The sequence below is a fragment of the Enterococcus mundtii genome, from assembly GCF_013394305.1.
Lineage (GTDB): Bacteria > Bacillota > Bacilli > Lactobacillales > Enterococcaceae > Enterococcus_B > Enterococcus_B pernyi.
On sequence record NZ_AP019810.1, the window covers coordinates 1842988 to 1958330 of the forward strand.

At 38.9% G+C, this 115343-nt stretch carries 108 protein-coding genes, 2 pseudogenes and 1 other annotated feature (1 of these 111 running past the window's edge); of the genes and pseudogenes, 81 read left to right on the forward strand and 29 right to left on the reverse strand.

The window, feature by feature from the left end; all coding sequences use genetic code 11:
- Positions 1–195: 195 nt before the first annotated feature.
- Complete coding sequence (locus HZ311_RS16060; RefSeq protein WP_137073070.1) at positions 196–354, reverse strand: cysteine peptidase family C39 domain-containing protein; 159 nt, start codon at positions 352–354, stop codon at positions 196–198.
- Positions 355–657: 303 nt separating this feature from the next.
- On the opposite strand from HZ311_RS16060, the gene acpS reads away from it, so the two are divergent.
- The 7 genes and pseudogenes from acpS (at position 658) to HZ311_RS15995 (ending at position 8639) form a co-directional block, all read left to right on the forward strand.
- A complete protein-coding gene (gene acpS / locus HZ311_RS08935) occupies positions 658–1008 on the forward strand; it encodes a holo-ACP synthase (protein ID WP_010736606.1) in 351 nt (116 codons plus the stop codon).
- Positions 1009–1023: 15 nt separating this feature from the next.
- Positions 1024–2142, forward strand: a complete 1119-nt coding sequence (gene alr, locus HZ311_RS08940; protein ID WP_010736605.1) for an alanine racemase — start codon at positions 1024–1026, stop codon at positions 2140–2142.
- 10 nt (positions 2143–2152) lie between these two features.
- A complete protein-coding gene (locus HZ311_RS08945; RefSeq protein ID WP_019722700.1) occupies positions 2153–2515 on the forward strand; it encodes a type II toxin-antitoxin system PemK/MazF family toxin in 363 nt (120 codons plus the stop codon).
- 649 nt (positions 2516–3164) lie between these two features.
- Positions 3165–5894 (forward strand): YhgE/Pip domain-containing protein, encoded by a 2730-nt coding sequence (locus HZ311_RS08950; protein ID WP_023518949.1) that lies wholly within the window; start codon positions 3165–3167, stop codon positions 5892–5894.
- 300 nt (positions 5895–6194) lie between these two features.
- Positions 6195–8018, forward strand: a complete 1824-nt coding sequence (locus tag HZ311_RS08955; RefSeq protein ID WP_010736602.1) for an APC family permease — start codon at positions 6195–6197, stop codon at positions 8016–8018.
- A 164-nt stretch (positions 8019–8182) separates the two neighbouring features.
- Positions 8183–8403: pseudogene (gene mazE / locus HZ311_RS08960) on the forward strand (type II toxin-antitoxin system PemI/MazE family antitoxin).
- Complete coding sequence (locus tag HZ311_RS15995; protein ID WP_010736600.1) at positions 8403–8639, forward strand: type II toxin-antitoxin system PemK/MazF family toxin; 237 nt, start codon at positions 8403–8405, stop codon at positions 8637–8639. Before mazE ends, HZ311_RS15995 begins: the two are co-directional and overlap by 1 nt.
- Positions 8640–8957: 318 nt before the next feature.
- Here the strand turns inward: HZ311_RS15995 and HZ311_RS08970 are convergent, their stop codons facing one another.
- Genes HZ311_RS08970 through HZ311_RS08985 form a run of 4 tightly spaced genes read right to left on the reverse strand, consistent with a single transcriptional unit; the run spans position 8958 to position 12354 of the window.
- Entirely contained in the window at positions 8958–9620 is a 663-nt protein-coding gene (locus tag HZ311_RS08970; protein WP_041684348.1) for an ABC transporter permease, read from the reverse strand.
- Between the two features lie 5 nt (positions 9621–9625).
- Entirely contained in the window at positions 9626–10543 is a 918-nt protein-coding gene (locus tag HZ311_RS08975) for an osmoprotectant ABC transporter substrate-binding protein (RefSeq protein WP_023518952.1), read from the reverse strand.
- Entirely contained in the window at positions 10540–11181 is a 642-nt protein-coding gene (locus HZ311_RS08980; protein WP_010736596.1) for an ABC transporter permease, read from the reverse strand. The genes HZ311_RS08975 and HZ311_RS08980 overlap by 4 nt, the downstream gene beginning before the upstream one ends.
- Before the next feature lie 3 nt (positions 11182–11184).
- The gene (locus HZ311_RS08985) at positions 11185–12354 is read right to left on the reverse strand and encodes a betaine/proline/choline family ABC transporter ATP-binding protein (RefSeq protein WP_023518953.1); all 1170 of its coding nucleotides are present in this window, start codon (positions 12352–12354) and stop codon (positions 11185–11187) included.
- Positions 12355–12615: 261 nt separating this feature from the next.
- Here HZ311_RS08985 and queA point away from each other — a divergent pair, with 261 nt between their 5' ends.
- A complete protein-coding gene (gene queA, locus HZ311_RS08990; RefSeq protein WP_023518954.1) occupies positions 12616–13647 on the forward strand; it encodes a tRNA preQ1(34) S-adenosylmethionine ribosyltransferase-isomerase QueA in 1032 nt (343 codons plus the stop codon).
- A gap of 571 nt (positions 13648–14218) precedes the next feature.
- Complete coding sequence (locus HZ311_RS08995; protein ID WP_023518955.1) at positions 14219–16879, forward strand: cation-translocating P-type ATPase; 2661 nt, start codon at positions 14219–14221, stop codon at positions 16877–16879.
- Positions 16880–16943: 64 nt separating this feature from the next.
- On the opposite strand, the gene HZ311_RS09000 is transcribed toward HZ311_RS08995, so the two are convergent.
- Positions 16944–17636 (reverse strand): DUF975 family protein, encoded by a 693-nt coding sequence (locus HZ311_RS09000; RefSeq protein ID WP_023518956.1) that lies wholly within the window; start codon positions 17634–17636, stop codon positions 16944–16946.
- 206 nt (positions 17637–17842) lie between these two features.
- Between HZ311_RS09000 and tgt the strand changes: the two genes are divergently transcribed.
- The 15 genes from tgt (at position 17843) to HZ311_RS09075 (ending at position 33102) form a co-directional block, all read left to right on the forward strand.
- Positions 17843–18988: a tRNA guanosine(34) transglycosylase Tgt gene (gene tgt, locus HZ311_RS09005; RefSeq protein ID WP_010736591.1), complete on the forward strand. Its 1146-nt coding sequence runs from the start codon at positions 17843–17845 to the stop codon at positions 18986–18988.
- Between the two features lie 93 nt (positions 18989–19081).
- The gene (yajC, locus tag HZ311_RS09010) at positions 19082–19462 is read left to right on the forward strand and encodes a preprotein translocase subunit YajC (RefSeq protein ID WP_178946632.1); all 381 of its coding nucleotides are present in this window, start codon (positions 19082–19084) and stop codon (positions 19460–19462) included.
- A 314-nt stretch (positions 19463–19776) separates the two neighbouring features.
- Positions 19777–22374, forward strand: coding sequence for a bifunctional acetaldehyde-CoA/alcohol dehydrogenase (adhE, locus tag HZ311_RS09015; protein ID WP_019722420.1), 2598 nt, complete (start codon positions 19777–19779; stop codon positions 22372–22374).
- A 277-nt stretch (positions 22375–22651) separates the two neighbouring features.
- Positions 22652–23044, forward strand: a complete 393-nt coding sequence (locus HZ311_RS15765; RefSeq protein WP_232092475.1) for a hypothetical protein — start codon at positions 22652–22654, stop codon at positions 23042–23044.
- A gap of 61 nt (positions 23045–23105) precedes the next feature.
- Positions 23106–24212 (forward strand): beta-galactosidase BglB, encoded by a 1107-nt coding sequence (gene bglB, locus HZ311_RS09025; protein ID WP_178946633.1) that lies wholly within the window; start codon positions 23106–23108, stop codon positions 24210–24212.
- A gap of 16 nt (positions 24213–24228) precedes the next feature.
- Positions 24229–25248 carry a TRAP transporter substrate-binding protein gene (locus tag HZ311_RS09030; RefSeq protein ID WP_010736586.1) on the forward strand — a complete coding sequence of 340 codons (1020 nt, stop codon included), beginning with the start codon at positions 24229–24231 and terminating at the stop codon, positions 25246–25248.
- 3 nt (positions 25249–25251) lie between these two features.
- A complete protein-coding gene (locus HZ311_RS09035) occupies positions 25252–25731 on the forward strand; it encodes a TRAP transporter small permease (RefSeq protein ID WP_010736585.1) in 480 nt (159 codons plus the stop codon).
- A 10-nt stretch (positions 25732–25741) separates the two neighbouring features.
- Entirely contained in the window at positions 25742–27037 is a 1296-nt protein-coding gene (locus tag HZ311_RS09040) for a TRAP transporter large permease (protein ID WP_023518959.1), read from the forward strand.
- A gap of 10 nt (positions 27038–27047) precedes the next feature.
- On the forward strand, positions 27048–27890 hold the full coding sequence (locus tag HZ311_RS09045; protein ID WP_041684163.1) for a sugar phosphate isomerase/epimerase family protein: 843 nt from the start codon (positions 27048–27050) through the stop codon (positions 27888–27890).
- 57 nt (positions 27891–27947) lie between these two features.
- Positions 27948–28859 carry an AraC family transcriptional regulator gene (locus tag HZ311_RS09050; RefSeq protein WP_023518961.1) on the forward strand — a complete coding sequence of 304 codons (912 nt, stop codon included), beginning with the start codon at positions 27948–27950 and terminating at the stop codon, positions 28857–28859.
- Positions 28860–28910: 51 nt separating this feature from the next.
- Positions 28911–29672 (forward strand): IclR family transcriptional regulator, encoded by a 762-nt coding sequence (locus HZ311_RS09055; protein ID WP_010736580.1) that lies wholly within the window; start codon positions 28911–28913, stop codon positions 29670–29672.
- A gap of 93 nt (positions 29673–29765) precedes the next feature.
- On the forward strand, positions 29766–30410 hold the full coding sequence (locus HZ311_RS09060) for a bifunctional 4-hydroxy-2-oxoglutarate aldolase/2-dehydro-3-deoxy-phosphogluconate aldolase (RefSeq protein ID WP_041684164.1): 645 nt from the start codon (positions 29766–29768) through the stop codon (positions 30408–30410).
- Between the two features lie 6 nt (positions 30411–30416).
- A complete protein-coding gene (locus HZ311_RS09065; protein ID WP_010736578.1) occupies positions 30417–31424 on the forward strand; it encodes a sugar kinase in 1008 nt (335 codons plus the stop codon).
- A 16-nt stretch (positions 31425–31440) separates the two neighbouring features.
- Positions 31441–32283 carry a 5-dehydro-4-deoxy-D-glucuronate isomerase gene (gene kduI, locus HZ311_RS09070; protein ID WP_178946634.1) on the forward strand — a complete coding sequence of 281 codons (843 nt, stop codon included), beginning with the start codon at positions 31441–31443 and terminating at the stop codon, positions 32281–32283.
- 15 nt (positions 32284–32298) lie between these two features.
- Positions 32299–33102 (forward strand): gluconate 5-dehydrogenase, encoded by an 804-nt coding sequence (locus tag HZ311_RS09075; protein WP_023518964.1) that lies wholly within the window; start codon positions 32299–32301, stop codon positions 33100–33102.
- A gap of 41 nt (positions 33103–33143) precedes the next feature.
- On the opposite strand, the gene fni is transcribed toward HZ311_RS09075, so the two are convergent.
- From fni to mvk, 4 genes are read right to left on the reverse strand one after another with little or no spacing between them, the layout of a single operon-like run.
- Positions 33144–34187 carry a type 2 isopentenyl-diphosphate Delta-isomerase gene (gene fni / locus HZ311_RS09080; RefSeq protein WP_010736575.1) on the reverse strand — a complete coding sequence of 348 codons (1044 nt, stop codon included), beginning with the start codon at positions 34185–34187 and terminating at the stop codon, positions 33144–33146.
- Positions 34184–35269, reverse strand: a complete 1086-nt coding sequence (locus HZ311_RS09085; protein WP_023518965.1) for a phosphomevalonate kinase — start codon at positions 35267–35269, stop codon at positions 34184–34186. Before HZ311_RS09085 ends, fni begins: the two co-directional genes overlap by 4 nt.
- Before the next feature lie 12 nt (positions 35270–35281).
- A complete protein-coding gene (gene mvaD, locus HZ311_RS09090; protein WP_010736573.1) occupies positions 35282–36259 on the reverse strand; it encodes a diphosphomevalonate decarboxylase in 978 nt (325 codons plus the stop codon).
- A complete protein-coding gene (mvk, locus tag HZ311_RS09095; protein ID WP_010736572.1) occupies positions 36252–37199 on the reverse strand; it encodes a mevalonate kinase in 948 nt (315 codons plus the stop codon). Before mvk ends, mvaD begins: the two co-directional genes overlap by 8 nt.
- 296 nt (positions 37200–37495) lie before the next feature.
- On the opposite strand from mvk, the gene HZ311_RS09100 reads away from it, so the two are divergent.
- Positions 37496–38152: a deoxynucleoside kinase gene (locus HZ311_RS09100; protein WP_023518966.1), complete on the forward strand. Its 657-nt coding sequence runs from the start codon at positions 37496–37498 to the stop codon at positions 38150–38152.
- Between the two features lie 132 nt (positions 38153–38284).
- Here the strand turns inward: HZ311_RS09100 and HZ311_RS09105 are convergent, their stop codons facing one another.
- Both HZ311_RS09105 and HZ311_RS09110 read right to left on the reverse strand, forming a co-directional pair.
- A complete protein-coding gene (locus HZ311_RS09105; protein WP_023518967.1) occupies positions 38285–39682 on the reverse strand; it encodes a lytic polysaccharide monooxygenase in 1398 nt (465 codons plus the stop codon).
- A gap of 771 nt (positions 39683–40453) precedes the next feature.
- Entirely contained in the window at positions 40454–41824 is a 1371-nt protein-coding gene (locus HZ311_RS09110; protein WP_137071930.1) for a lytic polysaccharide monooxygenase, read from the reverse strand.
- Positions 41825–42322: 498 nt separating this feature from the next.
- Positions 42323–42452, forward strand: a sequence feature (ribosomal protein L20 leader region).
- 43 nt (positions 42453–42495) lie between these two features.
- On the opposite strand from HZ311_RS09110, the gene infC reads away from it, so the two are divergent.
- The 6 genes from infC (at position 42496) to HZ311_RS09140 (ending at position 48182) form a co-directional block, all read left to right on the forward strand.
- Positions 42496–43020: a translation initiation factor IF-3 gene (gene infC, locus HZ311_RS09115; RefSeq protein WP_010736567.1), complete on the forward strand. Its 525-nt coding sequence runs from the start codon at positions 42496–42498 to the stop codon at positions 43018–43020.
- Positions 43021–43091: 71 nt separating this feature from the next.
- Positions 43092–43292, forward strand: a complete 201-nt coding sequence (gene rpmI / locus HZ311_RS09120; RefSeq protein ID WP_010736566.1) for a 50S ribosomal protein L35 — start codon at positions 43092–43094, stop codon at positions 43290–43292.
- A gap of 53 nt (positions 43293–43345) precedes the next feature.
- Positions 43346–43705, forward strand: coding sequence for a 50S ribosomal protein L20 (rplT, locus tag HZ311_RS09125; protein ID WP_019723984.1), 360 nt, complete (start codon positions 43346–43348; stop codon positions 43703–43705).
- 355 nt (positions 43706–44060) lie between these two features.
- Positions 44061–45398, forward strand: coding sequence for a hypothetical protein (locus tag HZ311_RS09130; protein WP_023518969.1), 1338 nt, complete (start codon positions 44061–44063; stop codon positions 45396–45398).
- A gap of 35 nt (positions 45399–45433) precedes the next feature.
- Positions 45434–47563 (forward strand): hydantoinase/oxoprolinase family protein, encoded by a 2130-nt coding sequence (locus HZ311_RS09135; protein ID WP_010736545.1) that lies wholly within the window; start codon positions 45434–45436, stop codon positions 47561–47563.
- Entirely contained in the window at positions 47538–48182 is a 645-nt protein-coding gene (locus HZ311_RS09140) for a hypothetical protein (protein WP_023518970.1), read from the forward strand. Before HZ311_RS09135 ends, HZ311_RS09140 begins: the two co-directional genes overlap by 26 nt.
- Before the next feature lie 70 nt (positions 48183–48252).
- On the opposite strand, the gene HZ311_RS09145 is transcribed toward HZ311_RS09140, so the two are convergent.
- The 4 genes from HZ311_RS09145 to HZ311_RS09160 form a co-directional block, all read right to left on the reverse strand.
- Complete coding sequence (locus HZ311_RS09145; RefSeq protein WP_010736543.1) at positions 48253–48927, reverse strand: GntR family transcriptional regulator; 675 nt, start codon at positions 48925–48927, stop codon at positions 48253–48255.
- 183 nt (positions 48928–49110) lie between these two features.
- Entirely contained in the window at positions 49111–49278 is a 168-nt protein-coding gene (locus tag HZ311_RS09150) for a hypothetical protein (RefSeq protein ID WP_019723404.1), read from the reverse strand.
- 86 nt (positions 49279–49364) lie between these two features.
- Positions 49365–49823 carry an acyl-CoA thioesterase gene (locus tag HZ311_RS09155; RefSeq protein ID WP_178946635.1) on the reverse strand — a complete coding sequence of 153 codons (459 nt, stop codon included), beginning with the start codon at positions 49821–49823 and terminating at the stop codon, positions 49365–49367.
- Between the two features lie 14 nt (positions 49824–49837).
- Entirely contained in the window at positions 49838–50665 is an 828-nt protein-coding gene (locus tag HZ311_RS09160; RefSeq protein WP_023518972.1) for an NAD(P)H-hydrate dehydratase, read from the reverse strand.
- 142 nt (positions 50666–50807) lie between these two features.
- On the opposite strand from HZ311_RS09160, the gene pepV reads away from it, so the two are divergent.
- The 6 genes from pepV (at position 50808) to HZ311_RS09190 (ending at position 56943) form a co-directional block, all read left to right on the forward strand.
- Positions 50808–52226, forward strand: coding sequence for a dipeptidase PepV (pepV, locus tag HZ311_RS09165; RefSeq protein WP_137071932.1), 1419 nt, complete (start codon positions 50808–50810; stop codon positions 52224–52226).
- A gap of 311 nt (positions 52227–52537) precedes the next feature.
- Positions 52538–53242: a GntR family transcriptional regulator gene (locus HZ311_RS09170; RefSeq protein WP_023518974.1), complete on the forward strand. Its 705-nt coding sequence runs from the start codon at positions 52538–52540 to the stop codon at positions 53240–53242.
- Between the two features lie 170 nt (positions 53243–53412).
- Positions 53413–54744 (forward strand): PTS sugar transporter subunit IIC, encoded by a 1332-nt coding sequence (locus HZ311_RS09175; protein ID WP_023518975.1) that lies wholly within the window; start codon positions 53413–53415, stop codon positions 54742–54744.
- Between the two features lie 57 nt (positions 54745–54801).
- A complete protein-coding gene (locus HZ311_RS09180) occupies positions 54802–56157 on the forward strand; it encodes a glycoside hydrolase family 1 protein (protein WP_178946636.1) in 1356 nt (451 codons plus the stop codon).
- A 270-nt stretch (positions 56158–56427) separates the two neighbouring features.
- Entirely contained in the window at positions 56428–56607 is a 180-nt protein-coding gene (locus HZ311_RS09185) for a hypothetical protein (protein ID WP_010736535.1), read from the forward strand.
- 135 nt (positions 56608–56742) lie between these two features.
- Positions 56743–56943 carry a hypothetical protein gene (locus HZ311_RS09190; RefSeq protein WP_010736534.1) on the forward strand — a complete coding sequence of 67 codons (201 nt, stop codon included), beginning with the start codon at positions 56743–56745 and terminating at the stop codon, positions 56941–56943.
- Positions 56944–57041: 98 nt separating this feature from the next.
- On the opposite strand, the gene HZ311_RS09195 is transcribed toward HZ311_RS09190, so the two are convergent.
- Positions 57042–57422 carry a PH domain-containing protein gene (locus HZ311_RS09195; protein WP_010736533.1) on the reverse strand — a complete coding sequence of 127 codons (381 nt, stop codon included), beginning with the start codon at positions 57420–57422 and terminating at the stop codon, positions 57042–57044.
- Positions 57423–57636: 214 nt separating this feature from the next.
- On the opposite strand from HZ311_RS09195, the gene HZ311_RS09200 reads away from it, so the two are divergent.
- A complete protein-coding gene (locus HZ311_RS09200; protein ID WP_178946637.1) occupies positions 57637–59094 on the forward strand; it encodes an NAD-dependent succinate-semialdehyde dehydrogenase in 1458 nt (485 codons plus the stop codon).
- A gap of 188 nt (positions 59095–59282) precedes the next feature.
- On the opposite strand, the gene HZ311_RS09205 is transcribed toward HZ311_RS09200, so the two are convergent.
- From HZ311_RS09205 to HZ311_RS09220, 4 genes are all read right to left on the reverse strand, one after another.
- Positions 59283–60494: a hypothetical protein gene (locus HZ311_RS09205; protein WP_023518978.1), complete on the reverse strand. Its 1212-nt coding sequence runs from the start codon at positions 60492–60494 to the stop codon at positions 59283–59285.
- A gap of 9 nt (positions 60495–60503) precedes the next feature.
- Positions 60504–62267, reverse strand: a complete 1764-nt coding sequence (locus tag HZ311_RS09210) for a DUF6020 family protein (protein ID WP_023518979.1) — start codon at positions 62265–62267, stop codon at positions 60504–60506.
- 11 nt (positions 62268–62278) lie between these two features.
- Positions 62279–63235 (reverse strand): glycosyltransferase family 2 protein, encoded by a 957-nt coding sequence (locus tag HZ311_RS09215; RefSeq protein ID WP_023518980.1) that lies wholly within the window; start codon positions 63233–63235, stop codon positions 62279–62281.
- Positions 63236–63372: 137 nt separating this feature from the next.
- Positions 63373–63723: a PepSY domain-containing protein gene (locus HZ311_RS09220; protein WP_019724280.1), complete on the reverse strand. Its 351-nt coding sequence runs from the start codon at positions 63721–63723 to the stop codon at positions 63373–63375.
- Positions 63724–63924: 201 nt separating this feature from the next.
- Between HZ311_RS09220 and pepA the strand changes: the two genes are divergently transcribed.
- From pepA to ytpR, 5 genes are all read left to right on the forward strand, one after another.
- A complete protein-coding gene (gene pepA / locus HZ311_RS09225; RefSeq protein ID WP_023518981.1) occupies positions 63925–65004 on the forward strand; it encodes a glutamyl aminopeptidase in 1080 nt (359 codons plus the stop codon).
- A gap of 123 nt (positions 65005–65127) precedes the next feature.
- Positions 65128–65448 (forward strand): thioredoxin family protein, encoded by a 321-nt coding sequence (locus HZ311_RS09230; protein ID WP_023518982.1) that lies wholly within the window; start codon positions 65128–65130, stop codon positions 65446–65448.
- A gap of 21 nt (positions 65449–65469) precedes the next feature.
- Positions 65470–65925, forward strand: coding sequence for a universal stress protein (locus HZ311_RS09235; protein ID WP_010736527.1), 456 nt, complete (start codon positions 65470–65472; stop codon positions 65923–65925).
- 51 nt (positions 65926–65976) lie between these two features.
- Positions 65977–66198, forward strand: a complete 222-nt coding sequence (locus tag HZ311_RS09240) for a hypothetical protein (RefSeq protein WP_010736526.1) — start codon at positions 65977–65979, stop codon at positions 66196–66198.
- Positions 66195–66800: a YtpR family tRNA-binding protein gene (ytpR, locus tag HZ311_RS09245; RefSeq protein ID WP_010736525.1), complete on the forward strand. Its 606-nt coding sequence runs from the start codon at positions 66195–66197 to the stop codon at positions 66798–66800. Before HZ311_RS09240 ends, ytpR begins: the two co-directional genes overlap by 4 nt.
- 49 nt (positions 66801–66849) lie before the next feature.
- Here ytpR and HZ311_RS09250 read toward each other — a convergent pair whose 3' ends face one another.
- On the reverse strand, positions 66850–68154 hold the full coding sequence (locus tag HZ311_RS09250) for a S1C family serine protease (protein WP_010736524.1): 1305 nt from the start codon (positions 68152–68154) through the stop codon (positions 66850–66852).
- Positions 68155–68582: 428 nt separating this feature from the next.
- On the opposite strand from HZ311_RS09250, the gene rlmH reads away from it, so the two are divergent.
- From rlmH to HZ311_RS09345, 19 genes are all read left to right on the forward strand, one after another.
- Entirely contained in the window at positions 68583–69062 is a 480-nt protein-coding gene (gene rlmH / locus HZ311_RS09255; RefSeq protein ID WP_010736523.1) for a 23S rRNA (pseudouridine(1915)-N(3))-methyltransferase RlmH, read from the forward strand.
- A gap of 355 nt (positions 69063–69417) precedes the next feature.
- Positions 69418–69813, forward strand: coding sequence for a hypothetical protein (locus tag HZ311_RS09260; RefSeq protein WP_023518983.1), 396 nt, complete (start codon positions 69418–69420; stop codon positions 69811–69813).
- Positions 69785–71050 carry a hypothetical protein gene (locus HZ311_RS09265; RefSeq protein ID WP_051377613.1) on the forward strand — a complete coding sequence of 422 codons (1266 nt, stop codon included), beginning with the start codon at positions 69785–69787 and terminating at the stop codon, positions 71048–71050. The genes HZ311_RS09260 and HZ311_RS09265 overlap by 29 nt, the downstream gene beginning before the upstream one ends.
- The gene (locus HZ311_RS09270) at positions 71047–71640 is read left to right on the forward strand and encodes a hypothetical protein (RefSeq protein WP_023518985.1); all 594 of its coding nucleotides are present in this window, start codon (positions 71047–71049) and stop codon (positions 71638–71640) included. The genes HZ311_RS09265 and HZ311_RS09270 overlap by 4 nt, the downstream gene beginning before the upstream one ends.
- A 4-nt stretch (positions 71641–71644) precedes the next feature.
- Positions 71645–71968 (forward strand): DUF4176 domain-containing protein, encoded by a 324-nt coding sequence (locus HZ311_RS09275; RefSeq protein WP_269147329.1) that lies wholly within the window; start codon positions 71645–71647, stop codon positions 71966–71968.
- Positions 71969–72168: 200 nt separating this feature from the next.
- Positions 72169–72762, forward strand: coding sequence for a hypothetical protein (locus HZ311_RS09280; protein WP_023518987.1), 594 nt, complete (start codon positions 72169–72171; stop codon positions 72760–72762).
- Between the two features lie 492 nt (positions 72763–73254).
- Positions 73255–74490 carry a serine/threonine transporter SstT gene (gene sstT, locus HZ311_RS09285; protein WP_023518988.1) on the forward strand — a complete coding sequence of 412 codons (1236 nt, stop codon included), beginning with the start codon at positions 73255–73257 and terminating at the stop codon, positions 74488–74490.
- A gap of 229 nt (positions 74491–74719) precedes the next feature.
- Positions 74720–76360, forward strand: coding sequence for a BglG family transcription antiterminator (locus HZ311_RS09290; RefSeq protein ID WP_023518989.1), 1641 nt, complete (start codon positions 74720–74722; stop codon positions 76358–76360).
- Positions 76357–76788, forward strand: a complete 432-nt coding sequence (locus HZ311_RS09295; RefSeq protein WP_023518990.1) for a PTS sugar transporter subunit IIA — start codon at positions 76357–76359, stop codon at positions 76786–76788. Before HZ311_RS09290 ends, HZ311_RS09295 begins: the two co-directional genes overlap by 4 nt.
- 12 nt (positions 76789–76800) lie before the next feature.
- Entirely contained in the window at positions 76801–77082 is a 282-nt protein-coding gene (locus tag HZ311_RS09300; RefSeq protein ID WP_023518991.1) for a PTS sugar transporter subunit IIB, read from the forward strand.
- 4 nt (positions 77083–77086) lie between these two features.
- Positions 77087–78337, forward strand: coding sequence for a PTS ascorbate transporter subunit IIC (locus HZ311_RS09305; RefSeq protein ID WP_023518992.1), 1251 nt, complete (start codon positions 77087–77089; stop codon positions 78335–78337).
- On the forward strand, positions 78338–79078 hold the full coding sequence (locus tag HZ311_RS09310) for a sugar isomerase domain-containing protein (RefSeq protein ID WP_010736512.1): 741 nt from the start codon (positions 78338–78340) through the stop codon (positions 79076–79078).
- Positions 79079–79269: 191 nt separating this feature from the next.
- Complete coding sequence (locus tag HZ311_RS09315; RefSeq protein ID WP_023518993.1) at positions 79270–79914, forward strand: DUF998 domain-containing protein; 645 nt, start codon at positions 79270–79272, stop codon at positions 79912–79914.
- Between the two features lie 276 nt (positions 79915–80190).
- Entirely contained in the window at positions 80191–82272 is a 2082-nt protein-coding gene (locus HZ311_RS09320) for a BglG family transcription antiterminator (protein ID WP_178946638.1), read from the forward strand.
- Between the two features lie 18 nt (positions 82273–82290).
- A complete protein-coding gene (locus HZ311_RS09325; RefSeq protein WP_010736508.1) occupies positions 82291–82593 on the forward strand; it encodes a PTS sugar transporter subunit IIB in 303 nt (100 codons plus the stop codon).
- A gap of 25 nt (positions 82594–82618) precedes the next feature.
- Positions 82619–83908 carry a PTS sugar transporter subunit IIC gene (locus HZ311_RS09330; protein WP_023518995.1) on the forward strand — a complete coding sequence of 430 codons (1290 nt, stop codon included), beginning with the start codon at positions 82619–82621 and terminating at the stop codon, positions 83906–83908.
- 19 nt (positions 83909–83927) lie between these two features.
- Positions 83928–84320 (forward strand): hypothetical protein, encoded by a 393-nt coding sequence (locus HZ311_RS09335; protein WP_023518996.1) that lies wholly within the window; start codon positions 83928–83930, stop codon positions 84318–84320.
- Positions 84321–84343: 23 nt separating this feature from the next.
- A complete protein-coding gene (locus HZ311_RS09340; RefSeq protein ID WP_023518997.1) occupies positions 84344–85213 on the forward strand; it encodes a class II fructose-bisphosphate aldolase in 870 nt (289 codons plus the stop codon).
- Position 85214: 1 nt separating this feature from the next.
- Entirely contained in the window at positions 85215–85835 is a 621-nt protein-coding gene (locus tag HZ311_RS09345) for a P-loop nucleotide/nucleoside kinase family protein (protein ID WP_041684352.1), read from the forward strand.
- Positions 85836–85955: 120 nt separating this feature from the next.
- Here HZ311_RS09345 and HZ311_RS09350 read toward each other — a convergent pair whose 3' ends face one another.
- The gene (locus HZ311_RS09350; protein WP_010736503.1) at positions 85956–86780 is read right to left on the reverse strand and encodes an alpha/beta hydrolase; all 825 of its coding nucleotides are present in this window, start codon (positions 86778–86780) and stop codon (positions 85956–85958) included.
- The gene (locus tag HZ311_RS09355) at positions 86752–88347 is read right to left on the reverse strand and encodes a PucR family transcriptional regulator (RefSeq protein ID WP_023518999.1); all 1596 of its coding nucleotides are present in this window, start codon (positions 88345–88347) and stop codon (positions 86752–86754) included. The genes HZ311_RS09350 and HZ311_RS09355 overlap by 29 nt, the downstream gene beginning before the upstream one ends.
- Positions 88348–88468: 121 nt before the next feature.
- Between HZ311_RS09355 and HZ311_RS09360 the strand changes: the two genes are divergently transcribed.
- From HZ311_RS09360 to HZ311_RS09420, 13 genes are all read left to right on the forward strand, one after another.
- Positions 88469–91480: a bifunctional FdrA/YlbE family protein gene (locus HZ311_RS09360; RefSeq protein ID WP_023519000.1), complete on the forward strand. Its 3012-nt coding sequence runs from the start codon at positions 88469–88471 to the stop codon at positions 91478–91480.
- Positions 91473–92348, forward strand: a complete 876-nt coding sequence (locus tag HZ311_RS09365; RefSeq protein ID WP_010736500.1) for an oxamate carbamoyltransferase subunit AllH family protein — start codon at positions 91473–91475, stop codon at positions 92346–92348. The genes HZ311_RS09360 and HZ311_RS09365 overlap by 8 nt, the downstream gene beginning before the upstream one ends.
- Complete coding sequence (locus tag HZ311_RS09370; RefSeq protein ID WP_023519001.1) at positions 92318–93562, forward strand: MFS transporter; 1245 nt, start codon at positions 92318–92320, stop codon at positions 93560–93562. The genes HZ311_RS09365 and HZ311_RS09370 overlap by 31 nt, the downstream gene beginning before the upstream one ends.
- A 22-nt stretch (positions 93563–93584) precedes the next feature.
- Entirely contained in the window at positions 93585–94523 is a 939-nt protein-coding gene (gene arcC, locus HZ311_RS09375) for a carbamate kinase (RefSeq protein ID WP_062805817.1), read from the forward strand.
- 6 nt (positions 94524–94529) lie between these two features.
- Positions 94530–95744: a dicarboxylate/amino acid:cation symporter gene (locus HZ311_RS09380; RefSeq protein WP_010736497.1), complete on the forward strand. Its 1215-nt coding sequence runs from the start codon at positions 94530–94532 to the stop codon at positions 95742–95744.
- Between the two features lie 203 nt (positions 95745–95947).
- Positions 95948–97789, forward strand: coding sequence for a beta-glucoside-specific PTS transporter subunit IIABC (locus HZ311_RS09385; RefSeq protein WP_023519004.1), 1842 nt, complete (start codon positions 95948–95950; stop codon positions 97787–97789).
- A 31-nt stretch (positions 97790–97820) separates the two neighbouring features.
- Complete coding sequence (locus HZ311_RS09390; protein ID WP_197970083.1) at positions 97821–99281, forward strand: glycoside hydrolase family 1 protein; 1461 nt, start codon at positions 97821–97823, stop codon at positions 99279–99281.
- A gap of 50 nt (positions 99282–99331) precedes the next feature.
- Positions 99332–100171: a PRD domain-containing protein gene (locus HZ311_RS09395; RefSeq protein WP_010736494.1), complete on the forward strand. Its 840-nt coding sequence runs from the start codon at positions 99332–99334 to the stop codon at positions 100169–100171.
- A gap of 505 nt (positions 100172–100676) precedes the next feature.
- The gene (locus tag HZ311_RS09400; protein WP_010736493.1) at positions 100677–101615 is read left to right on the forward strand and encodes a 2-dehydropantoate 2-reductase; all 939 of its coding nucleotides are present in this window, start codon (positions 100677–100679) and stop codon (positions 101613–101615) included.
- Between the two features lie 13 nt (positions 101616–101628).
- Positions 101629–102681, forward strand: coding sequence for a PTS sugar transporter subunit IIC (locus HZ311_RS09405; RefSeq protein ID WP_178946639.1), 1053 nt, complete (start codon positions 101629–101631; stop codon positions 102679–102681).
- Positions 102682–102819: 138 nt separating this feature from the next.
- Positions 102820–103557: a tRNA pseudouridine(38-40) synthase TruA gene (truA, locus tag HZ311_RS09410; RefSeq protein ID WP_023519006.1), complete on the forward strand. Its 738-nt coding sequence runs from the start codon at positions 102820–102822 to the stop codon at positions 103555–103557.
- 98 nt (positions 103558–103655) lie between these two features.
- Entirely contained in the window at positions 103656–104474 is an 819-nt protein-coding gene (gene msrA, locus HZ311_RS09415) for a peptide-methionine (S)-S-oxide reductase MsrA (protein ID WP_023519007.1), read from the forward strand.
- A gap of 209 nt (positions 104475–104683) precedes the next feature.
- On the forward strand, positions 104684–105679 hold the full coding sequence (locus tag HZ311_RS09420; RefSeq protein WP_023519008.1) for an aldo/keto reductase: 996 nt from the start codon (positions 104684–104686) through the stop codon (positions 105677–105679).
- Between the two features lie 509 nt (positions 105680–106188).
- On the opposite strand, the gene HZ311_RS16065 is transcribed toward HZ311_RS09420, so the two are convergent.
- Entirely contained in the window at positions 106189–106440 is a 252-nt protein-coding gene (locus HZ311_RS16065; protein ID WP_080674302.1) for a S26 family signal peptidase, read from the reverse strand.
- Positions 106441–107198: 758 nt separating this feature from the next.
- Here HZ311_RS16065 and HZ311_RS09430 point away from each other — a divergent pair.
- The 4 genes from HZ311_RS09430 to HZ311_RS09445 all read left to right on the forward strand — a co-directional run bounded on the left by HZ311_RS09430 (position 107199) and on the right by HZ311_RS09445 (position 109671).
- Positions 107199–107519 (forward strand): PTS sugar transporter subunit IIB, encoded by a 321-nt coding sequence (locus HZ311_RS09430; RefSeq protein WP_010736487.1) that lies wholly within the window; start codon positions 107199–107201, stop codon positions 107517–107519.
- 23 nt (positions 107520–107542) lie between these two features.
- Entirely contained in the window at positions 107543–107860 is a 318-nt protein-coding gene (locus tag HZ311_RS09435; protein ID WP_010736486.1) for a PTS lactose/cellobiose transporter subunit IIA, read from the forward strand.
- Between the two features lie 35 nt (positions 107861–107895).
- The gene (locus HZ311_RS09440; protein ID WP_023519010.1) at positions 107896–109146 is read left to right on the forward strand and encodes a PTS sugar transporter subunit IIC; all 1251 of its coding nucleotides are present in this window, start codon (positions 107896–107898) and stop codon (positions 109144–109146) included.
- Positions 109147–109269: 123 nt separating this feature from the next.
- Positions 109270–109671 (forward strand): MmcQ/YjbR family DNA-binding protein, encoded by a 402-nt coding sequence (locus HZ311_RS09445; RefSeq protein WP_010736484.1) that lies wholly within the window; start codon positions 109270–109272, stop codon positions 109669–109671.
- 126 nt (positions 109672–109797) lie between these two features.
- Here HZ311_RS09445 and HZ311_RS09450 read toward each other — a convergent pair.
- Positions 109798–110525: pseudogene (locus tag HZ311_RS09450) on the reverse strand (class I SAM-dependent methyltransferase).
- Positions 110526–110727: 202 nt separating this feature from the next.
- Between HZ311_RS09450 and HZ311_RS09455 the strand changes: the two are divergent.
- Positions 110728–111186, forward strand: coding sequence for a GNAT family N-acetyltransferase (locus HZ311_RS09455; RefSeq protein ID WP_175401355.1), 459 nt, complete (start codon positions 110728–110730; stop codon positions 111184–111186).
- A gap of 21 nt (positions 111187–111207) precedes the next feature.
- Here the strand turns inward: HZ311_RS09455 and HZ311_RS09460 are convergent, their stop codons facing one another.
- The gene (locus HZ311_RS09460) at positions 111208–111534 is read right to left on the reverse strand and encodes a YrhK family protein (protein WP_010736481.1); all 327 of its coding nucleotides are present in this window, start codon (positions 111532–111534) and stop codon (positions 111208–111210) included.
- Positions 111535–111561: 27 nt separating this feature from the next.
- Complete coding sequence (locus HZ311_RS09465) at positions 111562–112695, reverse strand: alcohol dehydrogenase catalytic domain-containing protein (RefSeq protein ID WP_062805808.1); 1134 nt, start codon at positions 112693–112695, stop codon at positions 111562–111564.
- Between the two features lie 248 nt (positions 112696–112943).
- Here HZ311_RS09465 and HZ311_RS09470 point away from each other — a divergent pair, with 248 nt between their 5' ends.
- On the forward strand, positions 112944–113786 hold the full coding sequence (locus HZ311_RS09470) for a hypothetical protein (protein ID WP_178946640.1): 843 nt from the start codon (positions 112944–112946) through the stop codon (positions 113784–113786).
- 94 nt (positions 113787–113880) lie between these two features.
- Here the strand turns inward: HZ311_RS09470 and HZ311_RS09475 are convergent, their stop codons facing one another.
- Positions 113881–115343, reverse strand: the 3' portion of a protein-coding gene (locus HZ311_RS09475) for an oleate hydratase (protein WP_062805806.1). 232 nt of this gene lie beyond the right edge of the window; only the last 1463 of its 1695 coding nucleotides appear in the window; the start codon falls outside the window, past its right edge — the gene reads right to left on this strand; its stop codon occupies positions 113881–113883.

Here is a 115343-nt window from a genome sequence, read left to right on the forward strand (position 1 = left end):
AGCTTACCTATTTTTGGCCTTGGCGGGCTTATTTTGTATTGTTTATTTGGCAATGATAGATAATGAAAAAAACAAACATACTCTCTCTTTCATTACATAAAGAAGTAGAGATCATAGGGTAAAAACCTACTAATAATGGGAAGTCTAAGAGTATTAAGTATAAATTTAACGTAGTTCCTCTTTTTAGTAGGTAATTTAGATAACTTTAATAAAAATGTTATTTAAAAAAATAAAATATTTAGCTTTTTTAGGATATAGCAACAAATTTTTGTTTTTTTTGTTTTTTTTGTTTATTAAGTAAAAATAATTTCTTTTTTTATGCGTGATCCATGGTAAATTAGAATTAATACCAATAAAATGATTTTATAAACAAACAAGGCGGAAAATGATTTATATATCAGCTGTTTTTCGAATTGTAAGTCTTATTTTTTTGAAAAACGTTCGTAAAAAAAGAAATGAAGTGACTTGAACTGTTTTCTTTGCATCAGAGATTTTTATCAATCAATTCTCAATGGTTTTTTATTGGAGAAAATGAAGAAGTGGGTTTTCACTAGGAAACAACTTTCATTTTTGTTATTTCTAGACTTATTGGTGGTAAATTGTCTAAAATTTGGTAGAATTAGAGTGTTCTAAAATTTTTTGAAAAGAGAATCGTGTATGATAAAAGGGATTGGGATTGATGCAGTTGAACTGTCGAGGATTGCTAAGATCATTAAAGAAAAGCAAAACTTTATTGATCGTGTACTGACACCAAGTGAAATCGAAATGTTTCGTTTGCTGCCATTTCATCGTCAGGTTGAGTTTTTAGGCGGTCGTTATGCATGTAAAGAAGCTTTTTCAAAGGCTTGGGGAACAGGGATCGGTAAAGTTACCTTTCAAGAGATCGAAATTTTAAAAAATGGATCAGGACAACCAATTGTAACGAAATCTCCACATGAAGGAGCAGTCTGGGTCAGCATCACACATACAGACGAGTTAGCTTTTGCACAGATTATTTTAGAAGACTAGAAAGAAGGAAGAACAATGGTTATTGCTTGGCATCGTCCGACAAAAGCAATTGTACATAAACAGGCAATTACAGAAAATGTAGCAAATGAAATAGCTCGATTGAATGGGAAAGAATTGTTTGCTGTTGTCAAAGCAGATGGTTACGGTCATGGAGCAATCGAAACAGCAGAAGCTGCAAAAAAAGGTGGAGCTTCTGGTTTTTGCGTAGCTACTTTAGATGAGGGAATCGAGCTGAGAGAGGCAGGTTTCACACAACCTATTCTTGTATTGAATATGGTTCCGATCGATGCGTTGACACTTGCAGTCATCCACGATCTATCTATTACTGCGGGAATAAAAGAATGGTTGGAAGCTGCGGCTACTTATATAGCAGAACGACATCTAGAATATTTATTGAAATTGCATTTGAAAGTCGATACCGGAATGGGAAGAATTGGCTTTCTCAATAGTGCAGAAGTGAATGAGGCAGTGGAAATCATCCAGGATAGTCCCAATTTAGAATGGGAAGGGATCTATACTCATTTTTCTACAGCAGATCAAGCAGATACCACCTATTGGGAACAGCAGAACCAAAAATTCAGTGAGATCATCGAAAGTCTACCTACTTTACCAAGATATGTCCACAGCAGTAATAGTGCTACTGCATTATGGCACGAAAAAGCTACAGGCAATATGATCCGCTATGGGGTAGCAATGTATGGCTTGAATCCATCCGGTCACGCGTTAGCGGAAGTGTATCCCCTACAACCAGCGCTTGAACTTGTATCTGAATTGATCCAAGTGAAAGAGTTGCCAGCAGGAGAAGGTGTAGGTTATGGAAAAACCTATACGACTTCAGCTTCAGAATGGATCGGAACTGTACCAATCGGTTACGCAGATGGTTGGTTACGGAAAATGCAAGGTTTCTCATTATTAGTGGAGGGGAATTATTGTGAGATCATTGGTCGTGTATGCATGGATCAATTGATGATCCGTCTGCCCTATCAAATGCCAGTAGGAACTAAAGTGACGTTGATTGGGGAAAATCAACAGGCTAAAATCACAATGCAAGATGTAGCAGATCAATTGGGTACGATCCATTACGAAGTCGCATGTGTGCTAGGGCCCCGCATACCTAGAGAATATCAAGAGTGAGGAGAGGCGTATGGTAAAAAGAGGAGATATTTATTTTGCTGATCTTTCTCCGGTGGTAGGATCAGAACAAGGTGGGACAAGACCGGTCTTAGTGATTCAGAACAATTTAGGTAATCATTTTAGTCCAACGGTCATCGTAGCAGCAATTACTGCGAAAATGGCGAAACCTAAATTGCCCACACATATAGGAATCAAAGCGACCGGAACAGGGATCGAAAGAGACTCAGTCATTTTACTTGAACAAATCAGAACGATTGATAAGTCCAGATTAAAAGAAAAAGTCTGTCATTTGGAACGATCGATCATGTTAGATGTCGATCGTGCATTAAAAATCAGTGTTGGTATCGAAGCGCTTGTCCCAGTGTCAAAATAAAAGACAAAAACAGCACGCTTATACATAAAAAATAGCACCGTGTGTTTAGTCAATCATTGCGCGATTCAGCGCTTGGCAACAACAAAAAAGAGGAACTTCAATGGTCTGGGACATTCGTCCTATCGCACCACCTAAAACCGAATAAACGGCGGGAACAGAAGTAACCTCTTCGAAAATAAGGCGCCATCCACAAAAATTTGAAAAATAATTTTCGTGGATGGTGCCTTATTTCTCGAAGCTAAACATTTTGATCCCGACCTCTGGCTGTCGTGCCTTTTTTTGTTTGTGTGGTTCAGTTTTGCCGGATTTTCCAGTTCTATCGGAAGATATGGTTTATAAAATAACAATATATATATTGAAAATAAGATTATAATTTTATGAGTAACCAATTTAGACATTTTTTTAGAAACTATGGTAAGCTTTTTATAACAGATTTATTTGACTACACATAAAAAATTTATCGGGATGCTACATTTGATAGTGGACTAGTGGATAAAAGAAGATTAATTATTTATTAAGCAAAAGATGACAACATTCGGACAGTTTGATTTAACTGTCAAAAAATTAGTTGCTGGATTGAAAATAGGATTGAAAATCGTATGGTTTTCATGATAAAGTGATGCAGCTGAAACAAAAAAAGGTGATGAATATGAAATCAATAAAAAATACAATAAACTTATATTTACTTGATTGGAAACGAATTTTTAAAAATCCTGTTGCGACTCTCTTGATCATCGCAATTATGATCATTCCTTCATTATATGCTTGGTTCAATATCAAAGCATTATGGGACCCTTATGGCAATACAGGGGAATTACCGATTGCTGTTTATAGTGCAGACAAGCCGGCTGAGTTTGAAGGACAAGACGTTGCCATCGGAAAAGAAGTACTGAAATCATTACATGAAAATAAAGATTTAGGTTGGCAGTTTGTTGACTCTAAAAAAGAATTAGAAGACGGTGTACGGTCTGGGGAGTATTATGCTGGTATCTATTTGCCAGAGAATTTCTCGGAGGATTTATTAAGCTTTACGAGTGGTGATATCAAAAAGCCGGAAATTGAATATACAGTCAATGAAAAAATCAATGCCATTGCACCAAAAATCACAGATAAAGGTGCATCTACGATCCAATCACAAATCTCCAGTGAATTTATTCGGACGGCGAGCGAAACTTTACTAAAAGTCTTTAATGAAATTGGGTACGATATCGATACAAATCTGGTAAGTATCAATAAAGTAAAATCAATGATTTTATCAACAGATGAAAACTTAGATACGATCGATGGCTATACCCAACAAGTACTTGATCTACAAAAACAACTACCAGATATCAAAGACAAATTAGCGAAAGCAAATGAATTTGTTGATTATCTCCCAGAAGTGGATGAGATGGGACAAAAGGTCGTTGAATTGAACGATAAAATGCCAGAATTAAAGGAACAAGCCAAAATCATTCTTGACCTTCAACAAAAAATCCCGGAGATCCAAGATGCTGGACGACAAATTGCTGAAATCGACAACGATTTTTCATTAATCGAAGAAACGATGAATCAAGGAATCGAGGAAGCAAAACAAGGATTGACCATCATCCAACAAGTCCAAGACATCTTACCTGATGTGAAAAATTTAGAATCACAAGCGAAGAATCTCGCAGAGGATACCAAAACGGGCGCTGAACAATTAAAAGAAGCAGTACCAGGTATCACGACAAGCGTGAAGACGACGTTAGATTCGATTGGGCAAGTAGCGACAAATACAGCTAGTTTAGCTGATGCAATCAATTCTGCCCTAAAAACAGCTGTAGAAGATAATAAGTTGACAGAAGAAGAACGAGAAAATCTACTGAAGCTAGTTGATAACATATCCTCTAGTATTAGTAGTCAGCAAACAGCAATAAATAGCCTAATAGAATTTTTAACAAATTTACAAAAAGAAAATGGTGGAGAGAATTTAACTAATATTATAAATCTATTAAACAATATCAGTGCAAATTTAAATACAATTAACTCACGTCTGCCAAATCTTAAGAGTATCATTCAATCAGCTAGTGTAGAAGAAATTGAAAAATTAGTGTCTGACGAATTAACAAGTATAACAGCAGCTGCAAAAAATGTTAATGATACTATCGGTAAAATAGACGTAAACGAAGTCAGCACCACCGTTGAATCAATCTTGACTCAAGTGATCGATACGATCAGTACGGCGCAAGGTGCGTTGAGTAAAGCAGATCAAATCGACTTTGATTCGCTATTAAATTCAACCAAAGCAACCGTGACAAATGCGGTGGCGATCTTAGAGAAATATCAAAAAGAAATGCCTGCAATCGGTCAAGAGGTCCATGATGCAAATACGATGCTAAATGGTAATATGGAAACGATCGTAAATGGAATCAATAAGGGAGCTGACCTATACAATAACGACTTACCTGTATTAGAAGAGAAACTTGGTTTAGCTGCTGATTTTATCCAAAATGATTGGCCAACGATCAAAAATGAAATCAATACCACAATGACCACCGTCAACGATAAAATGCCAGAAGTTGAAACAGCAGTGAATGCTGCGGCAGACTTGATCACGAACGACTGGCCAAACATCAAAGCTGGTATCCAAAAAGCCGCAGACACGATCCGTAAAGGAGAAGAAGAGGTTGATCTTGGGGAAGTCATCAAACTCTTGAAATTAGATGCGACAAAGGAAAGTGAATTCTTTACGATGCCTGTGGAACTGCAAACTAATTCGTTGTATCCAATCCCTAATAATGGATCAGCAAGTACACCGTTCTATACTGCGCTATGTTTGTGGGTAGGTGCGGTCTTACTTTCAAGTGTCGCTACAACAGATTATTATTTAGATAAAAAAGCGCGTAAAAACTATACAAAACGGGAACAGTTTGGCGCCCGCATGTTGACCTTCTTGACGATGGCGATCGCTCAAAGCTTGATCGTTACTTTAGGGAACATGTTCTTGCTTGGTGTGTATGTAGTGAATCCAGTTTACAGTGTACTGTTTGCTGTTTTGATTGCTTTGTCATTTATGATGATCGTCTATGTTTTAGCAGCACTGTTTGACAATGTCGGCAAAGGGATAGCCATCATTATTCTTGTCTTGTCCATATCTGGTGGTGGTGGGAACTATCCAATTCAAGTTTCAGGGAAATTTTTCCAAATGATCAATCCTTTCTTGCCATTTACTCATGCAGTCAACCTCTTACGTGAATCAGCTGGTGGTATCTATTGGCCAAATGCGCTACATGCGATTTTGATATTAGTCGGCATATTTATTGTCGTAGGAATCGTTGGTACAGTATCCTATCCATTTGTAAGTGAAAAAATGAAGAAATTCAAAGAAGCTGCGCATGAAAGTCGAATCTTCCACTAGAAACGTGATGCCATCTATTCGTTTCTCGTAAAGGTTTGAAGTCTCAGTTTTTAAGTGAAGACGAGTTTAGGATAACGTTATTTTCCTAAGCTCGTCTTTTTTCTATACCAGAGAAAGCAAGTGGTTTAATTATGGAAATCACTCTAAAAATGAATTAAAAAAATATGGGGATTTTCTATCGATATTTTTCCCGAATTTTGTTGACATTTAAAGGTCAAGGGCGTACTATAACATCTTGTTTACTATAAAAAATGACACCTGTAATTCGTAGGGGAAAAGGTGTGTAAAGGAGCATAGAAATTGGATTACTTAAAAAGGTTGTTAGTAGGGAAGCCGTTGAAGTCGGCGGAAAACGACGAGCATAAATTAACAAGGTTTGCTGCGTTAGCACTACTATCTTCCGATGCGTTGTCATCGATTGCGTACGGAACAGAACAAATCGTTGTGGTATTAGTGGCGTTGTCTGCTGCTGCGATCTGGTATTCATTGCCAATTGCTGCATTTGTTATTATTTTATTGATTTCATTAACTCTTTCTTATCGGCAGATCATTCACGCATATCCACACGGGGGTGGGGCTTACGTTGTTAGTAGTGAGAACCTCGGTAAAAATGCTGGACTGATTTCGGGCGGGTCTTTATTGATCGATTATATGCTGACTGTTGCGGTTTCCGTCTCAGCCGGTGCAGAGGCGATTACTTCTGCTATACCAGCTCTATATGGGCATCAAGTAGCGATTTCAGTGACTATCGTCCTCTTGTTGATGATGTTGAACTTACGTGGACTGAGAGAGTCAGCTTCGTTTTTACTATTCCCAGTCTATACATTTATTCTCGTCATCTCCTTATTGATTGTCGTTGGTTTGTTTAATATTGTGACTGGGGCAGTACCATTACAAGCAACAGCATTGCCTGGTGCAGTTGTCCCTGGGGTTTCCGTCGCATTGATCTTACGGGCTTTTTCTTCTGGTTCTTCTTCATTGACTGGTGTAGAGGCAATCAGTAATGCAGTACCGTTCTTCAAAAAGCCACGGGCGAAAAACGCAGCGATGACCTTGACGATGATGGCATTGATCTTAGGATTCTTTTTTGTAGGGATCACGTTTATCAACTATTGGTATGGAATCGTTCCTGAAAAAGAAGTAACTGTTCTTTCCCAAATCGGACAAGCTGTTTTTGGACATGGGATCTTGTATTATATCTTGCAATTTGCGACAGCTTTGATTTTGGCAGTGGCAGCAAATACAGGGTTTTCTGCCTTTCCAGTATTAGCCTATAACTTAGCAAAAGATAAATTCATGCCTCATATGTACCAAGATCGTGGTGATCGTTTAGGGTACTCAAATGGGATCATCACGCTTGCATTAGGGTCGATTGTGCTATTGTTTATTTTCAATGGCTCTACTGAACGATTGATTCCATTGTATTCCATTGGTGTATTTATCCCCTTTGCATTATCGCAAACAGGAATGGTCATCAAATGGAAAAAAGAAGGCAAAAAGTGGTGGACGAAATCAATTGCGAATATTACGGGTGCATTTATCTCTTATGCCATCATTGCAATTTTATTTGTTTACCGCTTAGGGGATATTTGGCCGTTCTTCATCATCATGCCAATCGTCATGTTCGTCTTCTATAAAATTCATGATCATTATAAAAAAGTAGCAGAACAACTTCGATTAGAAGACGAAGTAAACTTACACGAGTATGAAGGAAATACGGTTTTGGTACTTGTAGGGAACGTTACGCGGGTAAATACCGGAGCGTTGAATTATGCGCGTTCGATTGGTGATTATGTTGTTGCTATGCACGTTTCATTAGATGAGGATATCGAAAAGGAAAAAGAGATCCAAGCAGAATTTAAAAAGCATTTTCCAGATGTTCGTCTTTCAATCGTCCATTCTTCTTATCGGTCGATTCAAAATCCGATTTTGCGTTATGTGGACATAGTCAGCAAGAATGCTGCAAAACAAAATTATACGACGACCGTATTGATTCCACAGTTTGTACCAAATCGCAGATGGCAGAATATCTTGCATAATCAGACGAGTCTGAGATTGCGTTTACGTCTTTCTTGGCGTGAAAATATCGTCGTAAGTACGTATAGTTATCATTTGAAAAAATAATTACATGATAGCGAGTAACAATTTTTGACCTTAGAACAGCACTTTGGTGTTCTAAGGTTTTTTTATAGTTACATGAAATTGGGTTGGGTATTCAATTTTACGAAAAATGTATTCACGTTGTATTTATATTATGATGATAATAGATAGAATGGAGGGCGAAGATTATGAAGACTAGGAAACAAGGTAATGCGATTGTTTTAACTGTACCTACTAAATTTGGCATAGAAGAAAATGTTGAGTATAGTGCTGTTAAGGGAGAAGACGATACAATCACGTTTATAAAAAAGAAAAAAATATTTTTGATGAAGCATTTGAAAATGATGAAACAATTGATGCAAGTGCTGGTTTTCCTGAGGATTCACTGGTAGGAAAGGAAATTATTTAATGGCATATACTATTAATGGCTATACGCCTAAACAAGGCGATTTTGTGATTATTAATTTCAATCCCAGTATAGGTAGAGAGATTAAAAAAAGAAGACCTGCAATTGTTGTCAGTGCGAACCATTATAATGCAGTAACAGGAATGTGTGCGGTTTGTCCAATTACTGATACGAAATATAAAAACCATATTGCATTAGATAAGAGGCATAAACTACAAGGATATATCAATCCTTTTTAAATCAAAACATTTGATTTTATGGAAAAGCAGAGAAATATACTCTTCGTAGAGAAAGCCACTCTGGCTGAATTAGGTGAAGTGGCGCAAATCATTGATATGGTGTTTGATTTTTCGTCATTATTGTCAGAGTGAGTAGCAACTCATTTATTTATAGTTTATGTAGAACTGTACATACCAGAAGATTCAGTCAATGACTATCTATCTGAATTTCAAATAAAAAAACACCACCAAATCAAGAATTTATTTCTTGAACTGGTGGTGTTTTCAACTATTTAAAAATAGAAATCCATTGGGTTCAATATGGATTCTCTATGTTCGTCATCTTGAATGCTTTGCCGCAGGGTCTAAACGGCGTTCGATGATCCCTAAGACCCAGTCGGTGATGATTGCCATGAAGGCTGTTGGCAAGGCTCCAGCTAAGATGATCGACGTACCATCTGTGGCATTTGTCCCACGAATGATGATGTCTCCTAGTCCGCCAGCTCCGACGAAGGCACCGATGGCGGTGATCCCGATGGCAACGACTAAAGCATTTCTAATGCCTGCCATAATGACTGACACAGATAGCGGTAGTTCTACCATAAAGAGACGTTGGCTGGCTGTCATCCCCATCCCTTTACCGACATCAAGGATATTTTTGTCGACTTGGATCATCCCAGTGTACGTGTTCTTGATGATCGGCAATAGCGAATACAAGAACACCGTGACGATCACGACATTGACCCCTAAACCTAAACCAATCATCAAAATCGAAACCATCGCTAAAGAAGGAATCGTTTGGATGATATTTGTAAAACGGATCACCCAATTGGCTAACTTACGTTTTCGTGAAATGAGAATACCAACGGGGATACCGATGATTGCTGCAAAAAGTACGCCATAGATCGAAATGAGAAAGTGACGTAGGAACTGTGAAAAGACATACGTACCATTCTCTTGAAAATAATAAATAAATTGTTCAAGCCAATTCATGTTTTCCATCATCGTCACTCCCCTCCAAAGTATTGGTTTTCTTTTAAAAAGCGTTCTGCGACGACAGAAGGCTCAACCAAATTATTGTCTGCTTCATAGTTCAATTGTTGCATTTTTTCAGTGCTGATCGTATTACTTAATTTTGTTAATGCTTCTGCTAAACCCGGCGTATCTTTTAATAGTTGATTATCTACAACCGGTGCAGCGTCATAAGGTGGGAAAAAACTCAAGTCATCTTCTAGCATGACTAGATCATAACTAGCAATACGTCCGTCTGTCGAATAACCTAAAACGATATCCATTCTCCCAGCTTCTACAGCGTCATAGACTAGACCGATCTGCATAGGCAAGATGGAATCAAATGAAAAGCCATATGTTTCTTTGAAGCCGTCATAGCCATCTCCTTTACGATTGATCCAGGAAGTATCCACTCCAGCGACAAGTTCATCGGCGACATTTTTCAAGTCACTGACTTTCTTTAAATTGTATTTTTCCGCAGTATCTTTGCGAACAAGAAAAACGTAGGTGTTCTCGAACCCATAAGAAGGAAACCAGGTTTGATCATACCTTTTTTCAAATTCACGTTTTACGATATCAAATGCTTTTTCAGGATCTTTCTCAGGCGGTAAATTAAGGGTAGTAGTCAAATCCGTCCCTGTATAGCGAGCGGCAGAAATAGACGCGTCGCCGTTCATCATTGCTTGATGATTGATCGTCGTCGTTGCTAAGTTATTGATGATCGTCGTATTTTTTTCCGTATAGTGTTCAACCATCCCAGCAACGATACTGGCAATGATCTGAGCTTCAGAAGTGATCCCACCGGTGATAGAAATCGTATCTTCATCAGTATTACTTGCCAATCCTGGGAAGGAGCAACTTGCAAGTAATAAGACGGTCAATACGAGAACGACACTATTTCTGATTCGTTTCATTCGTCATTCTCCTCCCTCAATGCGATCGGAGTTAACCGATTCTCCAATAGTCCTAATAAGAAATCTGCAAGCAATGCTAAGATCGTTACAGGGATCGTTCCAGCGAAAATCAAATCGGGTTGATAATTATTCAAACCGCTAAAAATCAAATCGCCTAGCCCGCCTGCGCCGATGTAAGAGGCGAGGGTTGCCCATGCAATCACATAGACTGCTGCTAACCGGATACCTGCCATGATCGTCGGCATAGCAATCGGCAATTCGACAGAAAAAATCGATTGGATATTTGTCATTCCCATGCCTTTTGCGACATCGCGGTAATTCCAATCCACATTTTTCATCCCAATATAGGTATTTCTTAAAATAGGTAAAAGGGAATAGATAAATAGGGCAATGATTGCAGGCAATTTACCGACACCGAATAAAGGAATCATAAGTGCTAATAGGGCAAGAGAAGGGACTGTTTGTAACGCACTGGTCAGTCCAATAACAATCGTTGCGACTTTAGGAAAACGCGTCAAAAGAACACCTAAAGGAACAGCAACGGCAATCCCGATGACCAATGCAATTGCTGAAATATAGAGATGTTCGAGACTTTTTGAGAGGATCTCAGCGCCATGTTGTTGAAAAAATTCGGCCATTGGTTAAACCTCCTTTGTTTCAGATGGCGTACCAATTGCATCAGTAAGCGATGGTTCTTCGCCCCAGATCACGTCATAGACGATGTCGACAAGAGAGGCTCGAGTTAAAATACCAACGACTTTATTTTGTTCATCAACTACTGGCACATATTTTAAACCACGTTTTAAGATTCGTTGTAAGGTATCACGTAAATAAGCAGATTGTTTTACATAAAAAACATCCTTGTTCAAGATATCGCCAACACTCGAGACTTTTCCACGTTTCTTATCGATTGTTTCAACATCGATAAATCCTTTTAAGGTATTTGAATTATCCGTCACTAAAAGCGTATCGACGCGTTTTTCACGCATCAATTTGATGGCTTCTTGCAATGATTTTTCTGGCGTGATCGTGATGGCTTGGTTCAGCATGACTTCGCCTACTTTTGTGGTATCTGGTTTGGCTTGAAGTAAGCGATCTTCACCGATCAATTCTTCGACAAATTCATTGGCAGGGTGGCGTAAAATATTTTGTGGCGTATCAAATTGAATGACTCTACCTTCACTCATGATCGCGATACGACTGGATAATTTGATTGCTTCATCCATATCATGTGTCACGAAGACGATGGTTTTTCCTAGACGTTCTTGCAGATCCTTGACTAAATCTTGTAAGGAATCTCTTGTGATAGGGTCTAATGCTCCAAAAGGTTCATCCATCAAAATGATGTCTTGATTCGCCGCTAACGCGCGAACGACACCGATACGCTGCTGTTGACCACCAGATAATTCATGTGGGTAACGATCAAGCATTTCACGAGGAAGTTCCACCAGGTCGATCATTTTATCTGCTGTTTTGTTCCGTTCTTCTTGGCTGACCTTCAATAATTTTTGGACAAGAGTGATATTTTCCCGGATCGTCATGTGAGGCATCAAACCGATACTTTGAATCACATAGCCGATTTGTCGTCGGAGTTCAACGGGATTGATTTCTTGGATCGACTTTCCATCAATCAAAATCTGACCTTCTGTCGGGTCCGTCATGCGGTTAAGCATTCGCATCGTAGTGGTTTTTCCGCTACCACTTGTACCGATAAAACAGATGAATTCGCCTTTTTCAAAAGAAATATTGACGTTCTCGACCGCGACTTTTCCACCTTTATAAATTTTTGATACATTCTGAAATTCGATCATCATTGCACCTCTTCTTTTCTTTTCCATAAAGAATGTTCTTATAATAGTATGCCTAAAATAACTAAGGAATACAAATTTGATGATTTATTTACTATACAAATAACTAGACTAGTAGGCGTTTTTTGAAATTATAAATAAAATATAGCTGAAAAGATAACGCAACCAATCATAAATGAATGGAAGGATAAGATTTTTGCTTTTTGGCATTGTCGGCATAAAATGGTAAAATAAAAGGGCCAAACAGAGAAAGTGAGTGACGATATGTTAACAACAGAAGATTTCGATTTTGAGTTACCCGAAGAACTGATTGCCCAAACACCATTAAAAGACCGGGATCATTCCCGATTACTTGTAGTTGACCGTAAGACAGGTGGGATGATGGATAAACATTTCCATGAAATCATTGAGGAATTAAATCCTGGTGATGCGTTAGTGATGAATAATACACGCGTATTGCCTGCGCGCTTATACGGTGAAAAAGTAGAGACGGGTGCCCACTTAGAAGTATTGCTTTTGACCAATACAGAAGGTGACACGTGGGAGACACTGATCAAACCAGCCAAACGTGCCAAAGTAGGGACAGAGATCATTTTTGGTGACGGCCGTTTAAAAGCAGTTGTGAAAGAAGAGCTGGATCATGGTGGACGAATCATTGAGTTTGCCTATGAGGGGATTTTCTTAGAGAATCTAGAAGCGCTTGGCGAAATGCCGTTACCGCCTTATATCAAAGAACGTTTAGAAGATCCAGATCGCTATCAAACTGTCTATGCAGAAGAGAATGGCTCAGCAGCTGCACCAACTGCTGGCTTACATTTCACGACAGAATTATTAGATGAAATCAAAGCAAAAGGCGTGGAGCTTGTGTATTTGACACTGCATGTCGGTCTAGGAACCTTCCGTCCAGTGAGTGTCGATAAAATCGAAGAGCATGAAATGCACAGTGAATTTTATCGTTTGACCGAAGAAGCTGCTACTCGTTTGAATCAAGTTCGCCAAAATGGCGGGAAAATCGTGGCAGTAGGAACGACTTCAATCCGCACATTAGAAACGATTGGTACGAAATTTGATGGGGAGATCAAAGCAGATAGTGGTTGGACTGATATCTTTATTACGCCAGGGTATGAGTTCAAAGTAGTTGAAGCTTTTTCTACGAATTTCCATTTGCCAAAATCCACTTTAGTGATGCTAGTCAGTGCGTTTGCTGGTAGAGAATTAACATTATCAGCTTATCAACATGCCATCGATGAACGTTACCGTTTCTTCAGTTTTGGAGATGCGATGTTTGTAAAGTAACTTTTTAAGATAAAAAAGACCCCGACTCTCGATTAGTCGGGGCTTTTGTGCTTCGGAAGGAAACAAATAAATAGAATTAGTGTAACTTTCCATAGAACATGCAAAGTACGGTGTTGAATTTCTTCTTGATAAACAAAAAATCTTGTTTTCTTTACATCTTCAACAGTTGAATCATCTCTTGTTCCTATTCAATTTTCAGATGTTCATGTTATTTAATTGTTACGTATCCCACTACTTCTTTTTTTGAACGATTTTCGTTTCAAACAATCATACGCATTCGCTATTTATAATGGTTACTTCACATGCTCGTTAAGGTGAAACTTGTACTTCTAACAACTTTGTTTGCTTATACTACTCTATCGAGAAATTCTTCTATCTATTTGTCTTTTCCTCCTTCCTTATGGTTAAATCATACCACGTTTTGGTAGCGTTTGCAATTGATATGTATTGATTATTTTAAAATATTTCTCTTCATATGTATATATGCGATATAGTTGAATTAATTAAAAAAATGATGTTATACTAAAATAGTGCGTTATACATAACGTATGATTTTTAAAGGAGGTATAGGATGGATAGTTACAAAAAAACAATAGAAGAAATAGCAGAAGAAACAAAAGTAGATATAGATCAAGGCTTGTCGATGACTGAAGCAAAAGAAAGAAGTCAAAAACAAGGCAAAAATCAATTCGAAGAAGCCCCCAAAGAATCACTCTTCAAAAAATTTATACGAAGTCTTTCAGATTTCACCACGATTGTTTTGTTAGTTGCCGCAGTCATTTCATTTTACACCGCATTTGCAACTGAACATGGAGACCTGTTCGAAGGACTCTTGATCATTGCGATTGTTATCATCAATTCAGTTCTAGCGATTGTTCAAGAAGGAAATGCAGAAAAAGCATTAGAATCCCTACAAGATATGAATAAACAAACCGCTACGGTCCTCAGAGATGGTAAAGTAGAAAAAGTAGATGCTGAGAATCTAGTTGTCGGGGATGTGCTGGTATTAGAAGCAGGATCAGCGATTGCTGCGGATGCTCGCTTAGTTGAAACATCACAATTACGTGTAGAAGAATCAGCTCTAACCGGTGAAAGTGAGGCTGTCGAAAAAGACGCAGGTTACATAAGTCAAGAAGATGACTCTCTCGGTGACCAATTGAACATGGTCTTTAAAGGTTGTACCGTTGCTGCTGGTCGTGGGAAAGCGATCGTCACAGCGATTGGTATGCAGACCGAAATGGGAAAAATCGCCGGATTATTAAATGACCATACAATGCAGAAAACACCACTACAAGTCCGTTTGAATCAATTAGGGAAGCGAATCAGTGTGATTGCATTAGCAGCTGCTGCCTTAGTCTTTTTGATTGGTGAACTTCAAGGGGAACCGTTACTTGAAATGTTCATGACTTCGATTTCCTTAGCTGTTGCCGCAGTACCAGAAACATTAACTGTTATCGTTACATTGACACTTGCTTATGGTGTACAGAAAATGGCGAAAAAACATGCGATTATTCGTCAGCTGCCAGCTGTTGAAACGCTCGGTACTGCGAATGTCATCTGTTCGGATAAAACCGGTACACTGACACAAAACCGGATGCGCGTACGTCGTGTGTGGAGTAAAGAAGATGAGGTAACAGATGTCGAAGATTCAATGACAAATAGCGCGATGGAAATTTTAAAAATGGCTGCATTATGTACAGATGTGACGGTTGAAAAAGAGGACGATGAATTGATCGTCAAAGGTAATCCAACGGAAGCAGCAATTGTACGTGCAGTTGAGGAAAACTATCATACAAAAGAAGAATTAGAAGAAAAATACCCAAGGGTTGACGAACTTCCATTCGACTCTGATCGAAAAATGATGACGACTGTCCATAAAATGGGTAATAAGTATATCTCTATCACTAAAGGCGCATTTGATGTCTTAGCACCAAAATTTACGTCTGGAGACGTTGAACAAGCAGAAGTGGTCAACGACCGTTTTGGGAAACGTGCCTTACGTGTAATTGCAGTAGGTTATCGAACGTATGACGAAAAACCACAAGAAATCACTTCAGAAGCTTTAGAAAAAGATCTACGTTTGATTGGCTTGATCGGTATGATCGATCCGCCGCGTCCTGAAAGTAAAGGTGCTATCAAGCGTGCGAAAAAAGCTGGTATCAAAACAGTGATGATCACTGGGGATCATGTCGTCACTGCCAGTGCGATTGCCAAAGAATTGGGAATTTTGACCAATAGTAACGAAGCTCTTTCAGGTGCGGAACTCCGTGCGTTATCTGATGAAGAGTTGGATGATCGAGTAAAAGATTTATCCGTTTATGCTCGCGTAACCCCAGAAGATAAAATCCGAATCGTCAAATCATGGCAACGAACAGGTGCTGTGGTCGCAATGACAGGTGATGGTGTGAACGATGCGCCAGCATTGAAAGCGAGTGACGTTGGATGTGCGATGGGGATCACCGGTACAGATGTAGCGCAAAGTGCCGCTGACATGATTTTGACCGATGACAACTTCGCTACGATCGTAGATGCAGTTAGCCAAGGACGTTCCGTTTATCAAAATATTCGAAAAGCGATCAACTTCTTATTAAGCTGTAATATCTCTGAGATTTTTATCGTATTGATTGCGATGTTAGTTGGTTGGGGGGCACCATTTACAGCCGTTCAACTGTTGTTCGTAAACGTTGTTGCTGATGGACTACCTGGTTTCGCTCTAGGAAGAGAACCAGCAGAGGAAGGGATCATGAATGAAGCACCAATTCCTAAAAATGAAGGAATTTTCGCTCGTGGTCTAATGAAGAAAATTGCCATCAATGCAGGAATATTTACGGTAGTCACTTTATTTGGTTACTACTTAGGAAGCTTCGTCGATACGATCAGCCCTTGGGTTGATGCTAGTCAAGAAGTTGGCCAAACCGTTGCATTTCTAGTATTGGCTTACTCTTCGATCATTCATGTCTTTAATGTTCGTAGTAGTCAATCGATTTTCAAAGTGAACTTAGCAACGAATAAATCGTTAGTGGAAATGGCGATTCTTTCCCTTCTTATCACGTCAGCAGTCGCTTTATTACCATTCACGCAAGAATTATTTGGGTTAGTTCATATTAGTTTGAATCATTGGTTCTTAGTAGGAATCTTGTCGCTCATACCGATTGGGGTCAATGAATTGATCAAGTTCCACCAATTGCCAGATGAGGAAGAGACAGTAGAAGCACCAGAATCTGAAATGTAAAAAAATAAACACCAAAAAAGGATTGGAGATTTTCCAATCCTTTTTATTATGGTGAAAAAGCTGATTAAACTTGTTTTGGTAATTGTTCGTAAAAAGCAGCTTTAGTTGCAGTGATGTATGGATTCAACCATAGATAACCGATACCGACTGTGGCAATTGCTAAGATGTGCCATCCGATAAACGATAAGTCTAACCAGAATAATTTTCCTTTGTAGCCATCCATCAATTTACGGCTTGCTGTAATCGTATCAAGGATTTTTGGTTTTTCACCTGTTTCTGTTACGACATCATAGTAAATGAAATAACTTTGAGAATAGGCATACCCTTTGATGATCCCAGGAATGACTAAAAGCAATGCCCATAACGTAGTGAAAATTGTTGTCACTAGTGCTAACAATAGAACGCCACCGAAGAATACGCCTGAAAAACCTCGGAAAGCATCTTTGAATGGTTCGATCGTTGTTCGTTTCCCACGGATAATGTCTAAATAGGTCCAAGAAATCCCACTCATGAATAATGCACTGATGATCGTAGAAACGATCCCTCCACCTGAACTACTGCTACTTGAGCCATTCACCATTTCTTGTATTGAACTACTGTCTTGCATCGATGCAATCAGTAAAGCGGTAGGCAAAGCTAAAATAAGAATAATAGCAATTGTGATCAATGTTGGAATCAGATTCAACAAAATTGCTTGCCCCCAGCGTCCCTTTAAGCTATCTTTTGCTTGTTTTTTTAGTTCCCCAGAAGATACCATACACTTCACTCCTTTTTTTGATACCCTTAGTATATCAAAGAAGGGCCGAATTAGCTCAGGGATTACTCTTTCATTATTGAAAGGTTCGCAAAAAAAGCAGGTTAAAAAGAACTATAAAAAAAGAGAAGCTCTTGCAAAAAGTAGTTGAAAAGATTATGATGGTGGGAGTTGCAAACGCGATTCTATAAAAGAAAGTAGGGAATTGAATGACAGAACCTGCCATTCGTTATCGTTTAATAAAAAAAGAAAAACATACAGGCGCCCGCCTTGGTGAATTGATTACTCCCCATGGAACTTTTCCAACGCCGATGTTTATGCCTGTGGGTACACTAGCTACCGTTAAAACTATGTCGCCGGAAGAACTAAAAGAAATGGGTGCAGGCGTGATTTTGAGTAATACCTATCATTTATGGCTTCGTCCTGGAGAAGATTTGGTCGAAGAAGCAGGTGGCTTGCATAAATTTATGAATTGGGACCAGCCGATTTTAACTGATTCTGGTGGATTTCAAGTCTTCTCATTAAGTGATATGCGTAATATCGTTGAAGAAGGTGTGCATTTCAAAAACCACTTGAACGGCTCAAAAATGTTCTTGTCTCCTGAAAAAGCCATCAACATCCAAAATAAATTAGGTTCTGATATCATGATGAGTTTTGATGAATGTCCTCCATTTGATGAGAGCTATGATTATGTGAAAAAATCAGTTGAACGAACTTCTCGTTGGGCAGAACGTGGATTGAAAGCTCATGCGAATCCAGATCGTCAAGGATTATTTGGTATCATCCAAGGAGCTGGTTTTGAAGATTTACGTAAACAAAGTGCGAAAGACTTAATCAGTATGGATTTCCCTGGGTATTCCATCGGAGGTTTATCTGTCGGTGAACCAAAAGCTGAGATGAACCGTGTCTTAGAATTTACGACGCCATTGATCCCAGATCATAAGCCACGTTATTTGATGGGGGTAGGAGCTGCGGATTCATTGATTGATGGCGTGATTCGTGGAGTCGATATGTTCGACTGTGTTCTACCAACCCGAATCGCTCGTAACGGAACATGTATGACATCGCAAGGACGATTAGTCGTAAAAAATGCGCAATATGCCCGGGACTTCCGTCCAATCGATGAAAAATGTGATTGCTATACTTGTAAAAATTATACGAGAGCATATATTCGTCACTTGATCAAATGTGATGAAACATTTGGCATCCGTTTAACGTCTTATCACAATCTATATTTCTTATTAAACTTGATGAAACAAGTTCGACAAGCGATTATGGATGATAACTTATTAGAGTTTCGTGCAGCCTTTTTCGAAGAGTATGGGTTCAATAAAGAAAACGCAAAAAGTTTCTAGCAGGATTTGTGAAATTTAGTTAAAAAACTAGTTTCTAGCGCCTTTTTCTGCTAAAGTGTTTAGTGTAGATATTTAGTTAGTGAGGTGAAAAAAATGGGTTCATTACCAATGTTAGTGATGTTCGTTGCCCTATTAGGGATGTGGTTCTTTATGTCACGTACACAAAAGAAACAACAACAAGAACGTCAAAACTTGCTTGATAGTATGAAAGCTGGCGATGAAGTAGTCACGATCGGTGGACTTCATGGCGTAGTCTCAGAAATCGACGAGACAAATCGTACAGTTGTTTTAGACTGCGAAGGGATCTTTTTAGAATACGATCGAGCAGCCATCAAAACGGTAAAACCAGGTACAGGCGCGATGACAAGCACACCAATCGCACCACCAGTAGAAGAACCGACAGAACCAGAAGTAATTGAAACTGTTGAAGTTCCAGAAACACCTGAAGAGAAAAAAGAAGAAAAAGAATTATAGACACCGGTTGTTTGCCACGCGTGGGCTAAATGTATACGGAGTTCGATCATTCTTTATCAAAAAGACTGTCGTCATTCCTATCTCGTATAGAGATAAGAAGGCGATCAGTCTTTTTTGTGTGACTTTGCTAAATAAATCACATCTGCCATTATGGAGCGGTCACTCGATAATCTCTCTTGTGGAACGGACTGTTTCTAAAGAAAAATATAACTGTGAAAAAAATCACAAAAAAGTATTTACATCGAAAAAAAAGTGTTGTATGATGTGTATGTGAAATAATTAACAAATAACCATGACTCAGTAGGAGGAACATAATGGCTAAAATAATGGAAAAAGAAGAGACAAAAACTGTTGATGTACAAGCGATGATCGACGATTTAGCGACAAAAGCAAATGTTGCGTTGAAAGAAATGGAAAGTTTTGATCAAGAAAAAGTAGATCACATTGTGCATGAAATGGCAATGGCTGCATTAGATCAGCACATGCCTCTAGCAAAAATGGCTGTCGAAGAAACTGGCCGTGGCATCTATGAAGATAAAGCAATCAAAAATATGTATGCTTCAGAATATATTTGGAACAGTATCAAATATGACAAAACTGTCGGAGTAATCAATGAAGACACTCAAAAAGGATTGATTGAGATTGCTGAACCAGTCGGCGTCGTTTGTGGCGTAACACCAACAACAAACCCAACTTCAACAACAATCTTTAAATCAATGATCGCTTTGAAAACCAGAAACCCAATCGTTTTTGCTTTCCATCCAAGCGCTCAAAAATGTTCCGCTGAGGCAGCAAGAGTCGTTCGTGATGCAGCCATCGCAGCAGGTGCGCCAGAAAACTGTATCCAATGGATCGAGCATCCATCGATCGATGCGACTTCAATGTTGATGAACCACCCAGGAATTGCAATCGTATTAGCAACTGGTGGCGCAGGCATGGTAAAATCCGCTTATTCAACTGGTAAACCAGCTTTAGGTGTTGGACCGGGTAACGTTCCTGCATATATCGAAAAAACAGCAAAAGTAAAACGTGCAGTGAATGACTTGATCGTATCAAAAACATTCGATAACGGCATGATTTGTGCTTCTGAGCAAGCAGTCATCGTAGATAAAGAAATCTATGCAGCCGTAAAAGCAGAATTCCAAGCTCACCAAGTGTACTTCGTCAAACCAGCAGAGCTTTCAAAATTAGAAGATGCTGTCATGAATGAAGGTAAATACGCTGTAAATCCTGCAATCGTGGGACATTCAGCAATGGATATTGCAAAATTAGCAGGGATCAATGTACCAGAAGGAACCAAATTATTAGTGGCAGAATTAGAAGGCGTAGGGCCTGATTATCCACTTTCACGTGAGAAACTTTCACCGGTTTTAGCAATGGTCAAATCAAACAGTACAGAACATGCTTTCGAATTATGTGAAGGAATGTTGAACCTTGGTGGATTAGGGCATACAGCTGTCATCCATTCAGAAAACGAAGAGTTGCATGTTCAATTTGGACTACGCATGAAAGCTTGCCGTATCTTAGTCAACACACCATCAGCAGAAGGCGGAATCGGAAATATCTACAACGAAATGATTCCATCATTGACACTAGGTTGTGGTTCATACGGAAAGAATTCTGTTTCAAGAAACGTATCAGCAGTCAACTTAATCAACGTCAAAACTGTAGCGAAACGGAGAAATAACATGCAATGGTTCAAATTACCACCAAAAATCTTTTTTGAAAAGAATTCTTTGCTTTACTTGGAAAAAATGGAAAACGTTGAACGTGTCATGATCGTTTGTGACCCAGGTATGGTCCAATTCGGCTACTGTGACACTGTAAGAGAAGTATTAGCACGTCGTAAAAATGATGTGAAAATCGAGATCTTTTCAGATGTTGAACCAAACCCTTCAACAAATACAGTTTACGCTGGTACAAAAATGATGGCGGACTTCAAACCAGATACAGTGATCGCTCTTGGGGGCGGATCAGCAATGGATGCGGCGAAAGGCATGTGGATGTTCTATGAGCACCCAGATACTTCATTCTTTGGCGCAAAACAAAAATTCTTAGATATCCGTAAACGTACGTATAAAATCGACAAACCTGAAAAAACACAGTTTGTATGTATCCCAACAACATCAGGAACTGGTTCAGAAGTGACACCATTCGCAGTAATCACAGATAGCGAAACACATGTGAAATATCCATTAGCTGACTACGCATTGACACCAGATGTGGCAATCGTTGATCCACAATTTGTGATGTCAGTTCCCGCTTCTGTTACAGCGGATACAGGTATGGATGTATTGACACATGCTATCGAATCTTATGTCTCTGTGATGGCTTCTGATTACACTCGTGGGTTGAGTTTACAAGCAATCAAATTAGTCTTTGACTACTTGGAAAAATCAGTGAAAACACCAGATATGGAATCACGCGAAAAAATGCATAATGCGTCAACAATGGCTGGTATGGCCTTTGCCAATGCCTTCTTAGGAATTTGTCACTCAGTTGCGCATAAAATCGGTGGAGAATACGGTATCCCTCATGGACGTACAAATGCGATCCTATTGCCGCATATCATCCGCTATAATGCGAAAGATCCACAAAAACATGCGATGTTCCCTAAATATGACTACTTCCGTGCGGATACAGACTACGCGGATATCGCGAAGTTCTTAGGTTTGAAAGGGAAAACAACAGCAGAGCTTGTAGAAGCATTGGCAACAGCTGTTAGCGACTTAGGAAAATCTGTTGGTATCGACATGAGCTTGAGAGCGCAAGGCGTGACGCAAGAAACATTAGACACAACAGTTGATCGCATGGCTGAATTAGCGTATGAAGATCAATGTACAACAGCCAATCCAAAAGAACCATTGATCAGTGAGTTGAAACAAATCATTATCGACGCATATAATGCGTAATTCATAACTAAAAGTTGTCCCAACAACGAATCAAGCATGAGAGAATCTTCTCACTTGGTTCGTTGTTTTTTCTTTTTAAGATAATGTCTATCAAGCGATACACCAGAAGAATTTCCGGAAATAATTCTTGTAGAATCGCTCAATATGTTGTTAGAAGAGAAAAATGTCGTAGCTTTTTTTCTAATATCTAAAAAAAGAAGTATTAGATAACTCGAATAATAGGTATTTTGATGAATATGCTATGCTACTATTTTTCTATAAAAAAGGAGATGAGATCTTGAAGAAATATATTGTTACTTTGTTGATTGCGTGTGTCGTTTCTCTTGGACTATCCTTTCTTTTGGAACGAGAAATCTTACGTAACATTGGCATTGGGTTACTTTTGATCGGAATTGCACTTTCTGGCACAGCAGTTTCAGGGGATCGCATGCGAGCGAATCAGGAAAATAGCGAGTTGGGTTTTCGTAAGAACTACTTTTGGTTTCCTTTACTTGCATGTTTGCCATTTTTTATGGTGTATACATTTTTATTAACGGTTGATTTTGAAGCCATGACGAGCGGTAGGCGTCATGGTTTTTCTTTTGATAGGGCTCTTTTTTACAGAAAACCCATTAATAATCTCGTTATGTCAATTTTAGATAGTTTTTGTTCAAATGATGCTATTTATTGAGAAAGCGTTTACTGATATATTAACAGCATAGAATGAAAGCGTTTAAAAAGGAGAGGGAAAATTGATTATTAAAGAGGAACTATTTGTACAGAAAGAAGTTGTAGAAGGAACGATTGACCGATTAGTGGAGAATTTGACGACGATCAACGATGATTCAGGTGAATTTTTATTGGATTTTGATGGGTTAAAGGTGGATGACAAAAGTTGGTCTATTTGGAACTGGCCACAAGGTGTAGGGCTATACGGTATCTACAAAAATTATCAGTTGACTAAAAATCCTCGTGCGGCGGAAGTGGTGAAGGAATGGTTTGAAGCACGGATGCAAGAAGGCGCACCGCCGAAGAACGTCAATACGATGGCACCAATCCTCACGATGGCGTATTTATATGAGGAGACAGGTGATACACGCTACTTGCCTTACTTGAAGCAATGGGCGGAATGGGTCATGAATGATATGCCTCGGACAGAGGAAGACGGATTACAGCACGCTACATATGGACCGGAAAATAAGAATCAATTGTGGGATGACACCTTGATGATGACGGTTTTGCCATTAGCCAAAATCGGTAAGCTCCTAGATCGTCCAGAATACCTAGAGGAAGCCAGACACCAATTTATGATCCACATCAAATATTTGATGGATAAACGTACAGGTCTTTGGTACCACGGGTGGACCTTTGAAGGTAATCATAATTATGCGGAAGCATTTTGGGGAAGGGGAAATTGTTGGTTGACGATTGCGATTCCTGAAATCATCGCGATTCTGGAACTGAAAGAAGGAGATGCTTTCCGTAAATTATTAATAGAAACGCTAGAAGCCCAAGTGCAAACCTTAGCAGATCAGCAATCAGAAAGTGGCTTATGGCATACCTTGATCGATGATCCAACCTCATACTTAGAATCATCTGCGACAGCAGGTTTTGCTTACGGTATTTTAAAAGCAGTGCATGAGCGCTACTTGCCAAAGAAATATTTAGAAACCGCCTATCGTGCGATCCAAGGGTTGCTTGAGCAAGTAGATGAAACTGGCGAAGTTCAAAATGTTTCGGTAGGTACAGGGATGGGCGATGATTTAGAGTTTTACCGTACGATTGGCAAGACAGCGATGCCTTATGGCCAATCGTTACTTGTATTATGTCTGACAGAATTACTTGTGTCGTATTGTTGATAGAAAGGAGAAAAAAATGAAAAAAACACTTGCTTTTGCTTTTTGTTTACTGGGAATCATCGGTTTGAGTGGTTGTAGTAGTCAGTCAAGTGTTGGTGTTGTCGCAAATGCAGAGGAAGAAGCAACGATCACTTTACGTTTTGCTTATGCCAGTAATAGTCAGCCAGTCATTGATGCAATGAATAAATTCGGAGAGTTAGTAGAAGAAAAAACAGCTGGCTCAGTCAAAGTAAAATATTTTCCTGATGGTCAATTGGGGGGAGAACGTGAATTGATCGAACTGACTCAATCAGGTGCGATTGATTTTACGAAAGTCAGTGCTTCTGCGTTAGAAAGTTTCTCTAAAGTCTATTCGATTTTTTCAGTTCCTTACTTGTTCAATGATGAGCAACATTTCTTCAATGTCATGGAGAACGAAGAGATCATGCCACCCATTTATCAATCAACGACAGATTTAGGTTTTTCTGGTCTCACCTATTATGATTCAGGGCAACGTAGTTTTTATATGGTCGATGGCCCGATCCACACACCGGATGATCTAAAAGGGAAAAAAATCCGCGTGATGCAAAGTGAAACGGCCATTAGAATGGTGGAACTACTAGGTGGATCACCTGTGCCGATGGGCAGTGACGAAGTATATACTTCGCTACAGTCAAACTTGATCAACGGATCAGAGAACAATGAATTTGTTTTGTATACAGCCGGGCATGGTGGTGTAGCCAAGTATTATTCCTATGATGAGCATACACGAGTACCGGATATCATCATCATGAACGATGCGATCAAAGAACGTTTGACTGCTGAGCAACAACAAGCAATCGAAGAAGCGGCGAAAGCATCAACGATTTTTGAAATCGAAGCATTCGCTCAAGCAATCGAAGAAGAAAAAAGAGTGGCAACGGAAGAATATGGCGTCCAGTTCAATGAAGTGGACAATACGCCATTTCGTGAAGCAGTCGCACCGTTGCATGACGAATTCAAAAATCATCCGGATTTTCAGACGCTTTACCGAATGATCCAAGAAGAAGGGGTGTAATCGATGAAAAAAGGAATCAGTCGGCTGTTAGAATTTCTAGGAGCATGTCTGTTGATCGGTATGATCATCATTGTCTTGTGGCAAGTATTCTCGCGAACGATTTTGGGTAATCCAAATACTGTAACAGAAGAATTAGTGCGTTTTGGATTAGTCTGGTTTGCGATGCTATCTTCCGCTTATGTAGTGGGTCAAAAAGGGCACTTAGCAGTTACACTGTTAAGTGAGAAACTGACTGGTAAGAAAGCGAATGTATTGGAGATCGTCGTTCAGTGTCTTTTTCTGGCTTTTGCAATCACGATCATGGTTTATGGTGGTTGGAATGCTGTGACATTGACGATGGGGCAAATTTCCCCTTCATTAGGGATTCCGATGGGCTATGTCTATTTATCGGTGCCGGTCTCAGGTGTTTTGATCATTATCTACAGTTTGATCAATTTGATTGAAGCAATGAATAGGAAGTCTGTCGTTCAGGAAAAGGGATAGGAGGAATTTGATGGCTTTAGAAGCAGGTGCAATTTTATTTTTTGTTTTTGTCTTTTTATTGATTGTTGGAATGCCCATTGCAATCAGTATCGCTTTTTCATCGATGCTCACGTTGTTATTAGTGATTCCCTTTGATGTCGCAGCGTTTAGTTCTGCGCAAAAAATGGTCGGGAGTATCAATAGTTTCTCATTGATTGCCATTCCATTTTTCGTTTTTTCAGGAATCATTATGAACCATGGTGGGATTGCTAAAAAATTAGTTGATTTTGCTATGTTGTTTGTTGGTCGGATCCCTGGGTCTTTGGCCCATACGAATGTTTTAGGAAACGCATTGTTCGGCTCAATCTCCAGTTCGGCGATTGCTACTTCGACAGCGATTGGGGGCGTGCTGATTCCGCAACAAGTCGAAGAAGGGTACGATCGTAAATTTGCGACAGCAGTCAATATTGCTTCGGCACCTACAGGGATGGTGATCCCACCAAGTACAGCATTTATCATGTATTCTTTAGTTGCCGGAGGCGCTTCGATCTCAGCTCTATTTATGGGTGGCTATTTAGTGGGAGCTTTGTGGTCGTTAGGAATCATGCTCGTTGCATTTGTAGTGGCGAAGAAAAATAAATATCCGACAGTACCAAAAGGACAAGGGAAGCAAGTCGGAAAAGTGTTAAAAGAAGCAATCCCAAGTTTAGCTTTGATCGTTATCATCATTGGTGGTATTTTAACAGGATTCTTCACAGCTATCGAAGCATCTGCGATTGCGGTATTGTATTCTTTATTGATCTCCATGTTCTTCTACAAGACAGTGAAACTACAAGATATACCAAAGATGTTGGTACAATCCGTGGCGATGTCGGGAACGATCATGTTTTTATTAGCGACGTCTTCCATGATGTCATTCGCTATGGCATTTACTGGGATACCTCAAGCAATCAGCAGTCTGATCATTGGAGTCACTGATAATCGCTTCATTATTTTATTATTGATCAATATCATTTTGTTACTTGTTGGGATGTTTATGGATGTCGCGCCAGCGATTTTGATTTTTACGCCGATTTTCTTGCCGATCGCGACAAGTGTTGGTGTCGATCCAGTCCACTATGGCTTATTTTCGATCATGAATCTTTGTGTCGGTTCCATTACCCCACCAGTAGGTACCGGACTATATGTAGGAGCGAGTGTTGGTGGAGTTAAAGCAGAAGCAATGTTGAAGCCGCTGTTACCATTTTACGGTGTCATATTAACAGTTTTATTGTTGATTACGTATTTCCCCAAAATCGTGATGTGGTTACCGGATCTATTAGGATAAAGGAGAAACCATGATGAAATTAAACCTAGTCGCCAGAGGGCATGACTTGAGCCATGTACAAACCGTGGATGATTTAGCAAAAAAAGTGACTCAACAAAAAATTTCTACGCTACAATTGGCATTAAGTCGTTCATTTCCTACACTTCCATCAGATGGACAAGCCATCAATGCTGGAATGGGGCAATATATGAAAAATATTCTCGCAAAAGAAGGCATAAGTGTCGGTATCTTAAGCTGTTATATCAACATGATCCATCCTGATCTATTTGTTCGTGAAACGGTGCTTCGTCAATTTGAAAGATATCTCCAATATGCTGCAAGCTTCGGGGCGACGATGGTCGCAACCGAGACGGGGAGCGTGAGTGAAGCAGGTTATACAGAGAAGAACTTTTCGGAGGAGGCCTTTTCACAAATCGTTGAAGCGATTCGCCAGTTAGTGCGAGCTGGCGAAAAATATCGAATGATGGTCGGTATCGAACCAGGGTTGAATCATCCTTTGTATTCGCTTGATCGCGTAGCAGAGTTAATTGAAACAATCGATTCGGATTATCTGGGTATCATTTTAGATCCAACGAATTTGATCACTGCAGAAAATCATCACCAACAAGTTGGATTAGTTGAAGAAGCCTTTGAACGTTTTGGAGAAAAAATTTGCGGATTACATCTAAAAGACTACCTCGTTTCTGATGAAGGGAAGATTATCCCGGCTGATTTAGGTACGGGACTGATTGATTACGAAGCCATCGTAACAATCGCGCAGGAGCATCGTCCGTATCTTTATATCGTTTTAGAAGAAACAAAAGACGATGCGCTAAAGCACGCTGTCTCGATACTGAGTCACGTTACTGGATAAGAAAACGCAGGAATGTGCATTTGCTCATTATTGAGCAATGCGAAAGGGGAGATAGGCATGGAGAAAAAACACATCAATGGAAAAGAAGTCAATACGATGATTTCTGATCAATATGAGATTTATCACGTGAAAGATATCGTTAGTCAAAATAAAACGGTCTATCATCATCATGATTTCTATGAGATCCATGCCACTTTGGAAGGAGAAGCCATTTTTTATTTAGATGGTCGTCAGTTTACGATCCAATCAGGAAATGTTTTATTGATCCATTCAAGAGATCTGCATCGGATCGTTCGTCAATCAACTGATGTATTCGAGCGTGTCTACATGTTTATCACCCCTGCATTCTTAGAGAGTCGTTCCACCAAGTGGTCCAATCTATCCGCCTGTTTTTGGCCGATTGGTGAACGCCGAAGCCGGATATTACATATTGAACCACAAGTACTAAAAGAAAAACTTTCTTTTATCGACCAAACGTTGGATCGAAAAGATTATGGTGCAGATATTCGTTATGAACAAGCGCTAGTCGAATATTTGATTTTTCTCAACCGTATGGTACAGATCGAAGAACATATTTCGGAAGAAAATTTCACTGTACCAAATGAACGGTTAGAAAAAATGCTCCAATTTGTCGCAGAGAATTTGAGTGAACCCCTCTCACTCAAACAAATGGAAAAAGAATTTTTCATCAGTAAATATCACGTGACTCGCGAATTCAAAAAACATACTGGTTTTACCTTTCATCAATACGTGATGAAGAAAAAACTACTTTATTCAAAACAACTATTAAGAGAGTACGGCAACTCAAGTTCCGTTTATAGTAAATGTGGTTTCGCTTCTTATCCTCACTATTTACGCGCATTCAAAACCGAATTTGGCGTAACTCCCAAAGAATTTTTGAAAAAAGATCTGGCAGGAGCGTTTGTTCATTATACGCATTATGAAGAAGAAAACAAAGATCCCTTTTAAATTATCGTTCTTTCCGATATAATTTCCTATATAGAAATAGGAGAGTGGAATATGGAAAATAAAAAACCTTATGGGACCGTTTTAATCAAAGCTTCGCATATTTTAGATTATCTAGCAGAGCATCCAGATGCTTCATTACAAGAAATTGCAAAAGGTATCGACATGACGTCATCTACTGCATTAAAAATTTTAGATACGTTATCCATGATTGGTTATGTAAATAAAAATCAAGAAAAAAATTATCGTTTAGGTGGGAAACTGGTCCGATATGCAAACAAAAATATCGATCAAATCGATCTAGTTGAACGTACTTTGCCATTTTTGGAAAAACTACAACAAACAATTGATGAAACCATTCATCTAGGTATTTTAGACAACAACGAGATTCTCTATGTCAATAAGTTGGACCCTAAAAATCAAACGATCCGTATGTCTTCAAAAATCGGTATCACGAGACCTTTATATAGTTCAGCAATGGGGAAAGCCGTCTTGGCGCATTTTACGGAAGAGCAATATCAACAGTATATCGAACAATGTCCTCTGGTCCCCTTCACTGAATATACAATTACCAATTCTTTAAAACTAAAAAAAGAGATCCAGCAAGTTAAACAAACAAAAATCGCCTTCGATGATGAAGAAGTCGAAAAAGACATTTTTTGCATCGGTACCTCTTTAGTTCATGAGAACCAGGTGGTTGGAGCGTTTAGTGTCAGTATGCCGAAATACCGATTAAGTGAAGAAAGCAAGGCTCAAATCATTCAAACGATCCTGCAAACGAAAGAAGAAATCGAAAAAACTTTTGAAAAAAGCTAAAAAGCGTTTGCGTTTTTTTATTCCTGCCGTATAATGAAGATGTAAATTTCTTTATTGTAAACTATAATTTCCAAATAAGAAATGGGTGGGAAGATGAAAAAAATGGATATCTTATCTCGTTTGAAACAAGCGGGAGTTATTGCAGTCGTACGAGGAGCAACAAATGAAGAAGCACTGAATGCTTGTCACGCGATTATCAAAGGCGGACTAACTGGCATTGAGTTGACTTTCACCGTGCCACAAGCAGATCGAGTAATTAAAGAACTAGTAGAAACCTACAAAGACCAACAGGATGTGGTGATCGGTGCAGGGACAGTGTTGGATGCTATTACTGCGCGTTTAGCGATTTTAGCAGGTGCTGAGTATATCGTCAGCCCCTGTTTTGATCAGGAAACCGCAGAACTATGCAATTTATACCAAATCCCTTATTTACCAGGATGTATGACGATCGATGAAATCAAAACAGCGCTAAAAAGTGGCGTAGACATCGTCAAACTATTTCCTGGAAGTGCTTTCGGTCCAAGTATCATCTCTGCATTCAAAGCGCCGATGCCCCATGTCAATATCATGCCTACTGGTGGGGTCAGTTTAGAAAACATGCAAGAATGGTTTGAGGCAGGCGTGATCACTGTTGGTGTTGGTGGGAACTTGTTGGCTCCAGCAGCTCATGGAGATTTTGAGGAAGTGACAAAAGTCGCACAACAATATGCGGCAAAAATGAAAGAAATTACGAGGTAACCGCTGATGGGAAGAGTCGTGACACTCGGAGAAATCATGCTACGCTTGTCGACAGAACAGGGACAACGGTTACAAGACAGTGATCATTTTTGCGCGCATTATGGCGGTGGGGAAGCGAATGTCGCGATCTCATTAGCAAATTATGGACATATGGTTTCGTTCATGTCAAAAGTCCCAGAACATTCACTGGGTCTGGCAGTCGAAAAACACTTACGAAGCTATGGGGTAGATACTAGCCTACTGCTGAAAGGCGGCCCTCGGCTTGGCACATATTATATGGAAACAGGGATCGGTGAACGTGCGGCTTCAGTCATTTATGATCGTGCTGGTTCTAGTTTCGCGGTGATGGATCGCTTGGAATGGTCACTAGAGGATTGTTTTAAGGGAGTCGATCTATTCCATGTTTCAGGAATCACACCGGCATTATCAGAAAATTGGCGATGGCTGACAAAAGAACTTATGGAAGCAGCCAAACAAGCAGGTTGTCAAATCAGTTTTGATATCAATTATCGGGGCAAGCTGTGGACACAACAAGAAGCGGGTAAAGTGTTAGAACAATTATTACCACTCGTTGATATTTGTTCAGCGGGTGAGATGGATGCGCTTTATTTGTTAGGGATAGCAAAAGCACCTGAAACGACAGTAAATCCACTTATTTATTATTACGAAAAAATGCAAGAAAGATTTCCCAACATCCAAACGTTTTACTCAACCAAACGTACGGTGCATTCAGCGAGTGAAAATGATCTACAAGGTACCTTGTGGATGAAGGATAGCTATTTCGAATCGCCGCTTCATCAAGTCACTTCGATCGTTGATCGTGTGGGTGGAGGAGATGCGTTTGCTGGGGGATTGCTTCATGGAATTTTAGAAGAGATGCAACCACAAGCAATTATTGATTTTGCGACAGCAGCCTCTGCGTTGAAACACACGATTCATGGAGATTGCAACCAATTCAATCAAGCAGAAGTTGCTAGTTTTATCACTAGCGGTTCTGGAAAAATCATTCGATAAAGGAGAGTCTATCAACATGCAAGAAATGGAAACACGTTATACACATAGCCCAGAGGATATCCGTCATTATTCAACAGAACAATTGAGAAATGAATTTTTGGTAGAGAAAGTATTTGTTCCAGGGAAAATCAGTCTTACTTATACGCACAATGATCGTATGATCTTCGGCGGTGTAACACCAACAACTCATCCATTAGAAATCAAACTAGATAAAGAACTAGGTGTTACTTATTTCCTAGAACGTCGCGAGCTTGGTGTGATCAACATCGGCGGACTCGGATTCATTGAAATCGACGGTGAAAAAGAAGAAATGAAGAAACAAGATGGGTATTACATCGGTAAAGAAACGGAGCATGTAGTTTTCTCCTCGGTAGATCCAGAAAACCCTGCAAAATTTTACATCAGTTCTGTGCCAGCACATCACAAATATCCAAATGTAAAAATCAGCATCGATCAAGTGAAACCCATGGAAACAGGCGAAGGCGTCACATTGAATGAGCGCAAAATCTACCAATATATCCATCCAAACGTTTGTGAAAGCTGTCAATTACAGATGGGTTATACCATTTTAGAACCGGGTAGTTCATGGAACACGATGCCTTGTCATACACATGAACGTCGCATGGAAGCTTATGTTTACTTTGATTATGCAAATGAAGATACACGTGTGTTCCATATGATGGGTAAACCAGATGAAACCAAACATTTAGTCGTAGATAATGAACGAGCCGTGATTTCGCCAAGTTGGTCGATCCACTCAGGTGTTGGCACAAGCAATTATTCGTTTATCTGGGCAATGTGTGGTGAAAATATCACCTATACAGATATGGATATGGTATCAATGGATCAATTGAAATAGGAAAGGAAGATAAAAATGTCATTCAATATGGATATGTTTCGCTTAGACAATAAAGTCGCTTTAATCACCGGTGCGGTATACGGAATCGGTTTTGAGATTGCTCGCTCATTAGCAGAAGCTGGAGCAACGATCGTCTTCAATAATTTAACTCAGGAATCAGTAGATGAAGGGATTGCCAACTACAAAGAAATTGGCATTGAAGCAAAAGGCTATGTTTGTGATGTGACGGATGAGTCAGCAGTACAAGCAATGGTCAAACAAATCAAATCAGAAGTTGGTCCAATCGATATTTTGGTCAACAATGCAGGCATCATCAAACGTACACCAATGATCGAAATGGATGTGGCGGATTTCCGTCAAGTCATCGACGTAGACTTGAACGCACCATTTATCATGTCGAAAGCAGTCATCCCAGATATGATTGAAAAAGGTGGTGGGAAAATCATCAATATTTGTTCAATGATGAGTGAACTTGGCCGTGAGACAGTAAGTGCCTATGCTGCTGCTAAAGGCGGATTAAAAATGTTGACGAAAAACATTGCTTCAGAATATGGTCAGTACAACATTCAATGTAATGGGATCGGACCTGGCTATATCGCGACGTCGCAAACAGCGCCATTAAGAGAAACACAAGAAAACGGGGAGCGTCATCCATTTGACCAATTTATCGTTGGCCGTACACCAGCCGCTCGTTGGGGTGATCCAATCGACTTAGCTGGACCATCTGTCTTCTTAGCATCAAGTGCGTCTGATTTTGTTAACGGACATATCTTGTATGTAGATGGCGGTATCTTAGCTTATATCGGAAAACAACCATAATAAACAAAGAATGACGAGTGCATCGTATGCACTCGTCATTTTTATTTGCGCCGACCATATTTTGATAATGGGATGTCTCTGGCTTCGCACCATTCTTTGACCGGGCCAGAAAAAATCAAGGATTGTTTGGTTAAATCACTTGTTTTTGTTGCACCGACCATAGCATAGAGCATTCGTAGTTCTTCTTGCCACTGTGCCATAAGAGCAATCGTCTCCTCAATCCCGTGTGTCATGTAGTGCGTCAAGATCGTTCCGGAAATCCCTACAGCGTTCGCACCAAGACACAATGCTTTAAAGATATCATAAGCATTTCGTATGCCACCCGAAGCAATGATTTCGGCGGCTGTATTTGCTTCGTTCGCTTCAAGTAAGGAGGACACAGTAGATTGCCCCCAATCCGTCAAATAAGCCAATTCACGTTTTTTACGACGAGCATTTTCGATTTGTGTGAAGCTTGTTCCGCTACGTCCACTGACGTCAATCGTCTTGATACCTAGTTCAGACAGTTCAATGATGGTCTCCCTCGTCATCCCAAAGCCCACTTCTTTTACGATCACTGGCACATCAAGAGTTTGTTGGATTTCTGAGATCAGTTCTTTCCACTGCGAAAAATCGCGATCCCCTTCAGGCATGACTAATTCTTGTGGTGCATTTAAATGGATCTGTAACGCATCCGCTTGGAAGAGTGCTACAGCTTCTTGGGCACGTGCGACAGAAGTACCAGCACCGACATTCGCTAAAATCTTCCCTTCAGGATAGACATCTCGCATCACCGTATAAGAATTTGCCAAGGAAGGATCTTTCAAGGCGGCGCTGACAGAACCGGTAGCAACCATCAATCCAGCACTTTTAGCAATCTGTGCAAGGTCATGATTGATCTTTTTTGTTTTTTCACTACCGCCAGTCATGGCATTGATATAGAAAGGACTAGAAAGAGTAAAACCTGCAACTTCTGTCTTCAAAGACACTTCATCGACCTTGCTTTGTGGAAGTGGATGATGGACAAGTCGAACGAAGTCAAATTCATTTATTTGTTTGTTGTGAAATGCTTTAGCTAATGATACATGTTCATCTTTTCGATTCATAACTTGTCCTCTTTCTGTTGATGGTAGACATGTAATGGAAGCGGGGTGATTTCAGCTTCTTCCCAAGCACTCATCAGTGGAAGGATACCTGATTTTTGGTCCACGATCACGATGCCACAATCCCCACCGCCAGCGCCAGAAGATTTCGCCGCGCCTTCAAATTGTTCAGCTAAACAACACAGTTTATTTAATGCTGGTGTTTCAATCAACACGCCAGTGATGGCAGACAGATCACGCAATAATTCACGATTTTTACGAATCATTTCTTGGATCAAAGCAACGTCGTTTTCTTTAAAACCTTGGATCATCGTGTTGACGCAAAGCGTACTATCTTCAAGGAATTGTTGATACGCCGCCATTTTATCTTCACGAGAGCGATGTACTTGGTCCACTAAGTCGGAAGTAGAGGCAGGACTACCAGTCCAACCAATCAATAAACGGAGATCTTCCGGAGTGTGTAAGGATTCAATAGATAAACCAGGCCAATCGAGCGCTAATAATTCACTGATCGTTTTACTTGATTCTTGTTCTTTGAGCCATTGGTGGTCAAAAGTGGAGAAGGCGATCCAACCACCATAACAGCTAGCCGCAATATCACCACAAGAACCATTGTCTTGGACAGCTAGATTAGCTAAGGCTGCAATTTTAAAAATCTCAAGCTGAGATAAATTCAGTGCATAAAATTGGTTCAATGCTCGTACAGTCGCTACCGCTACTGCGCCACTAGAACCTAGTCCATACTTCCTACCATTTGAGCTATCTAATTCACTGGTTACCTTCAAGTCATAAAATGAAAGAAGAATGTTTTTTTCCTGTGCATATTTCTCAGTTAAACGTATAGCAGCAAGGATATAATGGAACGGGTTTTCACGGATATCTAGAATGAGTTCGCCTTTTCGTCTTGTCCAACGCACAGGCATTTCGCTATATTGTGCAGATTGGATACTCCCGACTTTCCGAGCAGCTTTCACTGTTACTGTGACGAATTGATCGACTGCCACGATGATTGCAGGATGCCCCGTTTCGACAACTGCGTATTCTCCAGCGATATAAAGTTTTCCAGGTGCAGATACTTCAACCATAACAATCTCCCTTTATTCAATAATCGTGATTCCTTGCCCAGCATGAGCAAGAATCACTTGTTGACGACTAAATAATTCAATGAATTTTGCTTGAACAGCCGTTTGATTTTTCTTTTCAACTAATACTTTGACGTTTGGGCCTGCATCCATCGTGAAATAGCAAGGAATGCCTGAAGCACGTAGTTCACGAACCGTTTGCATCGCCTTCAGACTATCTGGAGACCAGTAGGTGAAGGGTGGATTAGCCGCTAACGTGGTGCCGTGCATTTTTAACCCATTTCGCTCCATGATTTCGCCCATTTTTTGGAACGATTTTTCAGCGATTGCTTGTTTCAGCTCCCGTAGATCTGTTTCGACTGAATCAAGCCACCCTTGATAAAAATGTGAAGTTTTCACTGTTCGGCGCATTCCATCACGACTAGATACATCTTTTTGTTGATCATTGATCAATACAAATACCATGGCGAGTTCGTCTTCAAATCCATTAGAAGGGATTTGTTGCGCATATGAAGTTTGGTCATCATGCCCTTTTTCCCATTCCACGAAGCCACCAAAAATACTACGACAAGCAGAGCCAGAGCCGCGACGAGCTAGTCTGGACAGGGATTGTTTATCCAATTCTAGTCCTAGGGCTTCATTACAGGCGCCGGCTAACGCAGCTAGACCGCTTGCAGAGGAAGCTAACCCTGCGGCTGTTGGAACAAAGTTATGGCTGATCACTTTTGCGCGTTTGTTTGTATTCGCTTGTATGCGTACAAGATCAAGGAAGCGACTGACTTTTTTGGTGGCTGCTTCTGTTTGTAATTCATGATCTAAATAGAACAGATCGTCTGTGAACGAATCTGAAAAAATCACTTCGGTTTCTGTGTAGAAAGCATCGAGAGTGAGAGATAAACTGTTGTTCATCGGAAGAATCAATTCTTCATTTTTTTTGCCCCAATATTTGATCAAGGCGATATTTGTATAAGCACGGGCTTTACCACTAAGCATAGGTATGTACTCCTAATCCTTGAATCCAAGTTTCAGCTGCGCCTGCTTGTATTAGTGCGTGGCTGATTTCTTGAGCTTCTGTTTTTGTTTGTGCTAAGGCAATCATACATCCACCACGTCCGCCACCGGTCAATTTTGCTCCTAAAGCGCCAGCAGCACGTGCGGTAGCGATCAGAGTATCTAAAAAGTCATTACTGATCGTCAAACTTTTTAGAATGCGCTGGGCATCATTCATTGCTTCAGCTAACTTTTCTGGCGAATTGTCGATAATTGCTTTTTTAGCTTGTTTCGTCAAGTATCCTAGTTGTTGGATTTTTTGTCCAGTTTTCTGCGCATCTTTCTCAAAAAGGTGTGCGACATCTTTCACCGCTGCACGTGTTTGTCCTTTGATTCCCGTATCAGCGACAATCAAGAAAGCATCGATATTCAACGCAAAATAATCAAAAGGATGGCCTTTTGTAAAATAAATCGGTTCGAATCCACTTGTTGCGGCAGCATCGATTCCACTGGGGTTTCCATGTGCGATTTTTTCAGAAACTTGCACATGCGCCAATAATTGTTCTCGTGATAATGGCAACTCATAGGCGGAATAAAAAGCTCGTGTGATCGCAGTAGCTACGGCTGCACTGGAACCCATTCCACGTTCTGCAGGGATGGTGCTTTCAATCGTTAAACGCAAGGTGTCTTGCACATGGTAGTGAGTTTTCAGACCAGCAATCAGCTGTTTGATATTATTCAACGCATGTGGTGCATCATGTAAATTTCCTATATAGTAGGAAGAAATAAGTTGATCTTTATTGAATGATTGGAGTGCTTCAAGTGTAGCTGTTACTTTTGTTGCATAAAACGGAAAGGCAATGGCAGGCTCGCCGTAAACGACAGCATGCTCACCCATTAAAATCAGTTTTCCACTCGATTCCCCTTGGCCATGAATTGCCATAATACAACTCCTTCTTTTCCTCTAAGAGTAGCTTTTTAACAAAAAATAAAGCGCCTATTACTATGTGCGCAATGTTTGTCCAAAAAAACAGTCCTTCTTTATTTTACTAAAACCAGTCAAGAAGTAAAATAAAGAATACGATTTCTCGACAAAAAACGTGATTTTCTTAATAAAATTTTGATTTTTCATAGGAAAGAATCTTGTCGATTTCGTTTGACACCACAAGATATTGGGGTTATATTTAGAAACATGAGAAAAAAACACTGTATTTAGTGGGAGAAGTGAGTTGGAGGGAAATGAGTGTGATTGTTTTAGCAGGAACGATAGGAGCAGGGAAATCAAGCTTAACAAAAATGATTGCTGACCATTTTAAGAGTCAGGCGTTTTACGAATCAATCGATGACAACGAAGTATTGCCTTTGTTTTATGCAAACCCTGAACAATATGCGTTTTTATTGCAAATTTATTTTTTGAATAAGCGATTTGCAAGTATCAAGCAAGCGATGCAAGAGGATAACAATGTGTTAGATCGTTCGATTTATGAAGATTCATTATTATTTCATTTAAATGCAGATCTTGGTCGAGCGACAGCGACAGAAGTCCAAGTCTACGATGAATTATTGGCGAACATGATGGAAGAATTGCCCTATGCGGCATCGAAAAAACATCCCGATCTATTGGTTCATATTCGCGTATCTTTTTCAACCATGTTAGAACGGATCGAAAAAAGAGGGCGGGCATATGAACAACTTTCTTTTGACCCTAGTCTCTATGAGTATTATCAAGAATTGAATCGCCGTTATGATGAATGGTATGAAGCTTACGATGAAAGTCCTAAGATCCAAATCGACGGTGACTGTTTGAACTTTGTGGAAGATGAAGCAGCTAGAGTACAAGTGTTACAAATGATTGAAGAAAAACTAATGGAGATCCGTGAAGAAGTCAGCATATAAAAAATGTTCTGACTTAAGTGGAACTTTGAATTGTCCGAATAAAAAATCACAAAAAAGAGGCAACCACAAATGAGTGATTGCCTCTTGCTTATTTGAATCGTTGTTTAGTCGAATAAAGGGTAGTGAGTTGATTTATTTAGGGTAGAATAATGAGTGAGCAATGCCTGGTGCCCAGTTTGTATCACCGTAGTTCAAGTGAGACTGCCAAGTAATATAAGTCACACCATTGTGGACAACTTCTTCACCGGCTGTATAAGAAACAGGTGAGAAGAAGCTACCTACTGTCCATTGACGTCCAGTAACGACTTCACCGCCGCCGTTTCCGCCATCGCCACCATTTTCGTCACCGCCGCCATTTTCATCGCGATCAGTTGTGATTGTTAATGTGTTACTTGCATCTGAAACATCGCCTTCATTGCTGATTGCGCGTACTACAAATGAGTATTGTGTCTCAGCTTTTAAGCCTTCTACTTCAAAAACAGTTTCAGTTGTTGAACCAATTACTTGGCCATCACGCAAGATTTCGTATTCTTTGATTCCTTTTGAGTGAGTAGAAGCTCCCCACATCAATGAAACGCTAGAACTTGTCTGACCCATTGAGTGTAAGTGGCTAGGTGCAGTTGGTTTTTCTTCTGTAGTTTCAGATAAAGTTGTAACAGATAAAGCTGTTCTTTCAGAAACTAGCCCTGTTTGTCCAACTGCTTCGATTTCATATTTATATGTAGTTTCTGCAGTTAGGTTTTGATCGCTGAAATCTGGTGAAGCTGTGTTTCCTAATAATTGACCATCACGGTAAACGTTGAATGATGAAGCATTTGCTTGTCCATCCCAAGTCAATTGAGTTGTTGAAGAAGTTACATTAGTAGTACGAACGTTACGTGGTGCTGTTGGTGCTACTGGAATTGCTGAATCACCTTTCAAGTTCACATCGATTACTTGGTAGAATGCCATTGCTGTATCATCTACATCCCAAACAGCTAGAACAACATGGTAACCAAGACGGTCATTAGGGATGTTCACTAAGTGTGATGGATTTGTTGAAGCTTGAGCCCCACCATGGTTGATCGTTGTTAACAATTCAAAATCGCTACGATCTAATTGATCGTTTGGATTCCAATCTGCTTTTGTGATATAGTAATGCCATTTAGTTGTAGGGTGAGTCGCGGTATAACGCCAAGTAAATGTATTAGGACCTGTGTTCAAATCTTGTTTTGTCCACATGGTCGAAGTTTGACGGTCTAAGTTGAAGTTGTTTCCAACAGCACCGTTTGCAGAAGCGATGCGTCCGTCAGCAGGGCCAGCTTGCGGAAAACCTTTTAATGCTTCTAATGATTGTGGTTCATAAATCACTGGACCGTATTTTGCTAATGCTGCATTATGGTTCACATTACGGTCTAAGGAACCTTGGTATGAACGACTGATCGGTGACTGCACATAACCGTGAGCTGAAGCGTCTTGTCCTCCGATAGATAAACCTACTCCTAATAAAACGCTAGAGCATAGAACTGTTGCTAAAATTTGTTTTTTCATGTTTCCCTCCATAGATAAAATGATATTTTAGATAACTAATAAGGTCGATGAGTATGACTCGTTCGATGTGCCTCGTTGTTATCTGTATTTAATATTATCAGAGAATTGCACTATTGAATAATCTGTTTATACCGAACATTAGGTAAAATTGGGTCTTGACTTCAAATGATGGTATTTTTATCCAAAACATGAATAAATATTGTTTTAAAGGCGTTTTTGTTGTCTTTTTTATTTGTTATTAGTTATTTGTTTTGCATAATAAATAACAAGGAAAAAATAAAAAGATAAAATTTGATTCTAATTGAGAAAGGTTGAAGTAGCGTTTATAGTTATTTTTAACGTTTACTTATTTTTAAAATATATCTTTTTATTGGCTGTTTTATTCCTTTTTTATGGATTTGACCATCAATTTTTTGGTCTGAGATTGTGATAGGAGCGTTCGGTCTTATTATCGAAAAAAGTCAAATTAGAATATCGTTTATTTGGATTCAAGAGTTTCGAGAGGACTAAATACCACCTCTCAAGCAATTCTATCTATTTTATCTATTTATAGAAGGAACGGGATACGAAGTGGGAGGGAATGTATTTTGCAATCTGTGATAATGGATAAGCGCTTTGAAAAAAATAGCACCTGTAATATTCGTCTCGAATGTTACAGGTGCTGGCTTATTTTTGAGGCAAAGAAAGTTGTTCTAGCCTCATTTTTATAGGGTTTTGTTTACGTGGAATGTTTTCTATATTATCGTTTTAATTACGTTGATAAGGTTTATTTTATTTAGGATAGAATAAGGCATGGGCAATTCCTGGCGCCCAGTTTGTATCACCATAGTTCAAGTGAGATTGCCAAGTGATATATGTCACACCGTTGTGAACAACTTCTTCACCGGCTGTATAAGAAACCGGTGCGAATAAGCTTCCTACTGTCCATTGACGTCCTGGAGTGACTTCACCACCCCCGTCGCCGCCATTGTCATCGCGATCTGTCGTAATAGATAACGCATTGCTTGCATCAGATAGTTCATCCGTATTGCTGACTGCGCGAACCACGAATGAGTAGGTAGTGTTTGCAGCTAATCCAGACACTTCGTATTCTGTTTCTTTTGTTGAACCAATCAATTGATTGTTACGGTAGATGTTGTATTGTTTGATTCCTTTTGAATGAGTAGAAGCGCCCCACATCAATGAAACACTTGAACTTGTTTGACCCATCGAGTGTAAGTGAGTTGGTGTAGTTGGTTTTTCTTGTGTATTTTCTGTTGTAGTTTTTACTGTCAAAGCTGTTTTAGCAGAGACTAAGCCAGTTTGTCCAACTGCTTCGATTTCATAATTATAAGATGTATCCGCAGTTAAGTTTGTATCACTGAAATCTGGTGTTGTTGTGTTTCCAAGCAATACGCCATCACGGTAAACGTTGTAAGAGGCTGTATTCGCTTGGCTGTTCCAAGCTAATTGGACAGTTGAAGAAGTCACATTCGTCGCACGAACGTTTTGTGGTGCTGTTGGTGCTACTGGAATTGCTGAATCACCTTTCAAGTTGACGTCGACTACTTGATAGAATGCAGCGCCTGTGTCATGGATATCCCAAACAGCTAGAACGACATGGTAACCAAGCCGATCCTTTGGTATATTCACTGAATGCGATGGATTAGTCGAAGCTTGTGCCCCGTGATGATCGATAGTTGCTAATAATTCCAAATCGCTACGTTTTAAGGGCTCATTTGGGTTCCAACCTACTTTAGTAATATAATAATGCCATTTAGTGGTACGGTGAGATTGTGTATAACGCCATCTGAATGTATTCACACCAGTATCTAAGTTTTGTTTTGTCCACATCGTTTCTGTTTGGTTATCTAGTAAGAAGCTTCCTCCAACTGCACCATTTGCAGAAGCGATGCGTCCGTCAGCAGGGCCAGCTGCTGGGAAGCCTTTAGCAGTTTCTAATGATTGTGGTTCATAAATCACTGGACCATATTTTGCTGCTGCAGCGGATAAATTAACATTACGGTCTAAGTGTCCTTGATACGCACGACTGATCGGTGATTCGACATAACCGTGAGCAGAAGCGTCTTGTTCCCCAATCGTTAAGCTTGCTCCAAATAAAATCCCCGAGCATAAAACTGTACCAAAAATTTGTTTTTTCATTTTTTCCTCCATATGTAAATAAGATTTAGATAACGAATAATAAAAAACGAATTTCGTAATTATCTCTCTTTTGTGTTATCTGGGATTAAGATTATCAAATAAAATGAATAGTTACGAATCAGTTTATACCGATGTGTAGGTAAAAAAATGATAGAAACATAAATAGTATGATTTGTTATAACGTTGATTTTTTAAGGATGTAGGTACCATATTTGGAAAATGAGAACATTTTTTTATAAAAAAATATTTCTTGGGATTAAGAATTGAATGATTTTGTTCAGATTCTATTTTAGTTATCTTAAAATAAAAGAAGTGAAATTATATAAAACGTAAATGAGGTAGTAGCAGAAGGGTGACAGATTCGATTGGTGATAAGGGAAGTAACAAAAATATCTAATTGCTGAGCTGTATGAGAAGAAGAACTGCTACGATTAAATAGAAAAAAGTGAAGAAATGATTGACAAAAAGAAATAGATTTGGTATGATAATTAAGTTGAGAAATAAAAGCAGAAGCACCCGCTTCTCGCCTTAGTTGATACAGTCACTGGGCTAGATAGTTTTCATCTATATGTAGTATAGGTGGAGTACGTGCGGGTTCTATCAAAAGAACTCGTTTTTTTATTGCCGTTCATTCGGTAAGCTTTTCTTTCTCTCATAATATTTGGAGGTGAATGACCATAGCAAAGGATATGATGGTTAACGACGGCATTCGTGCACGTGAATTACGATTGATCGGTTCAGATGGTGAGCAATTAGGAGTTAAGTCAAAAGCAGAAGCATTGCAAATTGCAGAACAATCAAACTTGGATCTTGTGTTAGTTGCTCCAGGTGCGAAACCACCAGTAGCGCGAATCATGGACTACGGAAAATACCGTTTCGAGCAACAAAAGAAAGACCGCGAAGCGCGTAAAAAACAAAAAGTGATCAATGTAAAAGAAGTTCGTTTAAGTCCAACGATTGATTTGAATGACTTCAATACAAAACTTCGTAATGCACGTAAGTTCTTAGAGAAAGGCGATAAAGTGAAAGCTTCTATCCGTTTCAAAGGCCGTGCCATTACCCACAAAGAAATTGGTCAAAAAGTCTTGGATCGCTTAGCTGAAGAAACTGCTGATATTGCAACAGTGGAACAAAAAGCGAAAATGGACGGACGCAGCATGTTCTTGACGCTGGCACCGAAAAACGACAGTAAGTAATTTGAATGACTAACTGATTGTTGGACAGTCAATAGTCGGATAACGAAAGATTTTGAGGAGGAAATATAGTCATGCCAAAACAAAAAACACACCGCGGATCAGCAAAACGTTTCAAACGTACTGGTAAAGGCGGATTGAAACGCTTCCGTGCGTTTACAAGTCACCGTTTCCACGGCAAAACTAAAAAACAACGCCGTCAATTACGTAAAGCGCGCATGGTTTCTAGTGGCGATTTCAAACGTATTCGTCAACAACTAGCAAAAATGAAATAAGAACGTAAAATAATTGAAATTTAAAGATTTATTTTTATTAGGAGGAATTATACATGGCACGTGTAAAAGGTGGAACAGTAACTCGTAAACGTCGCAAAAAAATGCTGAAATTAGCAAAAGGTTACTACGGTTCAAAACACACTTTATTTAAAACAGCAAAAGAACAAGTAATGAATTCATACAACTACGCATATCGCGATCGTCGTCAAAAGAAACGCGACTTCCGCAAATTGTGGATCGCTCGTATCAACGCAGCGGCTCGTATGAATGGCTTAAGCTACTCAAAATTGATGCACGGTTTGAAATTAGCTGAAATCGACATCAACCGCAAAATGTTAGCTGACTTGGCTGTCCATGATGCAGCAGCATTTACTGCATTAGCTGACCAAGCAAAAGATGCTTTAGCTAAATAAGCGCTAGAATAGCTAAACACATCCAGGTTTTCTGGATGTGTTTTTTTATATCTAACAAACTTCAATAAAATTTCTGTTATGTACAAATAAATTGAAATAACCAAATAGATAAAGTACATGATATTTTTTTGAAAAGAAAGGTGACCATAGCTCATTTTTTGTCTTAGATAATGAATCTTTGTATATAGTTATCTGACTGAAATATTTTTTCAAAAAACATTTCAGTAGCTCGTAATGAATCTTTTTTAATCATATGTACTTATTCTGTCGTTGATATTTAATGAGAGCGGTTTCTTTATAGGGTAAAATGAAGCAACTGATATATCAGTGGGATGAAATAGAATGGAGTGAGTCTATGAGCGAAATGATTATTGGCATGTTGTTGATTTTGTCGTTCTTTTTTATGGTTTGGTATTGTGTCAAAGGACTTAATTTGATGGTTGGTTTAGCGATCATGGCGACGATTTGGATGGGATTGGCGCTGATTGGTAATTTTTTCTCACCGAATGCCGCAATGGAAGGACAGTCAGTCATTGATGTGTTGACCCATGTATATGCTACTGGTCCAGCGGAATATGCGAAATCGATTTTAGTGAATGTATTCTTTGGTGCTTTTTTTGGTCGAGTATTGGTAGATAGTGGGATAGCGGCTACATTGATTCGAAAAGTCGTAGAGCTTGGCGGTGATAAACCGCGGATCACGATGAGCCTTTTATGTCTTGTAACGTCAATTATTTTTATGTCGATGACCGGGATCGGCCCAGTGATTTCAATTGCCGTGATCGTTTTACCGATTTTGATGTCGTTAGGAATTGCTGCACCTGTTGCTCTATTTGCATTCATGGGTTCGATTATGGCAGGGATCTTTGCAAATATTGTCAATTTCAAGCAATACCAAACGATCTATGCAGGGTTTAATTCTGCGGCTGAAAATTATACATACAATGATTACTTTCAAATCGGAATGATTGGCATGATCGTAAGTTTAGTAATCGTTTTGCTTGTAGCTAATATATCAATGAACACGAAGAAACGCTATGCAATGGCAGCTGAACTTCCACGAGAAGGTGGGGAAGCGCCAATGATTTCTTGGTTGGCAGTCGTTATTCCTGTGTTGGGAGTGGTGTTATTAGAAATTCCGATTATTCTTGGTTTCATGTTGGCAGGGATCTGGGCGTTGCTATTTACTGGGAAATTACGTGGTGGATACAAGGAGATCTGTCGGCAATTCGCTAAATTATTTACAGATGGAGCAACAGATGTAGCACCGATGGTTGGCTTTTTGATGACTTTAGCGATGTTCAATAATTCGGCGGTATATGCTTCTTCTTATTTCTCTGCGATTTTGGGAGACTTTATTCCCCAGACACCTTTTGTGTTGGCACTTGCCTTTGCATTGTTGACGCCTCTAGGTTTTTTCCGTGGTCCGTTGAGTCTAGTCGGTTCGGGATCAGCGATTTTAGCAGTAGTTTTAGCAGTCAATCCGACAATGCCTGTGGCCTTCTTATTTCCGTTATTTGCGACGACGACCATTGCGCCACAGCATTTAGATATCACTCAATCCTGGATTGCATGGGGATTAGGGTATACAAAGGTTTCCTCTCGTGAATTCATGAAAAAATCGATTCCGACAGGGTGGGCGATCGGTGTGATCGTCTGTATCTTGACGTTGATCCTTTATGGTAATTTTTGATAGGTATAGAAAGTAAAAAATTTGGAGGATGCAAAATGAAGCGTGCAGTAAGAATGGGCATTGATGTAGGCGGTACCCATACAAAAGCAGTCGCAATCGACAATGCGACACATGAAGTCATCGGTAAATCATCTGTTAAAACAACGCATCACCATCCAGAGGGTGTAGCTGCAGGGGTCGTACAATCGTTCCAAAATTGTTTGCAAGAAAATCAGATCAGCCCCGAGGATGTTGTTTTTGTCGCGCATTCTACAACTCAAGCAACGAATGCCTTGATTGAAGGAGATGTGGCAAAAGTAGGAGTGATCGGAATGGCAAAGGGCGGGTTCGAAGGTTTTTTGGCAAAAAGACAAACTCGATTAGCACCGATTGATTTAGGGAATAATCGAAAAATAGACATTGCAAATGTGTTCTTGCCAATCAAACAATTGACAAATGAACGAGTGTTAGAGACGATTGCTACACTTAAAAAAGAACAGGCGGAAGTTTTAGTTTCTTCCATGGCTTTTGGCGTAGATAATAGTGAACCAGAACAAGTCATCTATTCACTTGCTTCGGAACAAGGGATACCAACAACGATGGCTTCTGAAATCACAAAGCTTTATGGTTTGACGAGACGAACACGAACGGCAGCGATCAATGCCTCGATTTTACCTAAAATGTTAGAAACAGCGACATCAACTGAACGTTCCGTTCGAACTGCCGGTGTCAATGTTTCTTTGATGATCATGCGTGGTGATGGTGGTGTAATGGAAATTGCTGAAATGAAGAAGCGACCAGTATTAACGATGCTTTCAGGTCCAGCTGCCTCTGTCATGGGTTCTTTGATGTATTTACGTGCCTCGAATGGTGTGTATTTTGAAGTTGGAGGGACAACGACTAATATTGGTGTTATCAGGAATGGGCGTCCAGCCATCGATTACTCAGTGGTCGGCGGTCATGCGACCTATATTTCATCGTTAGATGTTCGTGTCTTAGGTGTGGCCGGTGGTTCAATGGTTCGGGCAGATCGCACAGGGATCCTTGATGTGGGACCACGTTCAGCCCATATTGCTGGATTGGATTATGCTGTATTCACACCGATTGAAAAAATCGATCAACCGAAAATCGTTTTTTTCTCACCCATTGAGGGAGATCCGGCTGATTATGTCAAAGTGATTTTGGCAGACGGAAAAGAGGTCACTATTACCAATACATGTGCAGCGAATGTTCTTGGGCTTGTCCAAGAAGAACACTTTTCTTATGGTGATCCACAAGCCGCAAGAAAAGCCATGGAAGCTTTAGCAGCTTATTGTCAGACTTCTGTGGAAGATATCGCTGAGCAGATCATGGCAAAAGCTTATGCCAAAATCGAACCAGTGATTTTGGAACTGGCAGAAAAATATCAATTGGAAAAAGAGCAAATCTCCTTGGTTGGGGTAGGCGGTGGAGCAGCGTCCTTGATTACTTATTTTAGTCAGAAAATGGGTGTTAAGTATTCAATACCAGAAAATGCGGAAGTGATCTCATCTATCGGTGTGGCATTAGCGATGGTGAGAGATGTGGTTGAACGAATCATTCCTTCTCCAAGTAAAGAAGATATTCGAGGATTGAAAAATGAAGCGATGAATAAAGCAATCGAATCTGGCGCTACACCAGAATCGATTGAGGTCCATGTTGAAATTGATCCACAGACATCGAAAGTGACGGCAATTGCTACAGGTTCAACGGAAGTCAAAGCGACTGATTTAACAAAGCAGATCAGTGAAACAGAGGCGTTGACATTAGCTGCAGAAGATTTACGGATGTCCCTCAAAGATGTTCGTTTATTAGCGAATACTGACTACTTCTATGTGGTTGGGGAAAATAGTCCAGAACATTCAATCGGCGCATTACGGATCATCGACCAAAAAGGATTCATCAAAGTTCAAAGAGGGTATGCAAAATGTCTGAAAACTACAGCTGAACAGTATCTCTCCGCTGTCCAACAATTATGGGAAGAACTTGCGGTCTATCAGACGGAGCTGATTGCTCGACCGGAATTTTATCTATGTATCGGCGCGCGTGTCGCAGATTTTTCAGCGACAGAATTTGAACAACTACAACTCTTGATGGAGTTAGAAATCGCGATGTTGGAACCAGCGGAAGAAGTGATCGTGATTGCGGGAAATATCAAGCAAAAGTAAACTAGATGAGTTGATTTCAAAATTAATGACGATTTCTGATAAACAGTGGTGTGATTATCAATTTAAACGAGAGATTTTAGTAGGGAAACTCTCACTTTCTGAGCAACGAGCATGGGGAGAACTGGCGAGACAATGTGGAGAAAGGTTAGCAGAACTGATTTATCGAAAGTACCATACAAGAAATATTCATGCGCTTTGTCGTACATTAAATGTCGCTATCTCCTATGGAGAAACAGCATGGCGGAATGATCGTTTGACACTCGCCACTTACGATGAAACAACGGGGATCTGTTTAATGACAGAACCAATCCAGAAGTTTGAACAGGAAAAGATCACTGCTCTCCCACTGGAACAAGTGACTTCTTTGATTTTAGCACATGAATTGTATCATCATCTTGAAACATGCGATCCTACATTGTATACCCAACAGAAAACTGTAGAACTATGGCGATTTTTTGGGTATCGCCATCAGTCTAAGATCCGAACATTGAGTGAGATTGCAGCGATGAGCTTTTCGGAGAAGTTGAATAACGTAGGATTTTCACCATATGTGTTAGAAGTCGCTATGATTTGGCCGTATGATCCTCTACTCTGTGAGCGACTTGTTCAGTCATTGTAAATCTATTTGAATAAGGCAAAAGAAGGCGCAAACGTTCCTAAAAATTGCGGAGCGTTACGCCTCTTTTGAATCATCCTTCAGAGGATGCTTCAAAATAATTCGGATAATGAAGGATCACTTGTTCTTGTTCCTCAATGATCATATGGAGGTGGAGGTTACAAAGAAATCCCACTTCATCAAGTGCGTGTTCTTTCATGGCTCTCAATAAGATTTGATGTTCATCTAATACACGGCCCCAATCTAATTCAGAAATCGTCAAACGCAACCAACGGAAACGATCTAAGTGAGTGCTATAGCTTTCAAGCCAAGTCCATATTTCTTCTTTCCCCGCAACTTTGTAACACATTTGGTGAAAGGCTTTATCCAAAAGAAAGAAGGTTTTTTTGTCTTGTGCCAAGATGGCTTGATCCGTCTGTTCTAAAATCATCTCCAAGCGTTGATGAGCGGTATCGTTCATTTTAGCACTGCACTCTTGTAAAATCGGTTGTTCTAATTTTTCTCGCATGTAACGTGCCAAGTCTGCGGAACGTATGTCGATTTTTGAGATATATGTACCGGATTGAGGAATTGTTTTGATCAATTCCTGATTTCTAAGTTGGATCAATGCTTCTCGAATTGGCGTGCGTCCAATCGTTAGTTGTTCTTCTAAGATTCTGTCGGAAATCTTACTCCCTGGAGCTAATTCAGAATAGATGATTTGTTGTCTGATAGCTTCGTATGCTTGTTGTTGCAAATTGTTCCCCATAGAACACCCCTTTCAAAAAGTTATATCCAGTATAGCATATCCTTTACTAGGAACAGAATAAGGGAGGAAGCAATAGGAACAGCGAACGGAAACACAAAAATAGAGCCGCAAACAATTGGTTTGTCGACTCTTTTCAATACATATCCATAGTGCGAACATCTCATCCTTTCACGAAAGCAACAGTCAATCTGGGCGAACTTCCTGCAGTTGTTTGACACGACCACCGATTTGATTGGCAAAGGTTTCTGATTCTTTTTTGTCTTTGAAGACAAGCAAGTTTTCCGGGTTTTTTTCACGTGTGCGACAGCCAGTTTTATCAATATAACCGTGTAGTACTTTCACGACATACATCATAATCACCTGCTTTTTTTCTTTCCATTATACAAATCGGGGGTTAAAAGGCAAGAATAAACACTTATTTTTTATTTTATTTTATTTTATTTTATTTCTGTTGCAGAATCAGGGGCTGCGTCGATGTTTGCATAAGTTTTAAACAGACTATCCAAGCTAGGGTTGACACGGCTTAGTTTGACTAAACGTTGATTTTCTGCAAGTAAGAAACAGTGCTGGCTTGTACCGGTCGTCCGTAAACGCTGATCTTCTGTGTCGTAGATCTCATAACGGAAATTCAAGCGTGTGCCTGTGTAGCTTTCGATAATCGATTGGATCAAGATTTTGTCCCCATAACGGATCATCTCTTTGTATTCGCAACTTACGCCTAGTACAGGGATGATGATGCCTTGTTCTTCGATTTTCTTGTAACTAAAATCCAAGTGTTCTAACAAGGCAACACGTGCTTCTTCGAACCAGCGGATATAGTTGCTGTGGTGAATGATACCCATTTGATCGGTTTCATAATAAAAAGGCTCTCTAAGGTAGCCGGTATATTTTTCCATTGTTATGCTCCTTCTTATCTTTGACTAAAATAATGCATCCATTTTGGGATGTACTGACTGATTTGAGTCGGTAAAACGACATACTGCTCTTTTGCTAATTGATCGCCGATAAAGCTATGCAAATAGACAGCGGCACTGATCGTTTGGTCATTTTTTGGAAACTGAGCTAAAAAACCAGCAATCATGCCAGCTAACGTATCCCCCATACCACCTGTTGCCATAGCTGGTGTACCTGCTGTATTGTAATAGATGCCATTTTGCCCATAGATCGTTGTTTGATGACTTTTTAAAACCAGAGATGCCCCTAATTCTTGTTGCTTCTGCTGATTATTCTCTTCAGATTGCTCATCTAAACGCAATCCACTGACGCGTTGCCATTCCATTTGATGGGGTGTGAGAACGGTATGCTCTGGATAAGGAAGCTCCAGCGAATACGTAGCGAGCAGTGTCAAAGCAGAACCATCAATGACTAACCATTGTTTTTCTGTTTGATTTGTCAGGACAAATTGCAGAAGTTCAAGGCTTTGTTGGTTGGTCCCTAATCCCGGACCAATCAGTAAGACATCGGCATCTTCAAAAGCCGAATGCCATGTTTCTTTATTTGTCCAATCCCCTACCATTGCCTCTGGTAAATGACTATGGACGGTCACGTGATTATTAGGATCTGTTACAACAGTTGTCAAGCCAGCCCCACTATGGACAGCTGCTAAAGCGCTCATGATGATCGCACCGCCAAACTGTTCATTTCCGCCAATCAGTACGACTTTTCCAAACGTACCTTTATGGGATTCCACAGGACGAGGAGTAATCACTTGTTGGAGTAATCGTTCATTTAATTCCATGAGAAAACCTCCTTTTTTTCATTATAGCCCATAATATTTAGGGAAAAAACTGTTTCGTTTATCCGTTGTCTGATTTTTTAAACAATTTGTCTGATTTATGTTATGATGAACTCGTAGACTGAATGAGTGGAGGAGTAACTTTATGACAATCAATTGGCAAAAAGAAGTCGAAGCACGTAAAGAAGACTTGCTTGAAGACTTAAAAAATCTTTTACGCGTAAGCAGTGAACGTGATGATTCAAAAGCAACTGCAGATGCACCATTTGGACCTGGGCCTCGTGACGCATTGAAACACATGCTTGCTTATGGTGAACGTGATGGCTTCGTTGTAAAAAACGTGGACAATTACGCAGGACACATCGATCTAGGTGAAGGAGACGAAACCTTAGGGATTTTTGGGCATATGGATGTTGTGCCTGCTGGCGATGGTTGGGATACTGATCCTTACGAACCAGTGATCAAAGACGGAAAAATCTTTGCTCGTGGGTCAAGTGATGACAAAGGACCAAGTATGGCTGCCTATTATGCGATGAAAATCATCAAAGACCTAGATTTAGAATTATCGAAAAAAGTTCGCTTTGTCGTAGGTAGTGACGAAGAAAGTGGTTGGGCAGATATGGCTTACTACTTTGAACATGAAGAAGAACCTGATTTCGGTTTCTCACCAGATGCGGAATTTCCGATCATCAACGGAGAAAAAGGCAATGTTTCTTTCGGATTCCGTTTTAAAGGCGATAATGCCGGTGACTATGTATTGAAATCATTTACGTCAGGTTTACGTGAAAACATGGTGCCAGGAACAGCGATTGCAAAAATCGAAGTACCAAGCGCAGATGCAGCAGTTGCTTTAGAAAAGGCATTTTATGAATTTGTTGAAGCAAACCCAATCAACGGTTCGATCGAAGCAGAGCATACATTTGTTACGATCAACGTAGTCGGAAAAGGAGCACATGGCGCAAGCCCACAATCTGGGATCAATGCCGGCTCTTTCTTAGCGAGCTTCCTTGATGATTATGAATTTATTGGTGCAGCTAAACAATTCATCCATGTGGCAGCTACTTACGTCCATGAAGACTTTTATGGTGAGAAATTAGGCGTTGCCCACGAAGACGAAAAAATGGGTAAACTAACAATGAACGCTGGGTTGTTTGCGTTTAAAGAAAATGGTTCAGAAGACGATAACTATATCAACATGAACTTCCGTTTTCCTAAGGGCACAACCACAGATGAATTAGAAAGCAAACTGAACAAAACAGTAGCAGACGAAGGTGCGTCAGTTACTCGTGGTGCCCGTGTAATGGAACCACATTATGTACCAATGGATGATCCGTTGGTTGAAACATTATTACAAGTCTACGAAGATCATACCGGCGAAAAAGGCTACGAACAAATCATCGGTGGCGGCACATACGGACGCTTATTAAAACGCGGTGTTGCGTATGGCGCAATGTTTCCAGGCTACACAGATACAATGCACCAAGCAAATGAATTTATGAGTCTAGATGACTTATTCCGTGCTACAGCGATTTATGCAGATGCCATCTACCGTTTGGCAAAGTAAATCATCTTTATTCGTACTTCAACATTCATTACAAAAGTCAGAAATAGTTGTACGCCTATCTTAGATATAACATGATAAAATCATTAGGCAACAAATGACAAAGACTTGAGTGACACCTGGCCTTCAGAGAATTGGGCTTCTCTGAAGGCTTTTTTTGGATTCCAAAAAGCGGATATGTTAATAATTGAATAAACGTCTTCCTGACTAGTCATTTGTTTATTTGTTAGTTAAAGTTGTAAAGGTTATTTACATTTTCTTGTTATTCTATTAATATAATAAGTGTATACAAATTTTTGGGGGGTGAAATGAATATGCCTAAATACATCGAAATTGCTCGTTCTTTGAAAAATAAGATTATCGAGGGTGAATTTAAAGAAGGCGAGCTATTACCAAACCAAGAAGCATTGGCAAAAACCTATAATACGAGTCGAGTAACTGTCAGAAAAGCGATACAGTTATTGATTGATGAATCTTTGCTTTACACAAGACGGGGATCGGGGACATATGTTAGGAGCAACATAAAAAAGGACAATGAGAGTGTGACCCAGATCAATAGCGTATTTGGGACTTCTGCTCAAGAAGGGACGGCGGTGACTAGTAAAATCATCCGCTTTGATGTGCGTTTTCCCACTTCTTATGAGTCTGAAGAATTGAAAATAAAGGCGACTGATCCGGTCTATGATATTAAACGAGTGAGATATGTCAATGAAGAGGCGAGAAGTATAGAGACATCTATCATGCCTCTTAAGTACATCAAAAATTTGGACGAAGAGATTTTAAAGGGGTCCATCTATAACTATATCAGAGAAGAGTTAGGTTATGTGGTTAGTGCGGCCCGTCGAGTGATCATTGCTTCAAAGGCAAATCATTTAGATAGTGAAGAGTTTGAGATCGAGGTAGGCGACCCGATTTTGGAAACCAATCAGATCGTCTTTTTTGATGATGGTACGCCGTTTGATCTATCTAAGACAAGATATCCCTATACGTCAGGAAAAATAGTAGCAGACATCAATTAGATCATAATGTTTAAAAGACTGTGCTTGTCACGATCAAGTGTGGTCTTTTTTCTTTCGTCGACAAATAAGTATATACTAATTTTAATTATGTATTTACAAAAGTTATTGCAGGTGATATTCTGTATTAGAAGTTGATATACAACTTTAGACAATTCAGGAGGCATAAATAAATGGATGAGAAAAAAAGGGAAGCTTTGATGGGAAGATTTGTTTTAACAGCTCAAAAAATCGGCAATCAAATTTATTTAAGAACACTGCGTGATTCATTTGCTACTATCATGCCTTTATTTATTTTAGCAGGTATTGCTATTTTAATTAATTCGGTAGTGTTAGATCCGTCAGGTTGGTTCCAAAATATGATTAGCGCGGACACAATGGCATCTTGGCAAAACTGGGGATCGATCATTACGAACTCGACCCTTAATATCACTGGGATTATTCTTGTACTCACCATTGGCTATTTCTTGTCAAAAAATAGAGGGTTTGATAATCCAATCGGCGTTGTGATCGCTGTTGTTCCAGCATTTTTGACGTTACTCCCAACAATGATCGAGACAACACCGATCAATGCGGAAACGGCTGTGGAAATCAGTGGAGTCATCAGTTACGGAAATATTGGTTCAAAAGGAGTATTTGCTGCAATCATTACTGGATTATTGGCAACAGAGCTATACATTCGTCTGACACGTTCTAAAAAGTTGCAAGTCAACTTAGGAGATAGTGTTCCGCCAGCAGTAGGAAAATCTTTTAACACGATGTTCCCATTGATCATTGTCGTTTCATTGTTTGCCTTTGCTTCATTTTTGATCCAACTAACAGGAAATGATTTTATGAGAATCATTGAGCAATTCATCCAAGAACCGTTACGTGGTGTAGGTACTTCATTTATTGGTTACTTATTTTTAGTTTGTTTTGGCAACTTACTATTTTCTTTCGGTATTCACCAATCTGTCATCACTGGTCCGATCCTAGATCCATTATTGATGGTAAATATGAATGAGAATATGGCAGCTACTGCGAATGGTGAGGCTGCTCCTCACATCATCAACTCAGCGTTCCACCAAGTATATGGCGCTTTGATGGGGGGAACTGGTTCGACCATTGCTTTAGTGATAGCAATATTGATTTTTAGTCACTATCAAGCATATAAAGATTTATCTAAGTTGGCGTTAGGCCCTAATATTTTCAACATCAATGAACCTGTGATTTTTGGATTACCGATCGTCTTCAACTTACCGATGATCATTCCTTTTGTATTATCACCGATCGTAGGTACGACCATTGGCTATTTAGCAACATCGATGGAACTAGTTAATCAATGTGTGGTTCCAATTCCATGGACGACACCACCATTTTTAAGTGGATTTTTAGCAACAGCAGGTGATTGGCGAGCAATTGTTGTTCAAGCAGTTATTATCGTTGCGTTAGTCTTCTTCTATCTTCCATTCTTGAAAATCAGTGAACGGGTTGCTCGTATAAATGCTGAGATGAGTCTTTCTTAAACGATTGCTAAAAGGAAATAGACAAATGATAAATAGAACGATGATTGGGATGATAAGATGGTAAAGGAAAAATTTTTCTGGGGAGATTCCTCCTCAAGTATGCAAACTGAAGGTGCTTGGAAGGAAGGCGGAAAAGGATTGTCTGTTTATGACGTTCGTGAAGCGACTGAAACTACTTCAGATTGGAAACATGGGATTGATCGCTATCATAGATATGAAGAAGATCTTGATTTGATGCAAGAAATGGGTATGAATTTTTATCGCTTTCAAACTTCTTGGTCACGTGTCAATCCTACAGGTGATGGAGCATTCAATGAAGAGGGTCTCTTATTTTATGATCATTATATCGATGCGATGCTAAAACGGAATATTGAACCCATGCTATGTCTCTATCATTTTGATATGCCACTCCATCTTGCACAAAATTACGATGGTTTTATGAGTAAACACGTCGTAGATGCTTTTGTGGAATATGGGAAAAAAATGGTGGATCGTTACAAGAATAAAGTCAAGTATTGGGTAACTTTCAATGAACAAAACTTGTATTCAACACCGTTGGCACTATTATACGGGGGAACATTGAATACTGAAAATACAACGGATAACATTCATCAAATCGCGCATAATATCATGGTCGCACATGCCAAAATCGCCAACTATATCCATGAAACGACAGATGGACAAATCGGTGGGATGTTAGCCTATTCCAATATGTACCCTGCGACAAATCACCCCAAAGATGTATTAATTGCGAGAGAATGGGATGAGTTTATCAACCAGAATCTTTTGGATGCTTTTTGTGGGCGTAGTTATTCGAAACAAGTTTTGACGTTTGAAAAACAGTATTTGAATGTAGACATGACAGAGGAAGAACTTACTGAAATCGGAAGACTAACAAGTGATTATTTAGCGTTCAGTTACTATTGTACAGGAAGTATCAGTCATAAAAATATTCCAGCAGACGTTGCACCAAATTATTATTTGACGTATGGTGAAGTAGAAAATCCATTTGTTTCGATGAATGACTGGAATCTAGGAATTGATCCTCTTGGCTTTAGAGATATCATCAACAAGATGTATCAAAAATACAATCTACCGATTTTTCCCGTTGAAAATGGGATAGGCACGCAGGAAAATTGGGATGGCCATACACCTATTGAAGACGACTACCGCATTTATTACCATGAACAACATATTAAAGCAATGAAAGATGCAATGAGCATTGACGGCTGTGAAGTACTAGGTTATCTTGGCTGGGGATTAATTGATCTACCTAGCTCAAAAGGTGATATGGAAAAAAGATACGGGATGGTTTACGTCAATAGAGGAAATCATGATCTACGTGATATGAAACGCATACCTAAAAAAAGCTTCTATTGGTTCAAGGAATTTTTTCAAAAAGAGCAAGGCTGATAGGATGAGTAAATAATAGCAAAATAGATAGTTGCATGTATTCGCTGGATCAAGTGGATACATGTAGTTTTTTTTGTATATTCTTATTTGTTTGAAGAGTTAAGTGATGAATCAATAATACAGTTAGTCTGCTGAATGTTCACAAGCGACTATCTAGGCGGGATTTTTTACTTTATAGTTTGAAGGAAATACTTTTTTTATTTTCAAAAAAAATTGGTTCATTCTTTCGACATTTATCCAATAGAATAATTATTAAAGGGGGGAATTACGATGGAACACGAAACATTGGAAGGGCTTAGAGAAAGAAAACAGCGTAAATTAGCATCAGTTAAAGAGCAAGCATTAAATGAAGTCGACAGAAATAAAGAAGTAACTAAAGATAGTAAAGAAGTATTACACAGTGGTGATTCTCAGACTATTGTGCAAAGCGAAAAAAATAAAGAGAGATAAATTTTCAAAAATCTAGAATATGAATAGAAGAGACTTGGACGTCCCGCCATCCTGTTCGATTGATACTACTTTCTAGATTTGTATGGTCACAGTGAATCTTAGAAACCAAACTTCTTCGAAAGAAAGGAGAGCGTGATGAGAGAAAAAGATCTAGAAAAGTTAAAAGAGAAAAGAAGACAAAAAATCGAGGGTATCAAACAACGTTCTTTTACAGAAATCAATAAAATCAAAGAGAAAAATATGAAGAAACTTAAACTAGAAAAAATGGACTTTAAAGAAAAAAGAACAAAAGATCAAAAAATGAAGGCTATGTATTATAAAATTTTAAGTCTCTAGAAGCGTTTTTGCATAAGTCGTCAACAATGCACAATCAGCCTCCACACCCAAAATTCTTCAAGTTTTGGATGTGGAGGCTCTTTGTGATGATCGTAAGTTTAAGATAAAACAGCTGCAGCAAGTGCCTGTTGTACAGCGATGATATTCTTATCTTTTCTAAATTGTAACGATTCAGCGGGTAATTCTGCGCTAGAGATCCAAATTTTCAATTCGGCATCTAAATCAAAATGCCCACTTGTTTCAATCGAAAAACGTGAAATCGAACGGTAAGGGATCGATTTATATTCGCTTTTTTTACCGGTCATTCCTTGTTTATCGACGATAATCATCCGACGGTCGGTAAAAATAATCAAATCACGTACTAATTTGAACGCTAACTCTACCTGTTCCATTGGAATCAGGATTTCTTGAACTTCTCTTGTGATATTGGTTGTATCTTTTTGGGTAGCATTTCCCATCAAGCCATCAAATAGTCCCATAAAAGCACTCCTTTAGTCGTAGGATAAAATTATAGTGATACTTCTATTTCATTGTAACAAAGGTTTTGAATGAACGATCAATTTATTCTTCAAAAGAACGAAAAAATTGAAGATGTAGGTCTAAGTTGGATCGATTCATACTAAACAGATGGTTTGAGCTTTGACTTTATTAGTGTTACGGTTGTTATGTAATTAAGAATAGAGGAGGAAAACTATGGGGAAATATGATTTACCGCAAGTAGAAACTCATCTTTATATTAATGGCAAATGGCTTGAAGGCTCTGAAGGAACAGTTGATGTCGTCAATCCAGCAACTGGTGAAACATTAGCAAGCGTTCAACAAGGTGGCGAAAAAGAGACAAAAGAAGCAATCAAGGCTGCCAACAAGGCTTTCGAAGATTGGTCAAGAACAGCACCAAGCGAACGAGCAAAATTAATGAATAAAATGGCTGATCTTGTAGAAGAAGACAGTGAACGTTTAGCAAAAATCATGACGATGGAACAAGGAAAACCGCTTGCTCAAGCGACGGCAGAAATCCAAACAAATGTCGAGAACCTTCGCTGGAATGCAGCGCAAGGTCAACGAATCATGGGAGAAATCATTCCTTCACCTGAAGGAAAACAATGGCAAGCACGTAAACAACCAATTGGTGTCGTCGGTGCCATCACACCATGGAATTTTCCTTCTAATATGATCATTCGTAAAATCTCACCGGCAATCGCCGCAGGATGTACGGTTATCTTAAAACCAGCAAAATCAACACCTTTATCAGCACTTGCGCTGATGGAACTATTCCACAAAGCTGGCTTTCCAGATGGCGTTGTAAATATCGTCATGGGTGATTCCTCAACGATCGGGAAGATTTTATCTGAATCGGATGATATCCAAAAAATCACATTCACAGGCTCAACAGAAGTCGGACAAATTCTAAATGAACAAGCAGCACCTACCTTGAAAAAAGTTTCCATGGAGCTAGGTGGACATGCGCCATTTATTATTTTTCCAGATGCTGATGTAGAATTAGCAGTCGATACATTGATCAAAACGAAATTTATCAACAATGGACAAGTATGTACGTCACCAAATCGAATTTTTATCCATAAAGAAATCAAAGAACAAGCAACAAAATTGATTGTGGAAAAAATCAGAGAAGTGACTGTTGGAAATGGATTAGACGATCCAACTACGGGGCCATTGATCAATGAAGAAGGCGTAAAAAAAGTTGAAGAACAACTAGAAGATGCAGTAGCTAAAGGAGCAGAAATCTTGGCTGGCGGTCATCGTCTAACGGACGGAGAATATGCAAATGGCTTCTTCTTTGAACCGACAGTATTAGATGGTGTAAAAAAGGAAATGGATGTTTTCTACAATGAAACATTTGGACCAGTGATTCCAATCATTACATTTGAAGACGAAGAACAAGTAATCAAAGATGCCAATGATACGATTTTTGGTTTAGCATCGTATTTCTTTGCGACAAATATCCATACGATCAACAATGTAAGCAATAAATTGCAATATGGCATGGTTGGCGTCAATGACACGGCCATCTCAAATTCTGCGACGCCATTTGGGGGAGTCAAACATTCAGGATTTGGCCGTGAGAACGGAACTTTTGGGGTAGAAGAATATGTCGAAGTGAAGTTTGTGACGATCAGTACCGAACAATAAATAAAGTTACTTCTGTCTTACACTCATTCGAGACTAAATAAGAAAATAAAAGTTTTTTCATTTTTATGTTATAAAAAAGCACCTAATAAATGGACTAGTTTGTAGAACTCTAAAAAGTTAAAAATTTAACTTTTTTGGGTGCTATACTTCTAGTAATTTATTAGGTGTTTGTTTTTTCTAAATCAATATCACAAATTCAATTTTTTATCATCTGGTGTAGGTGGGATCAAGGAAGCAACTCCACAAAGGATTGAAAAAACAGTAATGATTTGTCCACGATAAGTGAACCAAAAATGGATTTGAGAATGATTTGCGAGTAAATTGAGCCAAATGTAAGGAGTTAAAGCCATCAAACTGTACAAAAAGAATGTTCGAATTAAATTAGTATATCGATAGGTACGGCTTCTTTTTTTTATCGCTATAGCTAAAAATATGAAGCAGGTGATTCCAAGTATAAGAATCGTTACTCTGGGATACATCAAAATGACATTTTTTCTTAACATTTCTATCCGTTGTAAAGGATAGTCAGTATTTCCTTCTGTACGAAATAGAATTTGGGTGAGAGCATCATGAATGACATTTTTTCTTAAAATAATAGTAGCTAATAACCACTTAGTAAACCAAGTGAGTCCGTAACCAATCGTCCAGAACACACCAGTGAATATGAGACGTTCATATGGTTTTTCTCCATCTTCTTTTTCACTTGTTGGATATTTATTGTTGATATAGTAGTACGTGATCATTGGTATTCCCCAAGAAATCAAAGGAACTGTCAAGAGATCAAAAAAATTAGTTAGTGAACCGACCATGAAAAAGAAAATAAGCATATTTTGAAATTTCTCAATATATTTGGGTTTGCATAACATAAGTAGCATAGCTAAAAGTGTCACGATCCACAGATTTGAAAATTGCATACTAAAGAAAAAAGTAGCTGCATTTCCAACTGCCAATGAAATTAAAAAAGCAATTCCAACATAAATATCACTGCGTTTAATTAGATGATAAGTAGTCAATCCAATTAGTAAGAATAAGACAACTGCGTAAATCGAACGAATACTTCCTAGATTCATGATAATCAGTAAAGGACGTAAAAAGATTAAGTAACCGTGCCAGTATCGAGGATAATTGTCTACATACATCGCATTTTCGAGTATATTTAAGTCGCTTTTTTTAGAGGTTTTACGAATCATTAAGTGATCTGTGAAATTATCAAGTTTGGTCCCATCAGAGTTTCCATGGTTCATTATAGGATACAAACTTTCACTTTCGATTAGACTTAAAGATTTATCTGTGTTCTCTTGTATTAGTTGTTGAGGGATGCTAAATGAAATAGTCAGCAATATACAATAACTGATCAATAAAATTAAAAAAGCCGTAATCGTTTTTTTTAGTAACTTCATGAGAATCTCCTATATCGTGGTTGTTTTATTTTCGTTTTCGAGTAAAAAAGGACTTAGTAAATAAATAGGTAATCCTAAAGCTAGAATAAAAACGTATCGCAAACTGAAAGCAACTGGGGTGGCTATCATAATCGTCAGAAAGACGAGCCCTCCAGGTAGTAATAGGGCTATAGGATATGTGTTTTTCTTGACCAATAATAAAAACAAACTCAATAAAAATAACCACAACAATGTTCCAGAACCCCAAAATTCACGTTGATCAATCATTGTTTGGAGACCAGAGCTACCTGTGTAACGCTCAATTAAATTCGCTTGTTTGATCCCATAACTATTCTCATTTACACGGGTATCTAAGAATCCATAGTTATTTTTAACGCCTGGGGCCCAAAAACCAAATGTTTCTAATATATATGCATCAATGTAAATCTTCAAATTAGAAGGAAGATTTCTAGCCCAGAGCATCAAAAATTCTTTTTTATGCATATTTAAAAATTCGTTATTAAAATTTTTATGCCATTTAACTGGATCAGCTAAGCTAGGTGCATAAGCTTTATAATCTTCAATCGGTAATATCTGACTTAAAAATTCTTGATCTTTTTTTGACAAATGCCCTTCATCTAACACAACGGTTCGAGAAATTTGTTGTAAAGGAATCCCTAATTGTTCTGCGCTTTGTGAGGGAATAGCATAGCGACTCAGCAAGGGTTGGAATACTAAAATTACCAGAAAAAGATAACTCAGTGTAACTTGGATGAATGGTTGATACTTCTTGTTCTTGATTGCGTATGTCCCATAAATTACCAAAGATCCAATTACTACATACAGACCATTATTACGCAAATAAGTAGTTAATAATGCAAATATGATGAAGGATAGTTGCTGTGCAATCGTAGGCTTGTTTTTGTTAGTAATTACATCAAAAAAAGTTAAAGAGAATAACAAACATGCGACAGAAAATAAAATATCTTTTTGCATGTTCAAAACATAGATAGGAAAAACTGGTGCGAGTGAAAAATAACCAAGTGAGATCATCACTGGCACTATTTTTATTTTTTTCTTCATTAACCAGCATAAGGAATAGCTAAGTGCTAAAGAAGTAATCAACGATTGAAACAAGGAGAACAAAAATACACCATGATTAATTGTTATTGGTAAAATATCAATAAAAAATTTAACAATCAACGTAAATAAGATAGGATGATGATTGTTTAAGGCAGTGTCCCCAAGAGCTTGACTGACTGAACTTAATGAATCTGGTAAAACGACACCAGGGTACAACGTAAGAGCATAAGGGGCCCAACATAAGAGCATGATGATCGCAAACAGAAGAAAGAATTTCCATGTAGGCTGCAGGTCTATGTTAGTTCCCCCTAGATAACTGCTGATTTGTATTAAGTACTTGACCATAAAACGTAATATGATCAAAAAATAACAGAATGTTGCTAGAGCTATTAGTATCTGCACAAAACTAAATGGAACGAGTGTTGTTTCTTCATAGCTTGCTGAAACATGTGTAAATTGTATACGACTACCAGTAGCGAGGATGAGAGAAAATAATAACGAGAATAATATGCAAACACCAGTTGTAAAATCAAGCCGCCATGAAAATAAGTCATTCCCTAATTTTTTACCCGTATACCACAATAAATAGACTAAGACAAGAATCAGCAATGGATTTAAAGAACCAAGGCCTAAGGCAGTTAAAAAAGAAATAAGAAATAGTAGCAAGGTCAAAAAAAATATCGGTAGAAGGCGAATCTTTTTTGTTTCCAATGGGAATCCTCCTATCTTGCTTTTCTATTTTGCTGGTACTCATTATAAACATGATATAGGTTCAGTTCATACTCTTTTTTTGCATTGGTTACAACTGTATCTAAGATCATTCCTGTTACTAATGAGAGTAACGCGAGTATCATGAATCCAGTACTTAGAATGGCCGAAGGGACTTTAGTGATAAAGCTCGTCAGCATGAACTCTCGAATAACAGGGATCCCAGTGAACAGACCAGCTAAAAAGAAGATGACTGTCCAGATATTGAAAAATAGGATAGGTTTATAATCTTTACACATTTTAATGATCATCATAATGACTTTGAAGCCATCAGAAAAGGTATTCAATTTTGACTCGCTACCTTCGGGGCGGTCACGATAGTCAATAGGAATTTCAACTAATTTGAATTTTTTATCTAAGGCATGTATGGTCAATTCCGTTTCGATTTGGAAACCAGCACTCATGATTGGGAAGCTTTTAACAAAAATACGGTTGAATCCGCGATAGCCAGTCATCACGTCTCTTATTTTTGTTTTATATAAACGAGTGATCGTATTTTTAACTAAATTATTGCCAAAATCATGGAAGGCACGTTTATTTTCTTCAAAATAAGTGCCATTAGAAAGACGGTCGCCAATAACCATATCAGCTTCGCCAGAACGTAATTTTTCTAAAAGTTCATGTACGGCTTCGGCTGGATAAGTATCATCTCCGTCTACCATCAAATAATAATCAGCATCAATGTCAAAAAACATTTGTCTTATAACATTCCCTTTTCCTTGACGCGGTTCTTTTTTGACGATTGCTCCGCCTTTTACAGCAAGTTCATAGGTTGCATCTGTAGAATTATTATCGTAAACATATATATCAGCTTCTGGTAGTTCTTTTCTAAAATCGGATATAACGTTTGAAATTGTAGCTTCCTCATTATAACAAGGAATCAAGATAGCAATTTTCTCTTGTTGTTCCATTTTTCACTCTCCTAAATAAATTGTCAATTTTGATTTAAGCATAACTTGTTCTAAGTATTTATACCAGTTTTTACGCAAAAAAAGAAGCTCTTATCCATAGGAAAGCCTATTTCTAAGAGAATCTTTTAAAAATGAAATCAAGCATCTGTTCCTTTTTTTCTAGAAATATCTAAAACAGTACCAGTATAGGCATCTGCTAAAAATTCATAATAGACGACTTCACCATCTTCTATGCGAGAAATCCCACCACGATAAGCTTTTGAATGGATTGCAAATTTACGTGTCGGTTCTTTCTCAAAAGAGATCCAGGAGCCTTCAATCGAGCCTTCGTCTAAAAATGCTTCTTTGATGGTAGCTAAGACTTCATCAGCGGACATCGTTTTGTTACGGTTGTACCATAGTGCAGTTGCCACGCCACTTAATAATCCTAAACCAAGTCCGACAGCTAAACCACCTTTGAAATAGGCCTGTTCACTTTCTTCATACATACTGCTTGCCCTCCTTTACAATTACACAAGTTTCTTTGGCTTTATTTTACCACACTATCGGATTTTCTTTGAAATAAATAACCGTTTTGAAATAAAATACGGTATAATGATCACGATAGATTTGTCCAGATGCTATTTTTTTAAGACAAATCAAAGCTGAGATTGAAAGGAGACAAGTCTGAATTATAGACGATCATTATTATGGATGAAAAAACATTTCAACGTATCAAAGAATTAACAGAATTACAAGGAACAAGCGGTTTTGAACAAGATATCCGCGCGTACATGGAACAACACATGGAGCCACTAGTTGATGAATTACAATTAGATGGATTAGGTGGGATCTTTGGATTGCGCCATCACCAAGAAGCGGATGCCCCTCGTGTCATGGTGGCAGCACACATGGATGAAGTTGGTTTTATGTTGACACAAATCCAAGATAACGGATTGTTCAAAGTGGTTCCGCTAGGCGGTTGGAATCCTTATGTAGTGTCGGCTCAACGCTTTACATTGAAGACATCAACAGGGAAAAATTACCCATGTATTTCTTCTTCCGTGCCTCCACATTTATTACGTGGTACAAGCGGTCAAAAGTCAGTCGAAGTAACAGATATTTTATTTGATGCTGGTTTTGAATCAAAAGAAGAAGCAATGAGTTTTGGTGTCCTACCAGGAGATACGATCGTACCTTATGCAGAAACGATCAAAACAGCAAACGGCAAAAATATTATCAGTAAGTCATGGGATAACCGTTACGGTTGTACGATGGTCTTGGAAGCATTAGAAGCCCTAGAAAAAGAAACATTAGGTCATACGCTGATCGCCGGCGCTAACGTCCAGGAAGAAGTTGGTTTACGTGGATCAAAAGCTTCAGTGAACAAATTCAAACCTGATCTATTCTTTGCGGTAGACTGCTCTGCAGCAGATGATACAGTAACGAAAAAAGGCACATTTGGTCATCTAGGAGAAGGCACCTTGATGCGTATCCAAGATCCAGGATTGATCATGTTGCCACGTTTACGTGAATATTTACTAGATATTGCTGAAACAAACAATATTCCATATCAATACTTTGTATCAAAAGGTGGTACCGACGCGGGTGCTGCTCATACACAAAATGAAGGAATCCCAAGTACCGTTATCGGTGTGGTTGGGCGCTATATCCATACGCATCAAACGATGTTTAGTATCCGTGACTTTGAAGCAGCCAGAGAAATGTTGATCCAAACATTGAAGGGCTTAGATAAATCAACGGTGAATACGATCGTTTACGGAAAATAAGTAATCAACGAGTGAAGGCTATCCGCTTTTGCTCGTTTTTTATTTTTTAGATATAGTTTGGTCAGTTTTTTGTAAAGGTGTATAATTTAAGTAAAATATAGAATAAGAAAGAAGTGTAAACCTATGATTACTCCTAAAAGTCTTGAAGAAGTAGCCGGTTATGTTGAAAAAGGCAATCATATCTTTTTCTTTACTGCCGATTGGTGTGGTGATTGTCGCTTCATCAAACCACAAATGCCAGAGATCGAGCGTCGCTTTTCAGATTGGACATTTGTCGAAATGGATCGTGATGCGTATATCGACTTAGCAGCAGAATGGAATATTTTCGGTATTCCAAGTTTTATTGTCATCAAAGATGGGAAAGAGCTAGGTCGTCTGGTCAATAAAGATCGTAAAACAAAAGAAGAAATCGAACAATTTTTAAAAAAAACGATTCAGCAGTGAGAAACGAGAGGAGTGGGAAAAATGGAACAAGCATATAAGAAAATATTAGTTGGAATTGACGGAAGCGAGCAAGCGTTTGCTGCATTCAAAAAAGCCGTTGAGGTAGCTCGTAGAAATGAAGGCACAGTATATGCGACGAATGTGATCGACCAACAATTTTATCAATTTATGGGGTATACGCCTATTGACCAATCCTTGATCGATCAACAGACTGAATCAGCAAAAGAATTGATTGAAGAATGTAAAAATTACGGCAAATCCGTTGACTACCAAAAAATAGAAGGTATTGTGGCTTACGGTTCGGTCAGAGAATCTATGGCAGTAAAACTACCAAAGAAATATCAAATCGACTTGATCATGATTGGTCAATCAGGGTTAAATGCCGTTGAACGTTTTATGACTGGTAGTGTGGCAAGCTATGTGATTCGACAAGCTCCGTGTGATGTCTTAGTCGTTTCAGAACCAAGAGAAGCCTAGTTTTTGATTCAATAGGCAGATCCTTGAACAAAAAAGACGAGGAAACGAAAGATGGTGCATTTCGTTTCCTCGTCTTTTTTTGTGATCCGTGCTTTCTTTTTATTCCGGCAAGCTTTTCTAAGAGAATTTATCATGCAAGAACCGCCTTTTTTTGTTAAGATAAAGCAAGAGAGTTTGGCGCTGGACTATGTGGGGTTTCCCGAAAGTACGATGTATTCAGTTGCCATAAATAAAAAACAACTTCAACAAATGATATTGGAGGAAACAAAATGATTTTTGCTTATAATCGCGCACATGTGGGCGACACACTAATGGTGATCGTAGCCGACGATAAAGGGACGGAAAATACCGCTATTCGCAAATGGAATGTTGCGCAGATCAAAGATGAATCTGGCCAAATCGTTGCATGGAACTTTTTCCATATCTCAGATCATCTAACAATTGAAGGCAACGGCCAAGTAACAATCTCAGAAGAACAACTAGCTGAATTGAACCGTTTGATCAAGGAAGCTGGCTTTGAAGAAACACTCGAAAAAGACAACCAGCCGAAAATCGTTGTTGGTTACGTCAAAACTTGTGAACCCCATCCAGATTCAGATCATTTATCTGTAACTGAAACTGAAGTAGATGGTGGTGAAGTTTTACAAATCGTTTGTGGCGCACCAAATATCGAAGCAGGTCAAAAAGTAGTCGTTGCCAAACCTGGTGCAATGATGCCAGACGGTATGATGATTTGGCCTGGAGAATTAAGAGGGGTCAAAAGTGATGGAATGATTTGCTCTGCAAAGGAACTTCACGTACCTAACGCCCCAGAGAAAAAAGGCATCTTAGTTTTACCTGAAGATGCGATAGTTGGCGAAGCATTCAAAAACTAGCAATAATAAAAAAGACGACTACCTCCACTGAGATAGTCGTCTTTTTTTATTAATTATTTGAGCCATTGGAACTATTTGAATTTCCTTGATTTAATGCAGTATTATCAATTGTCAATTTGATATCTACAGTTTTTTCTTCTTCGCCACGGTAATAAGTGATCTTCACAGTGTCACCAACTTTTTTACCATAAAGCACAGACTGTAATTCAACACCAGATGAGACTTCTGTATCATCGATTTTTGTGATGACATCATATTGTTCTAAGCCAGCTTTTTCCGCAGGCGTTGCTGGTTGAACCGAACGAATGATCACGCCATTTGTTACAGAAGATGGTAATTTCAAGATCTGTTCCTGTTGTTGTGTAGAAACGGCGGAAAGATCGGTCATTGTGATACCCAGTGCAGGGCGTGTTACTTTTCCATCTTTTTCAAGTTGATTGATGATATTTACGACATCATTACTTGGAATCGCAAAGCCCATTCCTTCAACACTTACACTTGAAGAATCAGAAGTCGATGCAATTTTACTTGAATTGATACCAATGACTTGTCCTTCGATATTAACTAGTGGACCACCAGAGTTCCCCGGGTTGATCGCTGCATCTGTTTGAATCGCGTTGATATTGACCGTTTCATTAGATTCATTGGTACTTGTCACTTGGCGATTCAAGGAAGAAATGATCCCTGATGTTACGGAATTCGCGTATTGAGAACCTAGAGGAGAACCAATCGCAATCGCAGGTTCGCCGACTTTCAATGAAGCAGAATCGCCAAATGAAGCAACAGTGTCGACTTTGTCAGCACTGATTTTCAACACAGCTAAATCAGTGTAAGCATCTGTACCGACTAATTCTGCTTTCACTTTTGTTCCATCTTTTAATAAAACTTCTAACCCTTGTTGTCCATCGACCACGTGATTATTCGTCACGATATAAGCGGAACCGCCCTCTTTTTTATAGATCACACCGCTACCTTCACTGTAAGCTTGCAATTCGCCATCTTCGCCACTACTTTCTTGTTGTTGGCCAAATAATGAACCAAACGGGTCAGATGATGAACTTTGTTTTTGTAGGTTGATAACAGAAACAACTGCTCCTTGTACTTTATCTACTGCAGAAGTGATATCTGAATCTACATTGACTTTTACATTCTCGACAACTGTTTCGCCTGATGCATTTTGTGTCCCACTGCTAGAAGAAGTCGTTACTGAGTTACCACCTCCAGTTGCTGCATAAAAAATACCGAAAGTCAGTAATCCGCCAATCACGCCACCAACTACGCCAAGACCTAGCTTTCGCCAAATGCCATTAGATTTTCTTTTTTTCATTTTTGGTGTCACATCTCTTCTGTCCATGTGATCTGCCTCCATTTATTATTTTCTAGATAAGTTAAGTATAGACTTATTTACTAGATTTAGTCTACTTCCAGACTGTGAACTTTTTATGAAAAACATTAGGAAAAATAATTGTTTTCAGATGAAAAAATTAAATACAAACTTATACACAGAAATTGTGGAAAAGTATTTGTAAAAAATGCGTATAATTGTCCATAAAAGTTATCAACAACTTGTGGGAAAAGTGGAAAAATCTGTGCGAAACATATGTTTGCTTAAGAAATACTTATGAAACAAGTAATAAAACCACGATAAACTGTGGATAAACCTGTGGAAGATGTGTATAACTATGTGGGAAAACTTTTTTAAATCACTTTCTTGAATAAGCATCCTCAATTATAATAAGGAAGGAATAAATCGACATGGAAGAATGAGGAAAGGAAATAATTATGAATATAAAAATCATCTCAGTAGGAAAATTAAAAGAGAAATATCTGATTCAAGGAAGCAATGAGTACGTTAAGCGACTTAAAGCCTACGGGAAAATCGAACTAATAGAAGTACCTGACGAAAAAGCACCAGAAAATCTTAGCGAAGCTCAAATGCGCCAAGTCAAAGAAAAAGAAGGCGAGCGTATACTCGCAAAAATCAAAGATCATGAATTTGTCTACGCTTTAGCGATCCAAGGCGAAAATCCTACTAGTGAAGCCTTTGCAAAGCAAATTGATCAATTAGGTATCCAAGGAAAAAGCCAGCTCGTCTTTGTCATCGGTGGCTCGTTAGGATTAAGCGATGACGTCATGCAACGCAGCAATGCCCAAATCTCTTTCGGCAAAATGACCTACCCCCATCAACTGATGCGCCTGATCCTCGTTGAACAAATTTATCGCGCATTTCGGATCAATACTGGGGCTCCGTACCACAAATGAAATAATTATCCATATCAAGATCGACTGTCAATAAATGGCGGTCTTTTTTTGTTATTTTAACGATTATGAGACTAAAACGATGTTTTATGATATATTTTATTTTTTCAATTGATTATTATATTAAAATGGAAATATGTCGAAGGTGTAAAATTAATTTTATCAGTTATTTTATTTGATCAAAGGGCTCATTTTTTTATGAAATAATAAAAATCGCTTTAATCGTTTTAAATATGAAAATAATTCAGAAAAAATTCGTATTTAGTTTAAGAAGACCAGTATCTAAAGAGCAAAGCTATCGTTTAGGAAAAAGAATGTTGCAAGAAATCAACCATCAAATATCTAAGAAGGTGAACGAATGTCAATAGACAATGAAATGATCTATGAGAATCAAAAAGAAATTTGGAAAGTGGAACAGCAACAAGACGAATTAGTAAATGGGAAACGTAGGTTAGAAAACCAGCTCCTTCAATTAGAAAAAGAACTTCAAAGAGGTTTTCGCCAATTATCTGAATTGAATCATGAAGATATCCAACAAGGTATGACCAATGCAATTTGGATGCAGAAGGAGTATGAAGCAAAGCAACAAACATTTCAACAACAATTTCATCAGGCACATGAAGAACTTGATTTTTCGTACAGGAAAACTTTACAAGGATTAGAAGTAGAAAGAGAAGAGTTGTTTGCAGAAAGGATAACATTTGAGTGGGGAATCATCAGAATTTATGTCAGCGTTAAAGAAGAACTTAGCTAGTAGTAAAGAAACGATCAATCAACTAAAGAGAGGAAGTCAAAAAGTCGTGTCAGCTGTTAACGGAAACGAATTATCTGGTGCAGCATATGCAGCAGGAAAAGGATTATTTAGTAAATTGATCATTCCGACAATTACACGAACAACGAATGCGATTGAAAAAATTGAACAGGAGCTACAAAGGTATAAAGTCTCGGATCAGATTGTAGCAATGGAAGGATACTTGGATGAGAACAAACTGAACCAGCAACTGGCGACGACGCGAGTTATGAAAGCATCAGTAGACACGACTTCTGCTTTTGTTCAGTCCAAAGCACAAAGTAATCCGTTCGTCGGCATTCTCGAAACATTGCTAAATGTCCAACGATATCTAGAACGTATGTCAGAGAGCTTTCAACAAGATATTGATCAATTACAAAATAAGCTAAAAAAATTACATAATTTCAATTCTCAAACTAGTGGATTATTCAGTCATAGTTTGGATGAATTGAAACTGGCAATGCAGGGTGTATTAGTGTTAAAGAATACGAGAGTGAGGACAGATGGTTCATATTTGTTACCCGAGGGGATAAATAAAAAGTGGTTTACTGAGGTTGGAACTGATAATAAGGTGAAGCAAATATTGGAGAAATTGACTGAGAAGATAGACTATGCCCATTCTATAGGGAACACTACATTAAGTGTCATCAAAGAATATGGTAAAGCAACTAAAGTAAAAGCAATAAGACTTGGGTCTAAGTCAGTTTCTAGTTATTCGTTCTCTCGTACAACTAGGTACGCTAAAACATTAGAGAGTGTTAGTGATGATTTATTAGATTCAGTGGAAATTGTAAGAAGTAATAATATGTGGAAAGGTATAGGGATTGCTGGTACGATTGCAGGTATAGCTTTTGATTATGATACTCAAATGAGTAAATATAATGATATTGAAAGAGCAACTAGAAATACAGTTGCATATACGATAATAGATGCTAGTGGCAAAGTTATGGGGGCTTATATTGGGGGCATTCTTGGAACCTTGATACCAATACCTGGTGCAGGATCCGTACTAGGCGCAGTTATTGGAGCTGGTATTGGGAGTTTTGGAGAGCATGTATATGATTGGATTGAAACGGGGAAAGCTAAAAAAGCTTTTGATAATATTGGAAAAACTATTTCTTTAGGAATAAACAGTTTGAAAAACGATGTTGGTAAAGTCTTTGCCGGTTTTGGGCAATCATTAGGGAGTATATTCGGATGAAAAAGAAGATTATTCCACTTTTGAAAATATCAGGAAATTCATCAATATATTTTGATTTTGAAAAGAGCACTCCATATGTACAACATTTTAAAGGGGCTTATACGGAAACAGCAGGAAAAAGCTACTCTAAAAGTAGAACTTTTTGGACAAGTCAAGTTCTTATGGTAGGAATGGTGACGTTTGGAACCATTTTAGATAGATTACTTATTTTTCCAGCTTTAGTTAGTTTACTTCTTGTGTGGTGTCTAGGATATGTGTTAGCACACGTTTTTATAGGAATAATGATAACTAATTCATTGGGAGAAAAAGAATATAGAAATTTTTCTCCCAATGAAATTCAAGGAGTTGTATCTAACTCACCAAAGTTTTGGATATTGTTGTTTGTCGAGTTTTTATTGACTATAGGAATACTCTTTGTTTCTATTATTTCGATTTTTAATCATATGCTAAAAGGTGAAGATTTTATAGAACTTTTATTTGGTGTGTTTAGTTTAGCAAGTTTAAGAAAAATAGTACCGCCTATTTTAGGAATTAAAGCAGGGGGAATACTAAAAAAACAAATAAAGGAAGGAAAATTTCATAATCAATAAACATATTTTACCATTAGGAAGTGTAGTGCGATTAAAAGGCGGAGATATCAAACTTATTATTGTTGGACGGGCACAGCTTTTTAATAATGAAGGAGCGATTGGTTATTTTGACTATTCTGCTTTAGGTTATCCGCAAGGTGTAATAGCGGAATCCAATTTTGCATTTTTTAATGATAAAGATATAAAGAAAGTCTTATTTGAAGGATATCGAGATGAGCAAGAAGTAGCGTTTGCTGATTCTTACGAAGAAAACATAAAAAACATACCTTATCCTAAATTAGTGATTGAAAGAGAGATTGAAGAGGAACCAGAAACTTTTGGGTTTTAAAAATTTAGTTATTAATATGGAATAACAGAAATAAAATACTATAGAACTGTTTTGAAACTAATTAAGTAATAGCTTATAGTGCTAAATTTTTCAGAATCAACTGAGAAACTTGAAGGAGGCTTTAGAGGATAGGAAACAACTGTGCCCAAGAGATTAAAAGAATTAATAGCAGATATTATTTACTGGAATTAAATGATAGATTGTACATTGTTGATTATTTTAAGTTAATGAGGCTGAGAAACTTTTTTCCGTTTAGTACCTTTTACAACAACGCTCCGAAAGAAAGTTGGACTGCATATAAAGTAACTGGATCAGCAGAAATTTTTGAAGGTAAAAAAACACCTGAAATACAATTTTATGTTCCTGAATCTTATGGGATTTTCAGTGTTTTTGTAATTAGTCCTTTTCTTATATTTTTGGGCTATCTTGAATCAATATATTTAGCTCTATTGATTGCTAGTCTTCTTAGTACATATGGAATAATATCAACCTGTCGACTATTACATAACAATAAGAAAGTGAAAGAACTAGTTAAAGATACGACAATTGTACAGTTAGTACTTGTTGAAAATAAAAGGTCAAAAATCTATGTTGTTCAGAGTAATTTTTTTTCATGTGTATATGGTATATTTGTAGGCTACCTATTTATATCAGCAATTTTATCAGGTGACTTTTGGGAGGTTATTTTTGTTTTGTTAGTATCACCTACAACTTCATTAATATTTGGAAAAATCATATCAAATTTTAGAGAAGTCCCAGATGTATCTTCTAAATATCAAATTGAAAAAAGATAAAAATCACATGAAAGATTATCAATTGAAATGATTGTACATTTAAAACCATTATTCTAATCTATTACGGGAATAAACAGAAGAACGTTTGAAAAGAAAGAATATGACTACTAGAATTTCCAAAATTTAAGTTTATATAGAATGTGTATTTATTTTTTAGTCCACCTTTAAGTATTTAGGAACATAGGTGCTGTATCTTTGAGTATCTATCAAGAAATCCTACCAAATAAAGAAAAATTAGGAAATCATTCATTGTTCCATAGGAATCTTGTAATAATTATTTGATAAGGTATCATCGTGGGGGATTGAGAAAGAGGATTCGTAATTTATGCCTAAGATTACAATGATGTTTTTTATTTTTCCAAATCAAAATCGTTCGTTATTTTTTTAAGGGACACATAGATATGCGAAATAATAAGAATTTTCTGAAAATTACTCTTTTGTTTCTCTCATGAAGATGTTAAAATGGTTGTTAAACTATAAAGGGGTGATTGTTTGTTAGAGAAATTCTTGGACATGTCGTTAGTTCAACGTATTGGTTGCGGTATTTTAATTGGTATAATATTAGGTATTTTTTTACCGACCTGGGGATTTATTGCTTTATTAGGAACGTTGTTCGTTAGTTGTTTAAAAGCGATTGCGCCGCTGTTAGTGTTTTTCTTGACTGCAGCTTCAATTGCAAAACATAAAATGGGGAATGAGACATTTGTAAAACCGATTTTAGGATTGTATTTAGGGGGGACTTTTTTCGCGGCTTTTGTGGCGGTGATCACTAGTTCGATTTTTACGGTACCGATCACTCTGCAGGAAACTGCTTCGGAACAAGCGCCTCAAAATATTGGGACTGTTTTATCAACGATGCTGACCAATGTCACGCAAAATCCGATTCAAGCAATTATTGACTCTAATTATTTAGGTGTGCTATTTTGGGCGATATTATTAGGATTGGCATTGCGGGCACGTACGGAAGCAACGAAAGAAGTTATCGATCAGATTTCGGTCGCATTGTCACAGGTGGTTCAATTGATTATTTCTTTCGCTCCGATCGGTATTTTGGGGTTAGTTTATGAATCAATTGCAACAACAGGTCTTTCTGGACTGACCGAGTATCTCCAATTAGTTCTTGTGTTAGTAGGTACGATGCTCTTTGTTGCTTTGATCATCTATCCATTACTTACTTTTTTGTTTATCAAAGAAAATCCCTATCCATTAATTTTCTTTTGTTTAAAAGAAAGTGCAATTTCTGCTTTCTTTACGCGTAGTTCTGCGGCGAACATTCCGATCAATATGATGTTGGCAGAAAAACTGAAATTAACAAAAGAATCTTATGCTATTTCGATTCCATTAGGAGCAACGATCAATATGGGGGGAGCAGCAGTGACGATTACAGTGATGACGTTAACGACTGTTCAAGCACTAGGTATCGAAGCTTCTTTCGCCTTAAAATTGATTTTAAGCATCTTGGCGGCTTTAGCTGCTTGTGGTGCATCTGGAGTAGCTGGGGGTTCATTACTATTGATTCCTTTGGCTTGTAGCTTATTTGGTATCTCAAATGATATTGCGATGCAAGTGGTAGGAATCGGGTTTATTATTGGGGTCATCCAAGACTCAGTTGAGACAGCTTTAAATTCTTCCAGTGACTTACTATTCACCGCAATTGGTGAATTGGGTGCTAGAAAAAGAAATGGCGAGGATGTTTCGATCAAAAGTCGTTTGAGTGAATTGCAATAGAGGCATCTTTCTACCATCATTTCAAATTACATTTTTTAAGTCAACAGCAATCGTCTGTTGGCTTTTTTCATATTTTTTACTGTGAGTAGAATTATTTAGTTGTTTCTGAGTATACTAAAAAAAGACTTCGATTAGTAATGTGCATACTATCTCATTATTTTTTAATGATTTTTGTGGTCTTCTAATCGGTTGTTTGAAAAATTATAGTAAACATAGAAGGTGATGGAAAATGAAAGTTATGCACTATCAGGAAAATAAAATGCGCAGAATAACCATTCTCAATCGACTGTTGAATTTTGAACACTTAAGTTACCAACAGCTTTCTGATGAATACTTTGTCTCACGAAGTAGTATTGCCAATGATCTTTCTTATGTGAAAGATATTTTTACCAAAGAAGGATTGAATTTGACATTTGATCGTTCGGGAACATTTTTTGAAGGAAATGAAATTCAAATCCAACGTGTGTTGAAGCGGACCATCCTTAATCATTTCAATGAACTAGAAGTGGTAGCAGAACTAATAGATCAGCAGCTTTTAAGAAGAATCGAGCAAGCTTTTCGTCAAGGAATCAACGAAAAACAAATGGAGATTCCAGAAAGTTATTTCAAAAGCATTGTGATTTCAATTTTATTGATTATCCAACGCTCAAAAATGGGTGAAAAAATAGATTTGATCGGTAAGAATCAGTATGGAAAATATTTCTTGGAGTTCAATAAGTACCCGCTGGTGTATGAACTATTAAAAAAATTAGAGGACCAGAAAATTTATCAGTTCACACAAGAAGAGGTCCAATATTTAACTTACATTATCGTAGGAAGTGGCTTGAAATTCTTTATGAAAAGTGAAAATATTCCTTTTGCTTTTCGCGGGAAAATTCGACAATTGATCCAAAAGGTTAGCGAAGGTATCCAGATTGATTTAACACAAGATAACCGTCTAGAAGAAGATCTTCTAGTACATCTGTATCAATTACTTTTACGAATTGAAGCGCAAACAACGATCGTCAATCCATTGATTGATGGAATCAAACAAAATTATCCGTCCATTTATGGGGTTGTATGGTTTGCATTAAAAGATTTTCGTTGGCCAAGTGAAGTGAATCTATCTGAGGATGAAGTTGGGTTTGTCACCATTCATTTTCAAGCTGCTATCGAGAGGATCAAACGATTAAACAAATTATTATTTGTCTGCCCGAATGGCATTGGAACAAGTTCATTTGTTTCAGCCAAAATACGAAGAATCTTACCTGATATTGACAGCATTGAAACTGCCTCTATTGATAAGTTGACTTACATGGATCTATCAGAAATTGATTTTATTATTTCTACAGTCGATATACCCAAGCAATCAAAGCCTGTCGTCAGAATTTCACCCATGGTGACTAGTCGCGATATGAAACGAATCATGAATCATTATATCGATTTAGTGATTGATCATGAGCATATGAAAGAAAGGCGGATCTTACCTGAAAAAACAAAACAATTGCTTGCGTCCAATATTTATTTTGGTCATTATGGGTCAAAAGAAGAAGCAATCCATTTTCTGATGGAGCAGCAAAACTTTAAAAATGACTATAAGAAACAACAATACACCCAGTCGGTTTTTGACCGAGAAGCAATCCAATCTACTTATCTCGATAATGGTTTTGTGATTCCTCATGGTAATCCGCTATTCGTAGAAGAGACTGCTATTGCGATATTAGTAGCGGATAAACCAGTTAATTGGGGAAATCAAAAAGCAGATATCATCGTATTATTGATGATCCGAGAAGAAGATGTGAAAGAAGTTGAAGCAGTGATGAAACTGATCATGCAAGGGATAGGTGATAAAAACTGGTTCATCTCAAAAATGTTGGAGGTAAAAGAATGAGTAGAATTGATCCATTATTGGCAAAAGAGCAGATCCAAGTAATCGATACAGTGGAAAATTGGGAGACTGCCGTTGAGATTGCAAGTGAGCCTTTGTTAAAAAGCAAAATGATAACGCATACTTATATGGATAATATGATCAAAAGTGTAGAAGAGCATGGTCCATATATGGTTTTAACCGATTATTTTGCCCTCATGCACGCCAAACCAGGCGTAGGAGTGAATGAACAAAGCATGAGTCTTTTAGTCGTAAAAAATGCAGTAGATATGAAAGACGAAGCGGTGAAAATATTTTTGATCTTAGCTGCGAAAGATAGTGAGAGCCATCTGGATAAATTGCAAGAAATCATGTCCATATTTATGGATGAAGTGAAGTATCAAACTATTTTATCGGGAAATAAGGAAAAAATAATCCAATTACTAACCTAAGGAGGAAAAAAAATGAAAATTTTAGCAGTATGTGGATTTGGTGTTGGAAGTTCAATGGTTTTAAAAATGTCGATTGATAAGGTGATCAAAGAACTAGGGCTCAAAGCTACAGTAGAGAATACTGATTTATCCTCAGCAAAAGCGACTCAAGCAGATGTTTATTTTACTAGTAATGAATTACTACCAGAACTGAAAGCTTCGGTCAAAGCGCCTGTTTATCCAATCAAAAAATATATGGATACAAATGAAGTAAAGGCACAATTAGAACAATATTTAGCAAATAAGGAGGGCTAGACTGATGAATTTTATTAGCAATCATATTTTGAAAAATCCACCTGTTCTTTTAGCCCTGATCGCGATGATCGGTTTGATCATCCAACGAAAGTCATTTTCAGAAATCATTAAAGGTTCCTTGACCGCAGCCTTTGGGATGGTGGCTTTAACGGCTGGTGTAAATATGTTGGTAGGGACGATAGCTCCTATAAATACGGCGGTCCAGACACAATTAGGTGTGCAAGTTACTGAAGGGTTATCTGATGTGACTTTTACAGCAGAATACGGTGGTACAGTCGGTTTAGCCATGTTCTTAGGATTGATCATCCATTTGTTGATTGCTCGTTTTACACCAGTCAAAACGATTTTTCTGACTGGACATATGCTGTGGTGGTTCCCATTTGTATTTGTAGCTGCCGGAGTAGAGGCTGGTCTAACTGGTACTTTACTGATTGGGATTAGTGCATTATTGTCTGCTTGCTATTGGTCATTCATGCCATGGATCATGCGCAAATATGTTTGGGATGCTACCGGTGATGATTCTTTCTTGATCGGTCATCCGACAGGGATCTTATCATTGATTTCAGGATTTGTGGCAAAGCGTGTGGGAAATAAAGAAAAATCGACAGAAGAGATCAATGTTCCAGAGAACCTTTCATTTTTTCGTGAAATTTCGATCACGGGAGCATTGGTCATGTTTCTTATGAATGTGGTAGTGGGGATCATCGCACCAGTTTTGATTCCAGAAGGTGGGAATCTTGTTATGTTTGCCATTGAAGCTGGGTTGAATTTCGGTGCTGGATTATTGATCATGTTGTATGGTGTTCGTTTATTGATTAATCAAATTATTCCAGCTTTCCAAGGGATTGCTGAAAAAGTGGTACCAGGTGCGAAACCTGCTTTTGATGTCCCGATCCTATTCAACTATCGTCCGAATGCGGTCATTATTGGTTTTATCGTTGCGATGATCACTTCAACGATTTTAGTTGTCTTAGCAAATTCATTCCAGTTATTTGGTGTACTGATCGTACCATTGGTCATTACAAGTTTCTTTGAATGTGGTGGAGCCGCAGTCATTGGTGAAGGCCAAGGCGGTTTTCGTGGGGCAGTTCTCGGAACGATTGCAGCATCTGTCACAATGGTTGCTTTAGTTGGTTTTTCTGCCATGATTTTCAGTACAACGATCCAAAGTTGGATCTTGATTTTTGGCGGAAACGATTTGTCATTGTGGGGAATGATTGGACGAGGAATCAGCAGTTTATTTGGAGGGTTTTAAATGTTTCGTTACATGGATAAAATCAGAGAACTATTAACAATTGTCGAAGAAAAAGAAAGGCAATCAATTGGAGAAGCGATTGAATTATTGACTCAATCAAATTTACAAAAACATTCTATTTATATTTTTGGTGCCAGCCACGCGGGTATTTTAGCAGAGGAAATGTATTACCGTGCTGGAGGAATGATGACGATCAATGCAATATTTGGACGAGAAGTGATGTTGGATCGAAATCCAGTAACCTTTACGAGTCAAATGGAGCGATTAGAAGGCTATGGAATGGCCCTAGCCGGAACGATTCCTTTTAAAGAAAATGATGTATTAATTCTTCATTCAGTATCTGGCAGAAACCCGATCATTATTGATTTAGCTAAAGTGGCAAAAGAAAAAGGAGTAAAAATCATCGCACTAACAAATGTATCCTACTCGAAATCTGTAACTAGTCGCCATTCATCAGGGGAACGATTATTTGAAATTGCGAATATCGTGATCGATAACCACGGCGATATCGGAGATGCGTGTTGTGAACTAACAGGGCTATCACAAAAGGTCGGGCCTTCTTCTACGGTGATTGGAGGGACCATTCTCAATACGATCATCGTAGAAGTTTGTGAACAGTTGATTTCTGAGGGAGTGAAACACCCACCGATTTTTTATTCTGCCAATATAGACGGTGGCGATCAATTGAATGCTGAATTATTTGAAACGTACAAAGAGGTCATTCATTATCCATTCACTTAAACTAGCTCGTCGTGAACCATTGATTTTAAAATGATAACTTTTTTGAGAATATAGTTAATAAGCTCTATCAAAGCAAAAAATCCTTTGATTTTAAACCACTGAATGTGACAGAATCAATAGGATTTTTTGTTTTGCAATTAAATTGAAAATGTTATTCTGTATATAAGAATAAAAGTGTTTTGGAGGAGTACATGGTTTTTTTACGACGTTATGGGCTTTATTTTTTATTTCTAGGAGTGTTGAGTGATTTTTCAACACCTTATATTTTGGGCTTGTTCTATCCAGGTTTAGATCAATTAAGGCTGCCAATCAGTGTATTCGGTGACGTCACAAGTCCAGTGAGAACATTCTTTCTTGTTTGTTCTGTTTTTTCAGGCATCTTTTTTAGCTTATCCTTACCTGCGCTGTATTCTTCGTTTGAAAAAGTATCTACTCATTTAGCGAAATGGTTGGTTGTTTCACTAGGTTTCTATGCGATAGGCGATTGCCTTTTTACAGGATTGTTTAGTCTTAACACCCAAGCTACTTCGTGGGATTTCTCAACGTGGGTACATAATGTTGGTTCTAGTTTAGGTTATAGTGGCTTTCTTTTATTTCCGGTTTTTGCTTTATTGCTCTATCGAAAAGAAGCGAATCAACCAATCAGTCGAGTGTATATCGTTTTAATCAGCTTGAGTCTGCTGAGTGCGATGATTTACGGACTGGCAAGGATCCCAGTGCTGAATCACCTTCCACTATTAGATAAACTAGGTTTTTGTCAAAGATTGAGTTACTTCTTCAATTATTTAACGATCATATCAGTAGGTACCAACCAACTAAAACGAGTGACAAAATAGCTGTTTGGGTGAGCGAAATGGTTATTTCTAAACAATCGAATAAGCGAGCTTCCTGAAGAGGATTTTTTCGAGAAATGAGCCGCGCAAGCCAAAAATAGGAGAGACTATTTTCGACTTGTGCGGCTCATTTCTCGAAAGTAGGTACTTCTGCTACATTCTTGCTTGAAAAATTAGTACAGGCTTTCTTACTTTTCTGCCAACTTAATTGGCAGAAATCTCTACTTTTTATTTTGGAAGCGCAAACATATACTTGGTTCAGAAAGGAAAATCAATCATATGAAAACGAGAACGATTGAGTTACTTCAAAGATTTAGAGCATATCATTATCCAATCAAAGCGGAACAATTAGCGTTAGAGTATCAAGTCAGTCAACGAACGATTCGTCAAGATGTGCTGGATGTCAACAGTTGGTTGCGAGCCAATCAATTAGCAGAGATCCAAACGGTTCGTAAGCAAGGGTTTCTGTTGCGTTTAAGCGATGAGGAAGAAAAAAGACTGACAGAAGCATTGGTGACTTATCAAGAGGAGTTGTTGAATCGTGACGAGAGGACCTTTGATTTAGTGTTATCAATTGCTTATGAGCAACAGCCAGTTTATTTGAATCGTAAGGAAGAAGCATTCATGATCTCGAAAAGTACGATGGACGAAGATATGCGTCGTTTGCGAGCGGATTTGATCAAATACGGTATCGAAATCGTGAGTTTTGGCAGACAGGGATTGGTCTATAAAGGAGCGGAGCGCTCCATCCGCACGATGATTTATGACTTGATTAATAAAAATCTAGGGAGAATTGATTTTTCAGCAAGAAACGGTACGAAAATCACTGCGGCTCAAAGAATTTTCCAACAGTATTTTTCACCTTCGGAGATTGTAAAGCTCGAAGCCATCTATACAGATACTATGATCAGACAAGAAGATGATATCTACAAAAATCAACTGTTGCTGTTTACAATGATCTGGGTCCAGCGAGTCAGAAAGCATGAACTTATTTCAGCAATCAATTGGAAAAATAATAACGAAAAAAAAGACTGTTTCACTGATTTTATTGAAAAAGTCATCGTTGAGTTTCGCTTGACAGACGTTCCACCGGTTGAAAGAAACTACCTTCGTTTTACGATTGAGACATTCAGTTCAAAAGATATCAGTAATTCGTTGGAATGGGTCCAAGCCCAACTGTTGACGATCCAACTGATCCAGTTCGTCGAGGAACAGACCCGTATCCCATTTCACTTAAAAGAAGAAATCCTGTGTGAAAATCTTTATAAACATATGACGGCTTTGATCATTCGCATCAAACATCGAATCCAAGTCACGAATCCTTTGAAAGAAAATATTCGGGCCAATTACCGCCCCATCTATGAAGCAGTTGAATTATTTGTCCCAACGATCGAGGAAGTCATTGGTGGAGAGATAATCGAAGATGAACTTGCTTTTCTAGTGATCCATTTTTCGACGATTGCTAGCACGATCAAACAGAATGTCATGTACATGTATAAATCAGTGGTGGTTTGTCACCATGGACTGGCAACAGGCAATCTATTAGCAGAAAATTTAAAAGAGAAGTTCCCACAAATTGAAGTTGTCGTGGTATTGAGTTCTAAAGAAGCGGAGTTGGTGGATAAGTTAGATGTCGACTTGATTTTCAGTACGTTCCAATTATCAGATCAGAACAAACCACTGCTTGTGTTGGAGCCTATTTTAACCGATGCGAATCGTCCGATCATTGCAGATTTTTTAAATGCTCACCAAAAGGTCCAACGACTGATTCCGACAGAGAGTGGGCAAACAGAATTGTTTACCGACGTCTTGCGGATCGTGGAAGAAAGTGGAGGCAAGATTGATCGGCCAATCTACACCAAATTAGAAACATTATTTGAGCAAAATCATTTAGAAATCAATAAAAGGGAGATCCAACCAATGCTAAAAGACATTTTGACAGATAATCATATATTGATCCAAGAACACGTAGACAATTGGCAAGAAGCGATTGAACGAGTGGCTAAACCATTGTTGAAAGAAAATATCGTTGAGTCAAGTTATGTTGATGCGATGGTCCGTGCAGTAGAAGAGTATGGCGCCTATATCGTTATTGGCAAGAATCTGGCATTAGCCCATGCCAGACCAGAAGATGGCGTCAATAAGTTAGGCGTGAGTGTCGCGACAATTCGTCAGCCAGTTGATTTTGGCAATGAAGAGATGGACCCAGTAAAAATCATTTTCTGCTTAGCAGCAGTAGATTCATATTCCCATTTAACCATCATGAAGGAGTTGATCGAGTTGATCAATGACGAAACGAAATTGACTCGTTTGATCGAAAGTTCAAATGTAGATTTATTTAAAAAACGACTATTTAAGTAGCTAAAAGGAGAGAGTGGAATGAACAAATTGAATATTTTATTTGTATGTGGCGCAGGACTAGGAAGTAGTTTTGCCGCTCAAATGTCAGCCGAGGATGTATTGAATAAATTAGGCGTAACAGCTAAGCTGGATCACTGCGATATCTCTTCGGCCGTTTCGATGAAGCCAGATGTGATCATTACCGCAGAGAATTTTCGTTCACAATTTGAAAAATTTACCATTGATCCGACAACAGCCATGATTTACTTGAAAAATATCGTCTCAAAAGTTGAGATCGAAGAGAAGTTAACACCAGTTTTACAAAGTAAGGGAGCTATCTAATCAAGAAAAAATAGGGGGAGAAAACATGGGCGTTATCAATTTTATTATCGAAAATATTTTGACTCAAGCATCGATCACGATTGCCTTGATTGCGATGCTAGGGCTGATCCTGCAAAAGAAATCAACGGGTCAAATTATTTCGGGTACATTGAAAACATTGCTAGGCTTTCAAGTTTTAAGTGCGGGTTCGAGTATCATCGTCGGTAGTTTGACGTATTTTGGGCAAATTTTTACCGAAGGGTTCCAAATGGAAGGGATCATCCCGTCAATTGAAGCAATCAATGGTCAAGCAATGAATGAACTTGGTCTAGGTAGAGATATCGCGTTAACCTTTTTAGCTATTTTTATCTTTAATATCTTACTTGCCCGTTTTACGAAGTGGAAATATATCTTCTTGACTGGTCAAGCAATCTTATGGATGGCGACGATGACCACTGTATTTGGGTACTTCGCTGGGTTACGTGGGTTTGTCTTGATTTTAGTTGGTGGTTTCATTGGGGCAGTGTTTGCTATTGCGATGCCAGCGATGGCGCAACCAATCATCCGTAAGGTCACCGGTTCAAACGATATTGCTTTAGGGCATTTTTGTACGATCGGCTATTTATTTGAGGCTGGGGTAGCAAAAATCTTTGGTGAAAGAGGCGAGAACAAGAAATCGATTGAAGACATTAAATTGCCTGCTCACTTTGAATTTTTACAAGATACGTATTTATCAGTCATGGTGGTGATGGTGCCACTTTATATCGTGACTGTGTTGTTTGCAGGAGAGACGTTTGCGGCTGAGCTATCAGGAGGTCAAAACTATATCATGTTTGCCTTTTTACAAGCCATCCAGTTTGTTGTTGGTGTATACGTATTACTTTCAGGGGTACGTTTATTACTAGGCGAAATCGTTCCAGCGTTTCGTGGGATTGCGATGAAACTAGTTCCTGATGCGATTCCAGCGTTAGATTGTCCGGTGTTCTTCCCTTATAGTCCGAATGCAGTGATTTTAGGGTTTATCACAACAACGATCGGTACGGTCATTGCGATGTTTACGTTGCCGATGTTTGGATTAGCGATGATTCTGCCAGGGATGTTGACGAATTTCTTTGCTGGGGGGACAGCGGGTATTTTTGGTAATGCAGTTGGGGGACGACGAGGAGCAATCATTGGTGGAATCGCTCATGGCTTCTTTATTACCTTGTTGCCAGCATTATTAGTAACGATTTTCAATTCAATGGGATTTGTTAGTGCGACAGCGACAGATGTCGATACAGTAGTGGTAGCGCTACTGTACGCTTGGATCTTAAGTCCGATTTTAAAAGCATTCTAATGTGAAAGTAGGGAGCATAATGTTTGGTTTTTTGAAAAAGAAAAAAGAGCAACCTGAAGCAATACAGACGCTTTCCATCGAAGAAAAAGAAGAACTTCAAACAACGATCGAACGACTAAAGAAAGATATCGACCAGACAGAAGAAACAGACCAACGAGCGGTTCTTTTTGAACAAGTAGGACTAAAGCTCGCTGAGTTAGGGGATAACGATCAGGCAATCGAACACCTTGAGAAAAGTTTATCACTGAAGAAAAGTATCAATGATGGGTACAAGAAGTTGATGTCTTTATATAATGCAAAAAGAGCAGAAGCTGCACGAGCTGGGGACGATCAAGGAATTGATCATTATATGGGGAAAATGGACGAGATGCGACAAATTGCTAAACAACTTACGATTACAGGGAATAAATAAGAATAAAGGTGGCTATAAAAAAAATGTATACGACATTAAAAGAGGTAACAAAAACAGCAGAAGCTTTGAATTTTACCGTGGGCGCATTCAACACGCATAACTTAGAGATGTTGCCAGAAATGTTACGAGCAGCCAAAGAAATGGGTGCGCCGATCATTATCCAAACAAGTGTGGATACGGCGAAATATATTGGGATGAATGTCTTAGTCAATGTAGTGAAAACGATCGCTGAAGAAGAAATGGTGGACGCTGTTCTTCATCTGGATCATGCGCGTGATTTCTCTGATATCAAGCAAGCAATCGATAGCGGTTATACTTCAGTAATGTATGATGGTTCCCATTTACCTTTTAAAGAAAATATCTTGAAAACAAAAGCAGTCGTTGAATACGCCCACGCTCGTGGTGTCTCAGTGGAAGGGGAGCTAGGGACGATTGGTGGGACGGAAGAAGGAATCCATGTGGCAGAAGATGATAAAGTGTATACGAAACCCGAAGATGCGGTAGAATTCGTAGCAGCAACTGGAGTAGACGCATTAGCAATTGCTATTGGAACAAATCATGGACAATTCAAATCAAAAACAGAAGTCAATCTACCACTCCTGAAAGAAATCGACGCAGTAGTCGATGTTCCCTTGGTCATCCACGGCGGTACTGGAGTGAAAGAGGAAGATTATCCAGAGTTGATCAACCATGGAATCCGTAAATTCAATGTTGGGACAGAGCTACTTGTTAACTGGACGAAAACAGCAAAAGAAAGCTTTGGGGAAACAGAAGTCAGCCGATCATTACGCCACAACGTGATTCCAGCCAACGAAGCAGTAAAGGCAATCATCAAACATAAAATCGGCCTGTTTTTGAATACAGGAAGTGAGATCTATGCAGGAAAGAGCTAAAATGAAAAAATATTTGTTTCTTTTGGCAGGAAGTCCTGGGACAGGAAAAACTTATTTGATGGAACGACTGTTCGAACGTTTTCCAACGATGTATCGTCTTACCTTAGATGAAGTCAAAGAGTATTACGCTGAATCAATTGGGTTCGATAATTTAGCTGAACGAGCAGAGCAAGAAAAAAACAAGGTGTATCCATTCTTTTATCAGGCATTGGAACTGTACATGGAAGCAGGGAAGAAAGTGATTGTTTCAGAGTATCCTTTCAGTGACAAACAAAAAGGACCATTAGGAGCGTTATCAAAAAAATATGGATATGAAGTGATCACGATTCGCTTGCACGCAGACTTTGATGTACTATGGCAACGACGTTATAAAAGAGATCGTGATCCTGAACGTCATTTGAGTTATATCATGGACCATTATCATTATGGGGATACGTTGGACGATCGATCGTTAGGAACCAATCATATCACCAAAGAAGAATTTAGAGCTGTTATAAATGATCGAAAGTATGAACACTTTGAACTTGGAACGCTTTATACATTCGATGTGACTGATTTCACCAAAGTGGATTATACGCCACTGTTAAACGAGTTAGAGTGGCGAGTGGCGAATGACCAATAAAAAATAATATCTAGTTGATTGATTCAAGTTTTGAATGAATCGTAAAAAGTGAAAGCCTATCCTCCTATTTATCGAGAGATAGGCTTTTTCATTTTTATTACTAGATTTTTGTGCCATATGTCAAAGTGACTCTTTGGTGGATAACCAATCTGATAATTCCTTTAAGACTGTTTGGACTTGGGGCTCGTTTGTTTGTTTCAAAAAGTCATGTTCTAGATCATAAACAGGTTTGAATCGACTATTCGGGATCTGTTTGCTTATCCTTTTACTTGAAGCAAAAGGTACTTCTTGGTCTGAGGTGCTGGCGGTACTATAGCAAGGAGGAAAAACTGCAAGTTCTGTTTCACTAATGGCATAATCCGACCAATCCAGTGATTTCGGTAAGCGATAGTAATCGGCTAAGATTCCTTGTTGTCGTCCATAGTAATAAAGTAAGGCGCGACCCATCAGTGGATCGTCTGCCGTGGGTGTTTGTTGATCAATGTCTATAAGCATTTCTTCTGTTAATGTGTGTGTGGTGGGAGTGGTTTGTTTCTTCAGAAATTCAAAATCAGCATAGCCATAAAAATTGATTAGGAAATTGGGTGAAAGCCCTCGATCCACACACAAATATTTGGTTAGGTGGAACATCAAATAACTTCCGGCAGAACGCCCGCAAATACCAAAGGGGTGTTCATGAATGATTGTCTTTTTTAAGGCATCAAAGCTTTCATTTAGTTTTGCAATGATTTCTGTTACAGATGTATTTGGTGCCAACAGGTAATCAAGAGCTAGCAGAGTGTAGCCATGAGCTAAAAAGAGATCTTTTAGCCTATTGGGTATGTCACCTTTTGATCCGTAAATCAATCCGCCACCATGCAAATAAAGGATATATTTCGGTGTATCACTCTGAGCAGGATAAATGGTTACTGTAATGTCATCGAGTAGTTGTTTGGTTTCTTTCATTTGCCTGTCTCCTCATTTTGATAATATAGGCGCCAATCTCATGATTGATCATTTGTAACGGATTTGTTAAATCAATTGATAGATAATTGGAAATTTTGTGGAGACGATAACGAATCGTTTTAGCATGTAAAAACATTGCTTCTGCTGTTTGTTTGTAATTCCGATTGTGTTGTAAAAAACAATAAAAAGTTTCAAATAAGTCATAGTCTGTTTGAGCCAACTGCGCCAATTTTAGAGGGATTGCTTCTTGCAATGTTGCTATCTGATTTTCTCGAATAAAATGTTTGAATATGCCGATATCTTCGGATGTCACAACAGGGCCATTGTAAAATGAGGTATTGAAATTCAAAATATCCAAACATTCAAACAACAATTCCTTGATTTCCTGTCGTGGTTTTGCTTGGCTGATGGCAAATGTTACTTGTTGATTTTCTGCGAGTATTTCTACCATCAGACGTGAAATCTGATCTTTAGTGATAGGCCCTTCCGATTGAGCAAAGTTGAATAAAACAGCTGAATATTGATGTTGGTCAAAGAAAATCGCCTCTTTTTTCAGTGTCCGTAAAAGTGTAAGGATGCGATTTTTCATTAATTGCGTTTGCATCTCTTTAGTTGAAAAGACGATTGTCTGGTAAGTATCTTTTGACTGCATATGCGCTTCTTGTAGCAAGCTATCTAGTTCTTCAGGATTTCGTGGTGTATTTTGTAAAATCGCATCAGCTAAATTATTTAAACGAGTATAGCGTTCTTTTTTCAATAGGCTTTCTGTATTGAATTTTTCTTGCAAGGCGTCAATGGCATTTTCGATAATGACTAGGTCGGTTTCTTTGATTTGTTGGTTGTTCAGATAAACAAGCAATAAGCAATTGAGAGAATAGTTATTGAAAATCGCAATCTCTAATGCATAGCGTTTTTTCGAGTCTGTTTGAGCATAAAGTGTCAGTAAAGAATAATCGTTTTTCATGAAATCTGTTTGTGGCAGCGATTCACGTGAGAGTACGATGGCATCGGTTGGAATCATCCCTTCGCAAATTTCGATTTCTTTATCAAGCAATTTTAAGGAAAAAGGAAGTTCGATGATTTGATAAAACTCTTGCATGATCGTTTCTAAAGAAGAAAACTGTTTTTCTAGACGGTTGAATCTTTGGCGTGCTTCATAGTAGGTTCGTAAAGTATGGGCATGTGCATTGAGTAACGGCTCATAAATCGTTAATAGAATTTTTTCATAGCTGATCTCTTGACTGATTTTGATCAATGGGATTTCATATTTGAAGCATAACTCAATAAACCATTCGGGGATCACCTTGATAAAACGATCGGTTTTTAACACAAGACCGCTGATCCCGATTTGACACATCTTGATGAAAAAATCTTCCAGTTCTTTTTCTGACAAGTCGTTCAATGCATAAAACGAGGTCAGGATCAGCTGATTTTGTTTGCTCCAATTTTCGATATCAATGGCTTCTAAGACCATTGCAGTTTCGACTTCATTATCTAAACCAATCTCATTCGTTAGAATCTTCCCTTTTTTTAGTTCACCTAGCAATAATAACTCCCTTAATTTCATCATATTCTCCTTTTTTCCTTTTATGGATAAAAAGTATAGCATTCTTTTAGAAATACGTCCGATGAAAACACTTTCTTAATCTTCTACAATGACAGTGTAAGAATGAATAAGGAGGGGCATTATGTTAGAAACGGTTGTTTTACCAAATAATTATCAAGATTCCATCAACTTGATGCTATTGACTAATCAAATCAATTCGCTTGAGGAAGTCAACATGAGCCAGATCATGATGGGAACGGATGCTAATAAAGATATTTTGAATAACACGTCACTTTTAACAGAAAAGGCACAAACTGCGTCTGCGAACGATTTAATGATCGTGGTAGAGAGTGAGGATGAATCAATCATGGAAAAGGTACTGCCAATGATTGATGATTTTTTAGCGGATCTATCAGCAAAAGAGACAGCACAACCGAATAAATCAGTGACCACGTGGAAAGAAGCATTGAAACAATTACCAGATGCAAATGTCGCCTTGTTTAGTATTCCGGGGGAATACGGCGCAGCAGAAATGGCACGTGCGTTGAAGAATAATCTGCATGTTTTTTCATTTACGGATAATATTGCGATCGAAGATGAAGTCCGTCTGAAAAAACTAGCGCATGAAAAAGGATTACTGATGATGGGGCCAGATTGTGGGACAGGTATTTTATCGAGTATCCCAATTGCTTTTACGAATGTTGTCGCACCTGGAAATATTGGCGTAGTTGGTGCATCTGGTACGGGTATCCAAGAAGTGACGACAATCATTGATCGTCTAGGTGGAGGTGTGGTTCATGCCATTGGTACCGGTGGTCGTGACTTGAGCGACATGGTGGGAGCAATAACGGTCAAAGATGCAATCGTGGCACTTGAAAACCATGAACCAACAGATGTGATCTGTGTGATTTCTAAGCCACCTGCAAAAGAGGTACGTGACGAGGTAGTGCAATTATTGCAGAGTATTTCAAAACCAGTCGTCGCTATATTTTTAGGAGAAAAACCAACGAATCACGAAGGAAAAGTCTATCTGGCACACACGTTAGAGGAAACTGCCCGTATCGCTGTGGATTTAGCAAACGAAGCAACAGTGAAAAAAAATTACTTTGAAGCACTAGAACAGCCGGGTGTCTTGACGCTTGCTAAAGAAAAAGTCGTCAAAGGGCTATATTCTGGAGGAACGCTCGCAGCTGAAGCAGGCATGCTGATTTCAGAAGCATTAGATTTAGGTGGTCTGGTCAAAGAAGATGGGTATATCTTGAAATCTCAAGGGTATGAAGTGATTGATTTAGGAGATGATCGTTATACACAAGGTAAACCACATCCAATGATCGATCCGGAAGTCCGGATCCATAAAATAGAAGAGTACGCCAAGGAAGAAGAAACTGGCGTCATCTTATTTGATATTGTTTTAGGATATGGTGCCCATGAAGACATGGTGGGTGCATTGTTACCAACGATCCAATCTGTGCAGTCAGAAGCGGAAAAAGCAGGACGTGAACTTTATTTCGTGGCGACAGTGTGTGGGACGAAGAATGATCCACAAGACTACCAAAAATCAGTGGAACGTTTGAAAGAAGCAGGTGTTTTTGTCGCAGAGAGTAATGCTAAAGCGGTTCAACTGGCGTTGTTGTTAAAAGGCATCAGATTGTCTGAAGCAGATAAAGAAGTCTTAGCATATGATGGAAAAACAGTTTCTGTACCACAACCGAGTGAGCAAGTCATGGAGTTGTTGACGACGAAACCGCGTGTAGTGAATGTCGGTTTGAAAAGCTTCAACAAATCGATTGTCACCTATGGTGGACAAACAGTCCAGTTGGATTGGCGGCCTCGCGCGAGCGGTAACAAGAAAATGATCAAAATTTTAGATGCGTTGGAAGAGCATCAGGAGCAAATTGATGAAGAAAATCAGAAAGTGACAGAAAAAATCAAGAACGCACAGCCGTTTCTGGTCGATGTGGTCCCTGCAAAAACGGTGATTCCTGAATTAAATGATCCAAAGCAAAAAACACTATTGCATGCAGGCCCGCCAATCACTTGGGAGGCGATGACCGGACCGATGCGAGGCGCGTGTCTAGGTGCAGCGTTATTCGAACGTTGGGCAGAAAACGAAGAAGAAGCATTAGCACTTTTTGAAGCAAATAAAGTGCGATTCATTCCTTGTCATCATGTACAAGCAGTAGGACCGATGGGAGGGATCACTTCTGGTGATATGCCGGTCTTCATTGTTGAAAACCGGAAAGAAGGCAATCAAGCCTTCTGTATCTTGAATGAAGGTATCGGTAAGGTATTACGTTTTGGTGCGTATTCCCAAGAAGTCGTTGATCGCTTAGATTGGATCAAAGAAGTACTAGGACCAACAATCCATCAAGCATTGGCATTCACCGAGGAAGGATTGAATCTAAATGTTTTGATCGCCCGGTCGATTACGATGGGGGATGAATTCCATCAAAGAAATATTGCTGCTTCTTTGAATTTCCTGAAAGAAATCGCTCCATTGATCATTCAAACGGAGATTCCTGAAGAACAAAAATATGATGTAATCAAGTTCTTAGCAGATACGGATCAATTTTTCTTGAATATCATGATGGCTACGGGAAAAGCAATCGTCGATGGTGCGCGCCAAGGGACTAAAGGAACAATCGTGACAACGATGACACGTAATGGTGTCGATTTTGGTGTCCGAATCGCAGAAACAGGCGATACATGGCATCTAGCGCCTGTAAATACACCAAAGGGCTTGTACTTTACAGGATTCAATGAAGAAGATGGTAATCCCGATATTGGCGATAGTGCTATCACTGAAACTGTCGGTGTAGGTGGAATGGCCATGGTCGCAGCACCAGGTGTGACCCGTTTTGTTGGTGCAGGTGGTTTTGAAGATGCGTTAGCAACCTCAAATGAAATGGCGAAAATCTGCGAAGGGCATAACCCAACGTTTTCGATACCAACTTGGGATTTTCAAGGAACTTGCTTAGGAATCGATATTCGCAAAGTGGTGGAAACAGCAATCACTCCTGTTATAAATACTGGGATCGCGCACAAAAATGCTGGAGTGGGGCAAATTGGCGCAGGTACAGTTCGGGCACCACTCGCTTGCTTTGAACAAGCCTTAGAGGCCTATGCTAAGGAGCTAGGGATCAACGTTGAGTAATCAAGAAATTCAAATGAGCGAGTATCTATCTCCACTTTTGCAATTTGGAAAAATAGGTGTGATCCACAGCGTATTTGAGCATTCCTTTAATGTTGAAATCAAGCAACAATTGATCAATATCGCCTGTTTTCATGACTATCTATCTAGTTTTGGTATCAATCTTCCTGAAGATCGATTTAACACACTTGCTTCGGCTCTTCAAACAGGAAATCGTGTAAAAATAAGTGATGATGTATTGACGATTTACAGTATTTCAAGTGTCAGACAAGTGACATTAAAACCGTGTCGGCTGGTTCCTCTCAACGTCTTCACGTTAGGGCTATCGAAAAAACAACTACTTTTATTGAAACCATTTTTGGCTGAAAAAAACTGGCAGACAAAAATCGGGTTACCGGTAGATAAACGTGCATCCACGCTGTTTGCTCGAATGGCACAACCAAACAGAGAGTGGACGACAACTGAATGGCAAGAAGTCGTTGGTTATCTTTTAGGCAGAGGCAAAGGGTTGACGCCTAGTGGTGATGACCTATTGATGGGTTATCAGCTTGTTTTAGGGACTGTTTCAGATCCCAGAGGAATCGCGCTAGCGGTTGCTCTGGGAGAAGCCCAAACGGCAACGACTGCAATCAGCCAAGCATATCTAACTTGTGCGACAAAGGGGTACGCCAATTCACTAGTGTATCAATTATTTTCAGACTTAGCACAAAACCAAGAGGAGAAAATAGAAGAACAGTTAGAGAAAATCATGAGAATTGGTCATTCTTCGGGAAAGGATCTAGCTTTTGGTATTTGGTTGGCGCTACAAGCAATCGAAGGAGAAGAAAGTGAGGGTGAAACATGGAAGCGAGTAAACAAAAACAAGCAGTAAGAGTCAGTGATACTTACTGGATCAAAGTAGTAGCAATCTTTTTTATTGGTTGGATCTTGATGTATGCCACACGAACGATTTTTAACCCGATCATGGGAGTGGTCGGGGAAGAATTCGGTTTAAGCAATACGCAATTAGGCTTAGCAAATAGTATCTTTTTTCTGACATATGCCATCGCTCAGATTCCTTTTGGGATCGTCGGAGACAAAATTGGACGAAAGTTAGTCATCACAGTGGGATTTTTACTTTTGGCAGTAGCGACATACTTCACCGGATTAGCCACGACGTTTATTTTATTCTTAGTGATTCGTGCCATCGCTGGGATCGGGCAAGGTGCTTACTACGGTCCACAGTTTGCCTTGTCGACAGAAGCGATTCCAAAGAGTAAACGGACGATTGGAAATGCCATCATTAATAGTGGTATGGCTTTTGGAACATCAGGCGGTTATCTTCTATCAAGTAAATTGGTCTTAGAAAACGGGGATGATTGGAGCAAGCCATTTTATCTGATGGCGATTCCTACATTGATTGTCGGCATTTTGTTTTATGTATTGTTGAAAGAAAAAGTGATCCGTCCGGGTGAAGAAGCAGAAGTGGAAGAAGGTCCAAAAGAAAAAATTTCTTTGAAGCAGATTTTTACAAATCGTAACTTAGTAGCAGCCTTTATTTTATGTTTTACCAGCATTTATGCTAATTTTGTGATTCTTACTTGGTTGCCGCAGTTTTTGATTGCAGAACGTGGATTTACTGGAGCGAGTGTTGGCTTTATTTCTTCTTTAGTCCCTTGGGCATCGATACCAGGCGCCTTACTCTTTGCACGGATCAATGATAAGACAGGAGCGACGAAGAAACTAGTCTTTGTTTTGGTTCCATTAGCAATCGTTTCGGTTTTTGCTATCGCTTTTGTTACCAATCGTACCTTATTGATCACAGTGCTGATTCTTTATGGATTGACTGGGAAATTAGCACTTGACCCGATCATGGTGACGTTTGTCACGAAACATGCACCAAGAGCAGCCTTAGGAACGACGTTAAGTGCGTATAATTTTATCGGGATGTCAGGATCGATTTTAGCTCCTTACGTTACTGGTTATTTAGCAGATACTTCAGGTTCGATGCAAGTTGGTTTTTACCTCTCTTGTGTCTTGTTGATCATCGGGTTGATTCTCTTTGCCCTATTGGCAAAAGAGGATCGTACACAAACGCTGAAGTAATAGAAAGAGGTGTAGGAAAGACATGGGATTAAATGTGATTGCTTTAGGTGGGAATGCTATTTTAGAAACTGATCCAACCGATAAAGGACAAAAAGCCATAGTCGAACAGGCGGCTGAAGCTATCGCAGCTTTTGTTGAACAAGGAGAACAAGTCATTCTTTGTCATGGCAATGGTCCGCAGGTTGGCAATTTATTATTGCAGCAACAAGCAGGAATAAGCGCAAAAAATCCTCCAATGAGCTTGGATACATGTGTCGCAATGACACAAGGAAGTATTGGCTATTGGTTACAACAAGCGTTAACCAATGCGTTTACGCAACATGGGATCACCCAACCGGTCGTTTCCATCGTGACACAAGTGTTAGTTGATCCGAATGATCCATCGTTTCAGAAGCCAACGAAACCGATTGGACCATTTTATACAGAAGAGGAGGCAAAAAAATCGGTACAAAAAAATGAAGGAACATACGTGGAAGATGCAGGACGTGGTTATCGTAAAGTCGTTGCATCTCCTCAACCAAAAGAAATTGTGGAAAAAGAAGCACTTCAAGCGTTAGTAGCAGCTAATGTTGTCACGATTTGTGCAGGTGGAGGTGGTATCCCAGTAATTGAATCATCTGGGCTTTATCAAGGCGTGGAAGCGGTCAATGATAAAGATTTCTCAGCAGCCGTATTGGCAGACGCTGTGGGTGCCGATCGTTTGATCATTTTAACTGGTGTCGAGCATATCTATATCAACTATGGAAAACCAGAAGAACAAGCCTTAGAGACGATGACTCCCGAAGAAGCAAAAGAATACGTAGCTGGTGGTCATTTTGCAGCTGGAAGTATGTTGCCAAAAGTAGAGGCAGCGGTCCGTTTTGTTGCAAGTGATCCAAAACGTCAAGCAGTCATTACTTCCATTGAAAAATTGAACCATTTGACTGAAGGTGCGGGAACAGTGATCCAACAAACGAGGTAACGAGTGATGAAAAAAAATGCCATGATCATTCAAATTAGCCTTGCATTGGCTTTAGGTATTTTGGTAGGGATGTTCTGGCCAATGAGTGCGTCTGTGTTAAAACCGATTGGCGAAGTATTTTTACGACTGATGCAGATGGCGATCCCATTATTGATTCTTGGTCAGATCATTCAAGCTTTAGGTAGTATTGATTTGAAGGAATTAGCAAGTATTGGGACACGCACCTTGCTCATCTTTGGGATTTCCTCCTTATTGGCAGCTTTATGGGGTGTGTTATTGGCTGTTTTGTTTACGCCTGGATCTGGCATGGAACATATAGAGCGATTAAGTCCTACGATCGAGGCGCAAGAGCTGTCGATTCAAGAAACGTTTCTCCAGTTTGTGCCTAAAAATATTTTTGAATCCCTTACGCAAGGTTCGATTATCCAAATCATTGTTTTCGCGATTTTTTTTGGCCTAGCCTTGAATCAATATGGACAAAAACAGCCCCAATCGAAGTTGTTTCAACTAATCATTGATTTTAACGAAGTGATTATCCAAGTCATCAAATATGTGATGCATTTTGCCCCTATTGGGATATTTGCCTTGGTGAGTAGCAGTATCAGCCAATTAGGCGCACAAGTCATTCTGCCAATGGTAAAATATCTACTGGTGTATAGCTTAGCTACAGTATTGTTCTTACTGGGATGGTTAGTTGTTGTCAGTATATACGGCCGATTACATCCGTTAAAATTGATCATGAATATGAAGAATATGTCGATCATGGCACTTGCAACGACTTCTTCAGCCATCACTTTACCAATCGAATTAGAAGAAACACAACATAAATTAGGGTTGAGTAAGCGAATCAGTCACTTAGTCTTACCATTAGGAATGTCATTGAACAGTAATGGCTCAGCAATGCACATGGCACTGACGGTGATCACGATCGCCCAGATGTACCAAGTAGAGTTTCGATGGACGACCATGGTCTATCTTGCGATTTTAGCCACTTTTATTTCTTTAGCCAATGCGGTAGTTCCTGGTGCGGGGCTCGTTTCTTTAGCCATCATCGTGCCGCAAATGGGGTTACCTATTGAAAGTATTGCCATTTTTGGCGGTGTTGAATGGTTGGTAGGGATGTTGCGTACGATTTTGAATGTCAATTCTGATGTGTATTCAGCAATCCTCGTGGCGAAATCAGTCGATGAAATCGATTATGAGATTTTTAGCCGTGGCTAAATGAATAAAAAGAAAGGGGTTGCAATTTTAAAAAATACTTGTTATAGTAAATGTAAATAAAACAGGCATGTGACTGGTAAAGCAGGCAGGACCTAAAGAAAGACACACAAAGAATCCTTTGTTGTTATTTCTTATGGTCTTGCCTGCTTTTTTCTTTTTTGTCTGCGCAGCGAAAAAGAAAAACGAAAGAAGGAGTGGAAAAAATGGATCATCAAACTTTAGCAAAGCATATTTTACAATTCGTTGGCGGAAAAGAAAATATCATTCATTTGGAACATTGTTCAACTAGACTTCGTTTTACGTTGAAAGATGTCAAACAAACAAATCGTGAAGAGTTAGAACGCTTAGATGGGGTCATTGGTGTTCGGAGCAATGCTCAATTCCAAGTAATCATTGGGAATGAAGTAGTGGAAGTTTATGACGAATTAGCCAAACTGATCGGAGAAATTTCGGCAGATCAGAACATAAACAAAGAAAAGAAACCTATTGGAACAATTTTACTTGATTTTATCATTTCAGTCTTTCAACCGTTGGTCCCTGCGATTGCAGGTGGCGGTGTCTTAAAATCACTTTTACTGCTCTTATCTTTATTGGGTGTGATGGATGCAAACTCATCTACTTACCTGCTATTGAATTTGATCGGAGGAGCGCCTCTTTACTTCTTACCGATTTTAGTTGCGATGACGACGGCAAGAAAGCTAAAAGTCAATGAAATCGTAGCTGTTTCAGCAGTGAGTGCTTTGCTTTTACCAGAAATGGCAACCCTTCTAGCAGACGGAACCTCCTTTCTAGGGTTCTCAATTGAAAATATTGCGTATGCTTCTCAAGTCTTCCCAGCAATCTTAACGGTGTTGTTTTACAGTATCGTCGAAAAATATGTCACGAAAATTTCTCCGAAGCCGATTCGTATTTTCTTTGTTCCGATGGTTGCTTTATTAGTGACTGTCCCAGTTGCACTGCTGATTTTAGGACCGTTAGGCTATAACGTTGGTAGCGCATTCTCATATTTGATCGTCGAGTTATATCAACGATTAGGCTGGTTAGCGACAGGCTTACTTGCCGCAGTTCTACCATTGATGGTCGTTACTGGCATGCACAAAGCGATGATTCCTTATGCTGTTTCTTCAATGGGAGAGTTAGGAAAAGAGATGCTCTATTTACCGGCTTCTTTGGCACATAATATCGCTGAATCTGGTGCATGTTTTGCCGTAAGTTTAAAGACAAAAAATACAAAATTGCGACAAACAGCGATTTCTGCAGGAATCTCAGCTTTATTTGGTATCACTGAACCCGCATTATATGGGGTCACGATCTTACACAAACGGGTATTGAGTATCGTGATGGTTTCTAGTTTCATCGGCGGGATATTTGCCGGGATCATGGCTTTAGAAGCCTTCGCATTGGTTGGACCAGGGATTGCGAGTATCACGATGTTTGCTAGTGCAGATCAACCGATGAACCTTGTCTGGGCATTTGTCTGTACAGCTCTTTCTTTTGTCGTGTCGTTTGTAGGTGGCTTGGTATTTTTTAAAGATCAAGAAGAAGCAACTTCACAAGAAGAGAACGAGAGTCGTAGGGGAGGAACTTGGGGTATCGTGAGCCCAGTCAAAGGTCAAGTGATTCCTCTTGAAACAGTCCCAGATGATGTCTTTTCTAGTGGGATGGTTGGCGAAGGTGTCGGAGTCATTCCAGAAGAAGGTATTGTTTTTTCTCCTGAAGAAGCACAAGTGACCATGCTATTTGAGACAGGTCATGCCATCGGCTTACGAACGGTGAGCGGAGTAGAATTACTGATTCATGTAGGAATCGATACAGTCAAGTTACAAGGTGAAGGCTTCCAGGCTTTTGTTAAAGAAGGTCAGATGGTACAACCAGGCGAGCGTTTGCTTGCGTTTGATATTGAAAAAATCAAACAAGCAGGATTTGATCCAGTCGTTGTGGTGGTCGTGACCAATCAGAAGGAGTATCACATCGATCATCAAGTAGAAAATCAATCAGTGACACCCGAAACTGAGTTATTGATGATTTCTGCTTTAGTAAAATGAAGAAATGAAAGTGAGGAATAGAAAAATGGATATGACACAAACAGGTTTTCCCGAAGGATTTCTATGGGGAGGTGCAATTGCAGCAAACCAAGTAGAAGGAGCATGGGATATTGGTGGAAAAGGGCTATCTGTGGCAGATGTTGCAACTTATAAACCTAATGTAGACAACAAAGATTACGCAGCCCATGTAGGGGTGACAATCGAAAAAGTAGAAGAAGCAATAGCCGACCTTACAGACAAGTGGTTCCCTAAACGACGAGGGGTCGATTTCTATCATCGTTACAAAGAGGATTTAGCTTTATTTGCAGAAATGGGGTTTACTACATTACGTTTGTCGATTGCGTGGTCCCGACTCTTTCCAAACGGGGATGAAAAGACAGCTAATCCTGAAGGTGTCTCATTTTACAAAGAAGTTTTTAAAGAAATGAAGCGCTTAGGAATCGAACCGATTGTGACCTTGTCTCATTATGAGATGCCATTAGCATTAGCGATGAAAGGCAACGGTTGGATTCAACGAAGTGTGGTGGATGACTTTGTTCGATTTGTAGATACTTGTTTTGACGAATTTGGGGAGTACGTTCATTACTGGTTGACGTTCAATGAAGTGGATAGTATTTTTAGACATCCATTTACGACTGCCGGGATTTTGACTGATACGATCGAACCAGACAAAATCGAAGCGGCTATCTATCAAGCGTTACATCATCAATTTGTGGCAGGGGCTTTAGCAACGAAACATTGCCATGAAAAGATCCCTGGTAGCCAAGTTGGTTGTATGTTGACCAAATTGATGACCTATCCGTTGACGAGTCGACCAGAAGATGTGGAACGAACATTGAAAAAGAATATGAACAATCATTTTTATGCGGATGTTCAAGTCAAAGGTATGTATCCGCCACTCGTTTTGAAAGACTTAGCCAACCGTCATATCACGATCGACATGTTACCTGGTGATAAAGAATTATTGAAAGAACATACGGCAGACTTCCTATCGTTTAGTTATTATATGTCTATGTGTGAATCCGCAGATCCAAAGGCAGAGCGGACACCGGGGAATACCGTTTTGGGTGTTAAAAATCCTTATTTAGAAGCGACAGATTGGGGCTGGCAAATTGATCCTTTAGGCTTGAAAATTTCTTTACTAGAATTATATGACCGTTATCAAGTACCCTTGATGATCGTTGAAAATGGCATGGGGGCTTTTGATGAAGTGATTGACGATGAAATCCATGATCCCTATCGAATCGCCTATTTTACTGCACATTTCAAAGCAATGAAAGCAGCCATCGATGAAGGGGTTGATTTGATTGGGTATACAAGTTGGGGACCTATTGATTTAGTCAGTGCCGGAACCTCTCAAATGTCAAAACGTTACGGATTCATTTATGTAGATGCAGATGATGAAGGAAATGGAAGTTATGATCGCTTGCGTAAAGATTCATTTTACTGGTATAAAGAAGTTATTGGAACGAACGGTCGATCCATCGAGTGAAGGAACTGTTCGATGCGCTCAAGGAGTAACCATGAGCGAAGGAGGATATCATGAGGAAAATACTAAAGGTGCTTAACTCCAGTGTGGTATTGATCGACAGCAATCAGCAAAAAATGATTGCTTTAGGAAAAGGGATCGGTTTTGGCAAAAAGCCCGGTGAGATCATCTCGGATGATTCGATTGATGAGATCTATCTGCCCTATGATGAAGGCAAAGCCATGCAATTATTGGATTTGATCAAAGAGGTTCCTTTGACCTATTTTGAATTAACGAAAGCAATGGTCTCCAGTATGGAGAAACGACTAGGGAAACGGTTAAACTCTAGTATTTATTTAACATTACCTGATCATTTACATTTTTCAGTTGAACGTATGGCCAAAGGAATCATCATCACCAATCGGTTATATTGGGAGATCAAGAATTACTATCCGGAAGAATATCAAGCAGCGGAGCAAGCGCTAATGATCTTCAATGAAAAATCCGATGTCGAGTTACCCATTGAAGAAGCGGCAAATATCGCCTTTCATGTCATTAATTCATTGTCTCAAGAAAGTCAGGGAACCGATAGTATGAAGCAAGCGAAAATGATTGGTGGCATCGTCAACTTAGTAAAATATTCGATTCGAATCGACATTGCTCCAGACTCGATCCATTATAGTCGTTTTATTACTCATGTTCGTTTTTTCGTTGAACGGTTGTTTGCGAATAAAATGCTGGATGGACAAGATGATGGGCTATATCAGCAAATGTGTACCTTGTATCCATTGGCGATGGAAAATGCAGACAAAGTAAGGCAGTATATCCAGAAAATGATCCAACAGGAAATCACGAAAGAGGAAGTTACCTATCTAGGTGTGCATATCAATCGATTGATGCGGCACCCTGATTGAAAAAAATAGACAAGATTGCGTAATGAATAGCAGCAAGCCAGTGATCCTTTCTGGTAGCTGCTTTTTTTTAAAACAAATAGGAGGAATAGGATTTTTTAGCGAAATATATGTTTATAAAGTACCAGATAACCTGTTTTTTGGATCGGATCGTGTGGTAGTTCACAATTGTATCTGATTAGTTATATAACGTAGTTGATTTGAAAATTAACAAAAATAATCGAGGTTATATTAAAAAAACGGGTTGTTTTTAGTGTATAATACTCCTTAGTGTCGTACGACAACCCATCTACTAGGGCTTAAAATGGATAGATAACGCTTACGTTTGTGAGTAATCAATCAGGCTATTTGAAATAAATCAAAGGAAATGGGAAAATGAGTCAAGTAAAATAGTTTTTCAAGCGAATGATCAGTCATAACTAGTGGACATTGTGAATGATTGAATGATCGTGAGAGGAATTATTTGCTTATTCGTCGTATAACCAAATTAAAGGGGGAGAACAAAGAAATGAAGATAGCAATTGCTGGTGCAGGTGCAATGGGGAGTCGGTTTGGACTCATGTTGCAAAAAGGTGGAAATGACGTGACATTGATCGATGGTTGGAAAGACCATGTAGAAGCGATCAAAGAAAACGGATTGAAAGCTAACTTTAACGGTGAGGACATCGTTGTCGATATCCCAGTCGTTCTTCAATCAGAGATCAATGACGTAGAAAAAGTTGATTTGATCGTCTTATTCACGAAAGCAATGCAACTAGAAAAAATGTTGGAAGATATCCGTCCAATGATCAAAGATGAGACAAAAGTTCTTTGTTTATTGAATGGAATCGGCCATGAAGATATTATTGAAAAATTTGTACCAATGAAAAATATTTTTATTGGTAATACAATGTGGACGGCAGGCTTAGAAGGTCCTGGACGTGTGAAATTATTCGGTAGTGGTTCAGTAGAACTACAAAACTTAGGAGACGGTCAAGAAGAAGCTGCGAAAGAATTGGCAGAAACTTTAGCTGACTCTGGTTTGAATGCGAAGTATTCAAGTAATATCCATTACTCGATCTATCGTAAAGCTTGTGTCAATGGCACGATGAACGGCTTATGTACGATTTTAGACGTGAATATGGCAGGACTTGGTCGTACTTCTACAGCTCATGATATGGTTGTTGCTATCGTAAATGAATTTGGTCAAGTAGCAAAAGCCGAAAATATTGATTTAGATGTGGAAGAAGCAGTCGCCCACTGTGAAACTTGCTTTGATCCTGAAACGATCGGTATGCACTTCCCATCAATGCATCAAGATTTGATCAAAAACAACCGTTTGACAGAAATCGACTATATCAACGGAGCGATTTCACGTAAAGGAAAGAAATACGGGATCGCTACGCCTTACTGTGACTTTTTGACAGCGCTCGTGCATGCAAAAGAACAGATTTTAGAGGCGAAATAGGAGGAACAAATAAATGGATACGACGAATAAATTAACGCCAAGAATTTTTTTGAACAAAGTATTAGCTGGAACAGCAACAGGGATCATCGTAGGACTGATTCCAAATGCTGTTTTAGGAGCTATTTTAAAGTATTTCAGTGAATATCCTGTTGCTGTGACGATCGCACAACTAGCTGTGATCTTCCAATTAGCGACACCGTTGATCATTGGTGGTTTAATCGGGTTACAATTTGGGTTTAATCCGATGCAAATGATGGTAGTAGCTGGTGCTGCATTTGTCGGCTCTGGTGTTGTCCGCTTTATGCCAGACCTTGGTGAAGCAGGAGTATATGTAGGGGCAGGTACAGGAGATATCATCAATACGATGATCACTGCAGCGATTGCTGTTGGTCTGATCCTATTGATCGGTGACCGCTTTGGCTCAGTCGCAATCGTATTGACACCAATCGTAGTCGGTGTGGGCGCAGGTCTTATTGGGTTTTATTTATTCCCTTATGTGACAGCGATCACCTCTGCAATTGGTGAAGGTATCAATAACTTTACGACATTGCAACCTATTTTGATGTCTATTTTGATCGGTTGTTCATTTGCCTTTTTGATCATTTCACCGATTTCAACAGTTGCGATTGGTTTAGCGATCCAATTGGATGGAGTTTCTGCAGGAGCTGCTGCTATGGGTGTTGCAGCCACAACATTTGTGTTGATCGTCAATTCTTGGCGTTTCAATAAATCAGGTGTCACGATCGCGATTGCGTTAGGTGCGATGAAGATGATGATGCCGAACTTATTCCGTAAACCGATCATCTTGCTTCCATGTTTAGTAAGTGCGGTTATCACAGCGATACCTGTCGCACTTTTCTCTGTATCAGGAACACCAGCTTCTGCGGGCTTTGGGATCGTAGGTTTAGTTGGCCCTCTTGCTTCATTAGATGCTGGACTAAATATCGTGATGGTGTTGATTTGTTGGTTCGTCGTACCAGTCGCGGCTGCTTTATTTACGCAATTGGTATTTGAAAAAGTCTTGAAACTTTACGACCGGGAAGAAGTCTTCAAATTCTTAGGTTGATCAAAATTATAAAAGAAAAAAACGCAAAACAGAGAAATCTCTGGATTGCGTTTTTTTTTTGAGAAGAAGATGGTGTTATCTGCTATACTGACACTAAATGAAAACAATGGATCATTTGATCCAATAGAAGGAGAATACATGAGAAATATAAAATTAACGATCGAATATGATGGAAAAAGATATTCTGGTTGGCAGCGACTTGGTAATGATGAAAAAACGATCCAAGGAAAAATCGAAGCGATCATTTCGCAAATGACCGGGGAAACGATTGAGATTATCGGTTCTGGCCGAACAGACGCTGGAACACACGCCAGAGGTCAAGTAGCTAATTTCAAAACAGCTAGTACAATGAGTCGAATGGAGATGCTGGATTTTCTTAATCGTTATTTGCCAAGAGATATTGTGGTAAAAAAAGTGGAAGAAGTACCTGAACGTTTTCATGCTAGATATAATGCAAAAGGGAAAAAATATAGTTACTACGTTTGGAATGCTCCAATTCCAACAGTGTTTGAAAGAAACCATAGTTTTGATTATCCGAAGGCACTTGATTTGGAGAAAATGGAAGAAGCTTGTCGGAAACTAGAAGGAAAACATGATTTTATTGGATTTTCAGCATTGAAAAAAACAAAAAAATCAACAGTACGTACAATTGAAAAATTATCGGTCCAACAAGAAGGTAATATGCTTCATTTTACATTTGTAGGGGATGGTTTTTTGTATAAAATGGTACGGATCTTAATGGGAACGATTTTAGATATTGGTTCAGGTAAAGCTGATTTATCTTTGATCGATACGATTTTTGAAACGAAAGTCAGACAGCAAGCAGGCGAGACAGTTCCCGCACATGCGCTTTTTCTAGATGAAGTGTATTATTAAGGGATGTTAAATGATTCAAAGAAAATAGGGGAAAAGCAATCTCAGCTTTTTCCTGTTTCCTTGGATCGGCAGTGGACACTTTGGGAGGGGGAGACCCGATGAAGAAAGAGGAAGAAATCACCACTCTCTACAATTTGATTTTAAACCCAAACACGCGAGACTGGGAGCGACAACAACTAATGACAGCGAAAGAAGAGTTAGCAACTTCTGTTTCTCTAAAAGAGGTACTTGAAAAGTTGGAAGTTTCTTTGCGACCATTGGCTTTACGACAAAATCTAACTCCAGATGTCATGGATTTCTATTTGCAAATGGTCGGCGATCCGTTAGGGGAAGCGCGGTATGATTTTTCTAAACACGAACTGACAGATCCGACAGTTCAAGAACGAGCAGTGTTTGCTGGCGGTTGTTTTTGGTGTATGGTAGAGCCTTTTGAGAAAAAAGCAGGAATTATTTCTGTGATGTCTGGATACACAGGCGGGCAGTTTGATTCCCCTAATTATGACCAAGTCAGTGGCGGCTATACCGGTCATGTGGAAGCAGTGGAGATCATATTTGATAAGCGATTGATCAGTTATCAAGAGCTAGTCGAGATTTACTGGCAAGTAACGGACCCGACGGATGAATTTGGACAATTCCAAGACCGCGGAGAACAATATCGTCCAATCATTTTTGTTCAAAATGAAGAGCAACAAAAAACTGCTGAAGCGTCGAAACGAGCATTAAGCGCATCAGGTCGCTACAGAAAACCGATAGTTACGGCTATTTTACCAGCGACAGCTTTTTGGCCGGCAGAAAATTACCATCAGCAATTTTATCGGAAGCAACCAAAACGTTACAAAAAAATAAAACAAACTCGTCGTCAATTAGCATTTTTGCAAAAAATGACTACCAATTGGGGAAAAAAAGCGAAGAACTAAAACAAGCAACATAATTTTGGTAGCGTTTTCTATTGAAGAGATATAAATTTGAAAGTAATCTATGGGGACTTGAAATAGAGATGGCTAAAAAATCTTGGTCAGTAGTCATCTGCTATCCTTGAAAATGAAAAACGGCATTCCAGAAGTAACTCTTTATTTTTTTGGAGTGGAAGACTTCTGTGATAATCATAAAATAAGGAGTGAATGAAATGTATGTAGCTGATAAAACGCGTTATGAAAACATGGAGTATCGTAAAAGCGGTCAATCTGGATTAAAACTGCCTTTACTTTCCTTAGGATTATGGCAAAATTTTGGGGAATATGATCCCATCAGTAATCAGCGGGAAATTTTAAAGGGGGCTTTTGATTTAGGCATCACCCATTTTGATCTAGCCAATAATTATGGTGGACCTGCTGGAGCAGCTGAAACAAACTTTGGACGACTTTTTAAAGAGGATCTCAAACCCTATCGAGATGAACTGATTATCTCTAGTAAAGCAGGCTATTATATGTGGGATGGGCCTTACGGCAATGGGGGGTCTCGTAAGTCGATCATTGCCAGTTGTGACCAGAGTTTGAAACGTATGGGTTTGGACTATGTGGATATTTTCTATCATCATCGTCCAGATCCTGAAACGCCTTTGGAAGAAACCGCAGAGGCATTGATGCAATTAGTTCGACAAGGAAAGGCCCTTTATATCGGTATCTCTAACTACAATGGGGCGGACACGCAGAAAATGGCGGAAATTTTACGCAAAAAAGATGCGCCCTTCGTGATCCATCAAATGCGTTACAATCTGTTCTCAAGAGAATTGCTTGAGACGGACTTAGCACCTGTCCTTGCTGAAAATGGACTAGGTGCAATCACGTTTAGTCCATTAGCACAAGGCTTGTTAACGAATCGCTACTTACATGGTATTCCTGAAGAATCACGTGCGCATCGAAAAGAAATCCCTTTTCTTTCAGAAGAACAGATTGCACCGACACTACGTAAAATTACACAGTTACAGGAAGTGGCGGAAGCGAGAGGACAAACATTGGCTCAGATGGCATTGGCGTGGAATGTGCGACAACCATCAGTGACAAGTGTTTTAGTCGGTGCTAGCCGTTTGAGTCAGTTGCAGGAAAGTGTCAAAATGAAAGATAATCTCGTCTTTGCACCAGAAGAACTAGCAACGATCGAAACGATTTTGGCAGAAAATTAACGTGTGAGAAAATCACGTTGAAGTGGATACAACAAAAGCAAGCGTGTCTGGGGGATTAGTCCTCATGCATATTCTAAAACCGAATAAACGGCAGGGACAGAAGTAACCTCTTCGGAAATAAGGCGCCAGCCACGAAAATTTGTAGAACAATTTTCGTGGCTGGCGCCTTATTTATCGAGGCTGAATACTTCTGTTCCGACCTCCTCTTGCTTATGCTATCATATCTTGTGTTTGAGAGGTGATGTAGAGACAGACGGCGTAGCTTGTTTTTCTTCATTTTTACTTGGTACAATAGCTTACCTTCTTGTTCTTCTAAAGTGAAGGTTTTATCGTCTTGCTTTTTTGTTCCTTTTCTATTTGTTTCAAATTCGTTTCCGACGCAGCAGAAAGAGCCTTAACATACAAAATACGTCTATCCTCTCCGGTTTGTATTAAAGATTCGGGGGACGAGTAGCTATCGGTTCCTGTTTTGTTTTCTGACACTATGGCTGTTTCTAGCGTTAGCTCACTTATTTTTTTTGTGAATGGTTCATTTGCGCAACTACTTCTGGACTCAGCCAAAAAATCTCTGTAGGAGAATGTGGCTCGTTTCCCAAATGCAAGGTCAGTTCATTGTTATGTACTTTTATAGAATCTCCTGGGATTCCGATGATTCTTTTAATGATTTCATCCGTAGAGGATCGCTGAATAGCGATGATGATATAACGTGTGAGTGCCGAAAACTTGTCTACGATCACAATATTGCCGTTGGCTAAATTGATGTTCTAGTAACTTGACGAAAGTGATAGCGATGAAGTGAATAAGTAAAAACGACACATAAAAGCAGCCATATTAAGATATATGGCCCTTTCTTTTTTTGAAGTTGACCATTTCCCAGGTATACAAGAAAACAATCCCCTTTTTTTACTTGAATGGTCCTGTTAGTTATTCCAAACGATTTTTTGGTTCTTTGACCTGTTCAACAAACTCGAGAATGGTCTGATGGGCATTTATTCGCGCATTTTCTAGTTCAAATAGTATGTAGACGCAAAAGGTCAATGCAATAGTTAGCAAACTGTTGATGATCAAAAGTTAAAAAAATGGTTTTTTCAATAATTTCAGTTTATAAATACTGATTTTTTAGATAAAATCGTATGGGCTTACAAACGACAAAAATTTGAAGTCTTGGCAAAAAAACGTGTTACTTCTATAGAAGTGTTACAAGAATTGAAATTTATGAGAAGAATCGATGCGATTGAATCAAAAAATCAATCAACGAAGTAACTACTTGTTGATTAATTCTAGCAAGCAATCATTGAAATCTACCAAGTGAGGAGCAGACTTACTTTTTACTTGGTAGTTTCTGGTGTTCCATTCTTTTTTTTGCACACTAAAAATAGTGTGCGATAGAAAAATTAGAGTGTGTTTGATAAAAAACAACATGAAAACCCTTTTATATCAAAGTGGTAAAGCGATTTCAAAGTTGGCACGATACTTGCATTATATAAAAATGTAAGAAGAAGAAAAGGAAGTGTTCAAAATGGAGAAAAGAACAATCATGCTTGTCTGCTCTGCAGGAATGAGTACAAGTTTATTAGTGACAAAAATGCAAAAAGCAGCAGAAGAAAAAGGTGTAGAAGCGGACATCTTTGCAGTTTCAGCATCAGAAGCTGATAGCCAACTAGAATCAAAAAATGTAGACGTTTTATTATTAGGGCCACAAGTACGTTTCATGCAAAGTCAATTTGCTGAAAAACTAGCACCAAAAGGGATTCCGTTAGATGTTATCAACATGCAAGACTATGGCATGATGAACGGGGCAAAAGTATTGGAACAAGCAGAATCATTGATCAATAAATAAAAACAAGAAAAAGAGGAAAGAAAATGGAAGATCAAAAAAATTTAGAAGCGATCATGGGTTTGATCATGTTCGGTGGCAACGCAAAAAGCGATGCAATGGAAGCGATTGCTGCTGCGAAAAAAGGTGACTTTGAATTAGCAGATGCAAAAATCAAAGATGCAGAAGAATCATTGGTTCAAGCGCATCATTCGCAAACAGGGTTATTAACACAAGAAGCACAAGGGGAACACATGGAAGTTACTTTGTTAACCGTTCATAGTCAAGATCATTTGATGACATCGATCGCGTTTACAGATTTAGCAAAAGAAATCATTGATCTATACCGTCGTATAGATGCTTAAATAAAAGTTTTTTAAAGGAGAAAAGAGGAAAAGATATGGATAGCTTTGTAGCATTTATGGAGAAACACTTTATACCAGTCGCATCAAAAATCGGTGCACAACGCCATTTAGTGGCCATTCGTGACGCTTTTATGGTCAGTATGCCATTAATGATCTTAGGCGCTTTAGCTGTAATGATCAATAACTTACCGATCCCTGGATTCCAAGAATTGATGAATTCGATTTTTGGTGGTGAAGCATGGAAAGGATTCGGTGCGGCTGCTTGGAACGGAACGTTTGCGATTCTTTCTGTTTTGATTGCGTTCTTATTAGCTTATCATTTAGCAAACGGTTACCGTAAAGATGGCGTATCTGCTGGAGTGATTTCATTAGGTTCATTCTTCGCACTAGGCGGCGCTTTAGGTATGAGTTCAAACGGATTATTTATTGCAATTATTGTCGGAATTATTTCAACAGAGATTTTTGTTCGTTTAAGTGGAAATGAAAAATTGATCATAAAAATGCCAGACGGAGTGCCACCAGCAGTAGCAAAAGCATTTGCGTCATTATTACCAGCAATGATCACGATCTCATTTTTCGCACTAATCGCTGCGATTTTTGCAGCATTCGGTGTTGCTGATATTGTTGGCGCATTCTACACGGTGGTTCAAGAACCATTTATGGGGCTTGCTAACTCTTACCCATCTGCATTATTGCTTGCATTTATTACACCGTTCCTTTGGTTCTTCGGATTACATGGAGCAAACATGGTCGATCCATTGATGCAAACCATCAATGCGCCAGCAATCCAAGCAAACGTCGAAGCGATTGCCAACGGTCAAAGTGCACCATTTATCGTCAATAAACCTTTTTTTGACAGCTTTGTCAATTTAGGTGGTACAGGTGCGACACTAGGATTACTGATTGCGATCTATTTAGTAGGACGTAGAAACAAACCTTATATGGTCGTAACGAACTTATCGATTGCACCAGGAGTATTCAATATCAACGAACCAACAATGTTTGGTCTACCAATCGTTTTGAATCCAGTGATGTTTATTCCATTTATTTTAACACCAATGGTTTTAGTAACTGTTGCGTACTTTGCGACATCAACAGGACTTGTACCAGCAGCGACAGTAATGCCACCATGGGTAACACCACCAGTGATCGGCGGATTTTTAGCAACAAACAGTCTTTCAGGCGCAGTGTTATCTGCGGTCAACTTACTGATTTCAATTCTGATCTATCTACCATTCGTTAAAGTAGCAACGATCCAAGAAATGAAAAAAGAATTGAACGCGTAAAAATAAAAAACGGAGAGCAAGTGATTGCTTTCCGTTTTTTGTGTTATTACTGTTATCATTGCTATTTTTCAGAAAGCAACGTATAGTTTTTGTAAGTATTTTTTTTGAATAGGAGGATAGCATATGAATACAACAGATATTCAAAAAAGGATCGAACGATTCCAAGTATATGGGAACACCCTTCCAGGAGCTAGGGTATATTTTCGCGAAGATTGGAAAACGCTTTATTTTGATTTAGATGGTAAACAGTTTGGGATGATGAGTCCAGAAGCGAATGAAAAAGCATTGATCACGTTAAAACATTTCCCAGAAAAAAACGAGGAATTACGAACGATGTACCCTGAGATCATTATACCTGGTTACTATGCCAATAAGAAACATTGGAATTCGATCATGTTAGGCAAAGATGAATTGTCAGACGAGGAAATCGAGAAAATGATTTTGATTTCTTATGAATTGGTACTAGCTAAATTCGCTAAAAAGAAACAAGAAGAAATCAAAAACTCAGTGATAGAAAGTGATTGAAAGCTTGAAGGGCATAAATCATTTTCTAGTCGATGAAAAAGGTCTGGAAATAGGGACACCCTATTTCCAGACGCTCAATAAAATTTGTGCAGATGGACTAAGAATGTTTGGATCGATGATTCGCCGCTACATTTTTGTCACAGAAATAATCAACATCATCGGACGTCTTAATTCGTCTTTCATACCAGGCATATCTAACATATGTGACGGTGGTATTGGTTCAAGCACATGGTTGATTTGAAAGCCATTAGACAATAATGTCTCAAGATAAGTTGTAATCGTTCGATGATATTTTTTTACAGAAGATCCTAGGAAGTTTGTGTCACGCTCCCTTTCGTCAAAATAATGATTAACTGGAAAGTGCATGATCTGACCGTTGTCTGTATAAATCCAGTCTTGCCGACCATCTGCTGTAAAAATAGGGTGTTCAACTGAAAAAAGAAATTGACCATTTGGTTTTAGAAAGTGATGGACATGCTGGACGAGTTGTTCCCAATTTTCTACATAATGGATAGCTAAAGAACTGAACACGAAATCAAATGAGTCTTTGGCAAACCGGATCGTTGAAATATCGTCTTGCATATAACTGATCGTGGTATCGTTTGTTCGAGCTCTAGCTTCTTCTAGCATCTTCTCAGACAAGTCGACACCAATGTTTTTTTTGCCCCTTGCGAAGCAGCGTAACGACAGTGCCACCCATAGCCACATCCAAGATCAAGGACTGTTTGTCCATGGAGGTTGGGGAAGATAGTTGCAAGCGTGGGCCATTCTCCAGCACCTTGTAAGCCATTTTTGCTACGAGGCATTTCTTTGTATTGGTCAAAAAATTGTTGATCATCGTAAATATTTGTCATGTTTGATTCCTCCATGTAATTTTTTTATTTGCTTAAACTACATGGAGTCCGTCTCTTTTGTGTGCAATCATCTCGCTCACTCCTTTGACATCTATTCTAGCTTAGGTCGGAAGAAGAAGCAAAAATTCAAACATAGATAAACATGCTTAGGCATCTGTTTTACACGACGCATGAATAATGAATGGAGGTTTAAAAGTTGAATATGTATCAATGGATCAAATTAAATGAACACCCAGAATTACTGGAAGAAACCGCAAGTTGGTTTTCCTCAAAGTGGGGCATTCCTGCTGAGGTTTATGCGGAAAGTATACGTACTGGAATCATCGAGAAGGAAAGTATTCCTCAATGGTATGTCATTCTCGATGAAAAAGGTGCAATCGTTGGAGGAGCAGGTGTCATCGAAAATGACTTCCACGACCGCCCAGATTTAGCACCTAATCTGTGTACTTTATATGTTGAACCGGAGCATCGGAATCAGGGATTAGCAAAATGGATATTAGAACAAACCAGAGAAGAGATGCATCGATTAGGATTCAAAAAACTTTATTTGATGACAGACCACACTTCTTTTTATGAACGATATGATTGTTCATTTTTAACTATGGTCAAGGAAGAAGGTGGAACAACTGCCCGGTTGTATCAAATCACTACAACAACATAAAGAGAAGCATGAGATGTTGAATCAAATCTCATGCTTCTCTTTTTTCGCTTGTTCTCTTCGTTGTTTCTTTTCATCGTAAATAAAGACATTTCGCACGATACGTAAGATGGGGCGAGTGGTCAAGAAGATGGCGCCTGCTAAATACAAGTAATTACTGTAATAATCAGGGATTTTCGTGAGTAAAGCAATACTCCCTAAGACATAAAAAATCCCTGTGAGTAAATCAACCGCTAAAGAAATCAATGTGTAACGATTTTGGAAATACAAGCGAAAACGCCGTCCGCGGATCTCAATATCTTCTTCTTTGCCAATCTCGACATCATGGGTATTTCGTTTGATTCTTGGCATATAAAATCACCTAACTAGTTTTTATTTCTACGGTTTCAAGACAACTTTGATATTTTTATCTTCTTTTTTATCAAAAATCTCGTATGCTCGAGCCGCTTCTTCTAACGGCATCGAATGAGTGATGATTTGAGTTGGATCAAACAGTCCTTCTGCAATCATGTCATAAATTTTTGGCATCAAATGGACAACTGGTGCTTGCCCATGTTTGACGTCAATATTGCGCATAAAGAATTCTTGAAGTGGATAGGAAGAAGCAGGTGTCATATAAACACCAGTGATTTGCACTGTACCAAATTTTTTGACCGCTTTAGCAGCCATTTGGATAGGTGAGATCGTTCCACTTTGTAAGCTAACTAAATTTTTAGCTTTTTCTTTTGTTGGCTCTAAACCATCCATTCCGACACAATCAATGATGACATCTGCACCGCCACGAGCTAACTCATATAAATCATCTCCGGCTTGGTTCACATCGTCTAATAGATAGGTTTCGATTTGATTATAGCGGACTGCTTTGTCTAATCGGTGTTTGACTGGATCGACCGCAATGACACGTTTTGCTCCTGCCATCACAGCAAATTTTTGTGCAAATAAACCAACAGGACCTGAACCTAAGACGACGACTGTATCATCTTTTTTAACCCCTGCATTTGCAACGCTCCAATAAGCGGTGGGTAAAATATCAGATAAAAATAAAACTTTTTCATCAGGTAAATCATTATCTGGAACGATAAATGACGTAGAGTCGGCGAAAGGTACCCGAAGATACTCTGCTTGCCCACCCCAGTGATTTCCGTTCAATTTACCAAAACCGAATAATCCGCCGTATAATTCTTCCTGATTGGAATTATCACACTGACTTTCCATATGGTTTGTACAAAAATGGCAATGACCACAACTAATATTAAAAGGAATAACTACACGTTGTCCTTTTTTTAACTTTTTCACTTCAGAACCAACTTCTTCAACAATCCCCATAGGTTCATGTCCAACGACATAGCCTTTTTCCATAACGGATTCCCCATGGTGATAAAGATGGAGATCAGATCCACAAATCGCTGTCGCAGTGATACGGATGATTGCATCGGTTGGTGCTAAAATTTTTGGATCATCAACATTTCTAATTTCCATTTTTTGCTTTCCTTGCCAAGTGACTGCTTTCATCGTAGTGCTCCTCTCCTGTTTTCGTTAATAAAACTAACGATAGTTATTTATAAACTCATTCTAAGGGAATGTTACTTTTTTTCACAATGAAACGCGCTTTTAGTTTTAGTTTAAAACAATAAAATAACTTTTGACGAAAAAAGGAAGTTGTAGTTTTATTGACTGAAAGTTATAATTATAGTAGTTGATTTTCAACAAAATAAAACGTAAAAGAACAATTTTTTGTGCTGACCTAGGAAAGGAGAGAAATGAGAAATAGTCGATTAATCAAAATAATTATAGGAGTTGTGTGTACAGTCTGGCTCTTTTTTTTGTCGATTGGCGGACTTTTTTATACGTCTTTAGCAAATGAAGGATTTATGAATGAACAAATCAAACAAGCAAACTACATACAAAAGGTAACGAAAGAGATCAATGGTCGTGTCCAGAGCTATCACCAAGAAGCAAGAGTCACTCCAGAGGTGCTTGCCGACAGTATATCTGAGGAATTAGTCAAAAATAATATCGAGCATTTTGTCAAAGAAACTTATCGTGACAAGCAACCAAGCTTGATCCAAGAAACGGAGCTGGAAGAACATATCAAAGAGACGATCCATACATATAAAACAGAACATGAGATCAATATTGAAGAAGGGATTGCGGGAGAAGAACTCGCTTTACATATGATCGGCGGGATCTTTGAACGAAGTGTCCAACCAAGTTATCTGCATCTTTTTATTCGAGGAATCAATGACCTGAGCCACCAGGTACTTCACTATGCTTGGGGCATTGTGAGTGTGAGCTTATTGATCTTAGCAGGGTTCATTTATTTCAATCCAGGCTCTATCCGTTCGCGTATCAAAAAATTTGCGTGTAGTCTGATGGGCGCTGGACTGATAAGTCTAGCATTTGCCGCAACTTTATACTATGCGCAGATTTTGCAGACGGAGGAGCAAATGGAGTCACTTCAAGGCTTGATGCGAATATATCTCACTAACTTTACCCTGATTGTTTTATTGATCGGAGGAAGTGAGATTGTTGTGGGCGCCTTCGCATGGCTCCTTGCAAAAAGAGAAAACAAAAAAAGAACTGTCGGACAAAATCAAAAATAGCGAAAAAACAAAAGTCTTCCTCCTATTTCCATAGGTGGAGGACTTTTGTTTTAGGACTGAAGTAGCACAGGAAAGTGAATTCCTTTAGTGAACCTCAATCAAACATTTTTTTCGCTGCACGCATCAACGTAGGGATATCTTTGTCATAACGTGGTGTTTTCACCAAACGTGACATTGGAATACCTGCAAAATGGAATGCCGCAATTTCTCCTGAACGAACAGCACTTTGTTCGGTAAAGATCATTTGATAAGGCTGTTCAACGAACTCACCAGTAAAGGCAAGGTTTGTTGAATGTTTAGGAATGACTTTTGGTCGATCACTTTTCGCACGATTGTTAAATAAGGCAGAAGCATATGGCATGTAAACTGGAATATTATTGATGACACTATCGTAGATTTCGGTTTCTTTTTCGCGAATGTTTACTGGACCAGGATCAACTTTTGAAAGCTGACCAAGTAATTCTTCTAACATTTCTTTTCCGTTCATTTTAATATACTCTTTGTCGACAAATTCACCACGACGTCTTGGATACAAGAAGTAGCCCCAAATCACTGTTTCATTCGGTTTTTGTGAAGTGAAATGCGGTTGGTGATGCACGACGATAGACATATTGACATCTTTTTGACCAAGTGGGGTAATCGGTGTTGTTGAAATAAATGAATTCAACGCATTACCTGGTTCTTGTGTCGTGATACGTGTGATCTCATTTAGCAACACATGATTTTTCGTTGTCAACGTAAAGCTGACCCATTCACTTGCATCACGATCTGCGAAAAATTTATCTGGATTGCCTAAATTGTAGAATTTTTCACTGGCTTTTTTCCACAAACTCGAAGCAGCACCGTAATCCATATTTTCCTCTGCGGGTGTTTCGTAGTCGCCAAGTGTTGCCGAATCAGTGATCGAACCATTTGTAAATAATACGCCAGTATCTCCATCAACAACGACATGTTCTTCTTCTTGTGTTTTTGTATTGATCATCTTCAAGCCAGTCACAGTGATTTCATCTTGCATCGCTGTTTCTTTGAATTCCCAGTCAACGACACGACGATTCAAAATGATTTTACAACCTTGTTCTTTCAAATAATTGATCAGTGGCAACATAATACTTTCGTATTGATTATAGCGTGTTCGATTGACCCCAACTAAATGCTCGATTTGAGTAAACTCATAAATCATTTGGTGCATATAGCGACGTAATTCTTGTGCAGAACTACGTGTTCGAAAAGCAAAAGTCGTTTCCCACATAAACCAGAAGTTTGTTTCAAAGAAATGGGGATCATCTTTGAAATACTCAGCAATCGTCACATTATCTAATTTTTCTTCTTCTGAATCAGGCATGGCGATTAGTTTCGTTAATAATACGCGATCTTTATTATTGAAGCCTAATTTACCGCCATCAACGATTCCCTTGCCACCTTCCAATAAGCGAGCTTTATCAAATGTCGGATGTTTGGCATCGAAATCTCGTGTATCTTCTTCGGCTGTCATGCCCGGTTCTGTGGCAGAAGGGATACGACTGAGTAGATCCATCAAATCGACATACGTACGGTAAT

Excerpts from the sequence above, each read along its gene's own strand:
- HZ311_RS09320 (WP_178946638.1), top strand. The coding sequence starts at position 80,191 with ATGAAAACGAGAACGATTGAGTTACTTCAAAGATTTAGAGCATATCAT.
- HZ311_RS08975 (WP_023518952.1), bottom strand. The coding sequence starts at position 10,543 with ATGAAACGAATCAGAAATAGTGTCGTTCTCGTATTGACCGTCTTATTA.
- HZ311_RS09390 (WP_197970083.1), top strand. The coding sequence starts at position 97,821 with ATGACACAAACAGGTTTTCCCGAAGGATTTCTATGGGGAGGTGCAATT.
- pepA (WP_023518981.1), top strand. The coding sequence starts at position 63,925 with ATGGATGAAAAAACATTTCAACGTATCAAAGAATTAACAGAATTACAA.
- mvk (WP_010736572.1), bottom strand. The coding sequence starts at position 37,199 with ATGGCAATTCATGGCCAAGGGGAATCGAGTGGAAAACTGATTTTAATG.
- HZ311_RS09155 (WP_178946635.1), bottom strand. The coding sequence starts at position 49,823 with ATGGAAAAATATACCGGCTACCTTAGAGAGCCTTTTTATTATGAAACC.
- HZ311_RS09290 (WP_023518989.1), top strand. The coding sequence starts at position 74,720 with ATGAAAGTTATGCACTATCAGGAAAATAAAATGCGCAGAATAACCATT.
- HZ311_RS09130 (WP_023518969.1), top strand. The coding sequence starts at position 44,061 with ATGAGCGAAATGATTATTGGCATGTTGTTGATTTTGTCGTTCTTTTTT.
- HZ311_RS09295 (WP_023518990.1), top strand. The coding sequence starts at position 76,357 with ATGAGTAGAATTGATCCATTATTGGCAAAAGAGCAGATCCAAGTAATC.
- HZ311_RS09470 (WP_178946640.1), top strand. The coding sequence starts at position 112,944 with ATGAGAAATAGTCGATTAATCAAAATAATTATAGGAGTTGTGTGTACA.
- HZ311_RS09160 (WP_023518972.1), bottom strand. The coding sequence starts at position 50,665 with ATGGAATTAAATGAACGATTACTCCAACAAGTGATTACTCCTCGTCCT.
- HZ311_RS09330 (WP_023518995.1), top strand. The coding sequence starts at position 82,619 with ATGGGCGTTATCAATTTTATTATCGAAAATATTTTGACTCAAGCATCG.
- truA (WP_023519006.1), top strand. The coding sequence starts at position 102,820 with ATGAGAAATATAAAATTAACGATCGAATATGATGGAAAAAGATATTCT.
- HZ311_RS09445 (WP_010736484.1), top strand. The coding sequence starts at position 109,270 with ATGAATACAACAGATATTCAAAAAAGGATCGAACGATTCCAAGTATAT.
- HZ311_RS09170 (WP_023518974.1), top strand. The coding sequence starts at position 52,538 with ATGCCTAAATACATCGAAATTGCTCGTTCTTTGAAAAATAAGATTATC.
- HZ311_RS09325 (WP_010736508.1), top strand. The coding sequence starts at position 82,291 with ATGAACAAATTGAATATTTTATTTGTATGTGGCGCAGGACTAGGAAGT.
- HZ311_RS09035 (WP_010736585.1), top strand. The coding sequence starts at position 25,252 with ATGAAAAAAGGAATCAGTCGGCTGTTAGAATTTCTAGGAGCATGTCTG.
- HZ311_RS09180 (WP_178946636.1), top strand. The coding sequence starts at position 54,802 with ATGGTAAAGGAAAAATTTTTCTGGGGAGATTCCTCCTCAAGTATGCAA.
- HZ311_RS09305 (WP_023518992.1), top strand. The coding sequence starts at position 77,087 with ATGAATTTTATTAGCAATCATATTTTGAAAAATCCACCTGTTCTTTTA.
- mvaD (WP_010736573.1), bottom strand. The coding sequence starts at position 36,259 with ATGCTTAGTGGTAAAGCCCGTGCTTATACAAATATCGCCTTGATCAAA.
- HZ311_RS09030 (WP_010736586.1), top strand. The coding sequence starts at position 24,229 with ATGAAAAAAACACTTGCTTTTGCTTTTTGTTTACTGGGAATCATCGGT.
- HZ311_RS09265 (WP_051377613.1), top strand. The coding sequence starts at position 69,785 with ATGTCAGCGTTAAAGAAGAACTTAGCTAGTAGTAAAGAAACGATCAAT.
- HZ311_RS09075 (WP_023518964.1), top strand. The coding sequence starts at position 32,299 with ATGTCATTCAATATGGATATGTTTCGCTTAGACAATAAAGTCGCTTTA.
- HZ311_RS08950 (WP_023518949.1), top strand. The coding sequence starts at position 3,165 with ATGAAATCAATAAAAAATACAATAAACTTATATTTACTTGATTGGAAA.
- HZ311_RS08980 (WP_010736596.1), bottom strand. The coding sequence starts at position 11,181 with ATGGCCGAATTTTTTCAACAACATGGCGCTGAGATCCTCTCAAAAAGT.
- HZ311_RS09405 (WP_178946639.1), top strand. The coding sequence starts at position 101,629 with ATGGATACGACGAATAAATTAACGCCAAGAATTTTTTTGAACAAAGTA.
- HZ311_RS09190 (WP_010736534.1), top strand. The coding sequence starts at position 56,743 with ATGAGAGAAAAAGATCTAGAAAAGTTAAAAGAGAAAAGAAGACAAAAA.
- HZ311_RS09380 (WP_010736497.1), top strand. The coding sequence starts at position 94,530 with ATGAAAAAAAATGCCATGATCATTCAAATTAGCCTTGCATTGGCTTTA.
- HZ311_RS09085 (WP_023518965.1), bottom strand. The coding sequence starts at position 35,269 with ATGGTTGAAGTATCTGCACCTGGAAAACTTTATATCGCTGGAGAATAC.
- adhE (WP_019722420.1), top strand. The coding sequence starts at position 19,777 with ATGGCTAAAATAATGGAAAAAGAAGAGACAAAAACTGTTGATGTACAA.
- HZ311_RS09440 (WP_023519010.1), top strand. The coding sequence starts at position 107,896 with ATGGATAGCTTTGTAGCATTTATGGAGAAACACTTTATACCAGTCGCA.
- HZ311_RS09420 (WP_023519008.1), top strand. The coding sequence starts at position 104,684 with ATGTATGTAGCTGATAAAACGCGTTATGAAAACATGGAGTATCGTAAA.
- HZ311_RS09460 (WP_010736481.1), bottom strand. The coding sequence starts at position 111,534 with ATGCCAAGAATCAAACGAAATACCCATGATGTCGAGATTGGCAAAGAA.
- HZ311_RS09135 (WP_010736545.1), top strand. The coding sequence starts at position 45,434 with ATGAAGCGTGCAGTAAGAATGGGCATTGATGTAGGCGGTACCCATACA.
- HZ311_RS09360 (WP_023519000.1), top strand. The coding sequence starts at position 88,469 with ATGTTAGAAACGGTTGTTTTACCAAATAATTATCAAGATTCCATCAAC.
- HZ311_RS09065 (WP_010736578.1), top strand. The coding sequence starts at position 30,417 with ATGGGAAGAGTCGTGACACTCGGAGAAATCATGCTACGCTTGTCGACA.
- HZ311_RS09175 (WP_023518975.1), top strand. The coding sequence starts at position 53,413 with ATGGATGAGAAAAAAAGGGAAGCTTTGATGGGAAGATTTGTTTTAACA.
- HZ311_RS09220 (WP_019724280.1), bottom strand. The coding sequence starts at position 63,723 with ATGTATGAAGAAAGTGAACAGGCCTATTTCAAAGGTGGTTTAGCTGTC.
- ytpR (WP_010736525.1), top strand. The coding sequence starts at position 66,195 with ATGATTTTTGCTTATAATCGCGCACATGTGGGCGACACACTAATGGTG.
- HZ311_RS09145 (WP_010736543.1), bottom strand. The coding sequence starts at position 48,927 with ATGGGGAACAATTTGCAACAACAAGCATACGAAGCTATCAGACAACAA.
- HZ311_RS09270 (WP_023518985.1), top strand. The coding sequence starts at position 71,047 with ATGAAAAAGAAGATTATTCCACTTTTGAAAATATCAGGAAATTCATCA.
- HZ311_RS15995 (WP_010736600.1), top strand. The coding sequence starts at position 8,403 with ATGGCATATACTATTAATGGCTATACGCCTAAACAAGGCGATTTTGTG.
- HZ311_RS09195 (WP_010736533.1), bottom strand. The coding sequence starts at position 57,422 with ATGGGACTATTTGATGGCTTGATGGGAAATGCTACCCAAAAAGATACA.
- HZ311_RS09430 (WP_010736487.1), top strand. The coding sequence starts at position 107,199 with ATGGAGAAAAGAACAATCATGCTTGTCTGCTCTGCAGGAATGAGTACA.
- HZ311_RS08995 (WP_023518955.1), top strand. The coding sequence starts at position 14,219 with ATGGATAGTTACAAAAAAACAATAGAAGAAATAGCAGAAGAAACAAAA.
- HZ311_RS09300 (WP_023518991.1), top strand. The coding sequence starts at position 76,801 with ATGAAAATTTTAGCAGTATGTGGATTTGGTGTTGGAAGTTCAATGGTT.
- acpS (WP_010736606.1), top strand. The coding sequence starts at position 658 with ATGATAAAAGGGATTGGGATTGATGCAGTTGAACTGTCGAGGATTGCT.
- HZ311_RS08970 (WP_041684348.1), bottom strand. The coding sequence starts at position 9,620 with ATGGAAAACATGAATTGGCTTGAACAATTTATTTATTATTTTCAAGAG.
- arcC (WP_062805817.1), top strand. The coding sequence starts at position 93,585 with ATGGGATTAAATGTGATTGCTTTAGGTGGGAATGCTATTTTAGAAACT.
- HZ311_RS09045 (WP_041684163.1), top strand. The coding sequence starts at position 27,048 with ATGATGAAATTAAACCTAGTCGCCAGAGGGCATGACTTGAGCCATGTA.
- HZ311_RS09230 (WP_023518982.1), top strand. The coding sequence starts at position 65,128 with ATGATTACTCCTAAAAGTCTTGAAGAAGTAGCCGGTTATGTTGAAAAA.
- kduI (WP_178946634.1), top strand. The coding sequence starts at position 31,441 with ATGCAAGAAATGGAAACACGTTATACACATAGCCCAGAGGATATCCGT.
- rlmH (WP_010736523.1), top strand. The coding sequence starts at position 68,583 with ATGAATATAAAAATCATCTCAGTAGGAAAATTAAAAGAGAAATATCTG.
- HZ311_RS09240 (WP_010736526.1), top strand. The coding sequence starts at position 65,977 with ATGGTGCATTTCGTTTCCTCGTCTTTTTTTGTGATCCGTGCTTTCTTT.
- HZ311_RS09235 (WP_010736527.1), top strand. The coding sequence starts at position 65,470 with ATGGAACAAGCATATAAGAAAATATTAGTTGGAATTGACGGAAGCGAG.
- tgt (WP_010736591.1), top strand. The coding sequence starts at position 17,843 with ATGACAGAACCTGCCATTCGTTATCGTTTAATAAAAAAAGAAAAACAT.
- HZ311_RS09340 (WP_023518997.1), top strand. The coding sequence starts at position 84,344 with ATGTATACGACATTAAAAGAGGTAACAAAAACAGCAGAAGCTTTGAAT.
- HZ311_RS09260 (WP_023518983.1), top strand. The coding sequence starts at position 69,418 with ATGTCAATAGACAATGAAATGATCTATGAGAATCAAAAAGAAATTTGG.
- HZ311_RS09040 (WP_023518959.1), top strand. The coding sequence starts at position 25,742 with ATGGCTTTAGAAGCAGGTGCAATTTTATTTTTTGTTTTTGTCTTTTTA.
- yajC (WP_178946632.1), top strand. The coding sequence starts at position 19,082 with ATGGGTTCATTACCAATGTTAGTGATGTTCGTTGCCCTATTAGGGATG.
- HZ311_RS09150 (WP_019723404.1), bottom strand. The coding sequence starts at position 49,278 with ATGTATGTCGTGAAAGTACTACACGGTTATATTGATAAAACTGGCTGT.
- HZ311_RS09350 (WP_010736503.1), bottom strand. The coding sequence starts at position 86,780 with ATGAAAGAAACCAAACAACTACTCGATGACATTACAGTAACCATTTAT.
- HZ311_RS09110 (WP_137071930.1), bottom strand. The coding sequence starts at position 41,824 with ATGAAAAAACAAATTTTTGGTACAGTTTTATGCTCGGGGATTTTATTT.
- HZ311_RS09335 (WP_023518996.1), top strand. The coding sequence starts at position 83,928 with ATGTTTGGTTTTTTGAAAAAGAAAAAAGAGCAACCTGAAGCAATACAG.
- pepV (WP_137071932.1), top strand. The coding sequence starts at position 50,808 with ATGACAATCAATTGGCAAAAAGAAGTCGAAGCACGTAAAGAAGACTTG.
- rpmI (WP_010736566.1), top strand. The coding sequence starts at position 43,092 with ATGCCAAAACAAAAAACACACCGCGGATCAGCAAAACGTTTCAAACGT.
- alr (WP_010736605.1), top strand. The coding sequence starts at position 1,024 with ATGGTTATTGCTTGGCATCGTCCGACAAAAGCAATTGTACATAAACAG.
- HZ311_RS09310 (WP_010736512.1), top strand. The coding sequence starts at position 78,338 with ATGTTTCGTTACATGGATAAAATCAGAGAACTATTAACAATTGTCGAA.
- HZ311_RS09100 (WP_023518966.1), top strand. The coding sequence starts at position 37,496 with ATGAGTGTGATTGTTTTAGCAGGAACGATAGGAGCAGGGAAATCAAGC.
- HZ311_RS09185 (WP_010736535.1), top strand. The coding sequence starts at position 56,428 with ATGGAACACGAAACATTGGAAGGGCTTAGAGAAAGAAAACAGCGTAAA.
- queA (WP_023518954.1), top strand. The coding sequence starts at position 12,616 with ATGTTAACAACAGAAGATTTCGATTTTGAGTTACCCGAAGAACTGATT.
- HZ311_RS09000 (WP_023518956.1), bottom strand. The coding sequence starts at position 17,636 with ATGGTATCTTCTGGGGAACTAAAAAAACAAGCAAAAGATAGCTTAAAG.
- HZ311_RS09455 (WP_175401355.1), top strand. The coding sequence starts at position 110,728 with ATGTATCAATGGATCAAATTAAATGAACACCCAGAATTACTGGAAGAA.
- HZ311_RS08945 (WP_019722700.1), top strand. The coding sequence starts at position 2,153 with ATGGTAAAAAGAGGAGATATTTATTTTGCTGATCTTTCTCCGGTGGTA.
- HZ311_RS09400 (WP_010736493.1), top strand. The coding sequence starts at position 100,677 with ATGAAGATAGCAATTGCTGGTGCAGGTGCAATGGGGAGTCGGTTTGGA.
- HZ311_RS08985 (WP_023518953.1), bottom strand. The coding sequence starts at position 12,354 with ATGATCGAATTTCAGAATGTATCAAAAATTTATAAAGGTGGAAAAGTC.
- HZ311_RS09105 (WP_023518967.1), bottom strand. The coding sequence starts at position 39,682 with ATGAAAAAACAAATTTTAGCAACAGTTCTATGCTCTAGCGTTTTATTA.
- HZ311_RS09060 (WP_041684164.1), top strand. The coding sequence starts at position 29,766 with ATGAAAAAAATGGATATCTTATCTCGTTTGAAACAAGCGGGAGTTATT.
- HZ311_RS09355 (WP_023518999.1), bottom strand. The coding sequence starts at position 88,347 with ATGAAATTAAGGGAGTTATTATTGCTAGGTGAACTAAAAAAAGGGAAG.
- infC (WP_010736567.1), top strand. The coding sequence starts at position 42,496 with ATGACCATAGCAAAGGATATGATGGTTAACGACGGCATTCGTGCACGT.
- HZ311_RS09435 (WP_010736486.1), top strand. The coding sequence starts at position 107,543 with ATGGAAGATCAAAAAAATTTAGAAGCGATCATGGGTTTGATCATGTTC.
- HZ311_RS09205 (WP_023518978.1), bottom strand. The coding sequence starts at position 60,494 with ATGAAGTTACTAAAAAAAACGATTACGGCTTTTTTAATTTTATTGATC.
- rplT (WP_019723984.1), top strand. The coding sequence starts at position 43,346 with ATGGCACGTGTAAAAGGTGGAACAGTAACTCGTAAACGTCGCAAAAAA.
- HZ311_RS09395 (WP_010736494.1), top strand. The coding sequence starts at position 99,332 with ATGAGGAAAATACTAAAGGTGCTTAACTCCAGTGTGGTATTGATCGAC.
- HZ311_RS09370 (WP_023519001.1), top strand. The coding sequence starts at position 92,318 with ATGGAAGCGAGTAAACAAAAACAAGCAGTAAGAGTCAGTGATACTTAC.
- HZ311_RS09055 (WP_010736580.1), top strand. The coding sequence starts at position 28,911 with ATGGAAAATAAAAAACCTTATGGGACCGTTTTAATCAAAGCTTCGCAT.
- HZ311_RS09385 (WP_023519004.1), top strand. The coding sequence starts at position 95,948 with ATGGATCATCAAACTTTAGCAAAGCATATTTTACAATTCGTTGGCGGA.
- HZ311_RS09465 (WP_062805808.1), bottom strand. The coding sequence starts at position 112,695 with ATGAAAGCAGTCACTTGGCAAGGAAAGCAAAAAATGGAAATTAGAAAT.
- HZ311_RS09215 (WP_023518980.1), bottom strand. The coding sequence starts at position 63,235 with ATGGAACAACAAGAGAAAATTGCTATCTTGATTCCTTGTTATAATGAG.
- msrA (WP_023519007.1), top strand. The coding sequence starts at position 103,656 with ATGAAGAAAGAGGAAGAAATCACCACTCTCTACAATTTGATTTTAAAC.
- HZ311_RS09050 (WP_023518961.1), top strand. The coding sequence starts at position 27,948 with ATGGAGAAAAAACACATCAATGGAAAAGAAGTCAATACGATGATTTCT.
- HZ311_RS09315 (WP_023518993.1), top strand. The coding sequence starts at position 79,270 with ATGGTTTTTTTACGACGTTATGGGCTTTATTTTTTATTTCTAGGAGTG.
- HZ311_RS09250 (WP_010736524.1), bottom strand. The coding sequence starts at position 68,154 with ATGGACAGAAGAGATGTGACACCAAAAATGAAAAAAAGAAAATCTAAT.
- HZ311_RS09345 (WP_041684352.1), top strand. The coding sequence starts at position 85,215 with ATGAAAAAATATTTGTTTCTTTTGGCAGGAAGTCCTGGGACAGGAAAA.
- fni (WP_010736575.1), bottom strand. The coding sequence starts at position 34,187 with ATGAATCGAAAAGATGAACATGTATCATTAGCTAAAGCATTTCACAAC.
- HZ311_RS09200 (WP_178946637.1), top strand. The coding sequence starts at position 57,637 with ATGGGGAAATATGATTTACCGCAAGTAGAAACTCATCTTTATATTAAT.